The sequence below is a fragment of the Micromonospora sp. CB01531 genome (genome assembly GCF_001905095.1).
Classification (GTDB): domain Bacteria; phylum Actinomycetota; class Actinomycetes; order Mycobacteriales; family Micromonosporaceae; genus Micromonospora.
The window spans coordinates 1-108,328 of record NZ_LWLS01000127.1 but is presented as its reverse complement, the minus strand read 5'-3'; the positions used below and the strand labels follow the sequence as shown (position 1 = coordinate 108,328).

131 protein-coding genes and 1 pseudogene (1 of these 132 cut by a window edge) are annotated in these 108,328 nt (G+C 71.4%); 61 read left to right on the top strand and 71 right to left on the bottom strand.

The features are described from left to right. The 17 genes from nrdJ to A6A27_RS38370 all read right to left on the bottom strand — a co-directional run. A protein-coding gene (gene nrdJ, locus A6A27_RS38445; protein ID WP_143194405.1) for a ribonucleoside-triphosphate reductase, adenosylcobalamin-dependent crosses the window boundary here: on the bottom strand, nucleotides 1–1,124 show its 5' portion. The gene continues 991 nt to the left of window position 1, outside the view; 1,124 of the gene's 2,115 nt are visible here — the first part of the coding sequence; it begins with the start codon at nucleotides 1,122–1,124; the stop codon falls past the left edge of the window. Next, a complete protein-coding gene (locus A6A27_RS38440) occupies nucleotides 1,121–1,546 on the bottom strand; it encodes a sigma factor-like helix-turn-helix DNA-binding protein (RefSeq protein ID WP_241825654.1) in 426 nt (141 codons plus the stop codon). Before A6A27_RS38440 ends, nrdJ begins: the two co-directional genes overlap by 4 nt. A gap of 20 nt (nucleotides 1,547–1,566) precedes the next feature. Further along, nucleotides 1,567–1,872 carry a hypothetical protein gene (locus A6A27_RS38435; RefSeq protein WP_073839571.1) on the bottom strand — a complete coding sequence of 102 codons (306 nt, stop codon included), beginning with the start codon at nucleotides 1,870–1,872 and terminating at the stop codon, nucleotides 1,567–1,569. Next, the gene (locus A6A27_RS38430) at nucleotides 1,869–3,053 is read right to left on the bottom strand and encodes a hypothetical protein (protein ID WP_073839570.1); all 1,185 of its coding nucleotides are present in this window, start codon (nucleotides 3,051–3,053) and stop codon (nucleotides 1,869–1,871) included. Before A6A27_RS38430 ends, A6A27_RS38435 begins: the two co-directional genes overlap by 4 nt. Before the next feature lie 208 nt (nucleotides 3,054–3,261). Then, nucleotides 3,262–3,633: a hypothetical protein gene (locus A6A27_RS38420; protein WP_083673198.1), complete on the bottom strand. Its 372-nt coding sequence runs from the start codon at nucleotides 3,631–3,633 to the stop codon at nucleotides 3,262–3,264. Beyond that, nucleotides 3,630–4,250 (bottom strand): toprim domain-containing protein, encoded by a 621-nt coding sequence (locus A6A27_RS38415; RefSeq protein ID WP_443190037.1) that lies wholly within the window; start codon nucleotides 4,248–4,250, stop codon nucleotides 3,630–3,632. Before A6A27_RS38415 ends, A6A27_RS38420 begins: the two co-directional genes overlap by 4 nt. Continuing rightward, nucleotides 4,132–4,440, bottom strand: coding sequence for a CHC2 zinc finger domain-containing protein (locus A6A27_RS47870; protein ID WP_083673211.1), 309 nt, complete (start codon nucleotides 4,438–4,440; stop codon nucleotides 4,132–4,134). The genes A6A27_RS38415 and A6A27_RS47870 overlap by 119 nt, the downstream gene beginning before the upstream one ends. 74 nt (nucleotides 4,441–4,514) lie before the next feature. Then, a complete protein-coding gene (locus A6A27_RS44675) occupies nucleotides 4,515–4,661 on the bottom strand; it encodes a hypothetical protein (RefSeq protein WP_158074136.1) in 147 nt (48 codons plus the stop codon). Continuing rightward, nucleotides 4,658–5,047, bottom strand: a complete 390-nt coding sequence (locus tag A6A27_RS38405) for a hypothetical protein (protein ID WP_073839566.1) — start codon at nucleotides 5,045–5,047, stop codon at nucleotides 4,658–4,660. The genes A6A27_RS44675 and A6A27_RS38405 overlap by 4 nt, the downstream gene beginning before the upstream one ends. Further along, on the bottom strand, nucleotides 5,044–6,288 hold the full coding sequence (locus A6A27_RS38400; protein ID WP_073839565.1) for a DNA cytosine methyltransferase: 1,245 nt from the start codon (nucleotides 6,286–6,288) through the stop codon (nucleotides 5,044–5,046). Before A6A27_RS38400 ends, A6A27_RS38405 begins: the two co-directional genes overlap by 4 nt. A gap of 2 nt (nucleotides 6,289–6,290) precedes the next feature. After that, nucleotides 6,291–7,067 (bottom strand): AAA family ATPase, encoded by a 777-nt coding sequence (locus tag A6A27_RS38395; protein ID WP_274534627.1) that lies wholly within the window; start codon nucleotides 7,065–7,067, stop codon nucleotides 6,291–6,293. An 87-nt stretch (nucleotides 7,068–7,154) separates the two neighbouring features. Continuing rightward, nucleotides 7,155–7,592 carry a hypothetical protein gene (locus A6A27_RS38390; RefSeq protein WP_073839563.1) on the bottom strand — a complete coding sequence of 146 codons (438 nt, stop codon included), beginning with the start codon at nucleotides 7,590–7,592 and terminating at the stop codon, nucleotides 7,155–7,157. 64 nt (nucleotides 7,593–7,656) lie between these two features. Next, nucleotides 7,657–7,920: a hypothetical protein gene (locus tag A6A27_RS38385; RefSeq protein ID WP_073839562.1), complete on the bottom strand. Its 264-nt coding sequence runs from the start codon at nucleotides 7,918–7,920 to the stop codon at nucleotides 7,657–7,659. A 15-nt stretch (nucleotides 7,921–7,935) separates the two neighbouring features. Beyond that, entirely contained in the window at nucleotides 7,936–8,106 is a 171-nt protein-coding gene (locus A6A27_RS44670) for a hypothetical protein (RefSeq protein WP_158074135.1), read from the bottom strand. Then, the gene (locus A6A27_RS38380) at nucleotides 8,103–8,597 is read right to left on the bottom strand and encodes a hypothetical protein (protein ID WP_198940631.1); all 495 of its coding nucleotides are present in this window, start codon (nucleotides 8,595–8,597) and stop codon (nucleotides 8,103–8,105) included. The genes A6A27_RS44670 and A6A27_RS38380 overlap by 4 nt, the downstream gene beginning before the upstream one ends. A 60-nt stretch (nucleotides 8,598–8,657) precedes the next feature. Next, nucleotides 8,658–9,641: a hypothetical protein gene (locus tag A6A27_RS38375; RefSeq protein WP_241825652.1), complete on the bottom strand. Its 984-nt coding sequence runs from the start codon at nucleotides 9,639–9,641 to the stop codon at nucleotides 8,658–8,660. Continuing rightward, entirely contained in the window at nucleotides 9,638–9,868 is a 231-nt protein-coding gene (locus tag A6A27_RS38370) for a hypothetical protein (RefSeq protein WP_073839561.1), read from the bottom strand. Before A6A27_RS38370 ends, A6A27_RS38375 begins: the two co-directional genes overlap by 4 nt. Before the next feature lie 310 nt (nucleotides 9,869–10,178). Between A6A27_RS38370 and A6A27_RS38365 the strand changes: the two genes are divergently transcribed. Further along, the gene (locus A6A27_RS38365; protein WP_083673197.1) at nucleotides 10,179–10,538 is read left to right on the top strand and encodes a helix-turn-helix domain-containing protein; all 360 of its coding nucleotides are present in this window, start codon (nucleotides 10,179–10,181) and stop codon (nucleotides 10,536–10,538) included. A gap of 161 nt (nucleotides 10,539–10,699) precedes the next feature. Continuing rightward, nucleotides 10,700–12,052 carry a hypothetical protein gene (locus tag A6A27_RS45430; RefSeq protein WP_073839560.1) on the top strand — a complete coding sequence of 451 codons (1,353 nt, stop codon included), beginning with the start codon at nucleotides 10,700–10,702 and terminating at the stop codon, nucleotides 12,050–12,052. A gap of 42 nt (nucleotides 12,053–12,094) precedes the next feature. Here the strand turns inward: A6A27_RS45430 and A6A27_RS38355 are convergent, their stop codons facing one another. Continuing rightward, nucleotides 12,095–12,553 carry a hypothetical protein gene (locus A6A27_RS38355; protein ID WP_073839559.1) on the bottom strand — a complete coding sequence of 153 codons (459 nt, stop codon included), beginning with the start codon at nucleotides 12,551–12,553 and terminating at the stop codon, nucleotides 12,095–12,097. 132 nt (nucleotides 12,554–12,685) lie between these two features. On the opposite strand from A6A27_RS38355, the gene A6A27_RS38350 reads away from it, so the two are divergent. Then, complete coding sequence (locus tag A6A27_RS38350) at nucleotides 12,686–12,910, top strand: hypothetical protein (RefSeq protein ID WP_073839558.1); 225 nt, start codon at nucleotides 12,686–12,688, stop codon at nucleotides 12,908–12,910. Between the two features lie 57 nt (nucleotides 12,911–12,967). Here the strand turns inward: A6A27_RS38350 and A6A27_RS38345 are convergent, their stop codons facing one another. The 27 genes from A6A27_RS38345 to A6A27_RS38220 all read right to left on the bottom strand — a co-directional run bounded on the left by A6A27_RS38345 (nucleotide 12,968) and on the right by A6A27_RS38220 (nucleotide 36,108). Beyond that, the gene (locus A6A27_RS38345; protein ID WP_143194403.1) at nucleotides 12,968–13,390 is read right to left on the bottom strand and encodes a hypothetical protein; all 423 of its coding nucleotides are present in this window, start codon (nucleotides 13,388–13,390) and stop codon (nucleotides 12,968–12,970) included. Next, the gene (locus A6A27_RS38340; RefSeq protein ID WP_073839556.1) at nucleotides 13,387–13,659 is read right to left on the bottom strand and encodes a thioredoxin family protein; all 273 of its coding nucleotides are present in this window, start codon (nucleotides 13,657–13,659) and stop codon (nucleotides 13,387–13,389) included. The genes A6A27_RS38345 and A6A27_RS38340 overlap by 4 nt, the downstream gene beginning before the upstream one ends. Then, complete coding sequence (locus tag A6A27_RS38335; protein ID WP_143194402.1) at nucleotides 13,656–14,669, bottom strand: peptidoglycan-binding domain-containing protein; 1,014 nt, start codon at nucleotides 14,667–14,669, stop codon at nucleotides 13,656–13,658. The genes A6A27_RS38340 and A6A27_RS38335 overlap by 4 nt, the downstream gene beginning before the upstream one ends. Beyond that, on the bottom strand, nucleotides 14,666–15,088 hold the full coding sequence (locus A6A27_RS38330) for a deoxycytidylate deaminase (protein ID WP_073839554.1): 423 nt from the start codon (nucleotides 15,086–15,088) through the stop codon (nucleotides 14,666–14,668). The genes A6A27_RS38335 and A6A27_RS38330 overlap by 4 nt, the downstream gene beginning before the upstream one ends. Then, a complete protein-coding gene (locus tag A6A27_RS38325; RefSeq protein WP_241825651.1) occupies nucleotides 15,085–15,420 on the bottom strand; it encodes a DUF2746 domain-containing protein in 336 nt (111 codons plus the stop codon). Before A6A27_RS38325 ends, A6A27_RS38330 begins: the two co-directional genes overlap by 4 nt. Beyond that, complete coding sequence (locus A6A27_RS38320; RefSeq protein ID WP_073839553.1) at nucleotides 15,417–16,763, bottom strand: fibronectin type III domain-containing protein; 1,347 nt, start codon at nucleotides 16,761–16,763, stop codon at nucleotides 15,417–15,419. The genes A6A27_RS38325 and A6A27_RS38320 overlap by 4 nt, the downstream gene beginning before the upstream one ends. A gap of 10 nt (nucleotides 16,764–16,773) precedes the next feature. Continuing rightward, nucleotides 16,774–17,460, bottom strand: coding sequence for a hypothetical protein (locus A6A27_RS38315; protein ID WP_073839552.1), 687 nt, complete (start codon nucleotides 17,458–17,460; stop codon nucleotides 16,774–16,776). Nucleotides 17,461–17,530: 70 nt separating this feature from the next. Next, on the bottom strand, nucleotides 17,531–19,702 hold the full coding sequence (locus A6A27_RS38310; protein WP_073839551.1) for a siphovirus ReqiPepy6 Gp37-like family protein: 2,172 nt from the start codon (nucleotides 19,700–19,702) through the stop codon (nucleotides 17,531–17,533). An 18-nt stretch (nucleotides 19,703–19,720) separates the two neighbouring features. Beyond that, on the bottom strand, nucleotides 19,721–21,796 hold the full coding sequence (locus A6A27_RS45425) for a phage tail domain-containing protein (RefSeq protein WP_073839550.1): 2,076 nt from the start codon (nucleotides 21,794–21,796) through the stop codon (nucleotides 19,721–19,723). Next, nucleotides 21,796–25,251, bottom strand: coding sequence for a hypothetical protein (locus A6A27_RS38300; RefSeq protein ID WP_073839549.1), 3,456 nt, complete (start codon nucleotides 25,249–25,251; stop codon nucleotides 21,796–21,798). The genes A6A27_RS45425 and A6A27_RS38300 overlap by 1 nt, the downstream gene beginning before the upstream one ends. 2 nt (nucleotides 25,252–25,253) lie before the next feature. Continuing rightward, nucleotides 25,254–25,526: a hypothetical protein gene (locus A6A27_RS38295; RefSeq protein WP_073839548.1), complete on the bottom strand. Its 273-nt coding sequence runs from the start codon at nucleotides 25,524–25,526 to the stop codon at nucleotides 25,254–25,256. A gap of 98 nt (nucleotides 25,527–25,624) precedes the next feature. After that, a complete protein-coding gene (locus tag A6A27_RS38290) occupies nucleotides 25,625–25,969 on the bottom strand; it encodes a phage tail assembly protein (protein ID WP_073839547.1) in 345 nt (114 codons plus the stop codon). Between the two features lie 115 nt (nucleotides 25,970–26,084). Next, nucleotides 26,085–26,642 carry a phage tail tube protein gene (locus A6A27_RS38285; RefSeq protein WP_241825650.1) on the bottom strand — a complete coding sequence of 186 codons (558 nt, stop codon included), beginning with the start codon at nucleotides 26,640–26,642 and terminating at the stop codon, nucleotides 26,085–26,087. 73 nt (nucleotides 26,643–26,715) lie between these two features. Then, on the bottom strand, nucleotides 26,716–27,207 hold the full coding sequence (locus A6A27_RS38280) for a hypothetical protein (protein ID WP_073839546.1): 492 nt from the start codon (nucleotides 27,205–27,207) through the stop codon (nucleotides 26,716–26,718). Continuing rightward, nucleotides 27,207–27,671 carry a hypothetical protein gene (locus tag A6A27_RS38275; protein WP_073839545.1) on the bottom strand — a complete coding sequence of 155 codons (465 nt, stop codon included), beginning with the start codon at nucleotides 27,669–27,671 and terminating at the stop codon, nucleotides 27,207–27,209. The genes A6A27_RS38280 and A6A27_RS38275 overlap by 1 nt, the downstream gene beginning before the upstream one ends. Next, a complete protein-coding gene (locus tag A6A27_RS38270; protein WP_073839544.1) occupies nucleotides 27,671–28,000 on the bottom strand; it encodes a phage head-tail adapter protein in 330 nt (109 codons plus the stop codon). The genes A6A27_RS38275 and A6A27_RS38270 overlap by 1 nt, the downstream gene beginning before the upstream one ends. 2 nt (nucleotides 28,001–28,002) lie before the next feature. Next, nucleotides 28,003–28,461, bottom strand: coding sequence for a hypothetical protein (locus A6A27_RS38265; RefSeq protein WP_073839543.1), 459 nt, complete (start codon nucleotides 28,459–28,461; stop codon nucleotides 28,003–28,005). A 74-nt stretch (nucleotides 28,462–28,535) separates the two neighbouring features. Continuing rightward, nucleotides 28,536–29,570, bottom strand: coding sequence for a hypothetical protein (locus A6A27_RS38260; RefSeq protein WP_073839542.1), 1,035 nt, complete (start codon nucleotides 29,568–29,570; stop codon nucleotides 28,536–28,538). Between the two features lie 67 nt (nucleotides 29,571–29,637). Next, on the bottom strand, nucleotides 29,638–30,171 hold the full coding sequence (locus A6A27_RS43895) for a hypothetical protein (protein ID WP_073839541.1): 534 nt from the start codon (nucleotides 30,169–30,171) through the stop codon (nucleotides 29,638–29,640). After that, nucleotides 30,164–31,231 (bottom strand): VG15 protein, encoded by a 1,068-nt coding sequence (locus A6A27_RS38250; RefSeq protein WP_073839684.1) that lies wholly within the window; start codon nucleotides 31,229–31,231, stop codon nucleotides 30,164–30,166. Before A6A27_RS38250 ends, A6A27_RS43895 begins: the two co-directional genes overlap by 8 nt. Before the next feature lie 2 nt (nucleotides 31,232–31,233). Beyond that, on the bottom strand, nucleotides 31,234–32,721 hold the full coding sequence (locus A6A27_RS38245; RefSeq protein WP_073839540.1) for a phage portal protein: 1,488 nt from the start codon (nucleotides 32,719–32,721) through the stop codon (nucleotides 31,234–31,236). A gap of 12 nt (nucleotides 32,722–32,733) precedes the next feature. Further along, nucleotides 32,734–34,413 carry a terminase gene (locus A6A27_RS38240; RefSeq protein WP_073839539.1) on the bottom strand — a complete coding sequence of 560 codons (1,680 nt, stop codon included), beginning with the start codon at nucleotides 34,411–34,413 and terminating at the stop codon, nucleotides 32,734–32,736. A 47-nt stretch (nucleotides 34,414–34,460) separates the two neighbouring features. Continuing rightward, entirely contained in the window at nucleotides 34,461–34,889 is a 429-nt protein-coding gene (locus tag A6A27_RS38235; RefSeq protein WP_073839538.1) for a phage terminase small subunit, read from the bottom strand. A 12-nt stretch (nucleotides 34,890–34,901) separates the two neighbouring features. Beyond that, nucleotides 34,902–35,195, bottom strand: a complete 294-nt coding sequence (locus tag A6A27_RS38230) for a hypothetical protein (RefSeq protein WP_073839537.1) — start codon at nucleotides 35,193–35,195, stop codon at nucleotides 34,902–34,904. Next, nucleotides 35,186–35,359, bottom strand: coding sequence for a hypothetical protein (locus A6A27_RS44665; RefSeq protein WP_158074134.1), 174 nt, complete (start codon nucleotides 35,357–35,359; stop codon nucleotides 35,186–35,188). The genes A6A27_RS38230 and A6A27_RS44665 overlap by 10 nt, the downstream gene beginning before the upstream one ends. After that, nucleotides 35,356–35,613, bottom strand: a complete 258-nt coding sequence (locus tag A6A27_RS38225; RefSeq protein ID WP_198940630.1) for a hypothetical protein — start codon at nucleotides 35,611–35,613, stop codon at nucleotides 35,356–35,358. Before A6A27_RS38225 ends, A6A27_RS44665 begins: the two co-directional genes overlap by 4 nt. Before the next feature lie 180 nt (nucleotides 35,614–35,793). Then, complete coding sequence (locus A6A27_RS38220; protein ID WP_073839536.1) at nucleotides 35,794–36,108, bottom strand: HNH endonuclease; 315 nt, start codon at nucleotides 36,106–36,108, stop codon at nucleotides 35,794–35,796. A 1,233-nt stretch (nucleotides 36,109–37,341) separates the two neighbouring features. On the opposite strand from A6A27_RS38220, the gene A6A27_RS38215 reads away from it, so the two are divergent. The 17 genes from A6A27_RS38215 (at nucleotide 37,342) to A6A27_RS44660 (ending at nucleotide 44,269) form a co-directional block, all read left to right on the top strand. After that, nucleotides 37,342–37,953: a DUF7178 family protein gene (locus A6A27_RS38215; protein WP_143194400.1), complete on the top strand. Its 612-nt coding sequence runs from the start codon at nucleotides 37,342–37,344 to the stop codon at nucleotides 37,951–37,953. 114 nt (nucleotides 37,954–38,067) lie between these two features. Next, the gene (locus A6A27_RS38210; RefSeq protein ID WP_073839534.1) at nucleotides 38,068–38,277 is read left to right on the top strand and encodes a hypothetical protein; all 210 of its coding nucleotides are present in this window, start codon (nucleotides 38,068–38,070) and stop codon (nucleotides 38,275–38,277) included. 88 nt (nucleotides 38,278–38,365) lie between these two features. After that, nucleotides 38,366–38,554: a hypothetical protein gene (locus A6A27_RS38205; RefSeq protein ID WP_073839533.1), complete on the top strand. Its 189-nt coding sequence runs from the start codon at nucleotides 38,366–38,368 to the stop codon at nucleotides 38,552–38,554. Beyond that, nucleotides 38,551–38,760, top strand: a complete 210-nt coding sequence (locus A6A27_RS38200) for a hypothetical protein (protein ID WP_143194399.1) — start codon at nucleotides 38,551–38,553, stop codon at nucleotides 38,758–38,760. Before A6A27_RS38205 ends, A6A27_RS38200 begins: the two co-directional genes overlap by 4 nt. An 89-nt stretch (nucleotides 38,761–38,849) precedes the next feature. Next, nucleotides 38,850–39,137 (top strand): hypothetical protein, encoded by a 288-nt coding sequence (locus tag A6A27_RS38195; RefSeq protein WP_073839531.1) that lies wholly within the window; start codon nucleotides 38,850–38,852, stop codon nucleotides 39,135–39,137. Nucleotides 39,138–39,204: 67 nt separating this feature from the next. Then, nucleotides 39,205–39,594: a hypothetical protein gene (locus A6A27_RS38190; protein ID WP_143194398.1), complete on the top strand. Its 390-nt coding sequence runs from the start codon at nucleotides 39,205–39,207 to the stop codon at nucleotides 39,592–39,594. Nucleotides 39,595–39,692: 98 nt separating this feature from the next. Next, a complete protein-coding gene (locus A6A27_RS38185; protein WP_073839529.1) occupies nucleotides 39,693–40,094 on the top strand; it encodes a hypothetical protein in 402 nt (133 codons plus the stop codon). A 29-nt stretch (nucleotides 40,095–40,123) separates the two neighbouring features. Further along, on the top strand, nucleotides 40,124–40,387 hold the full coding sequence (locus tag A6A27_RS38180; RefSeq protein WP_073839528.1) for a hypothetical protein: 264 nt from the start codon (nucleotides 40,124–40,126) through the stop codon (nucleotides 40,385–40,387). A 183-nt stretch (nucleotides 40,388–40,570) separates the two neighbouring features. Beyond that, a complete protein-coding gene (locus tag A6A27_RS38175; protein ID WP_073839527.1) occupies nucleotides 40,571–40,921 on the top strand; it encodes a hypothetical protein in 351 nt (116 codons plus the stop codon). Nucleotides 40,922–40,926: 5 nt separating this feature from the next. Continuing rightward, a complete protein-coding gene (locus A6A27_RS38170) occupies nucleotides 40,927–41,496 on the top strand; it encodes a dATP/dGTP diphosphohydrolase domain-containing protein (protein ID WP_143194397.1) in 570 nt (189 codons plus the stop codon). 1 nt (nucleotide 41,497) lies between these two features. Continuing rightward, complete coding sequence (locus tag A6A27_RS38165) at nucleotides 41,498–41,761, top strand: hypothetical protein (protein ID WP_073839525.1); 264 nt, start codon at nucleotides 41,498–41,500, stop codon at nucleotides 41,759–41,761. A 32-nt stretch (nucleotides 41,762–41,793) separates the two neighbouring features. After that, the gene (locus tag A6A27_RS38160; protein WP_073839524.1) at nucleotides 41,794–42,228 is read left to right on the top strand and encodes a hypothetical protein; all 435 of its coding nucleotides are present in this window, start codon (nucleotides 41,794–41,796) and stop codon (nucleotides 42,226–42,228) included. 7 nt (nucleotides 42,229–42,235) lie between these two features. Then, nucleotides 42,236–42,463 (top strand): hypothetical protein, encoded by a 228-nt coding sequence (locus A6A27_RS38155; RefSeq protein ID WP_073839523.1) that lies wholly within the window; start codon nucleotides 42,236–42,238, stop codon nucleotides 42,461–42,463. Further along, nucleotides 42,460–43,164 carry an FAD-dependent thymidylate synthase gene (thyX, locus tag A6A27_RS38150; RefSeq protein WP_198940629.1) on the top strand — a complete coding sequence of 235 codons (705 nt, stop codon included), beginning with the start codon at nucleotides 42,460–42,462 and terminating at the stop codon, nucleotides 43,162–43,164. Before A6A27_RS38155 ends, thyX begins: the two co-directional genes overlap by 4 nt. Before the next feature lie 85 nt (nucleotides 43,165–43,249). Next, nucleotides 43,250–43,708, top strand: coding sequence for a WhiB family transcriptional regulator (locus A6A27_RS38145; protein ID WP_073839522.1), 459 nt, complete (start codon nucleotides 43,250–43,252; stop codon nucleotides 43,706–43,708). Beyond that, complete coding sequence (locus A6A27_RS38140; protein WP_073839521.1) at nucleotides 43,705–44,001, top strand: hypothetical protein; 297 nt, start codon at nucleotides 43,705–43,707, stop codon at nucleotides 43,999–44,001. Before A6A27_RS38145 ends, A6A27_RS38140 begins: the two co-directional genes overlap by 4 nt. A 109-nt stretch (nucleotides 44,002–44,110) precedes the next feature. Next, complete coding sequence (locus A6A27_RS44660) at nucleotides 44,111–44,269, top strand: hypothetical protein (RefSeq protein WP_158074133.1); 159 nt, start codon at nucleotides 44,111–44,113, stop codon at nucleotides 44,267–44,269. Nucleotides 44,270–44,318: 49 nt separating this feature from the next. Here the strand turns inward: A6A27_RS44660 and A6A27_RS38135 are convergent, their stop codons facing one another. After that, the gene (locus tag A6A27_RS38135; protein ID WP_073839520.1) at nucleotides 44,319–45,980 is read right to left on the bottom strand and encodes a recombinase family protein; all 1,662 of its coding nucleotides are present in this window, start codon (nucleotides 45,978–45,980) and stop codon (nucleotides 44,319–44,321) included. Between the two features lie 39 nt (nucleotides 45,981–46,019). Here A6A27_RS38135 and A6A27_RS43890 point away from each other — a divergent pair. Continuing rightward, a pseudogene (locus A6A27_RS43890) lies at nucleotides 46,020–46,184 on the top strand (YfcE family phosphodiesterase); the annotation flags it as partial. Nucleotides 46,185–46,319: 135 nt separating this feature from the next. Beyond that, nucleotides 46,320–47,267 (top strand): NAD(P)/FAD-dependent oxidoreductase, encoded by a 948-nt coding sequence (locus A6A27_RS38125; protein WP_073839681.1) that lies wholly within the window; start codon nucleotides 46,320–46,322, stop codon nucleotides 47,265–47,267. Nucleotides 47,268–47,289: 22 nt separating this feature from the next. Here A6A27_RS38125 and A6A27_RS38120 read toward each other — a convergent pair whose 3' ends face one another. The 3 genes from A6A27_RS38120 to A6A27_RS38110 form a co-directional block, all read right to left on the bottom strand. After that, a complete protein-coding gene (locus A6A27_RS38120; RefSeq protein WP_083673192.1) occupies nucleotides 47,290–48,648 on the bottom strand; it encodes a cation:proton antiporter in 1,359 nt (452 codons plus the stop codon). 126 nt (nucleotides 48,649–48,774) lie between these two features. After that, nucleotides 48,775–50,907, bottom strand: coding sequence for a SpoIIE family protein phosphatase (locus A6A27_RS38115; protein WP_073839519.1), 2,133 nt, complete (start codon nucleotides 50,905–50,907; stop codon nucleotides 48,775–48,777). A gap of 136 nt (nucleotides 50,908–51,043) precedes the next feature. After that, on the bottom strand, nucleotides 51,044–51,406 hold the full coding sequence (locus A6A27_RS38110) for a DUF6401 family natural product biosynthesis protein (RefSeq protein ID WP_073839680.1): 363 nt from the start codon (nucleotides 51,404–51,406) through the stop codon (nucleotides 51,044–51,046). Nucleotides 51,407–51,568: 162 nt separating this feature from the next. Here A6A27_RS38110 and A6A27_RS38105 point away from each other — a divergent pair, with 162 nt between their 5' ends. Beyond that, complete coding sequence (locus tag A6A27_RS38105) at nucleotides 51,569–52,018, top strand: hypothetical protein (protein WP_073839518.1); 450 nt, start codon at nucleotides 51,569–51,571, stop codon at nucleotides 52,016–52,018. Here A6A27_RS38105 and A6A27_RS38100 read toward each other — a convergent pair. The 5 genes from A6A27_RS38100 to A6A27_RS38080 form a co-directional block, all read right to left on the bottom strand. Beyond that, on the bottom strand, nucleotides 52,015–52,227 hold the full coding sequence (locus A6A27_RS38100) for a hypothetical protein (protein WP_073839517.1): 213 nt from the start codon (nucleotides 52,225–52,227) through the stop codon (nucleotides 52,015–52,017). The genes A6A27_RS38105 and A6A27_RS38100 overlap by 4 nt on opposite strands. Nucleotides 52,228–52,398: 171 nt before the next feature. Further along, the gene (locus A6A27_RS38095) at nucleotides 52,399–52,659 is read right to left on the bottom strand and encodes a hypothetical protein (protein WP_073839516.1); all 261 of its coding nucleotides are present in this window, start codon (nucleotides 52,657–52,659) and stop codon (nucleotides 52,399–52,401) included. Nucleotides 52,660–52,778: 119 nt separating this feature from the next. Beyond that, nucleotides 52,779–53,240 (bottom strand): SRPBCC family protein, encoded by a 462-nt coding sequence (locus A6A27_RS38090; protein ID WP_073839515.1) that lies wholly within the window; start codon nucleotides 53,238–53,240, stop codon nucleotides 52,779–52,781. A gap of 55 nt (nucleotides 53,241–53,295) precedes the next feature. Beyond that, complete coding sequence (locus A6A27_RS38085) at nucleotides 53,296–53,712, bottom strand: DUF2795 domain-containing protein (protein ID WP_073839514.1); 417 nt, start codon at nucleotides 53,710–53,712, stop codon at nucleotides 53,296–53,298. Between the two features lie 65 nt (nucleotides 53,713–53,777). Next, nucleotides 53,778–54,755: a YihY/virulence factor BrkB family protein gene (locus tag A6A27_RS38080; protein ID WP_073839513.1), complete on the bottom strand. Its 978-nt coding sequence runs from the start codon at nucleotides 54,753–54,755 to the stop codon at nucleotides 53,778–53,780. Between the two features lie 141 nt (nucleotides 54,756–54,896). Between A6A27_RS38080 and A6A27_RS38075 the strand changes: the two genes are divergently transcribed. Beyond that, complete coding sequence (locus A6A27_RS38075) at nucleotides 54,897–55,316, top strand: ChaB family protein (RefSeq protein WP_073839512.1); 420 nt, start codon at nucleotides 54,897–54,899, stop codon at nucleotides 55,314–55,316. Nucleotides 55,317–55,370: 54 nt separating this feature from the next. Here the strand turns inward: A6A27_RS38075 and A6A27_RS38070 are convergent, their stop codons facing one another. Then, the gene (locus tag A6A27_RS38070) at nucleotides 55,371–56,804 is read right to left on the bottom strand and encodes an aldehyde dehydrogenase family protein (protein ID WP_073839511.1); all 1,434 of its coding nucleotides are present in this window, start codon (nucleotides 56,802–56,804) and stop codon (nucleotides 55,371–55,373) included. A gap of 72 nt (nucleotides 56,805–56,876) precedes the next feature. Between A6A27_RS38070 and A6A27_RS38065 the strand changes: the two genes are divergently transcribed. Beyond that, the gene (locus A6A27_RS38065) at nucleotides 56,877–58,481 is read left to right on the top strand and encodes a phytoene desaturase family protein (protein ID WP_073839510.1); all 1,605 of its coding nucleotides are present in this window, start codon (nucleotides 56,877–56,879) and stop codon (nucleotides 58,479–58,481) included. Between the two features lie 370 nt (nucleotides 58,482–58,851). Here A6A27_RS38065 and A6A27_RS38060 read toward each other — a convergent pair whose 3' ends face one another. Together A6A27_RS38060 and A6A27_RS38055 are read right to left on the bottom strand one after the other, a co-directional pair. After that, nucleotides 58,852–59,619 carry a polyprenol monophosphomannose synthase gene (locus A6A27_RS38060; protein ID WP_073839509.1) on the bottom strand — a complete coding sequence of 256 codons (768 nt, stop codon included), beginning with the start codon at nucleotides 59,617–59,619 and terminating at the stop codon, nucleotides 58,852–58,854. 158 nt (nucleotides 59,620–59,777) lie between these two features. Beyond that, nucleotides 59,778–60,224: an SRPBCC family protein gene (locus tag A6A27_RS38055; protein WP_073839679.1), complete on the bottom strand. Its 447-nt coding sequence runs from the start codon at nucleotides 60,222–60,224 to the stop codon at nucleotides 59,778–59,780. A 181-nt stretch (nucleotides 60,225–60,405) separates the two neighbouring features. Between A6A27_RS38055 and A6A27_RS38050 the strand changes: the two genes are divergently transcribed. The 8 genes from A6A27_RS38050 to A6A27_RS38015 all read left to right on the top strand — a co-directional run bounded on the left by A6A27_RS38050 (nucleotide 60,406) and on the right by A6A27_RS38015 (nucleotide 69,192). Continuing rightward, nucleotides 60,406–62,100, top strand: coding sequence for an HAD-IIIA family hydrolase (locus A6A27_RS38050; RefSeq protein WP_083673191.1), 1,695 nt, complete (start codon nucleotides 60,406–60,408; stop codon nucleotides 62,098–62,100). Next, entirely contained in the window at nucleotides 62,097–63,071 is a 975-nt protein-coding gene (locus tag A6A27_RS38045) for a glycosyltransferase (RefSeq protein ID WP_073839507.1), read from the top strand. Before A6A27_RS38050 ends, A6A27_RS38045 begins: the two co-directional genes overlap by 4 nt. Beyond that, nucleotides 63,056–64,273 carry a glycosyltransferase gene (locus A6A27_RS38040; protein ID WP_073839506.1) on the top strand — a complete coding sequence of 406 codons (1,218 nt, stop codon included), beginning with the start codon at nucleotides 63,056–63,058 and terminating at the stop codon, nucleotides 64,271–64,273. The genes A6A27_RS38045 and A6A27_RS38040 overlap by 16 nt, the downstream gene beginning before the upstream one ends. Further along, nucleotides 64,273–64,959, top strand: a complete 687-nt coding sequence (locus A6A27_RS38035) for a D-sedoheptulose-7-phosphate isomerase (RefSeq protein WP_073839505.1) — start codon at nucleotides 64,273–64,275, stop codon at nucleotides 64,957–64,959. The genes A6A27_RS38040 and A6A27_RS38035 overlap by 1 nt, the downstream gene beginning before the upstream one ends. Before the next feature lie 11 nt (nucleotides 64,960–64,970). Further along, nucleotides 64,971–66,476, top strand: coding sequence for a PfkB family carbohydrate kinase (locus A6A27_RS38030; RefSeq protein WP_443190035.1), 1,506 nt, complete (start codon nucleotides 64,971–64,973; stop codon nucleotides 66,474–66,476). A 76-nt stretch (nucleotides 66,477–66,552) separates the two neighbouring features. Continuing rightward, nucleotides 66,553–67,254 (top strand): SDR family oxidoreductase, encoded by a 702-nt coding sequence (locus A6A27_RS38025; protein WP_073839503.1) that lies wholly within the window; start codon nucleotides 66,553–66,555, stop codon nucleotides 67,252–67,254. Then, nucleotides 67,251–68,222 carry a glycosyltransferase family 9 protein gene (locus A6A27_RS38020; protein ID WP_073839502.1) on the top strand — a complete coding sequence of 324 codons (972 nt, stop codon included), beginning with the start codon at nucleotides 67,251–67,253 and terminating at the stop codon, nucleotides 68,220–68,222. Before A6A27_RS38025 ends, A6A27_RS38020 begins: the two co-directional genes overlap by 4 nt. After that, nucleotides 68,206–69,192 (top strand): DNA topoisomerase IB, encoded by a 987-nt coding sequence (locus A6A27_RS38015; RefSeq protein ID WP_073839501.1) that lies wholly within the window; start codon nucleotides 68,206–68,208, stop codon nucleotides 69,190–69,192. The genes A6A27_RS38020 and A6A27_RS38015 overlap by 17 nt, the downstream gene beginning before the upstream one ends. A gap of 206 nt (nucleotides 69,193–69,398) precedes the next feature. On the opposite strand, the gene A6A27_RS38010 is transcribed toward A6A27_RS38015, so the two are convergent. Together A6A27_RS38010 and A6A27_RS38005 are read right to left on the bottom strand one after the other, a co-directional pair. Further along, nucleotides 69,399–70,442: a helix-turn-helix domain-containing protein gene (locus A6A27_RS38010; protein WP_073839500.1), complete on the bottom strand. Its 1,044-nt coding sequence runs from the start codon at nucleotides 70,440–70,442 to the stop codon at nucleotides 69,399–69,401. A gap of 170 nt (nucleotides 70,443–70,612) precedes the next feature. Continuing rightward, on the bottom strand, nucleotides 70,613–71,116 hold the full coding sequence (locus A6A27_RS38005; protein WP_073839678.1) for a hypothetical protein: 504 nt from the start codon (nucleotides 71,114–71,116) through the stop codon (nucleotides 70,613–70,615). 327 nt (nucleotides 71,117–71,443) lie between these two features. Between A6A27_RS38005 and A6A27_RS37995 the strand changes: the two genes are divergently transcribed. After that, nucleotides 71,444–72,280, top strand: coding sequence for a class I SAM-dependent methyltransferase (locus A6A27_RS37995; protein ID WP_073839499.1), 837 nt, complete (start codon nucleotides 71,444–71,446; stop codon nucleotides 72,278–72,280). A gap of 30 nt (nucleotides 72,281–72,310) precedes the next feature. Further along, entirely contained in the window at nucleotides 72,311–72,943 is a 633-nt protein-coding gene (locus A6A27_RS37990; RefSeq protein WP_073839498.1) for a TetR/AcrR family transcriptional regulator, read from the top strand. Nucleotides 72,944–72,967: 24 nt separating this feature from the next. On the opposite strand, the gene A6A27_RS37985 is transcribed toward A6A27_RS37990, so the two are convergent. Both A6A27_RS37985 and A6A27_RS47005 read right to left on the bottom strand, forming a co-directional pair. Next, the gene (locus tag A6A27_RS37985) at nucleotides 72,968–73,918 is read right to left on the bottom strand and encodes a TIGR03557 family F420-dependent LLM class oxidoreductase (protein ID WP_073839497.1); all 951 of its coding nucleotides are present in this window, start codon (nucleotides 73,916–73,918) and stop codon (nucleotides 72,968–72,970) included. Nucleotides 73,919–74,009: 91 nt separating this feature from the next. Next, nucleotides 74,010–74,132, bottom strand: a complete 123-nt coding sequence (locus A6A27_RS47005) for a hypothetical protein (RefSeq protein ID WP_274534626.1) — start codon at nucleotides 74,130–74,132, stop codon at nucleotides 74,010–74,012. 131 nt (nucleotides 74,133–74,263) lie between these two features. Between A6A27_RS47005 and A6A27_RS37980 the strand changes: the two genes are divergently transcribed. Continuing rightward, complete coding sequence (locus A6A27_RS37980) at nucleotides 74,264–75,772, top strand: glycoside hydrolase family 3 protein (protein WP_073839496.1); 1,509 nt, start codon at nucleotides 74,264–74,266, stop codon at nucleotides 75,770–75,772. 39 nt (nucleotides 75,773–75,811) lie between these two features. On the opposite strand, the gene A6A27_RS37975 is transcribed toward A6A27_RS37980, so the two are convergent. Both A6A27_RS37975 and A6A27_RS37970 read right to left on the bottom strand, forming a co-directional pair. Then, nucleotides 75,812–76,099: a GNAT family N-acetyltransferase gene (locus A6A27_RS37975; protein ID WP_073839495.1), complete on the bottom strand. Its 288-nt coding sequence runs from the start codon at nucleotides 76,097–76,099 to the stop codon at nucleotides 75,812–75,814. After that, the gene (locus A6A27_RS37970; RefSeq protein ID WP_073839494.1) at nucleotides 76,099–77,322 is read right to left on the bottom strand and encodes a cysteine desulfurase-like protein; all 1,224 of its coding nucleotides are present in this window, start codon (nucleotides 77,320–77,322) and stop codon (nucleotides 76,099–76,101) included. Before A6A27_RS37970 ends, A6A27_RS37975 begins: the two co-directional genes overlap by 1 nt. 75 nt (nucleotides 77,323–77,397) lie before the next feature. On the opposite strand from A6A27_RS37970, the gene A6A27_RS37965 reads away from it, so the two are divergent. The 7 genes from A6A27_RS37965 (at nucleotide 77,398) to A6A27_RS37935 (ending at nucleotide 81,775) form a co-directional block, all read left to right on the top strand. After that, nucleotides 77,398–77,763: a hypothetical protein gene (locus tag A6A27_RS37965; RefSeq protein WP_073839493.1), complete on the top strand. Its 366-nt coding sequence runs from the start codon at nucleotides 77,398–77,400 to the stop codon at nucleotides 77,761–77,763. 63 nt (nucleotides 77,764–77,826) lie between these two features. Next, nucleotides 77,827–78,648 carry a DUF1206 domain-containing protein gene (locus A6A27_RS37960; protein WP_073839492.1) on the top strand — a complete coding sequence of 274 codons (822 nt, stop codon included), beginning with the start codon at nucleotides 77,827–77,829 and terminating at the stop codon, nucleotides 78,646–78,648. 75 nt (nucleotides 78,649–78,723) lie between these two features. Then, nucleotides 78,724–79,920 (top strand): mechanosensitive ion channel family protein, encoded by a 1,197-nt coding sequence (locus A6A27_RS37955; protein ID WP_073839491.1) that lies wholly within the window; start codon nucleotides 78,724–78,726, stop codon nucleotides 79,918–79,920. 298 nt (nucleotides 79,921–80,218) lie between these two features. Next, nucleotides 80,219–80,653 (top strand): phage holin family protein, encoded by a 435-nt coding sequence (locus A6A27_RS37950; protein ID WP_073839490.1) that lies wholly within the window; start codon nucleotides 80,219–80,221, stop codon nucleotides 80,651–80,653. Then, nucleotides 80,650–81,012 carry a DUF3618 domain-containing protein gene (locus tag A6A27_RS37945; RefSeq protein WP_073839489.1) on the top strand — a complete coding sequence of 121 codons (363 nt, stop codon included), beginning with the start codon at nucleotides 80,650–80,652 and terminating at the stop codon, nucleotides 81,010–81,012. Before A6A27_RS37950 ends, A6A27_RS37945 begins: the two co-directional genes overlap by 4 nt. Then, the gene (locus tag A6A27_RS37940) at nucleotides 81,009–81,281 is read left to right on the top strand and encodes a DUF4235 domain-containing protein (RefSeq protein ID WP_073839488.1); all 273 of its coding nucleotides are present in this window, start codon (nucleotides 81,009–81,011) and stop codon (nucleotides 81,279–81,281) included. The genes A6A27_RS37945 and A6A27_RS37940 overlap by 4 nt, the downstream gene beginning before the upstream one ends. Before the next feature lie 290 nt (nucleotides 81,282–81,571). Further along, nucleotides 81,572–81,775 carry a cold-shock protein gene (locus tag A6A27_RS37935; protein ID WP_011905669.1) on the top strand — a complete coding sequence of 68 codons (204 nt, stop codon included), beginning with the start codon at nucleotides 81,572–81,574 and terminating at the stop codon, nucleotides 81,773–81,775. A 92-nt stretch (nucleotides 81,776–81,867) separates the two neighbouring features. Here A6A27_RS37935 and A6A27_RS37930 read toward each other — a convergent pair whose 3' ends face one another. Further along, nucleotides 81,868–82,065, bottom strand: coding sequence for a hypothetical protein (locus A6A27_RS37930; RefSeq protein ID WP_073839487.1), 198 nt, complete (start codon nucleotides 82,063–82,065; stop codon nucleotides 81,868–81,870). A 91-nt stretch (nucleotides 82,066–82,156) separates the two neighbouring features. Continuing rightward, complete coding sequence (locus A6A27_RS37925; protein WP_073839486.1) at nucleotides 82,157–83,140, bottom strand: aldo/keto reductase; 984 nt, start codon at nucleotides 83,138–83,140, stop codon at nucleotides 82,157–82,159. A gap of 84 nt (nucleotides 83,141–83,224) precedes the next feature. Here A6A27_RS37925 and A6A27_RS37920 point away from each other — a divergent pair, with 84 nt between their 5' ends. Further along, a complete protein-coding gene (locus tag A6A27_RS37920; protein ID WP_073839485.1) occupies nucleotides 83,225–84,055 on the top strand; it encodes a trans-aconitate 2-methyltransferase in 831 nt (276 codons plus the stop codon). Then, nucleotides 84,052–85,077, top strand: a complete 1,026-nt coding sequence (locus A6A27_RS37915; RefSeq protein ID WP_073839484.1) for an adenosine deaminase — start codon at nucleotides 84,052–84,054, stop codon at nucleotides 85,075–85,077. Before A6A27_RS37920 ends, A6A27_RS37915 begins: the two co-directional genes overlap by 4 nt. 249 nt (nucleotides 85,078–85,326) lie before the next feature. Here the strand turns inward: A6A27_RS37915 and A6A27_RS37910 are convergent, their stop codons facing one another. Together A6A27_RS37910 and A6A27_RS37905 are read right to left on the bottom strand one after the other, a co-directional pair. Beyond that, on the bottom strand, nucleotides 85,327–86,715 hold the full coding sequence (locus tag A6A27_RS37910; RefSeq protein WP_083673190.1) for a HAMP domain-containing sensor histidine kinase: 1,389 nt from the start codon (nucleotides 86,713–86,715) through the stop codon (nucleotides 85,327–85,329). Nucleotides 86,716–86,744: 29 nt separating this feature from the next. Beyond that, on the bottom strand, nucleotides 86,745–87,434 hold the full coding sequence (locus tag A6A27_RS37905) for a response regulator transcription factor (protein ID WP_073839483.1): 690 nt from the start codon (nucleotides 87,432–87,434) through the stop codon (nucleotides 86,745–86,747). A gap of 73 nt (nucleotides 87,435–87,507) precedes the next feature. Between A6A27_RS37905 and A6A27_RS37900 the strand changes: the two genes are divergently transcribed. The 3 genes from A6A27_RS37900 (at nucleotide 87,508) to A6A27_RS37890 (ending at nucleotide 91,377) form a co-directional block, all read left to right on the top strand. Continuing rightward, entirely contained in the window at nucleotides 87,508–88,437 is a 930-nt protein-coding gene (locus tag A6A27_RS37900; RefSeq protein ID WP_073839482.1) for an ADP-ribosylglycohydrolase family protein, read from the top strand. Between the two features lie 229 nt (nucleotides 88,438–88,666). Further along, the gene (gene thrS, locus A6A27_RS37895) at nucleotides 88,667–90,673 is read left to right on the top strand and encodes a threonine--tRNA ligase (protein ID WP_073839481.1); all 2,007 of its coding nucleotides are present in this window, start codon (nucleotides 88,667–88,669) and stop codon (nucleotides 90,671–90,673) included. A 146-nt stretch (nucleotides 90,674–90,819) separates the two neighbouring features. Continuing rightward, complete coding sequence (locus A6A27_RS37890; RefSeq protein ID WP_073839480.1) at nucleotides 90,820–91,377, top strand: HIT family protein; 558 nt, start codon at nucleotides 90,820–90,822, stop codon at nucleotides 91,375–91,377. Between the two features lie 72 nt (nucleotides 91,378–91,449). Here A6A27_RS37890 and A6A27_RS37885 read toward each other — a convergent pair whose 3' ends face one another. Continuing rightward, complete coding sequence (locus A6A27_RS37885; RefSeq protein ID WP_073839479.1) at nucleotides 91,450–91,986, bottom strand: hypothetical protein; 537 nt, start codon at nucleotides 91,984–91,986, stop codon at nucleotides 91,450–91,452. An 81-nt stretch (nucleotides 91,987–92,067) separates the two neighbouring features. Between A6A27_RS37885 and A6A27_RS37880 the strand changes: the two genes are divergently transcribed. Then, nucleotides 92,068–92,700, top strand: a complete 633-nt coding sequence (locus tag A6A27_RS37880; RefSeq protein WP_073839478.1) for a CG0192-related protein — start codon at nucleotides 92,068–92,070, stop codon at nucleotides 92,698–92,700. A 175-nt stretch (nucleotides 92,701–92,875) separates the two neighbouring features. On the opposite strand, the gene A6A27_RS37875 is transcribed toward A6A27_RS37880, so the two are convergent. Further along, entirely contained in the window at nucleotides 92,876–95,038 is a 2,163-nt protein-coding gene (locus A6A27_RS37875) for an elongation factor G-like protein EF-G2 (RefSeq protein ID WP_073839477.1), read from the bottom strand. A 252-nt stretch (nucleotides 95,039–95,290) separates the two neighbouring features. On the opposite strand from A6A27_RS37875, the gene pgsA reads away from it, so the two are divergent. The 10 genes from pgsA to A6A27_RS37825 all read left to right on the top strand — a co-directional run bounded on the left by pgsA (nucleotide 95,291) and on the right by A6A27_RS37825 (nucleotide 102,806). Further along, on the top strand, nucleotides 95,291–95,911 hold the full coding sequence (gene pgsA, locus A6A27_RS37870) for a phosphatidylinositol phosphate synthase (RefSeq protein ID WP_073839476.1): 621 nt from the start codon (nucleotides 95,291–95,293) through the stop codon (nucleotides 95,909–95,911). After that, the gene (locus tag A6A27_RS37865; RefSeq protein WP_073839475.1) at nucleotides 95,908–96,849 is read left to right on the top strand and encodes a phosphatidylinositol mannoside acyltransferase; all 942 of its coding nucleotides are present in this window, start codon (nucleotides 95,908–95,910) and stop codon (nucleotides 96,847–96,849) included. The genes pgsA and A6A27_RS37865 overlap by 4 nt, the downstream gene beginning before the upstream one ends. Nucleotides 96,850–96,863: 14 nt before the next feature. Next, nucleotides 96,864–98,024 (top strand): glycosyltransferase family 4 protein, encoded by a 1,161-nt coding sequence (locus A6A27_RS37860; RefSeq protein ID WP_073839676.1) that lies wholly within the window; start codon nucleotides 96,864–96,866, stop codon nucleotides 98,022–98,024. Between the two features lie 88 nt (nucleotides 98,025–98,112). After that, nucleotides 98,113–98,607, top strand: a complete 495-nt coding sequence (locus A6A27_RS37855; RefSeq protein ID WP_198940628.1) for a hypothetical protein — start codon at nucleotides 98,113–98,115, stop codon at nucleotides 98,605–98,607. Nucleotides 98,608–98,757: 150 nt separating this feature from the next. Next, entirely contained in the window at nucleotides 98,758–99,675 is a 918-nt protein-coding gene (pdxS, locus tag A6A27_RS37850; RefSeq protein WP_073839473.1) for a pyridoxal 5'-phosphate synthase lyase subunit PdxS, read from the top strand. An 86-nt stretch (nucleotides 99,676–99,761) separates the two neighbouring features. After that, a complete protein-coding gene (pdxT, locus tag A6A27_RS37845; protein ID WP_073839472.1) occupies nucleotides 99,762–100,370 on the top strand; it encodes a pyridoxal 5'-phosphate synthase glutaminase subunit PdxT in 609 nt (202 codons plus the stop codon). Between the two features lie 274 nt (nucleotides 100,371–100,644). After that, a complete protein-coding gene (locus A6A27_RS37840; protein ID WP_073839471.1) occupies nucleotides 100,645–101,394 on the top strand; it encodes a YebC/PmpR family DNA-binding transcriptional regulator in 750 nt (249 codons plus the stop codon). A gap of 123 nt (nucleotides 101,395–101,517) precedes the next feature. Next, a complete protein-coding gene (locus A6A27_RS37835; RefSeq protein WP_073839675.1) occupies nucleotides 101,518–101,730 on the top strand; it encodes a type II toxin-antitoxin system VapB family antitoxin in 213 nt (70 codons plus the stop codon). Further along, nucleotides 101,727–102,122 carry a PIN domain-containing protein gene (locus A6A27_RS37830; protein ID WP_073839470.1) on the top strand — a complete coding sequence of 132 codons (396 nt, stop codon included), beginning with the start codon at nucleotides 101,727–101,729 and terminating at the stop codon, nucleotides 102,120–102,122. Before A6A27_RS37835 ends, A6A27_RS37830 begins: the two co-directional genes overlap by 4 nt. A gap of 114 nt (nucleotides 102,123–102,236) precedes the next feature. After that, a complete protein-coding gene (locus tag A6A27_RS37825) occupies nucleotides 102,237–102,806 on the top strand; it encodes a GNAT family N-acetyltransferase (RefSeq protein ID WP_073839469.1) in 570 nt (189 codons plus the stop codon). A 52-nt stretch (nucleotides 102,807–102,858) separates the two neighbouring features. On the opposite strand, the gene A6A27_RS37820 is transcribed toward A6A27_RS37825, so the two are convergent. Continuing rightward, nucleotides 102,859–103,803: a permease prefix domain 1-containing protein gene (locus A6A27_RS37820; RefSeq protein WP_073839468.1), complete on the bottom strand. Its 945-nt coding sequence runs from the start codon at nucleotides 103,801–103,803 to the stop codon at nucleotides 102,859–102,861. Then, nucleotides 103,800–104,141, bottom strand: coding sequence for a PadR family transcriptional regulator (locus A6A27_RS37815; RefSeq protein ID WP_073839467.1), 342 nt, complete (start codon nucleotides 104,139–104,141; stop codon nucleotides 103,800–103,802). The genes A6A27_RS37820 and A6A27_RS37815 overlap by 4 nt, the downstream gene beginning before the upstream one ends. 184 nt (nucleotides 104,142–104,325) lie before the next feature. Here A6A27_RS37815 and dnaE point away from each other — a divergent pair, with 184 nt between their 5' ends. Next, the gene (dnaE, locus tag A6A27_RS37810; protein WP_073839466.1) at nucleotides 104,326–107,859 is read left to right on the top strand and encodes a DNA polymerase III subunit alpha; all 3,534 of its coding nucleotides are present in this window, start codon (nucleotides 104,326–104,328) and stop codon (nucleotides 107,857–107,859) included. Nucleotides 107,860–107,902: 43 nt separating this feature from the next. Continuing rightward, the coding region (locus tag A6A27_RS46595) for a YncE family protein (protein WP_443190034.1) at nucleotides 107,903–108,328 on the top strand (426 nt) is incomplete at its 3' end.

Genomic DNA, 108,328 nt, shown 5'->3' with positions numbered 1-108,328 from the left:
TCGTTGACCTCGCCCTCGTTGGACAGGCTGCTGTTCCAGTAGCCGGGCTCGCCGTTCTCCAGCATCCCCTGCACCACCTGCTGGTGGACGCGCTTCGCGTGGTCGGCCGAGGCACCGTCGCCCTTCTTGGCCAGCTCGTGGAAGAACGCGGTATCCACCTCGACGGAGCAGTTGGTCGTCCAGTGCTTGCCGGTGTCCTGCTTGCAGGCCAGGAACTCGAAGATGTACGGGTCGTCCCAGCGGACGATCGCCATGCGGGCGGACCGTCGGTTGCCGCCCGACACCACGCACTCGGCGATGGCGTGGTCGATCTCCATGGCCTGGAGCGGGGTGAGGTGCGGCTCCTGGGCGGCGTTGATGGTGCCGCACAGGTACGCCTCGTTCATCACCGAGGCGATCTCCTGCATCATGCGGGCGAACGGGGCCGGGCCCGAGGCGGTGCCGCCGAAGGTCTTGAGTCGGCTGCCCTTGGGCCGGACGCGGCTCACGTCGTAGACCCGGTTGGCGTGCAGCACCTCGTCGTCGGTCATGAAGGTGTCGAGCAGGTCGACCAGGGCGTCGGACCACCCCTCGCGGGAGTCCTCGACCTCGAAGCTGCCGTCCCAGTCGGAGTCGTACTGCTCGGAGAGCAGCCCGGCCTCGGTCATGTCCTCGTAGTCGGCGTGCGCCGGGTCGCACACGATGTGCACGTTGAGCTGCCGACGCGGCGTGCCGTACGGCTCCAGGAAGCGGGAGCTGTAGTTGGCGCCCACGCCGCCACCCTCCATCAGCCGGAGGAAGCTGAACTCGAAGTGGTCGCTCAGCTTCTCGCCCCAGCCGGAGACGTGGCAGTTGAACAGGTACTGGCGACCCTTCACGCCCGAGGCCCACAGGTGGCGGCCGGCGGGGATGATGGCGAACCGCAGCATGTAGCGGCGCAGCCGCTGGTACTCCTCGCGCACCTCCTCGGACCAGGTCTCCACCGGCCCGTAGGCCAGCGAGAGGTTGCCGACGCAGACCCGCTCGACCGTCTCCGGCCAGGTCTCCTTGCTGCCGTCCGGCTTGGTGCGGGAGTAGGTGCGGTTGTAGACGACCTCGCCGGTCGGGCCGAAGGTGTGCTCGGGGGTCAGGTTAAGCTTGATCACGGGGTGTTGCTCTCCTCGCTGTCACTTTCACATTCGTCACCGTTGAGGTGCGCCACCAGCCGCCCGACTCCACGGGAGATCCGCTCCTCGGCGGACTGCTTGGTGATGCCCTCGTGCAGCCCGATCTCGCGCTGCGTCAAGCCCAGGCCGTAGCGCATGAACACCGCCCGGCGCTCCTTCAACGTGAGCTGCCCGTGCCGCCAGGCGGCGTGGATGTCGGCCAGGTGGGCGTAGTGGGTGTTGCCCCTCTTCGGGTTGGTCGTCGCCTTGCGCCCCGAGGGGTCGCAGCAGGCACAGTCCTCGCGAGGCGAGCCGTCCCGGCGGGCGTGGACCGAGCAGCCGGTCACCGGTCGGGGAGCCTCGGGGTTCTCCATGCCGTAGGCGTAGTCGGAGTCCCAGACCCCTGGCAGAAGCTGCTCCACCAGGGGCCTGTCGTAGCGACTCACTCGCTGGCCTCGCGCACCGCCTCGTAGGAGTGGGTGCGGATGGCCCGCTTGGCGAGGGGGGTGACCTTGTTGATCAGGTCCATCAGCAGGTCGTGGTACAGCCCGCCCAGTCCGTCCGGCCCCTCCACGTACCGGCGAACCCGCTCCCCGTGGGTGGCCAGCAGGATCAGCGCCTCCTGGTGCAGGTCGTCCTTGTCGACGAGGCCGCTCACACTTTCATAATCGGATGCGACCTTGGCCGCCGCCTTGCGGGCGACTCCCTCGACGCCGGGGATCTCCAGCACAGTCCAGTCCGCGCTCACCGAACCACCTCCTTGATGTCCGTACGTCCGTCCTTGGTGACCGCCACGATCAGTCCCGGCGCACCCGTCGTGCCCTTCCTGTGCCGCCACCAGGTCGACTCGCTCTCCATCGCCGGCGGCTGGATGAAGGTGCGGGGCCCGTCGCTGTCGACGTGCTCGTGGTGCAGGTGGCCTGCCAGGAGCAGGTCCGCCTGGTGCATCGCGCTGGCCTTGTTGAACGCCTGCCCCTTCCACCAGTCGAAGTGCTTGCCTGGGCGCCACTGGTGGCCGTGGGCGTGGGCGACCACCGTCCCGGCTACGTCCAGCACCACGGTCAGCTCGTCCGTCTGCGGGACGAAGAACTCGACGTGGCGGAACGCCTCGGGGTTGAGGCTGGCCGCGTCGGCGACCGCGATCAGGGACTCGGTGTCGTGGCTGTCGTCGTACCGGGTGATCCCCTTGCCCGCGAACCGCACCGCCTCGCCGTGGTTGCCGGGCACCGCGGCCATCGTCAGCCGCTCGGCCAGCGGGGCGAAGGTGGTCAGCGCGTGGAGCATCACCCGCCGGGTCAGCCGGATCTGTTCGTTCAGGGTCAGCGGGGTGCGCCACACGTTGGCCCCGCCCTGCGACTGGAAGCCCTCGATGTGGTCACCCAGCCAGGCGATGTGCACGTGCCCGATGTCGAACCGCTCGCGGTAGGCGTACAGCAGGTCGGCCGCCTTGTTCAGGCAGTCGACCGTCCGGGCCAGCGTGCCCTCCACGCCGTCGCCGTCGATCTTCCCGAACTGCATGTCGCCGAGCGAGACGATGAAGCCGTGGTCACCCTGCGGCCGGACGTAGCTCGGCATGTAGGTCTTGATCTCGGCGACCAGCTCGTCGAGGTTCGGGCGCTCGGCTTCGGCCGAGCCCTGCCGGGCGAAGGTGAAGCGGGTGCTGGTCCCGACATCACCGTTGGCCATCGTCCACTCCGAGGAGCGGAAGCCGGTGGCGACCCAGGCCGCAGGGTCGAGGCCCTGGGCCCGCAGGTGGGCGACCGCAGCTTCCTCGGTCACCTCATCCTGCGGACCCCGCACCGTCACCGCAGCGACGTCGCCCGTGACCTCGACCTGCTTGGTGAAGTCGCGCTCAGGGTTGGTCTTCCTGGCCGGGATCTCGGGCCCGACCGGCTTGTCGAGCAGCTCCTTCAGCAGGTCATCGCTCAAAGTAACACGTCCTCGCGTCGTTGAAGGGATCGTCTGTACGTGCGGATGGTGCTCGCGGAGACCGGGGTACCAGCCCTGGTGAACCAGTCGGCCAGCCACTCCGCGCTCGTCTCGCCGAACAGGTGAGACCGGAGCACCGGTCGCCACGCCTCGGGCAGGGCATCCCATGCCGCCTTCAGCCTGGGCCCCGGCTTGCCGGGCAGCTCGCTCACGCCAGGCCCCGCGCCCGCCGGCTGGACTGCACGGCGGCCACCGCGACGGCGGCGACCTGGACCAGCTCGGCCTCACGCTTGGCCGGATCGGTCTCGGACAGCGCCTCGTAGACCTCCTCCAGCAGGATGCCGTCCCAGGCCAGCGCGCCGTTCTCGTTGCGGTAGCCGTTGGTGACCTTCCACTGCTCGGCGTCGTGCCGGTAGTTGTCCACGTAGATCCACTCCATGCCCTGCGCCGGGAGCATCGGGTGGTCCTGCGTGCCCCACTGGGCGTCCTGGGCGTACCGCTCGGAGCGGACCTCCCGCAGCACGTCGTTGATGTCGTTGAAGGTCTTGATCGCGGCGGCGTTGGTCTCGTCGATGATCACTGGTTGGGCTTCCCCTCTCGAAGGATGTCCAGCAGGGCCTGCTCCCCGCCTGCCATGTAGGTGTCGGTCACGTCTCCGTCGCGCAGCCGCAGACCCTTGGCCTGCCGCAGAGCGCGGCTGATCTTGTTGGTGAACTTGGCGCCCGCGTCGTCCGGGTCTCCCCAGACCCAGATCCGCGAGAAGCCGGCGAGCATCCGTCGGTGCCGGGACTTGAAGTTGTCCGACCCGGGGAAGGCCACCGCGGGCAGCCCGATCTTGTTGAGGATGACGGCGTCGAACTCGCCCTCCGTCACGTGCAGCTCGTCGCCAGCGCGGAAGATCGCGCCGATGTTGAAGCAGCGCGCCTGCTCGCCCTCGATGGTGTTGTACTTGCCGTGCCAGAAGTCCCGGCACTTGTGCTCCTCCAGGCAGCGGAACCGGATGCTCAGCGCCTGGCCGTGCTTGTCGAGGTAGGGGATGGCGAGCATCCCCCGGTACTTGGAGTGGCCCGGGTAGGGGTCACTTACGACGCCAAGCCGGTACGTATCCGCCTCCTGCTTTTCGATCCCCCGACCGAGCAGGTACCTTGCGACGTCCGCCGTAAGCTGACCCTGATACGCCGCTGTCGCTTCCTCCAGCGCCTCCCGCTGCGAGGTGGAGAGAGGCCGCAAGGGCTCGCGCTCCGACATAGTTGATCCCCTCCTTCTCCATGAGCAGTGCGTAGCTGTCCCCACCCTTGCCGCAGGAGTGGCAGTTCCACAGCTCGCGGTCCGTGTCGATCGACATCGACGGCGTCCTGTCCTCGTCCTGGAGCGGACAGCGCACCATCTGCCGCACCTTGTAAGGGTGGTACTGGACTCCATAGTGGTCGAGTACCGCCGTGAGGGCAGGCCGCTCCTCGGTCACTCCCGCTTCACCCCCAGCTCCACCTCGACGTCGCGGATCTTGTTCGAGCCCCAGTACTCCTCGCCCCGCGCCTCGGCTTCCCGCTCCGCGTCGGCGATGAAGTCGACCAGGGCCTTGCGCTCCTGGTTGGTCAGCCGCCTCACGGCTCCACCAGCCCGAAGATGTGCTCGACCGTGGTCAGCACGTACGCCTTGCGCCAGCCGTGACCGCGCCGCTTGACGACGGCGACGGGCAGGATGGTCGCGGGGTCCAGGCCCCGGTGCTTGGCGTAGTTCTTCCACTCGGCCTCGGCCTCCTTGACGAAGGTCGACGGCTCGAACTTGGCCGCGTTCTTCTGCTCGACGAGGATGATCGCCGGGTTGAAGAAGCCCTTCGGGTCCTTCACCACCGTGTCGCCCTCGTCTTCCTTGCCTGCCAGGGCCAGGGTCTCGACGTCGAAGCCCTCGCCCCGCATGCCCTCGCGGAAGTCGGTCTGCCACTGCGCGCCCTTGCGCCGGTTGGCCTTGTTGCGCTTCGCTACTTCGCTCACAGTAACACGTCCTCCGTTGCGGATCTCAATACAGCCAGCGCGAGCAGGGGAGGCACAGCGTTGCCGACCTGCAAGAACTGCTTCGACATGCACCCCTGAAAGGGGAAGTCAGCAGGGAAGGTCTGGAGGGCGGCGGCCTCACCGACCGTCATCTTGCGCACCTCCGCGCCCCGCTCCCACGTGACCGTGTTCGTGCGCTTGCCGAAGAACAGAGTCCCGGCAGGCTGGTTGGCGTCCCGCACGCACGCCTTCGCCTGGTTGCCGTTGCGCAGCGCCCACACGAAACCACCCGGCTCGTTGCGGCCGGCGGAAGCGCGGATCGTGAAGGAGGGGGCGTTGACCGAACGACCCGGCCGCTCGCCGTACCGCTCGACCATGCCCGCACCCATCCGCTTCACCGCACCCGCCGGGCTGAAGTGCGACCAGGACCGCGCCTTGCTGGTGATGACGGGCGCCGGGCGGTTGCCCGAGCGCAGGTCGCGCTGCCGGTAGGCCACGCCGTTGAGCACGACGGGGATGTCGTCCTTGCCTTCCTGGACCCGGCGGGGGAAGCCGACGTACGCCTCGTCGATCCAGTCCAGCGCCTCGGCCATGCTGACCCAGGGCTCGACGTCAGTGTCCAGCTTCTCCGGGGTGTGGCCGTAGTAGCGGGAGTGCGTGGCCTTCGGCAGGGCCGCCGGCTTTCCGTCGCGCCGGGCCACCAGGATCGCCCGCTTGCGGGTCTGCGGTACCCCGAACTGCTCGGCGTTCAGGTTGCCCGTCACCACCGAGTAGCCCGCGGTGCGCAGCACCTCAGCGCACGCCTCCCACACAGGCAGGACGGTGGGCACCTGCTCCCACGCCACGTAGGTGGGCATGGAAGACAGGACCACCCGCAACGGCTCCAGCACCAGGGCGGTGCGCTCGTCGCCGGTCGACGCGGTCAGCTCCTCGTAGGTGGGCCGGAGGCCGGCGGCGTACTGGGCGACGCCAGCCAGCACCGCGTCGAGCGCCTCCCGACCAGCTCCCCGGCCAGCCATGCTGAAGGTCTGGCACGGCGGGCTGGCGATCAGCACGTCGTACTCACCTGGTGCCGGGTCGACGTAGCGGACGTCGTCGGCGATCGTCCGCAGCCCGGCCGCAGCGCGGGTGGCCTTGGCCTCGGGCATGATCTCCACGCCGTCGACCTGCCAGCCCAACGCCTCGGCCGCCACGTCCCAGCCACCCGCACCCGCGAACAGGTCGAGCGCCTTCTTGCTCACAGTTACACGACCTCCAGAGAACGAGCACGGTGGGACGGGGGAGTGGAGTGGAAGCGGGTCAGCTCGGGCTCGCAGTACATGACCGCGTACTTTCGGGCCGTCGGATCGGATGGGCCCATGCGCTGCTTGATCGTGGCGACCCGGTACTCCATCGTGTTCGGGTCGAGCGCCACGGACAGCGACAGCTCAGGCTTCTCCGACAGGCCGCCCTTCACCTGGTCGCGAGACGGTGGCGCCCACGGGTCGCTCTTGGCTTCCCAGGACTTGTCGCTCGCGTGGTGAAGGATGATCGTCGTGGCCCCGGTGTTGCGGGCCAGCTCGGTGGACATCGACATCACCGACATCTGCTCGGTGTAGTCCGACTCGGCACCGTCGAAGTCCATGAGGTTGTCGAAGACAATGACCTCGGGGTACCGGTCGTGCAGCTCGATGTATGCCTCCAGCTCCTCGTCGACCGCCTGCCAGTTGATAGGCGAGCCGAAGCTGAAGGTGATGCGGTTGTCGGCCAGGGCGTCGAGGTACTTCTGCCGATACCTGCCGCCCATCGCCATGCCCTTCTCGACCACCTCGGTGGTGTCGCCGGTCGCCATGCTGGCGAGCCGGGAGCTGGCGGTGAACGCGCTCATGTCGGCGCTGAAGTACAGGGTGGGCAGGTTCATCTGCGCCACCCAGAACAGGGCGAAGCCCGACTTCTGCGTGCCGGAACGACCGGCCACCATGATGACCTCCCCGTGCCGGGGGCGGCATCCACGCGCATACAGCGCCTCGAATGCCGCCACCCGGGGAAGTTCACGACCGGACTCGGCGTGCAGTGCCAGGGACCTACCAGCGGTCAGCAACTGCTACAGCCTCCTCGGGTTGGTGGTTCAGTCGAACGACGGCGCGTCAGCGACGGCCGCGGTGATGGCCGCCTCGCGCTGCTGGTAGTAGCCCGCGACCTGGCCCTCGGTGGTCGGGTCGACCGGCCGGAACACGTAGCCCGAGCCGCCGGCGGTCGGGGTCTTGCGGACCACGCCGAGGAAGGGCTGGCCGATGCTGTCCTCCAGGTCGGAGCAGAGCATGGCGTGGGCGACCTTCACGTTCTTGAGGACGGCGGTCGGCTGCCCCTTCTCCAGGGACTCCAGCGTGCCGAAGACGGTGATGTCCGCCATCACCTCGTCACGGGTGGAGGTACGACCCTGGTAGGTGTGCGGCCGGTTCTTGGCGATCGACTTGGCCTCCACCAGGAGGGCGAGGTCGTTCATGTGGTCGCCCGGCTTGAAGAAGGACGAACCACCGGTCGGCTTGGCGAACTGGAAAGACACTGTTGACTGCTCCTCTGGTCTTGCTGTCACTTACACGTGCGGGAAGAAGGAAGGGCGGGCAGGGTCAGGCGACGAGAGCCCGGATCTTGCTGGCCGCCTCGGCGTTGCGGATGCACTCGTCGTCGGCGGCGAGGGCCAGGTCGTTGAGCCGCTCAGCCTCGGCGAGGGCGGCGTCGCGGATCTGGGCCTGCTCGTGGGCGGCGTTCTCCAGGTCGGAGGCGGCGGCCTCGAAGGCGTTACGGGCGAAGGCAGCGGTCGCGGCAGCCGCGTTGACGCGCTCCTCCAGGGAGGGCTGGGCGGGGGCGACGGTGTCCTTGAACAGGGCCACGGGTTGGTTCCTCTCTCAGTGCTTGTAGAACGTGACGCAGCGGGCAGGCAGCTCGCTGGCCTTCTGGTGTGCGAACACGAAGCTGTCGCACGGAGCGTTGTAGTGCGCCCAGATGCCGACACCCACGGCCATCAGGACCAGCAGGGCGACGACGATGGCGGCGGTGTCCTTGTGCCGCTGCCTCACCTGGCCGCGCCCTGGAGCTGCTTGCCCTTGGCCTTCCAGGCGTCCATGACCGCCTTGTCCTCGAAGGCGGACTGGTTCTCAGCCCACAGTCGCTGGAGATCGGCGACCGACGTGGTGCCCTCGATCAGGGCGAACAGCGGGTTGACCTCGGGCTCGGCAGGCTTGGCGCCCTGGACAGCCTGGGCCGCCCGGCCAGCCTCAGCCCACACGTCACCCGACGGGGCCTTCGCCTGCTGGGCCGGCCGGATGACCGTGGCCCCGAAGGTGGAGGCCAGGGTGCCCTTGGCCGTCGCCAGGTTGCGGGCCGTGGCAACCACCGCCGACAGGCTCACTCCCGCCACGCTGTCGCGGTCGATGTCGAAGTACTCGACGATGTCCTCGCGGATCTCGTGGGGCATTCCGGCGAAGGTGACCCAGGGGTCGTCGTAGTCCCGGCCGTACTTGATGGTGACCTGGACACCCCGCGCCTTGGGCTCGCTCGCGATGCTCACTGTTGGTGTCTCCCCTCTCGCTCTTGCTCAAACTTACAGGTGCTGGTCGAGCGGCTCTTACTACTGCGCCGTGTCTGCGCTCACACTTACACGAGGATCGAACGGGAACATGACCTTCTTCTTGCTGCGCAGCCCCCGGACAACCTTCGCCGCCTGCACGCCCTCCCAGCCAGCGCGCAGGTCGATCCAGTAGACGGTGCACACCCCGCTGCCCGCAGGCAGGTGGATGATCAGGCCCCAGTCCTGGTTCACGTCCGGCAGCTCGGTGTACGCCGCAGCCGCCTCCTCGGCGGTGAACTCAGTCTTGCGCCACGCCTGCCACGCCTTCTCCCCGTCGACCTCGCGGTCCGGCGCAGGGAACTTGGTGTGGTCGTAGAACTTGCCCCGGCTGTAGTCCGCGAGCTGCATGGCCATCTTGAGCGCGCCGTACTCCACCGACCCGGTCTTGAGGTCGGTGATGAGGTTGCCCTTGATGTGGATGCGCTCGCCGTCGACAACCGGGCCGGGCCCGTCGTAGAACGAGACGCGGTCCGGCGTACCGGCCGTGGACGTCTCGTCGACCACGACCAGGCGCTCGATGTGCACGACGTCCAGGTCCACGGTGGCCAGCTTGTAGGCCGCCATGTCGACGAGGTCCGCCTCGCTGCACAGGGGCAGGGGCTCGCCTCGGTCGACGTACTCGGACAGGTCGTGCAGGTGCGTACCCTTGTCGGCCTTGTCCTTGGACCCGGCCACGATCGACGCCTTCTCGGCGATGCCGTCCAGTTTCTTCTTGTCGGCCTTGTCGTTCGGGTCCAGGCCCTGCACCGCGTTGAGGATGGTCGGCTGCTTCGCGGCCCCGACCAGCACCATGCGCTTGCCGTACCGCTCCAGGTTGGACTTGTCCTCGATGCAGTCGATGAAGGTCGTGACCCGCGTGTACGGCTTGGGCTTGCCGCCCCCGTACGGGACGACCAGCGGAGAGCCATGGCCGTCACGCGGGACCTTGTCGCCCGCCTTCACCTTCGGGTCGACCGCCTTGGGTCGAGCGAACGTGACGGTCACACAGGCTCCTTCGGGCTCATCCAGATGCGAATCGTTCCGTCGTCCAAGATGCCTGCTTCACACTCCTCCGGGCTGTAGACGTCCATGCCCAGCTCGTGCGCCTGCTTCAGCGCACCCTTCAGCTCGCGGGACTTGTAGCCGGGGCGGGCGTCGATGTGCCAGTCGTGGTTCTCGGGGTCCAGGAAGATGTCGACCTGGCCGATGGTGATGGTGTTGCCGTGTTGCATGTTGCGGACATCCTCTTCCCCAGATCGCTCACCTGTAACTGTGAGCGGAGCCCACACTCTACGCCGAGGTGGGCCGTACCTATTAGTTGGAGCGCGGGCCGGGGTCGCACCCCCTGACCTGCGGCGATCACTGTACGGGGCCGGATGGCCCCCGTCCACATCCGTGGACGCCCCATCCCCAAGACTGGACGAACGGATGACGAAGCGTGATTCAGGTGTCCACGATCGTGGACTACCCGTCCGTCCGCTTGGACGAAAGGCCAGGTCAGCGGCTATGGTCAGGTCGCCCCCGAGCGAACCAGGAGGCGTCATGCCAGAGCACGAGCTGGCTCAGCTCATCGAGAAGAGAAGGAGAGACCACAAGGAGTCTTACGGCGACATCGCCGAGCGCGGCGGCGAGCACCTGTCGAAGTCATACGTGCACAAGCTGGCCACCACCGACCGCCCGCCCATGCCGAAGCCCGAGCAGATCACCGCCCTCGCAGCAGCCCTCGGGGTGCCCGAGGACGTGGTGCTCCGCGCCGCAGAGGCGTCCGCCGGCTACCACGTCTACGAGACCGAGACGCCGGACACAGGCACGCGGATTCTGATCAGCAACATCGAGAAGCTCACCCCCGAGCAGCAGGCTTCCGTCGCCGCGCTCGTCGAGTTCCACCTGCGCAACCTGTGACCGACCGTGATCAACAAGCTTAGTTAACGAAACTTGCGCGGCGACAACTGTTCCTCTTACGATCGCCCGGCAGCGCGCCTGATCAGGCATAACGGCAGCCCCGGTAGGGGAACGGCACCGTTGCCCTCTCCAACCAGCACCTCGCACCAAGGACACGCATAGTGAAGATCGTTCAGGCGCACACCGGGGCCGCAGCCGTGCCGGTTCCGGAGAAGGACGTCGTTCTCATCGACCCCGCGATCGGCCAGTACACCGCGATCGACGCCATCCAGGCGGTTCTCCCGACCCACCGAGAATTGGTGGAGCACTGGGTCGTCACCGCGGGCATCCCGATCCGGCGACCCGAGGCCGTCACCCAGATCATCCCGGCGGTGGCCCGCCAGTACCGCCCGGTGCGCCCGATCGACATCAAGCCAGGTCGGCACCGCGCCGCCAGGCCGCGTCGGCAGCCGGTCAACGTGGCCGCCCTGGGTAGGAGGGCTGGCTCCCTCACAGCCGCCGCCGTGCTTGGCGGCGTCCTGGTCCCGATGTTCGCGGGAGGCACCACCCCGGTGGCCGCCAACCAGGCATGGCACAACCAGGTCTTCAGCGCGATGCAGACCGGCTCGTCCTGGACCTGCGCTGGCCTGGAGGATGCCGACCTCAAGGCGACCTGCATCACCGAGGACGGCACCACGATGCAGGTCGAGGCGTACATGGGGCCGGACTCGGTCCACTTCGTCTTCAGCTACGGCGAGGAGCGCAACGAGGTGAAGGTCTTCGCCGACGCCGGTGCGCACGATCGGTGGGATGTGGGGAACCCCGCTCACCACACCCTCCCCAACTTGGTCGAGGGGGAACGCTGGGTGATCTACGGGACCGACGAGGCGCGCATCAGCCGGTGGGCTGCGCAGTTGGACGACCGGGTGGTCCTGCCGGACGATGTGACGGAGGCGGCCATCGCCCTTGCCCTGCTGCCCGAGCCAGGCACGGAGCCGGTCACCAAGCAGCCGAGGACGGTGAAGGAGCAGTTGCGGGTCAACGTCCAGCGGATCGTTGCTGGCGACCCCACCCTGCCTGCGGCTGTGACCCCACCGATCGGTCCGTCCTCCCCGGACATGCCGCTGCCCGCCCCGCCAGTCCTGTCCGACACCATGCCTGCCGAGCCAGCCCCGAACGCCGAGCCGGTCGAGTCCGCCCCCGTGGAGACCGCGCCCAGTGCGCCGGCCCCCGCGCCAGCCCCGGTTGTGACGGCGCCCGCACCCGCCCCGGTGGAGACCGCGCCTACCAGCAGCCCGGTGGTGACGGCACCGGTCGAGGCGACGGAGCCGACCGCCACGCCGGACCCGCTGACCGACCCGATCGTGGTGCCGCAGGACGAGGCCATCCCGATGGCCGAGGAGACTGCCCTGGCGATCGGCGAGCCGGAGCCGCCGATCTTCGGCCAGTTGATCGCCGAGCTGGCGCACCACAAGGACGTGGTGGTCGAGGGCAACTTCGGGCAGCTCGTCCAGGAGCTGCGGCACGCAGCCTGACCCCAGATACGAGAAGGGCCCCCGGTAATCCGGGGGCCCTTCTCAGTCTGCGCGGCGTCTCTTCGTGGTCTTGCGCTGCGGCACGCGCACCAGGTCGGTGTCTATGCCCTCTCGAGCTGGCACGTAGAAGAAGCCCTCGGGGGTGTCCGGGTCGTAGTGCACGACCAGGTTGTCGTCCTTCAGTCGCTTGAGGAAGTTCTCCAGGCGGACCTTGTCGTCCTCCGGGCCGATCGACTTGCCCGCACGCCGCCGAGCCTCAGCCCGCAGCATCTGGGGCGGGAACAGCCAGCGGTGCTCCTCCTTGATCTCCCAGGGGAGCAGGTCGTCGTTGCGCACGATGCGAGGGTCGATGCCGTGCTTGCGGCGCAGGTTGCCCCAGAGCGAAGGCGCGGTGTCGATGCCGTACTTGCGCTTGTACTCCTCGACGATCCACTTGTAGGTCTTGCCCTCTTCGATCCAGCGAACGGCTTCCTGCTCGTTCACGATCTTCGTGGCAACCATGCCAACCCCCAGGTGTAAGTGTGTCTCGCGATGACACGTGTAAGTATTAGCGACGCCCAGTCCTACTGTCAACTCGCATGATAGCTTTAACCGGACAGCAGGTCATTTCGGTGCGCCGGAGGAGACAACAGGATGGCGAAGGTCAGTGTGACCGTCTGCGACATCTGCGCCGATCGCAGCAAAGAGGCGCAGCGGTACACCATCAGGACCGAGGAGGGCACCGTCAACCTGGACCTCTGCGTCGATGACGCCGCGCCGATCCGGCAGCTCCTCACCAAGGCGAAGAAGGGCCCGCGCAGGCCGCACCGCACGCCGGTCACCACCGTCGAGGAGATCGAGGCCAAGAAGTCCAAGTGACACACCAGAGACAACGATAGGGCCCCACCCGCCATTCCGGCAGGTGGGGCCTCTTCGTTACTGGACGGCGGGGAAGGTCACGGTCTGGGCGTCTTCCGGGTCGACCGCGCCGATGTCCTCGACCGGCAGGCCCAGCTCCTCGTACATGGCGGGCGGCTCGGTCCAGTCCTCGCGGGGCTCAACGATCGCCATGTCGTCAGCGATCGTCTGCTCCTCGACCACGGCCGGGTCGGTCGCGGCCAGCCAGGGCAGGCGCTGCTCGATGACGGCGGCCACGGCCGGGTTGTTCATGACCTTGGTGATCCAGCTCGCGATGGCGACGATGGCCGCGCCAGCGCTGGCCAGGATGGTGTACGTCTCACCGGGCACGACGTCCTTGGCGTGCTCCAGCAGGAGCGGGACGGCGACCAGCATGACCGGGGCGGCGGCCACGACAGTCTGGAACGTGGTGCGGATGCGACGCCTCGTAGCGTCAGTCACTGGGCGATCCCTTCTTCGGCTGCATCCAGCCGGGCACGGAGGTACTGGGGGGAGAGCGGGCCGAACTTGTCGGCGACCTTGCCGGCCTTCAGCACCAGGACGGTCGGGACGGAGGACACCCCGAACTCGTCGACGAGGTGCTTGTTCGGTCCGTCGATGTCGACCTTCAGCAGCTCCAGCCCCCGGGCGTCAGCCTCAGCTGTGAGCCGGGGACCGAACGCCTTGCAGGGGCGGCACCACTGAGCGGAGAAGTAGAGGAGCTGGGTCACTTGCGCAGCGCCTCGACGGTCTTGGGTCCGGCGATCCCGTCCGCCTTGAGCCGGCGGGACTTCTGGAACGCCTTCACCGCGGCCACCGTCCGGCCGCCGAAGACGCCGTCGAGCACCAGCTTGTAGCCCATGCGGGTGAGCAGGCGCTGCAACTCCTTCACGTCGGAGCCGGTCATGCCCTCGCGCAGCACCCGCACGCCGAGGTTGGTCACCAGGGCGCTGAGGGTGTCCGGGCCGACGATGCCGTCGCCCTCCAGCCACCGGGCCTTCTGGAAGTCCTTGACCCCGGCCTCGGTGTGCGAGCCGAACACGCCGTCCTGGGCGACCTTGCGACCGCGCTTGACCAGCAGGGTCTGCATGTTCTTGACGTCGGTGCCCGTCATGCCCTTGCGCAGCACGCGGGAGCCGAGCTTGTAGGACGGCAGGGCCGCCGGCTTGGGAGCGGGCGCCGGGGCCGACTGGACCGGGACGGCCAGCTTGCCGCCGCGAGCCAGGTAGTCGGCCAGCGACTCGCCCTTCAGCACGGAGAGCAGGCACTCCTTGTTGGCCATCGACTCGACGTAGGCGCGCACCTCGGAGCAGTGGATGTGCCATAGGTGGGAGCTGTCGGACGTGGTGTCCTGGTCCTTGCGGAAGTCCCAGCCCTCGACGTGGGTGTCGTTGTCGCACTGGCCGAAGAACTCCCGCCAGCCGTCCAGCCGGGGGTCTTCCGCCTTGCCCGCCGCGTACAGCCGGTCGCTGTACTTCTCGATGGTGCGGTAGTCCCCGCCCTGCGCCGACCGGAAGGTCAGGTCGATGGCAGCCGCCTTGTCGGACGGGCCCTTGCGGTCGTCGGCGTGGATGACGGAGTAGTTGCCGGGCCAGTTCGCGTCGTTCGCGGCGCGGGTGTTGTGGTAGCCCTTCTTGTTGGCGTAGATCCCGCCGAGGGCGATGTCGGGGTCGAGCTGGTCGAGCTGCTCCCACAGCCACCACATCGAGTCATGGATGCGGGCAGGGTTCGGATTCGTCACGAGGGGGTGACCTCCAGGGTCTCGGGGGTGACCACCCGGGCGATCCCGGCGGCGCGGATGATCCGGGCGCAGCCGTCGCACGGCGGGTGGGTGATGTAGAGGACGGCTCCGAGGCAGGCGGCTCGGCCACCCGCGTCGAGGAGCGCGTTGACCTCGGCATGCACGGAGATGCAGGAGCCGGGGCCCGTGTCGTAGGAGGAACCCGGGGGGACGACGTCCGGGCCGAAGCGCCCACGCGGGCACGCGCCAGCGGTCAAGCAGCCAGGCTCGCCGGGCGGGGCACCGTTGTACCCCTGCCCGATCTGCCGGTGGTCTGCGTTGACGATGACCGCCCCGACCTGGCGTCGGGTGCAGTCCGCTCTGGCGGCGACCGCGTGAGCGATGTCGAGGTAGTACTCGTCCCAGTCCTTGCGGATCACCGAGCCATGTACTGGTCGAGGCGGCGCTCGACCTCCAGGCGCTCGGTCCGCTCGTGGCGGATCTCCTCACGCAGCCCGGCGATGTCCCGGCCCTGCCCGTGGATCAACGTCTTCACGTCGTTCAGGCCAGCGAGCACCCTGTCCACGTCGTCGCGCAGGTTGGTGGTGTGCGAGTTGGCGACGTGGTCCCGCACCTCACCGAGGCGCTTGTGCTGCCGACGCAGTATCTCGACGAGCACGCCGATGAGGGCGACGGCGACGCCACCGCCGGCGGTCACCATTGCGGCCTGGACCGGGGCTTCCAGGGCGAGCGTGGTCACAAGGTGTCTCACTTCCAGGTGGTCCCGTTGCCGGACTTGACCTGGGCAAGCACCCACTTGGAGCCGTCGCCGACCCACACGATGGCGTCGACCCATCGCGTGCCGTCGCCCACCTTGACCCCGGAGAGCGTGGTGAACGTGGTGGTCGCGGACCAGCCACCCGTGCCCGCAGAGGTGACTGCGCGGACCCGGAGGTAGTAGGTGGTGCCCGGCAGCAGGCCGGACAGGGAGGTAGACGGGTTGGTGGTGGTCGCCGTCACCGGGGCCGCGAAGGACGAGCTGGTGTCCCGCTGAAGCTCGTAGCCGGTGATGGATGCGCCGCCCGTGTCAGACGGGGCGGACCAGGAGACCGACGCCGAGGTGGCGAGGACGCTGGCGACGCTGGGCTTCGAGGTTGCGCCGGCTGCCGTGGTGTCGGTGGTGAAGGTGCGGGAGGGCGACCAGGCGCCCCAGCCGACCGCGTTGTGCGCCTGCGTGCGGACGTAGAGCACCGCGCCCTTGGGCAGGCCGGTCAGATCCTTGCGGATGTCGGTGCCCGCCGACTCCCAGCTCAGGATCACGTCGGTGAAGGTCGAGTTGCGCGACACCTGACCGGCGATGAGGTCCAGGTCCTTGCCGCCATCGTCAGAGGGGGCGGACCAGGTCACCGACGCCGTGGTGGCCCCGATGCTGCCGACAGTCGGCGCGGTCATCGAGCCGGGCGCCGTGGTGCCGGTCGTGAAGGTGCGGGTACCCGAGTAGGAGCCCCAGCCCGCCGCGTTGTGGGCGTTGACCCTGGCGTAGTACGTGGTGCCCTTCGCCAGGCCGGTCCACGTTCTGGACGTGCCGGTCTGGGTGACGTACGTGCTGCCGGGGAAGGTGGAGCTGGTGGACACCCACAGGCCGTACGAGTCGATGGCTGCGCCGTTGTTGGCTGGCACGGACCACGAGAGCGCGGCGCTGGTCGAGGTGATGCTTGCAGCGGTCGGGGTGGCCGGAGCGGATGGCGGGGAGGCTGGCCTCTTCGGCAGCGTGATCGACCGGGTGTGGCTCGGGGTGCCCCCGTTGTACATGTCCGAGATCGAGGCGGTCCACGTGTAGGTGGGCCCGCCGTCGTAGTCGATCGACGCGCTCATGTCGTGCGAGTAGATGAGCTTCGTCGAGCTGCCGCTCAGGCTGTTGTGGAACGTGCCCGTGCCGCCGCCCGTGCCGGTGACCTTGAAATCCTGGTCGTCGTCGAAGTCCCAGGAGTCCATGCACTGCACGTAGACGCGGAGGGAGACAGCGACCGCCGTGCTGCTCGCGGTCGGGGTAGTGGTCCAGCAGTCGATGCCGACCCGGAGGTGGCCCTCGGTAGAACCCCAGGTGGTAGCCATGTGACCTCCCTCAGCTCGTCGGCTGAATCCAGATGCGGTCGGTGGTCGGCGTGCCGGACGGCGTGGTGGTCGACACCGTCACCGTGTAGCCGTTCCACCGGGTCGAGTTGTCGACCGTGCTGGGGATCAGGTCCGCCCAACCCGTGCCGTTGTGGTACTCCCACTTGCCGGTCGTGGTGTTCAGGCCGAGCCGGGCCTTGCGCGGGGTCTTCGGGCGGGTGGCGGTCGACCAGCAGCCGACTCGCGAACCGAGGAAGGCGCGGTCGTCGGTCACCTTGGTCAGCGCGATGACGCCGACGTTGGGGTCGACCGCGACCAGGCCCAGGGACTCCTCGTAGACGCCGGTGTCGGTCTGGGTCAGCGCCGGGGCGGTGCTGTTCGGCACGCCCTGAAGCACGACCGGGACGATCGAGTTGGCCACCGGGTCGAGCCGGAGGACCACGCGGTCGATGCGCAGGGCAGGACTGGCGGGCTGGATGTCCAGCCGCTCGACGGCGGTGGACTGGCAGGCGTGCCCGCGGAGCAAGGCGAAGCCGGGCTGGAGGAAGACGCCCATGCCGGACGGATCGCCGGACACCTGGAAGCCGGTGCCGCCGTGGGTGTCGGCGATGCCGGAGTCCTGAAGCTCGCGGAACAGCGAGCTGTACTGGATCTCGCTCGTGTCCTGGTTGTCGAAGGGGTAAGACGTGATGGCCACTGGGCGGCTCCTTGAGGACATGCGAAGGACCCCCAGGCCCGAAGGCCCAGGGGTCCGAGGAGGGGGTGGGCTACTCAGCCCAGCGGATGGGGGTGACGCGCAGCATGGGGTAGTTGCATCCGCCCGTGCCGCCACTCATGTACGCCTTGGCCCGGAAGGTGTGCGTACCCACCGCGAGCCGCGCGGTCGCGGAGAAGAACCGCATCTCACCGCCGGCCTGCTCGGAGAGTTGCGCCGCGTAGAGGACGTTGCCCCACATGCCGCCGAACAGATCCTGCGGGTTGGCCCCGTTGTGCGAGATGCCCACACGGATGTTCTGGTTCGCGGGCACGCCCAGCCAGGCACCGAACTCGACCTGCACGATGGCGTCCGCCGGCAGGGTGAGCGTGGACACCAGGTCGTTCGGAAGGTTCGCCCAGGCCGTGGCGGTGATCGAGTTGGTGTTGTTGTACCTGGCGTTCACGGGATCGGGCAGTGCCCACGGACGGACGACCGGGTACCAGGCGCTCCACCCGCCACCGGGGTTGTTCGCGTGGTAGCTGCGCTTCCACATGGCGACGCCCTCGTTGCCGTGGAGAACCTGGGCGACCCGCGAGTTGCCGTCGTGGTTGAACGTGACGACCGTGCCGTAGGCACCGGGGGCCCAGGCCGGGCTGGCGTTCGCAAGCGAGTACAGCGACGTGCCAAGGGGGTACTTGCTCGGCGGGTCGGTCTCGCTGATCGAGTTGGGCGCCACGTTGCGAGCGCCCTCCAGGGTCTTGACCCGGTTGTCGACCAGGGTGAGGTCGTCGGCGACGGCGAGCTTCTTCCACGCCGACCAGCCGTTGACTCTGTTCCCCGACCGAATCCACTGCTCGGGAGTGACCGTGGTTCCCCGCCGGGTCCAGACCTGCGAGGCGTCGTCGCCCGTCCACTTGAGGGTGAGGACCGAGCCCCCCTTGCCAGCGAACGTCGGCCAGCCGGACGTAGCTTCCGCGCTGACCATGTGCAGCAACGACTCGCCGAGCGGGTAACCCTCGGGCGGGGTGCTCTCGGCGAAGAAGGCGATGTCGAGCGGCGTCGCGCCGGGTGCGTTGTTCTCGGCGTTGCGTTCGAGCTGCGCCACCCGGTTCTCGGTGTTGGCCACCCGCTTGCTCATGGCTGCGTCCTGGTCGAAGCCGGCGGGGTCACCGATCAGCGCGCCGGAGCGGAAGCCCTCGCGGTTGACCTTCATCACGTAGCCGGTCACGGTGGAGGCCAGCTCCTGGCCCTCGACCACGACGGTCACGCGGTCGCCCACGTTCCAGTCCCGGCCGAAGTTCATCGGGCTGTCTTCCATCGGGACCGCCTGCACGGCCAGCGTGGAGAAGCCCTCCTCGGACAGCACCTCCATGCCCGCCTGGTCCAGCTCCTCGACCTTGTCGGTCTGGCGCTGGTCGACGAACCGCTCGATCCGTCGACCCCAGTCCTGCTCGGCGGCGAGGGACTCGGGGGTGGTGAGGTGGCGGAACTGCCGGTCGACGCCTTCGTTCTGTCCGGCGACGATGACCTGCGTCGCGCCAGGCGGGGACCAGGCGACCTTGTGGCCGGCGAGCGTGTTGTTGTAGACGTCGAGCCGGATCTCCCGGCTACGGTCGTAGACCTGGTAGGTCTCGAAGGCCAGCTTGTTGCCGCGCTGGATCACTCGGAAGCCGAGGTTGTCGACGGTGGCCAGCTCGTTGAGCAGGTTGCCGAGCACCTTGAACCGGGCGGACTTGGTGACCGACCGGCCGCGACCGAGGTTGGCGCCCATCACGAGGTTCGCCTTGCGGCGTGCGGCCGGTGCGTCCGGGCCGATGTTCGCCTTGACGTAGGCGTGCATCAGCGTCTCGGTCGTGCCGGTCCGCACGTCGTGGGCGAGCTTCTGCTTGGTCGGGTCCAGGTTGCCCGGCTCGGGGAAGGCGAGGTAGTCGCCCAGGATGACAGTGTCATCCACGCCCTCGAAGATGATCGTGCCCGCCGGGTCGGTGGCGGTCGCCTGGTTCTCGTTCTTGACGGTGGGGCCGGAGAACATCTCCTTGCCGTCCGGCCCCACGATCACGATGCCGGAGCCGGGCTGGCGCAGAGCCCCCGCGAGGGGGTGCTCCACGGCCAGGCTCAGCTTCCACGATCCGACGTTGTTGTGGAGGTCGGACAGCTCCAGGTCGAGATCCTCGTGGCGGATCATGCCGAGGCGGGTGAGGTTCTTGTCCCGCACCTCGACGGTGATGTCAGTCAGCTTCACCTTGCTCCAACTTTCACGTCAGACCACCATCCACTTCCGAGGTCGCCATGAGCAGGTGATCGAGGAACGGCCGACGATCTTCGGCACAGAGACCGTCGAGACCGAGGCGTGCGGAGTGCCGGACCAGTCGTAGACGCCGACCGTCTGCGAGTCCGGGGTGTCGCCGTCGAAGTACTCACCCGTGTAGTCGCCCGTGACGACCGCCCAGTAGGCCACGTCGAAGTACCCGTCCACGGTGGCCGGCGCGTCGGGCGGCAGGCTCACGTAGAGGCCGATGCCCGCGTCGAGCGAGCCGTCGTTCAGTGCGGTGAAGGTGACCCGCACGTCCTTCCAGTCGGACCCGATGCTCGGCACAAGGACCGGGTTCATGATCGCCTTGGTCGCCGTGCCGTCCGCGAGCCGGAAGTCCATCGTCCTGGCCGTCCAGCCCGAGAGGCGCACGCGGGCGATGAACGTGTACTTCTGCCCGGCCACCACGTCTGCCCGCGACAGGGCGACGGATCGGGCGACCCGCCAGCCCGGCTTCGGGGTGCCGGGGAGCGTCCGCCAGCGGCCGTACCGGGAACCGGCCGAGCCCTCGGCGTAGCAGTGGGTGTAGGGCTTGTCGGTCGAGGTGGACTGACCGACGGCCAGTGGTGCCAGCCGCTCCGAGCTGGAGGCGTTCGCCGTCCCGGTGAAGCGGTAGGTGTAGATAGTCGAGGGCGAGAAGTTGCCGTCGAAGTAGGTCTCCATCGACGCGGCCTTCTCGATCAGCATCGCGTCCAGGTACATCACATCACCGGAGACGGCGGCACCGTTCGAGGCGGTGGTGTAGCAGGTCACCGTCACGTGGCTGGTGTTCGCCGGGGCGATGCCGCCGTAAGTGCCGATCCGCGTCCAGGTGTTCGCCTTGACCGAGGTCGCCGTACCGAGGACGACGTTCAGCTTGACGTTCGCCGCGTCCTTGAACTCGACGCCGGCCTGCACCGTCATGTCCTTCGACGGGTAGACGTACACCGATCCGTAGATCGGGTCGCCAGCCGCGACGGACCCGGGGAGGGTCGAGCCGTTGCCGCCCCAGCCCTGGAGGTTCGCGTTGCAGGTGACCTTGAGCGAGGAGCTGCCGGACTGCGACTGCTCCGTCGACCGAGCGTTCGAGCCACCGAGAGAGGTCCAGTTCGAGTTGTCGCTGGAGACGCTCGGGTTGGGGTGCAGGTTGGTGCGGGTGACCGTCGTGCCGGACAGGCTCTCGAACCGGGGGTTGGTGACCAGGTTCCTCGTGACCACCGTGCCGCCCTGCACCGTGCCCGCCGAGGTGTTCTCCAGCGAGGCGGTCGCCGTGGTGGTGCCCGGCGGGACGCTCCACAGCCTGGGCGCGGCAGCCATCGCCGAGTAGCGGTTGGCGCCCGTCCCGTCGACCACACTGCCCGTCCGGGTGTCGATCGTCAGGGTCTCGTCGGCCGCCAGCGTGCCGGTCCAGTGGAAGCCCAGGCCGTTGCCCAGGTACGCCTTGAAGTCCTTGCCGGGCCCGTTCACCGTCCACACCGGGTAGGCCGGCGCATCGCCGGGGTTCTCCAGGGTGATCGTGCCGATCGCCTGACTGGCCGAGACCTTCATGCTGGCCAGGCCCTTGAGCAAGCCGCGGCCAGCGCCGGAGTTTTCGATGACCTTCCGGCTGGCCCGCGAGTAGGTCCAGAACGGGTCACCCGCTCGCAGCGTGATGACCGTCTGGAAGTCTCGCTCGCCGATGGTGTCGACGCCGTAGATGTAGTCGCCGCCGCCTACGCGGTAGACCTTGGTCGACCAGTCCGAGCCGTCGGCCTCGACCAGGCGCAGCGTCATCTCGCCGGCCAGCATGACGGCCAGCCGGGACAGCAGCCCCTGAAGGCCGAGCCGGTCCTTGGCGGCGACGTAGATGGGGATGTCAATGTCGCGGGGCAGGACGCGCCGACCTCGGTACGTCGCCCCGTCACCAGCTCCTTCGAGCCACTGGGTGGAGACCTGGGGCAGGCCCAGCCCGGCAACGCCAGACAGGGCCTGCACACCTACGTCCTTGTTCAGGACGTCGTCCAGATTCAGTACATCAGTGGCCGACTCCAGTTGGAGTCTCGGCATTACCACACCATCCTTGCCCGCCCGGCGGCAGCGAACAGGTCTTCCTCGCCGTCGAGCGAGGAGCCAGCCGCGGCGTAGTAGTTGAGTACCTTCACGACAGGCCCCTCAGTGCCGGTCGCCGAGAGGGCGCCGGCGATCTGGTTGGCCATGTTCGGGGTGTTCACCCCGCCGATCTGCGGGCCGTCGACCGTCATCCCGGCGACGTCGCTCGTCAGCCCCCGGAGGGACCGGCGCACGGCGTCGTACTGGGACTCCATCCCTCGGATGAAGCCACCGATGACAAGCTCGCCAGCGCGGACGAGCAGCACCTTGTCCAGCGACTCCGGGCCCTTCCAGTCCGGCAGCATGCTGGTCAGGTTGCCGAGGACGTTCTCGACGTCGCCGAACATGTTGCGGATGCCTCGGATCAGGCCGTTGATGATGTCCTCACCGACGCCGAGGAGCAGGTTGCCCAGGTTGCCCAGGGCGGACAAGATCCGGTTCGGCATGTCTCGGAAGAACTGGATCGCGTTGGTGATCCCGGTGCCGATCGCGGTCTGGATGGCCTGCCACGCGCTGCTCAGGAAGTTCCGCACCGCGTTCCAGCAGGTCGACCAGAGGGTCTGGATCGTGTTCAGGTTGCTGTCCCAGAGGGACCGGACCGCACCCAGCGCGGCGCTGAACGCCGACGAGATGGCCTTCCAGATCCCGCTGAAGAACGACTTGATCCCGTTCCAGACCGACTCCCAGCGGTCGGTGAACATGCTCGACGCCTGGCCCCAGAAGCGCTGGATCTGGTCCCAGATCGTCTTGAAGATGCTGACGATGCCGTCCCAGACGGAGCCCCAGATTTGCTTGATGCCGTTCCAGACGCCTTCCCAGTCGCCCCGGAACAGGGCGGACCAGGTGTTCCAGATCCCCATCACCACGCCGACGACGACCTCGAACACCGTGGCGATCAGCTCGAAGGCGACGATCAGGGTGTTCATCAGCATCTCGGCCACGAACTTGATGGCCGGGCCGAGCATGTCCATGAGGAAGCCGACGACGACCGTCAGGATCTCGATGACCGGCTGAAGCGACTCGGACAGCCGAGTGAACGCGGCGGTCAGCGGAGGCATGGCCGCCGTGACGACCTCGGTGATGATGTCCAGCAGGGGCTGGAGGATCGCCATGACGAGGTTGAACAGCGGCTCGATCAGCGCGGCGATCGGCGGGAGCAGCGCAGCGATCAGCGTGACCAGCGTCGTGAACAGCGGAGTCAGCGCGGTGAGCGCCTGCGTGAGGATGCCGCCCAGCATCTCGATGATCGGCTGGAGTACCGGCAGGAGCGTCTCCAGCGCCGGGATCAGGGCGGACAGGACCGCCGCGATGACCGGCCCCAGGGCCGACAGCACCGCGCCGATGGTCTGCGCCAGCATGCCCAGGACCGGGCCCAGGGTGGAGAAGACCGGCGCGATTGCAGCCACGCCCTCCTTCAGTCCCTGGAACATCGACGACAGGCCGGCGGACAGAGCCGGGTCGGCCAGCGCGGTGGCGACCGCGTCGAGCGCGATGCCCAGCGTTGCGCCGATCGTCGGCAGGACGTTGGAGAAGGTCGTCAGCAGGTTGCTGAGGAATGCCTGCAACGCCGGTCCGGCCCGCTCCCCAATGAGGCTCATCGCCTCACTGGTCGAGCGGAAGAACTCCGCGAGCTGCCCCTGGAAGACCGGGTCCTTCGCCACCTCCGCGACACCGGCGAGGGTCGTGGACAGGCCAGCGAGCGTGCCGCCACCGCCGAGGGTCGCCGCCTCAGTGAGGCTGAGGAAGATCGAGCCGATCGACTTCAGGACGGAGCCGAGCTGCCCGAGGGCAGTGATGCCGTTGTCGACCCACTCCTTCAGCGCCCCGGTCTTCTCCGACTTGGTGAGGAAGTCCGAGAACTGCTTCGTGATGTCGACGAACCACTGCGCCAGCCGGGGAAGGTACTGCGACCCGAGGTCGCCCAGGATGGCGATGATGTTGGCCAGGGAGCCGGTGGAGTTACCGGCGATGTCGATCGACTTGCCGAGGTTGGCGAACATCCCGTCGAGGCGGCCATCAAGCGCGCCCGTCAGGGAGTTGGCGAACTTGCCGAAGAACTCGCCGGTCTTGGTGCCGATCATCGACATGCCAGCGGAGAACTGCGGGAACAGGGTGCGGACCATGTCCCGCATCGGCGTGGCGGCCTTGTCCCAGAAGTTGTCTGAGATGGTCGACTTCAGGTTGTTCCAGTCGGTCTTCAGCTCGGGCACGTACTTGCCGAAGTCCTTGAAGGCGATGCCCGCGGCGAGCGCGCCGAGAGCCATGCCGCCGAGCAGGCCGGGCAGCGCGAGGGCGGCCGGGGCCATGCTGATCAGCGAGCCAGCCAGCGAGAGCACGGAGCCGACCGCGTTGGTCGCAGCCCCGCCCAGGGCGAAGATGCCTGCGGCGATGCCGGCGATCTTCGGGGCAGAGCGGTCCAGGTTGCCCAGGGACTCGCCCAGCTCCTTGACCATGTTGGTCACCACTCGGGCGCCGGACAGCCGGTTGATGGCCGCCGTCGCCGCAGCGAGGGACGCCTCGTTGACCTTGGTGTAGAGGTGAACGAAGCGGTCCCGCGTCAGCAGGGCGAGGGTCTTCCAGGCGTTGGCCCAGAAGGGCATCGAGACATCCGGCTTGATCTGGGCCTTGAGGTCGTCGATCTTGTCCTTGATGTCGTCGATCTGCCGGTTGACCTGCGCCTTGGCGCGCTCGTCCATCTCCGGCGTGATGACGGCCCGCAGGTCTTCGATCTGGTCGAGGTAGCCCTCGATCTCACGCATGACCTTGGTGACCGACGCCTGGTCCAGCTTGGTGTTGATCGGGATCGCCTTGAGCTGGTCGACGATCCGCTGGCGGATGGCGTTGGCCGCCTGGCGGTCGACCTCCACCTGGAGCTGGATCTTCTGGTCCAGCTCGGCCAGCATCTCGTCACGCGCCTTGATCAGCGACGCTCGATCGAGCTTGACGGAGAAGTCGATCTTCTCCATCTCCACGAGCTGCTGGTTGATCTTCGAGATCGCCGACTCAAGCCCGGCCTGCGACTTCTTGTCGATCTTCAGGTCGAGCGTGGCGACCTCGTCCAGGCGCTCCTTGAGCAGGTCAGCCGCAGCGTTCAGGTCGTCGCGGTTGAGGCCCACCTTCAGCTCGGTTGCGTCGAGCTTGTCCAGCTCGGCCTGCACCTGGCGGATGGACCGCATCAGGGACTGCTGGTTGTCCAGGTTGATCTGGAGGGTCAGTTCCTTGAGCTGCTTCTGCGCCTTCTCGCGCGCCGCCTTGACCTGGGTGCCCAGGCCCTTGTCGTCCAGCTCAATCTCGGCCTTGGCGGTAAGGCCCTTCTCGGCCTTCCCCAGTTCTGTCTCAGCCTTCTGGCGGAATCCCGAGGTGTCGGGAAGCACCTTGACCGAGACGCGGCCGATGATCGTGCCTGCTGCCATGCCTACCTCCGTGTGAGCCGGTGGAACAGATCGGCGACGGAGACCGGCTTCTTCTGCTCGGACTCGGCCGCCTTGCGCTTCGGCCGAGGCCAGGCCGGGAGGTCAGGGGCCTTGCCCTTCTTCCAGTTGCCGGTGGCTCGGGTGTTCGCGTTGAGCGCGTCGAAGAGGTCGGCCTGGAGGTGGCGGTCCACGCCCCAGCCGAAGAACTGCCTGCCGCCCGACGCGAGGGCGGAGGTCAGGGAGGTGTCGGGTAGGCCCAGCGCAAGCGCGAGCACAAGCGAAGGGGCCGGACCGCGACCCTCGATCACGTCGACCAGGTCAACCCGGTAGTGGTGAAGGAGGTCGGGGTACAGCCCCTCGCCGTACTCGTCGATCAGGCGTCCGAGCCCGAGGCTTCCCCCGCCTGCGTCCCCTTGACGTAGGACTCGAAGACCTCGGCCAGCAGGGCCAGGTCGCCGTCCAGCGCCTTGATCAGCTTGTCGCCCTTGACCTTGCTCTCGGCGACCAGGCGCAGCGCCTCGGTCAGCATCTCGGCCTGGTCGGCGTCGTCGTCCTTGTCGTTCAGGCGGTCCTGCACCGCCATCAGCGCGTCCCGGTTGGCCTTGGCCAGACGCAGCGGGTTGAGCAGCCGGACGGTCTCGGTGCCAAGCTCGATGTCGAGCGAGCCGTACTTCGCCTCGGCGGCGGCGCGGATGGAGTCAAGGGTGATCGTGGACATGGGGTTGCGGACCTCCAGGTAGGGCGGAAGAAAAGGGGGAGCGGACCAGGGGAGGGGAGGACCCCGCCCGCGATGGGTCCGCTGTCATCGCGGGCGGGGTGGTTCAGCGGGTGCGTCAGCCGGCGGCGGGCGCGTCACCCAGCGGGGTCACCGCGTAGGAGTAGTCGTTGGTGCCGAGCACCATCGGCTTGACGCCGAGGGGCAGACCGGCCAGCGACTCGGTGTCGGACAGCGACATGTCGTCGGCCCGGTACACCTCGGCCTTGGGGGCGTAGAAGGCGAACAGGTTGTCGCCGTCGATGAACACGACCAGGAAGGCGCAGACGGTGGGCACCGGGTCCTGCGGGACGCCGAGCATGCCGTTGGCCAGGGTCGGCGCGTTCGAGCCGTAGAACAGCTTCAGGCCCGGGGTGTCGAACTGCTGGAGAGTGAAGGTCATCGTCTCCTGGCGCGGGCTGTACTTCGTCCGCAGCGACTTGTTCTGGAGCGAGCCCAGGGTCGTCGCCTCACCACCCTCGGAGGTGATGCCGAAGATGTCCTCCAGCGAGGTGTGGCCAACCTTGTCCCACGGGGTGGAGACGGCAGCCAGGTCGGCCGGCAGGTCGGTGCCGACCGGCGCGGTGAAGAAGTTGCCGGACCCAATGACAAGGGTCGCGGCGTCGTTGAGTGCCACGGGGGCGGCTCCTTACGAGGGCATGCCGAAGACCCCACCCACGAGCCGCGGGCAGGGTCAGGGGCGGGGCGGGTTACTGGTAGGGCCGCTGGCGCGGCTTGCGGATGTCGATGCGGTACGCGGTCTCGTACCGCCAGACACCCGTGGGCAGGTCGGCGTACTGGACGGGGCCGGTAGCCGTGGCCCAGTCGGTGGCCCGCCGAGGGGCCGACGTCATGTCGACGCGGATCAGGTGGCCCCGACCGGGCACACTCTTCTGGTTCAGCCAGGCGTCACGCAGGACAACCCGCACCGCCTCGGACAGGATCGCCGCGTCTTCGTCGCCGTTCGGGTCCTGCGCGAAGCAGTGGATGATGACGTCGGCCTGGTCGGTGAATCGCTGGTCGGCCGCCCACTCTCCGAAGTGCGGGACGCGGCGAGGCAGGACCAGGGGGAAGGTCTGGTCGTCGGCGATCAGGCTCTGCACCGGGACGCCGGGCAGGCCCTCGCGCAGGATGGGCAGGAGGAGGTCTTCCACCGGACTCAGCTCGGCGCGCGCCCGGACACTCTGGGGGATACCAGCCACTACGCCTCCTCGTCCTTGCGCCGGCGGAAGCGTTGGACCTGCTCCCAGCGGGTGTAGTTGACCTTGACCCGCCTGCCCTTGACCTTGACCGGCTTGCGGCGCCCCTCCTTGCGGGGGACGTTCAGAGCCCGGTGCAGGATGTAGAGGCCCTCGCTCGCGCCGTACTCGATCTCTCGGACCTCGCCGTCGCTGTACTGCATCTCGTAGGACCCGGCCTGTCGGCCGTACTCGATGGACATGGCGGCCCCCTGGCCGCGCTCGTCGGACAGGGTCAGGTACCAGTCGATGTCGCCGTGGTCGATCTCGATCGCGGCGTCGCCTTCCTGCCTGTTCTCGATCAGGTAGACGTCGGCCTTGGCCTTGGCCGCGAACAGCAGGTCCATCAGGTGGAGCTGCACCGGCTCGAAGTCAGCCATGAACCGCTCGAACTTCTGGCCCTCGACGTAGCGGTAGACCTGCGCCATCAGGGCCGCTCCCGCAGGTCGATCGACCAGTGCCGGGTGTGGCGGCTGCCGTGGTGGTGAGCCGGGGGCGTCACGACGTCCCAGAGCTTGCCGTTCCACTCGACGCGGGACCACAGGTCGACGTCGTCCAGGTCGGCGCTGACCAGCATGCGGACCACGTTGATCTGCTGCTGGCCGGGCACCTCGGCCCGAGCCGACCGCTGAGGGATGAAGACGGCGCGCACCTCGAAGACGGAGTCGGGGTCCGCAGCCTTGATCTTGTTGCCCCGGTTGTCGGTGACCACCTTGGTACGCCAGACCCGGGCCGCCTGGCCGCGCCGTCGCTGCATGCTCACCAGGGGTCCTCGTCATTGGCGAAGTACTGGATCGGCTCGTTGCTCCCCGCGTCGGGGACCAGGCCGGGGGTGTGCTTGCGCTGCGGGCCCCACGCCGAGATGGCCGCGGAGTAGATGCCCGGCCGCTTCCCGGCCAGGGTCTTGAGCAGCGCCTGCTCGTCCTTGGTGAAGTGCACCGTTCCGGCGTTCTCGCCTGCGGCGTCGTTCCAGCCAAGGGTCTCGTCGCCGGCACGCGACTGCGTGTATCCGGCGGGGTTGTCCATGTACCGCTTGCAGGCCCGCAGCACCAGGGTCCGCACCATGCGGGGCGCGGCCCCGGCAGCCCATTCCTTGCCGTAGAAGCAGGCCAGGTCCGAGGCATCCTCCAGGGCGGCCTGCGCGATCCGTTCCTCGTCAGCGTCGAGGGTCCAGTCGAGGCGGTCCTTCAGCTCGTCCAGCGTGGCGAACTCAGCCATGCCGTCCTCCTCACTCACGAGGGAGCGAGCGGGCCACCTCCGAAGAGGCAGCCCGCTCACATTTACACGTCAGGTCAGACGGTCGGGCCGTCAGCGGTGCCACCGATGCCGGTGATCTGGAACAGCTCCTTCTGCTTGGCGTCCGGGCCGTCCGGGTCCGGCAGAACGTCCGCACCGTCGAGCACGAGCTTGATCGCCCGGACGAAGTGGGTGTTCTGCGAGACGAACGCCTGGCCGGCCGCGTCGCGACCCACCAGGACGTCCTCCACGTGGCGGAAGCCCTTGTAGGTGTTGAAGATCGAGCGGTCCTGGAACCGGGTGGAGTCGTAGTCCCGAATCCACCGGATCGCCACGCCGTTGTGCGAGGCGGTCGCGCCGAACGGAACCGACTGCGGAACCGACGGGGCGCCGGTCGCGAAGATGAACGCGGAGTCGACCATGCCGACCGCCATGTCCGGGTCCAGCTCGGCGGCCACGACGAAGTTGAAGCCGTAGCGCCGACCCAGGGTCGCCTCGCGCAGAGCGGAGACGGCCTCGGCCTCACCCACGTTGGAGGCGAGGTTCAGCTTCTCGTCCTCCAGCAGGGCGGCCTCGACGTCGGTGCCGACGAGGATGGTCCGCTGGCCGGCGGGAACGCGCAGGGCGTTCATGACCTTGCGGGCCCGGATCAGGCTGGACTTCAGGTTGGCCGAGTCGAGCTTCAGGGTGATCTCGTACGGGGCGTCGATGAGCGCCTTGGTGGCGCCCCACTCCAGACCCCGACCGATCGCCTCGGTCTGCTTGGTGGCGAGCTTGGCCCAGCCACCCAGGTCCATGTCGTTCTGCTCGTCGGTCAGCTTGACGGCCGAGTAGATGTCGCCACCGAACTGAACGGCAACCGTCCGCTCGGTGTACTCGTCGAACTGGACTTCCTGGGCGCGGTCCGCACGCCAGCCGTAGCTCCGGTACGGCAGCACGCCCTCGACCTTGACGTTGATGGTGTCGTTCTCGGCACCCTTGTACTGGTCGATGCCCTCGCGCCGGAACACGGCCGGAACGATGAGCTGCTCCTCCAGAGCGACCGCCGCGGTGGCGGCGATCTTCTCTGCCTTGACTACCTGGTGCACCACTGTGTCTGCCCTCCAGGGCTACGAAGAAGCCCCGAGCTGGTGAGACTCGGGGCTTGCGGGTTGGGGATCAGTAGCGGGATCGCCGCGCCTGGCGGGCCGCCTTCACGGGGTCGAACGCCTCGCTGTCGTCGGACGGGTCGAGGCCACCCCGCAGGTCACTCGGCGGAGGAGTGACGGCGAACTTCTTGAGCTGCTTGGCGTCAGCCTCCAGCTCCTCCTTGGTGTTGCCCATGAGTCGGGCGGCCAGCTCCTTCGGCAGGCCGTGCGTCTCGGCAACGTCGCGCACGAGGAGCTGGTGCTCCAGTGCAGCGTTGGCTTCCCGCAGCTCCTTGGTCGCGACCTCGAACTCCTCAACCGTCTTCGCGGCGCTGAGCTTGGTCTCGGCCTCGCGGAGGCGAGTGCGGTAGTTGGCCGCCTCGGCGTTCGCCTTGGTCAGCTTCTTCCGAGCCCACTCGGGCAGCTCGTCCGTGCCGTCACTCTCGCCCTCCGGGGTCTCCGGGGTCTCCGGGGTCTCGGTCTCCGGGGTCTCCGGCGTCTCAGCCGGCGGCGTCTCCGGGGTCTCGGTCACCGGGGTCTCGGGGGTCTCGGGGGTCTCAGGCACGGTCAGCCTCCAGGGCTCGGGATCGGCTCGCCTCCTGGGCGAGTTGCTGTTCTTGGCGGATGAAGCGCCGCCACGCTGATACGGCTGCCTTGCCGGACAGGCCCTTGGTCACCTGCGGCCACAGCTCGTGGTACTTGCGGTTCACGTCGAACAGCGCGGAGGCGTACTGCTCCCTGCTGAAGACGGGCTCTGCCACGCAGTGGCAGTTGTCGTGGTACTTGTCGCCGTCCGCGTACTCAGCCGCAGACTCCGATCGGTAGACCGGGCCCCGGCTGATCAACATCGCGCACCACCCGCAGGGGGTTCCGGTGCGCGACATGCGGACGTAACCGATCACACGCTTGTCGCGCTCGGCGTTGTTCCAGACCGTCCCTCTCGCGCCGTCCAGGACCACGCGCTCAGCGGCTGCCGCCTGCCGAGTACCGGCCTGGAAGTGCGCCTCCTCGCGGGCGGCGTCGACCTCTACAGCTGGCCTCTCGGGATTGATGGCCGTCAGCTTTTCCTCGAGATTCGCAGGACCCAGGGCATCAAGGACGGTGACGGCTTCCTCTTCGGCCAGGCGCTCCAGGCGCTCTGCCTCCGCAGCGGAATCTCCGTCCAGGTCCTCGACCGGGATGTGCTCCTCGTCGAGTGCGTTGTCGTCGTCGGCCAGCTCCCAGCCGTCGCCCGCCGCGGGCACGTCCTTGGAGGCAGGCTTGGCGTCAGCGCCCTCCGGGGGCGTCTGCTTGCCTGCCAGCTCCTTGAACTCCTGCCGCAGCATGGCGAGGGTGACGTACTCAGGCTCGGGCTTGTCGGGGTCCGCGACGGTCCTGCCGGTCAGCAGCGCCCGGATGAGCCGGTAGTACGCCATCGCCAGGGCGCGAGCCATGGTCCGCCGCGTCATCACCAGGTGGATGGCTTGGGCCAGCCAGGCATCGCTTGTGGCGACTGCCCGTGTGGCTGGAACGGCGGACCACAGCTCCAGTGCTTCCTCGACGGTCTTCACGCCGAGCTGGGTCAGTGCGATCTGGTAGGCGACCGAGACCTTCTCAGCCTCGGCCGCCCTCTGTCGGTTCGTCATGGTCACGCAGCGGCTACCTCCGTACCAGCGGTGGAGGCAGCGAAGGTGCTGCTCACGTCGGTGGTCGACCCGGCGCTGCGGGGCGCCGCCCTACGCAGGGCCTGGGCGAGCTGGCGTGCGCCGTCCTGCTCCTCGGCGAGGCGGTCCCACTCGTCCAGCTCGGCCTTCGTGACACCCGGCACCCGACCCCACAGACCCTTGACCGGGATCTGGAGCTGGTCGGCCAGCTTGCCGAGGCCGTCAGCGGACTGAGCCAGGGACTTCAGCTCCATGTCGCGCCAGATGACCTCGATCTCGTAGTCGTCCAGGTCGACGTCGGCGGCGTCCATCTCCGCAGCCAGGCGGGCCACCCGCTCCCAGCTCTCACCGAAGCTGGTGCGGAACTCCTCGACCATGCGCGACAGCGCGGTCTCGGCGGCCAGCAGCGCCTCAGCGGAGAGGTTGGCGATCTGCCCGAGCAAGTGATGCGGCGGCGTCTGCGAGATCGCCGACAGGTGCCGGATCGACATGTCGATGGACTCGATGAAGCCGCCCAGCGGGGTCTCGTCCAGGCTGCCGAACTTGACCGTGTCGTCCTCGGCGAACAGGAACCGCTTGGCGTTGTGGTTGATCGGCAGCGGGATCGGGTTGCCGTTGGCGTCCAGCACCGGCTCGCCGGCCTGCGGGTGCGGCTGCCCGCTCTCGTCCAGCTCGGGGTACCGCTTGAGCGGCGGGGCCATGCCGGTGACCCAGCGCACCTTGGTGGAGGCGTAGGTCTGGGCGACCAGCAGGTCGAACACCGTCTGGTTGATGCGGTTCTGCACCGGGATCATCGGCTCGACCACGCCGTAGGTCCGGCCGTCCAGGTCGATGTACGCGGAGAACCGGGTGATCGGGCACTCGGTCGCGCCGTGCTTGACCCCAGCCCCGACCGTGACGCCGTCCTCGTCGGTGAACGACTTGAACGTCACCTCGTAGACGTTGGTCGCGTCCCACATCTTCGCCTTGCCGGGCGTCTCGTCCGTGGGCTTGCGCAGCACGGTGAGCGCGGCGTACGGGGTGTGGTCGTTCGCCGGGTCCTCGAACAGGGCCGCCGTCCGCAACGGGCTCAGGCCCCGCGTCCGCGATCCCTTCGGGGTCTGCTCGGTGACGGTGAAGGAGTGGCCGTAGGTGACCGCACCCCGGTGCACGGCGATCTGCCGGGCATCCATGCGCGAACGCTGCCAGTGGTCCCACTCGGGCAGGTCCCGCAGCCGGACGGCGTCCGCGCCGCCGCGCCGGAACTGGTCGACGTAGAGCGCCTGCGTGGGCGTCTTCACCAGCAGGGGCATCCAGTTGGACACCGCCCGCTTGGCCAGCATTCGGTACTCGTCGTCCGCGCCCTCGGGCATGTACGGGTCGTCGTGCTTGCCCTGGACGTAGTCGTCGACCCGCTGGAGGCGCTGCGAGTCCTTGTCCAGGATGGCGAGGAGCTGCTTGGCCAGGGCCTTCGAGGTAGGCGTCTCGCTCAAAGTATCACGTCCCTACAGGAAGTAGCCCCGCTTGGTCTTGGGCTTGACCTTGCGACCACGGGTGCGGAGGTCATGCAGCGCCTCGTGCGCCAACATCAGGGCGGCGTAGGCGTCGATCTTTCGTTCCTCGGACGCCTTGCCGAAGGACACGCCGTAGTTGTTCACGCGACGGTGTGCGTTGAGCACGTGGCGGCGCAGCGTTATGTCGCCGTCGTGGTGCAGCTTGCCGTCGAAGATCGAGGCCATCAGCCGCTCGTGGGCTCGGGTGCTGCGCTGCTGCGAGCCGCGCATGTCCCAGGCGATGACCGACTTCTCGCCGGCCTTCACGCCCAGGCCCTCGCCGTAGGCTTCCTCCCACTCGGTGATGTAGGACTCCCACAGCGCCACGTCGGCGTAGAAGCCGCGCACGTTGAACACCCGGAAGGTGTCGTGCACGGCCGAGTCGACCGCGTGTCGGGGGACCTGCCAGTCGTCGCCTTGTGGGCCGTCCGGCTTTTCCCAGACACCGAGGTTGAAGGCCACCATGTCGGTGACCCGGATGGCGACCAGGGCGGTCGCGTCGTCGGTCTTGCCGCCGTCGAAGCCAATGGCGATCTCGTCGCCCGGCTTCAGCAGGGCACCCTCGACTTCGAGGGGCTTCCACTGCTCGGGGCCGTACAGCGCGTCCTCGTCGGCGACCACCTGGTTGAGCCACATCCGGCGGGACCGGGCCACCGAGAGGGTGGTGTTGTGGATCGACTTGATGATGGTCTCGACGTTGAGCCACACCGCGTCGCCCCGGATCAGGGGCAGGACGATGCGCAGCGCCTCGGCGGTGAGCGGGGTCTTCGGGTGCGCCTCAAGCGAGTCGTACATGAAGCCAACGTCCGCGGCCTTGCCCTCGACGATCTTCTCGTAGGCCAGGCGCATCCGCTCGGCCACGCTGTCCTCGCCGGGCAGGTAGGCGTTGGTGATCGCCAGGTACCGCGAGTCCTTCTTCGTCGCGTTACCGTCGATCGTCTCGTACATCTTGTGGCCGTTGTTGCCACTGACCCAGTGGTGCGTCTCATTCAGCAGGGTGAATGTCGTGCGCTTACCTTCGAGGGCCCGGTACGAGCTGGTAACCGCCTCAAGTCGCTGGCGCCCACCGTTGGCGCGAATGAGGATCGCGCCTTCCTTGATCTTGTACGTGTGCTTGAAGTGGTCGCTCATCAACGACGGGATCAGCGCCATCGTGTTGGTCGTCTGCGACTGGTTGACGGCGGTGACCTGGACCCACGCCTGCGGGTGGGCCTTGCCAACCGGGTCGCCGGCCTTCGCGGCGCGACCCTTCTTCACGTCGTCTGCGGTCGCCCACCGGTCGAACCGGGAGGGGCCGACCAGCTCGACCAGGCACATCACGGCCAGGAGCGGGTCCTTGCCCCAGCCCTTCATGCGCTGGAGGACGCCAGTGCGGTGGATGAACCGGCCGTCCTCGTCGACGGCGTACCACCACAGGATGAAGCGGAGCTGCTCCGGCGTGAACCGCCAGGGTCCGCCGTCCTCGGCCAGGAGGTACTCGGCGCACCAGCCTGCGATCTGCCAGCCGATGGTCCGCTCCGGCAGATGCCAGGAGCCGTCCTCACGGGTCATCCAGGTCGGGCCGAGGTAGGTCGGGTGGAGGAGTCGGATCTCCTCTTCCGTCATCGGCGGCGGCGCTACGGCCACTGACATCGCTCACCTCCCCTCGGAGGGCATCCCTCCGTTCCGGGGAGGCCGGACTACTGGGCTACGCCGAGCTGGCGCTGGTAGTCCTGGATCGCGTGCACGGAGGCCAGCTCGACTTCCTGCTCGGGTTCGTGCAGCTCGATCCGGACGCGGCGACGATCGCCCTCGGCGACGAGCAGCCGCTCGAACGCGGAGTAGATCGTCTGGAGCATCTGGCCGCTGCGCTTGCCCGACTGCTTGTAGACCGACAGGTCTTCGCACAGCGAGTAGGCGAAGGCCCAGTCGGAGTTCTGGTAGAAGTCCGCTTGGCCGGACGACTTCAGGCCGTCCCACAGCTTGCGGGCGATGGGGTGCCACTCGGGGTCCGCGTTGGGAACCCTGACCGGGCGAGCCTCGCCCTTGGTGACCGCCACCTGGTCCTTGCCCTTGCGGCTGCGCGGGCGGGCGAGGTCGTCCTCGCGGTTCGGTACGGGGCCAGGCATGCGGTCACCTCCTTACTCAGGTGCGGGCTCAGCCGGCGGCTCGTCGGGCGCCGGAGGGGCGACAGCGTCGGCGAAGATCGTGTGCGACGAGGAGTAGTTCTTGGTGACCGAGCCCGACCAGCCGACAGCGCCTACCGCCGCGAACAGTTCGAGGAGGATCGCGGTCAGCTCGTCGTCCGGGGGGAAGCCCATCGCCGGGTCGCCGTCGATCCGAATGGTGGCCTGAAGCACGCCGTTCGAGACGGCCTTCATGGCGAAGCCGCCGGCGCTGACGAGCGTCGGGTCCGTCCTCTGCTCTACGGGCACTCCTCGTCCTCCTCGTCGTACTCCTCGATCTCCGGCTCAGGCAGAGCGAAGCCGATGGGACCACCGGAGAGCACGACGTGCTCCTGGGGCTCCTCTTCCTCGGTGCGGCCGAAGTCAACCTCCAGGCCCCAGCCCGCGGCGCTCAGCCGCAGCGCGAGTCTCACCAGACCTGCCAGGCGATGTGCGGAACGAACCAGGCCACGAAGCCGACCAGGGCGACGATGAAGGCGAACACGCCAGGCGTGCGCCACTTGCCGTCGCGGATGCCCAGCCACTTGCGGGTGTTCTCGCTGAGCGTGTCGCCCTCGGGCTTCTTCGCCAGGGCGATGCCCTCCAGCAGAGCGAAGGAGACAGCGAACAGGACCACCCACCAGCCCCAGATCCGGGCCCAGGTGCCCTTGTACTGCTCGTCGGTCACGCGGGCCTCCTCGGTCTGGGGCGGAAGTCGTGCGGCCCCTGCCCGGGAGAGGGGGACCAGGCAGGGGCCAGCAGGGGAGGGGACAGAGCCCGCACCTCCCCGCGCTCCACGGGGTACCCGGAGCGCGCAGTGCTGGGCCGCCGGGTCGCATGTCATGGCGCGCACCCGTAGACGGCCCGTCTACAGCAGGCCGGGGTGACCCTCGGTCCTGCGGAACTTCTGAGCGTGCCGCCGTCGAATCGCGGCCCGCGCCCGAGCGCCCTCAGCGCCGGACTTCTTGTCGTGGTGCCACTCGCACAGCGACTGCAAGGCGTCTTCCGAGTGGTCGTCGTCCCGCTTGATGTGGTCGACGTCGACCGCCCGCTCGTCGCACCGCTCGCCGTAGACGTTCGTCGCCCGGCACCGGTACCCGTCGCGCTTCAGCACCCGCTTGCGGATCGCATCCCAGTTCGGGGGGAGCCGGTCTCGCCGGTCGCTGTTCTGCCAGTTCGGCATCCCGGCTCCCCCCTCCATTACGAGGAAGGTCCCGACCGCGTTTGCCCGAAGACTGCGGACCCGGGACCAGATCACGGGGAAGCTGGTTGACCGGTGGTCGCCCCTACCGGGGCGCAACCAGTAGACAGGTCAACTGTGTGTGGCCCCTTCGGGGCCCAACCTGCTGGCAGCTCATCGGCTGACCGGTCAACTTGCTTACAGTATTAATTCCGTCGCAGACCGCTGATTGTCAGGATGACTGTGGCCGGGCTCACACTTACAGATAGCCAGGCAGCGGCAGAGGGGATGCACCGGCAAGGAGGATGTGCCCCGAAGGGGCCATCACCAGGATGAGCCGGTTAACCAGCATGGGCCCCGAAGGGGCCATGACCAGGCATGACGCCTACCCGGCGATGCAGTATCCTGGCGCTGTGGCGACGGCAGATGGCCCGGATGGGGCGGCGATGGGGGACAGGATGACCTGGCCCACCCCTGCCCTGACCTGCGGCGATGCGGTCGGCCGGCCCTGGCGCTCCCGCCCTGATCGACCCTGGAACCGTGGCGCAATCTTGCCCGCTAAGACACGGCGGTGCCGCGCCGGTGTCCAAAGGGGACATATCCCCACTCCCCACAGTGGACACGCGGGACCGTCCACAAGCGACGCCGTCGCGCCCGTCCACAGTCGACCGTCGGCTCGTCCACTCGCGACAGTCCACACGGGACCGTCGGCCGTCCACCCTGGACTGTCCACGCCGGCCAGTCACCGTCGGCCACACGCCGACCACTCTGCGCAACGATCACCTGCGGCGCCCCGTCCGTCACGCCACGTAGCGACAGGCTGACCGCCGGCGCACTTGTCACTGCGCGTAACCGGACCGTCATGCTGCCCGACCGCCGGCGCACTGGGCGCCCAGCGTCACGGCGTGACAGCGGAGAGTGACCCTATCGCGTATAGGAAAGCAGTACCCCCGATCCCTCGAGTCTGTGACCCGGCTCGCAGCCTGCTGATTTGACACTTGGAGCGGCGACAGGCAAGATTGGTCCCAACGCCGCACCGGGCAGCCGGAGCGGCGGGAATGGCTCCAACTTGCAGGACCGGGCGCCGCCCGGTAGAGTGAGGGCCAGGCGAGGTTAGAACGGCGGTCACGGCGACCGGCCGCAGCCAAAGTCGCCGAGTTGCTCCAAGCAACAGGAGCTGGTAAGGTTGACCGCAGCGCCGCCCAATCGGGTGGCCCGGACGTGAAAGTAGGAGCGATGGGACGCAGGGCACTCACGGGCAACGCTCGCCTGGTGCAGATCGGCACCAACACTCGGGCGTGCACCGACCGCATCGTGCGGGTCTGGGACATGGCCACTCCGGTGGACGTGGCCCGGGGTGCGGAGTGGTACGCCGATGCCGGGCGTATCTGCACCGAGCAGGCGGAGGCCACCGGCTACAGCCGGGAGACCGTCGCGGCCGTCATCTCCCACCTGTCCCCGCGTACCTCCTGGTCGCGGAACGTGGCCGGGGCGATCTCTCTCCTGCACGGGGGAGACGCGGCGGGGTGCATCGGGGACAACATCAAGCGGGCGCGGCGTGCGCTGGTGTCGCCGACCCCTCTCGAGACTTTCGGGCCTGACGCTCCGAAGACTCGCCGGTTCGCCCGCAACATCCTCGGCGACCGTGACCAGGTGACGGTTGACGTGTGGGCGGCACGGGTCGCGTTCGGTGACCGGTTCGATGATCCCGAGACTGTGCTGGGGTGGGTGAACGTCTATGACGCGGTGGAGCACGCCTACCGCCTGGCCGCGCAGCGTGCCGGCGTAGACCCCACCACCATGCAGGCCACCACGTGGATCGTGGCCCGCAACGGTCGCGCTGACTGACCACACGTGACACTTGGAGCCTGCCCCCTGGCGGGGTGGCGCGGGGGTTCGATTCTCCCGGCAGGCACTCACGGGGCGTCGCCAGACGCTCCAAGGCACACGAGAGGCACTGACATGGACGTGTACGACATCCGCGACCGGTTCGACTCCGAGTACCTGGAGGGGCGCCGTCAGGCGCGCATCGCTCGCCGCCGCGAGATCCAGCAGGCGACGGCCGACCTGTCCGATGACGAGATCCGGCAGGCCATGGCGTGGCTGGCCAGCATCCCCGGGTCGCACCGCACGGCCATGGACGCGCTCACCGCTGAACTCGCCACCCGCTGACTGATCGCCTGCCCGCTGGTGCGGCACGCGGGGGTCCGATTCCCCCGGCAGGCACTCCGCAAGATCCCCCCGACGCGAGAGGCACGACATGCTCACCTGGACCGCCGACGAGGCCATGGACGCGCTGGTGAACGCCGCCGACGCGACCGTCGCCGAGGACATCTGCGGGAAGCTGCCGCCGCGCACCCTGCGCGAGCTGTGCGATCTGATGTACCTGCCCACGACGGGCAACCGGGTGACCCTGACCCGGCGCGTGATGGGGGAGGTACGGGCGTGAGGGCGCTGTGCACGTACGGGCAGATGACCCGGGCTGAGTACCGGGCGGGAGCACCGAAGCGACCGATCTGCACGCGGGAGGCGACGCGGTACACCACCCGGCCCGGCACTGACTACGAGGGCCAGTACTGCGATGAGCACGCGGTGACGGGCGACGGTGACCCGATGGGCGTGGTGATCGACCTGCGGGACCGACTCCGCCCCTGATCCACCAGCCTGCACGCCGGAGAGCCGGCGGGGGTTCGCGACCCGGTGCAGGCACGCAAGAGACCACCCACCCTGACGGGAGACCAGCCATGCTGCACAACACCCTCGCCGCCATGCTCGCCGAGACTGACGCCGAGCGGGACGCCGCCCTGAACCGTGAGTACCTGCGGCACGCCGTGAGCCGGGAGATGTTCTGCCAGCGGACCGGCCGGGTCCTGGACGTGAGCACCGCTGTGCTGGTCACCGTGGTGCACGGGCAGAGCCGGCGGGCCGTGATCCTGGACGGTGCCGCGTTCGACGAGGTGGCCGAGGGCCTGCGCAGCCGGGCCGCCACCCTGGGCGCCAGCCTGGAGATCCTGGACGGTCGCACCCTGTGACCCACGCCACCCACACCTGATGGTGTGAGCGGTGGACGGAGCCAAGTAACACGTGTAACGTTGAGCCATGCCACGAGAGAGAGGCACCACCATGCGAGTCAAGATCGCCGACGCCGCCCGCTTCATCGCCAACCTGTGCCCGTTCACCGCGGGCAGCCTGCGGGGGGACTGCCTCCAGGTGCTGTCGGGTGTGGCGGCGACCGGTGAGCTGCCCGCCGAGTACGCCGAGACCCTGCGCGAGGCGCAGCGGGAGCGCACGGCGCGCTACCTGGCGGGCGAGGGTCGCGAGGCTGTCCCGCACGCCCCGGCCTACGTGGTGACCAGCTACGGCACCCCGATCGCCTGGGTGACGCTGGCCGGTGAGGTGGTGATCCCGCCGATGACCTACTCGGCGACGACCACCCGGCACCAGGCGCTGGTGCGTGCCGCGCTCGGCGCGGAGCTGGTCGCGGCCTGACCTGATCGCCTGCGGCCCGACAGGGGCGGCGAGGGTTCACGACCCACCGCAGGCACCACCACCCACCCATCCCAGCATCACCCACCCGAGGAGTCACCATGCGCAAGATCCTGCCCACCCTCGCCGTCCTGCTCGCCGTCGCCACGCTCGGCGCTGTCGAGGGTCGCCTGGCCGACCGGCCCGAGCCCACCACCCAGCCCGCCGCCGTGGTGCAGGTGGAGACCGAGCCTGCGGTGCCTGCCCTGCCCGCCCCGATTGAGGGCCTGCCCGAGTGCCCCACTGAGGACAGCGAGGGCCCATGCAACTGGTACGGGGGGAGCAATGGCCTGGGCGCCAAGTTCGCGGCGCTGCCCGAGACGGGGCAGCCGGTGCCCGCCGACATGGCCGAGGCGCTGGCCGAGGAGCCGGGCCAGGCCGACCGGGACTGGTCGGTGTGCACCTGGTACGTGGGCGACACCTCTTGGGTGGTCTGCCCCGACGGGTACGCGCTCGGGTCCTGACCCCACCACCACCGAAACAAGGAGAGACCGTGCAGAAGATCAACGGGTACCAGGTGTTCGCCGTCATCCCCCGCCTGTACGCGGGCGGCCTGGTCGACGGGTACGTGATCGCCGCCGACGACCACCGGGGGGAGTGCGTGACCGGGTGGGTCCGCTCGGCGAGCGACACGAGCTGGAGCAACGGCCACTACTTCTACGGGCCCGACGCCAAGGCCAACCGGCAGGCCGCCCTGCTCGACGCCATCAAGCGAGCCGGCGTTCCGGTGGAGGTGAGCCAGCTCACCCTCACCTGACGGTGTGAGCTGTGGACGGGAACAAGTAACACGACGACGACGAGGGGAGCACGACATGGGCTACTGCCAGGAGGACTGACGTAGGAATGGGGGAGGGCCTGCGCGGCTCTCCCCCATCCATGCCGGGCACGTGATACTGTGAGCAAGAGCGAGACCAAGCGACACGTGAGGAGAGTGGTGCGAGTGGGCGCGACGTGTGAGAGCTGCGGGCAGACCGCGACCGTGCGGCGGTACACGCTGAGCCGGTCGATGGTGTCCGGCCTGATCAAGCTGCGGCGGTGGGGCTCCGGCTCCCGGCAGGAGCTGGGCCTGACCGGGGTGGAGTACAGCGTGTTCCAGAAGCTGACCTACTGGGGCCTGATCGAGAAGCGGGAGGCCGGGCACTGGCGGATCACCGGCCGGGGCGAGGACTTCCTGGACGGTGACGTGCTCGTGCCGCGTGCGGTCTACGCCGCCGCCGGCCAGGTGGTCGCGGTCGACGAGGACGAGATGGTGAGCCCGCGGGACGTGCTCCGCTACGAGCTGGCCGCGTAGTGGCGGTGCGAGTCCGCAGCGGGGAGCGGGTGGTGGTGACCGGGGACGAGGCGTGCCTGGACCACGGCATCCAGCCCGGCACCGAGGCGTCGATCCAGTGCCAGGGCTACCGTCCCGACGTGTGGATGGTGACGGTGGACGGCAAGCCTCCGCTGCGCCAGGTGCACGAGGACGACATGACCGAGCCGAGCTTCGAGGTGGTGCGCAAGACCAGCGCCACGGGTGGGCAGAAGGACGCGAAGCCTGCGAGGTTCGACCAGATCCCGACGCTGTCCCTGCGCCAGCTCGCCGAGCGGTACGGGTTCGGCAACTCGAAGTACCCGGTGCAGCCGGGGGAGCTGGACAACTGGCGCAAGGGCTACGCCTGGTCGCTGTCGTACGCGGCGCTGCAACGGCACGTCAACGCCTTCTGGTCGGGCGAGGATCTCGACCCGGAGACGGGGCAGCCGCACCTGATCGCCGCTGCCTGGCACTGCTTCACCCTGAACGAGTGGGCCCACCGCCCGGCGCTGCGCGAGCAGTTCGATGACCGTCAGGACCGGCTCCAAGTTGCACGAGACGGCGAGGACGTGTAACGTGGAGCAAGACAAGGAGGGGATGCCAGTGAGCGTCTACGGGGAAGTCCTCGACCGCGACATCGAGTCGCTCGGGGAGCTGCGCCGCCTGCCCGAGGGCAGCGTGGTCAAGGTGGCCACCGAGGGGTCGGAGTGGCCCATCCGGTACAAGGATGGCGGCGTGTGGCGCATCGCCGGCCGGGACGGCACGTTCAACTTCACCACCCACTACGCCGCCATGACGGGGGAGCTGAAGCTGATCTACCTCCCCCCTGCCAGCGCCTGACGTGTAACTGAGAGCCAGAGAGGAGGGTCACAGTGAGGATCACCCCGCGCAAGGAGGAAGTCGCGGCAGTCGTCGCGGTCCTGGAGAGCGACCAGTACGACAGCGCCCAGGCCATGGCGAAGGCCGTGATCAAGGAAGTCGCCGAGCTGCTCGACATGCGCGACTGGGTGGCCCTGACCCACCGCTTCGGCGACAACGGTCAGCTCGGGCTCAACTGGGGCCCGTTCGGATCGGCGATCGAGGCCCAGCGCCTGGCCGACAAGCTGGCGCTCGGCGGGAGGTTCAGCGTGGTCAGGCTGGGCAGCCCCGGCCTGCTCGTGGCCAACCTCCTGGGCGCCAAGCGCCCGACCAAGGACTTCTGCGCCAACCCGGCCTGTCTGCACGCCGCCTGGACCCACAGCGCGCTCGGCAACAGCCGAGGCAAGTGCGTCCTGGAGTCCTGCCCCTGCGACGAGATGAAGAAGTGAGGCAGCCATGAAGAACAAGTCCGTCGACCACATCCACTGCACCGCCTGCCACCTGCGCGGGTTCCTCGACAAGCACGACGCCGACAAGGCCCTCGGCCGAGCGCAGGCCAAGCGTGACCGCCTCGCCGCCAAGCGGGGCACCGGGCGAGGCATCCGCCGGGAGAGCCGCTACTTCCGCTGCTCGCAGGGCCTGTTCCACCTGACCGCCACCCCCCGCAAGGACGTGAGCCAGTGACCATCACCTACCGCACCGACCTGACCGTCTCCCTCGACGACAGCATGGGCAGCGACGCCAAGGTCATCCGCATGGCCAAGGCCAGCATCAAGAAGACCGGCGCGGCCATGGACCAGGCCGCCCGCGAGGGGTTCATCAACTTTTTGGTCAGGGAGCGGCACGGCGTGCCCTTCGAGCACATCGCCATGACCTTCTACATCGAGGCCCCGATCATGGTGTGGCGGCAGCTCGTCAAGCACCGGCACAGCTCGATCAGCGAGGCGTCCGGCCGGTACGTGGAGCTGGAGCCGGTGTTCTACAGCCCCAGCCCCGCCCGCAAGCTGGTGCAGGTCGGCAAGCCCGGCGCGTACGTGTTCGAGTACGGCACGGTCGACCAGCTCGCCGACGTCGAGGAGAGCGTGCGCTCCACCGCCGAGCACGCCTGGACCGAGTACCAGCACCTGCTCAAGCAGGGCGTCGCTCGAGAGATCGCCCGCTCCGTCCTGCCGGTGAACATCTACACCTCGGGCTACGTCACCATCAACGCCCGCTCGCTGATGAACCTGCTCAGCCTGCGCACCGCGGGCAGGGAGAACGCCACCATCGTCAGCCACCCGCAGCACGAGGTCGAGCTGCTCGCCGAGGGGATGGAGCGGCACTTCGCCAACCTCTTCCCGGCCACCTACGCCGCCTTCGAGAAGCACGGGCGGGTCGCCCCGTGACCTACCTCCGACGCAAGGCCCTGGTCGCCGTGCTCGTCCTCCTGTCCTACGTCCTGTCCCTGCTCCTCGCCTTGGAGGCCCGCCGATGAAGTGCAAGTACGACCCCGACCTGTTCTTCGACGTCACGCAGGAGGAGGCGGCCAAGGCCATCTGCGGCGGCTGCCCCATGCGCAAGGCGTGCGCCGAGCTGGGCGCCACCGAGGAGCACGGCATCTGGGGTGGCACCGACCCGATCGAGCGGGCGATGGCCCGGTTCCGCGCCGCCACCCCGCAGACCCAGGCCAGAGACCACGAGTGGGACCTGGTGGTGGAGCTGTGCGCCGAGCGTGGCTACACCGACGTGCTCGCCATCTCCAAGGTCACGGGCGTGCGGGCCGACGCCGTCGCCACCCGGCTGGGTGTCGAGTGGGTCGACAACCGTGCGGCGCTCGTCGCCGAGCTGAGCGCCAAGGGCTACGGCCCGAAGGAGATCCGCGAGAAGGTGGGGCTGAGCCAGCGCCGCATCCAGGAGCTGATCAAGCAGAGCCAGGCGGTGGCCGCGTGACCGAGCAGGCCCATGAGATGGACATGCTGGTGGTCGGCTGGCTCAACGAGGCCAGCCAGTACCCGCAGTTCCACCGACGGCAGGTGTTCAGCGCCGCCGCTCCTGAGCGGCTGTATGGCCGGCGGTTCCGCCGCGCCTACTACACGCCGAACGCCCCGAGCGTGCGCTACTCGTTCCGCTTCTTCGACCTGCTGCACCGCTACGCCAGCATGTACGGCGGCGAGGTGCTGCGCATCAACCAGTACGAGCTGTTCGAGATCCTCGACCAGGCCAACGCCCGGGAGAACGTGTAACTGTGAGCACCCTCCGCACCGCCCTCACCTGGCTGGCCGCCGCCCTCGGGCTGCTCGCGGCTGGCATGCTCGGCCTGCTGGCCTCCCTCTACCTGGTGCTGGTCGCGGCATGAGCCAGGCAACGACGCAGGCCAAGCGCACACGGGAGGAGTGGCTGGCGTACCACATCAGCCGGGCCCCGATGCCCACCTGGGAACGCTGGGAGCGGGCCAACGCCGCGCTGGGCGTCAAGGTCTGGCGCAGGCCGCAAGCCACGCCGTCCCCGTGAACAAGAAGGCCCCCTCAGCATTTCGCTGGGGGGCTTCTTGCTATCCGGGTCAGTCGATCCAGACCGGCTCGATCAGGCCCTCGTTGAAGGTCTTGCGCTTCACCATCTTGCCGCGCTTCTCGTCCCACTCCGGCTCGATCGGCATGATGATCACGGCCTGGAGATACGAGGCCAGGAACGCCTGGCGCTCGCCCATCGTGGTCTCGGGGGCGTCCCACCTGTCCCGCACGCTGGCCGAGGCGTTCGCGCTGACCTCGCGCTGCTCGGCCGCAGCCTTGGCGGCCACCAGCTTGTCGCGCTCCTCGGACAGATCCTTCCGCATCGCGAAGTACTCCTGGGTGGGCAGCGCCTTGGCCTTCCACTGCCCGTACAGGTCGGAGAGCAGCTCCTGGATGTCCGCCAGCCTCTGCTCTACCTCGGGTGACGGGCCGACCGGCACGGACTGGGCCTCGGTGGCCCGCTTGTCGTGCACCCCGAAGACCATGTCCCTGATGAAGTCATCGACCCGGCCCATGTGTCGGGTGTTCGAGCACGCGCCCTCCTCCGTGCCCTCGCAGCCGTACCGCCAGAAGTCCTTGCCCTTCTGAAGGGTGTGAGTGCCCGCCATCCGTGGATGAGAGGGGCACCGGCCGCACCGGACGAGCCCGGAGAGCAGGTACTTGCCGTGTCGACCACGCTCGGAGCTTCCGGGGGTCTGGGCATGCCTCCCGATCTTGTCGACCAGGGACTCCCAGACGGCCCGGTCAACGAGGGGCGTCCACTGCCCCTTGACCTCGGTGCCGTCGGCCTTGGTGACGATCTGGTACCGGACGGCAACCTCGCCGTCCTCCCTGCTGCCGTGCACCATGGTGCTCCGGTACCCGGCGATCCTGGGGTTGCGCAACATACCTATGAAGACGGACCGTCGCCAGGGGTTGCCGCGCGTCGTCCGCAGCCCCCGCTTGTTCCAGTCCGCCACGATCGCCATCGGGTTGACGCCGGCCAGAACCTTGTCGATGGCCTCGCGGATCTCCTCGGACTCGGCCGGGTCCAGCGTGCGCTTGTCGGCCTTCCAGCCGAACGGGCGGTTCGACCCGACCGGCCTACCCTCCTCGGCCAGCTCACGGTGCATGCGCTTGACCCGGCGCGCTGTGTCGGCCGACGACTTGTTGGCCATCGCCACCATGACCCGCGCCATCGTCCGGCCGTTGTCCGTGTTCAGGTCCAGGCTGCCCGTCGTGCCCTCGAAGCGCCGGCGGTAGAACTCGGCGACCTCGATGGCGTCCTCCAGGTCCCGGGGGTCGCGGGCCAGCCGGTCGATGTCGTAGACGGTCGCGGCCTTCTGGGCGCCAGCCCGCAGGTCGGAGAGCATGGCCTGCCACCGCGGGCGGATCACTCGGTAGGCGACGTACGAGTTGCCCGTGGTGTCCGTGACCGTGACCCGCTTCTTCTTGAACGCGGAGGTGTCGTTCTCCTCGTAGATCGTGACCGAGGCAGCACCACGGGCCAGCGCATGGGCGATGGTGTCCAGCGCCTGGCGGCGCACCCCTCGGTACTCTTCCTGTCGGTCGTCGGAGATCCGCAGGTAGATGGCCACATGCAGGCCCTCCAGGGTGCGGACACCCGGCGGGTACAACTGGACGTTCAGTTGGGCGCGGGCCTCGTCGCCCGACACTGTGACCCCGTCGAGGGAACGGCCGGGGGTGGCGAGGAGTGCGGCGAGATCGGTCACCGGGGTATCGTACACGTTGTAGGTAGTGATACCTTGTGCCACTCCCACATCCCGTGGGACAGCGTCGCCCCGAACGGACTGCGCCTGCTCAACCCCGGCTCGCCCACCGACCGTCGGGCCCAGCCGTACGCGACGTACCTGACCGCGCAAGTGGCGGCGGGGCGGCTCGACCGGGTGGAGCTGCACCGCCTGCCCTCGCGCTGACTCGCACCGGCCGCGACCGGCCTCCGCCGGGAGCTCGTCGATCCGGCGAGATGCCGCCTCGGTCAGCCCTTCGGTCCGGAGGTCGGCACGCCCCCTGCCGCTTACGATCATGGAGTGGCGGCGGACCGGGCGGGTGTGGTGGTGGTCGGCGCGGGCATCGCCGGGGTGGCCTGCGCGAACGAGCTGACTCGGGCCGGCGTTCCGGTGGAGGTCCGCGAGCGGGCCCGGCTCACCGGCGGGCGGATGGCCAGCGAAAGCTTCGACGGCCGCCCCGCCGACCTGGGGGCCGCGTACCTCACCGTCGACGACCCGGACTTCGCCGAGGTCGTCGACGGCTGGCGGGCCGCCGGCCTGATCCGGCCGTGGACCGACACCCTGATCGCGTACGGCCCGGAGGGGCAGCGCGAGGTCGCCGGGCCGATGCGCTGGGCGGCCCCGCGCGGGCTGCGGTCGCTGGTCGAGCACCTGGCCCGGGACCTCACCGTGGTGCACGACCGGGTGGTGATGACCGTGGAACCGGGGCCGCGGGTGGACGGCCGGGCGTGCGAGGCGGCGGTGCTGGCCATGCCAGGCCCACAGGCGGCCCTGTTGCTCGACCCCGCACTTGCGGCGGCCACCCGGGCGGTGGCCGCGCAGCGCTGGTCGTCGGCGCTGGCTGCGGTGCTGCGCTTCCCGGCCCGCCGCTGGACCGACTTCCGGGGTGCCTTCGTCAACGACCACCCGCTGCTGCGTCTGGTCTGCGACGACGGCGACCGGCGGGGCGACGTCGCGCCGGTGCTGGTCGCGCACACCACCCCCGAGTTCGCCGCGGCGCACCTGTTGCAGCCCACCACCGCAGGCCCGGCGATCGAGGAGGCGGTCCGCGACCTGCTCGGCCTGCCTGAGCCGGCCGAGCTGGTGCACGTGCACCGCTGGACGTACGCCACCCCCACCGACGGCGGTGACGGCACCTACCACCTGGACGACGACGGGATCGGCGTTGCCGGGGACGCGTTCGGGCGGCCTCGGGTGCAGAGCGCCTGGCGCTCCGGCCGCGACCTCGGCCGGGCGCTCGCGGCCCGGTTGCTCGCCGATCGCGGCTGACCGGGCCCCGTTCAAGATCCGCCTACCTTCGGGGAGATTGTCGCGTCCCGGCGCGCTGATGCGGCAACCCCCCTGGCAGCCCCCGGTCAGCGGGGACGCTGTCCAATGTGGGTTCGTCCGTCCGGTCCCGCGCCGAGGCGTCGCGGCTCCGCTCGCCCGCCCGGTCGAGCAGCTGCATGACCGGGGTAGCCGCGATGCCGTGCCCCACCACCGAGACGATCACCACCAGGCCGACCGTCGCCCAGAGCAGCTCGGCCTGCGGGAAGTCGGTCCTGCTGGTCGCGTAGGCCAGGTAGTAGAACGAGCCGACGCCGCGGATGCCGAACAGGGCGATCACCCAGTGCTCGGCCGGTCGGCCGGGGGCGCCGCGCAGCGACAGCCACCCGGACAGCGGCCGGATCACGAGGAGCAGGGCCAGCCCGACCATGGCCGCCGGCCAGGTCAGCGGGGCGAGCAGGCCGCCGACCACCGCACCGCCGAAGAGCAGCAGCAACAGCACGGTCAGCAGGCGCTCGACCTGCTCGGCGAAGTCGTGCAGCACGGCGTGGAACTCGTGGGTCCGCTCGGCGGCCCGGATCGCCCGGGCGGCCACGAACACGGCCAGGAAGCCGTATCCGCCGGCCACCTCCACCAGCCCGTACGCCAGGAAGGTGGCGGCCAGCACGAGGAAGCCCTCGGCGTGCCGGGCGAGCCGCAGCTGGCTCGGCGCCCGGAAGAAGAGCTTGCCGAGCAGCCAGCCGATCAGCAGCCCGCCGGCGCATCCGACGGCGATCTGATACAGCACGTGCACGGTGAACCAGCGAGCCAGCCACTCCGCCGGGGCGAGGCTGGTGGTGGCGATGGCGATGGCCGCGTACACGAAGGGAAAGGCCAGGCCGTCATTCAGCCCGGCCTCGGAGGTGAGGGCGAAGCGGACCTCGTCCTCGGAATCCTCCACGTCGGTCGGCTCGCCCACCTGTACGTCGGCGGCGAGCACCGGGTCGGTCGGGGCGAGCACGGCGCCCAGCAGCAGCGCCGCCGCCGGCACCAGGCCCGCCCACCACCAGCCGAGCAGCGCCACCGCCGCGATGCACAGCGGCATGGCGATCGCCAGCAGTCGCCAGGTCGACGCCCAGCGGACCGGGCTCAGCGGCCGGTCGATCTTCAGTCCGGCGCCCATCAGCGCCACGATCACGCCGATCTCGGTGAGGTGGGTGGTGACCTCCGGCCAGCGCAGCGGGTCCGGCGTCGGCAGCCCCGTGGGCAGCAGGAACACCAGCATGCCGAGCCCGAGGAAGGCGATCGGCATGGACAGCGGCCGGCGTTCAAGGACCCGCGGCAGCACCCCCGCGAGCAGCGCACCGGCGCCCAGCAGCGCGATCGCGACATCCACCGGTTCCACGGCACCACCCTCCCGCCGCCCGCGGCGGCCAGGTGGTCACCAGTGCCCCGTAATCCGGCCCGCCATGCCTCCGGGTCCGGCTTGTCCCGACCCTCCTACCCGCCCGCGCCGTCGCCGACGCGCGACTCAGGTCGCGGGAATAAGGATCTCGAACCAGACGGTCGACCCGCGCACCGTCGGGTCGGTGCCCCAGGCGTCGCTCAGCTCCTCGATCAGCCCCAGCCCGCGCCCCCGGCTGCTCAGGGTGTCGGTCTGGGCCCGCGTCACCTGACCCCGGGTGCCCGAGTCGGCCACCGAGACCAGCAGCCGTTCCGCGGTCAGGTCGATCTCCACCCGGGCGGCGGTCCCGGCGTGCAGCAGGGCGTTCGTGGTCAGCTCGCTCGTGCACAGCACGGCGGCGCCGACCACCGACTCGGGCACCTGCCACTCGACGAGCTGGGCGGTCAACCAGTGCCGGACCCGGCCCGGCGCGGTCGGCTCCGCCGGCACCGCCATGCTGGCCGAGCGGCTCGGCTTGACCGCGTGCTCCACGGCGAGCACCGCCACGTCGTCCTCCGTCGTGCCGGGCACGGCGGCGGTGGCCACCGCGCAGAGCGACCGGGGGTCACCGCTGGTCGCCGCCGTCACCGCCGCGGCCAGCCCGGCCAGCCCGGTGCCGAGGTCCTGGCCGCGCCGCTCCACCACCCCGTCGCTGTACAGCAGCAGGGTGTCGCCGGGGCGGAACGCCACGGTAGCCGTCCCCGACTGGTGGCCCAGCCCCAGCGGCGGACTGGGGGGTACCTCGACGTACTCGGCCGCCGGACCGCCCACCGGCGGGCAGCGCCGGATCAACGGGGCGGGATGGCCGGCGCTGGCCAGGGTGATCCGCTCCCGGTCGATGTCGATGACCCCGAACACCACGGTGACGAACAGCTCCTGCGTCCCGCGTTCGGCGCCCAGGCTGGCAACGAGCCGGTCCAGGCCGGCGAGCACGGCGTCCGGGCGCGGGTCGGTGAGCGCCAGCGCGCGCAGCGCGGCGCGGACCTGCCCCATCCGGGCGGCGGCCTGCACGTCGTGTCCGGCCACGTCGCCGAGGACCACCCCGAGCGCGCCGCTGGGCAGCAGGAACGCGTCGTAGAAGTCACCCCCGGCGGCATTACCGTCCACGCCGGGGTCGTACCGCGCGGCGATCCGCAGCCGGGGCAGGTCCGGTAACTGCTCGGGGAGCATGCTGCGTTGGAGCAGCTGGGCCGTGCCGTGCTGGGTCTCGAAGCGGCGGGCCCGCTCGGCGGCCTGGCCGACCAGCTCCGCGGACGCGGCCAGCAGCGCGCGCTCCGCCGGCGACCAGGGGTGCGGGGACTGGTAGCCCACGGTGACCGCGCCGCGGATCACCGCCGAGCGCAGCGGCAGGGAAGCGAGCGACCGGATCTTCTGGTCGTGCCGGTCCGCCGCGGTGTTCCGCAGCGGCTGCCCGTCGGTGGTGAACACGGGCACGCCACTGCGGGACGTCACCACGATCGGGACGGGCGACTCGGCCGGTATCCGGCGCCACAGCGGCGGCAGCCGCTCGTCGGCCTCGTCCAGCAACTCGCCGCGGACCCGGCGGACCATTCGCCAGGCCGGCCCGTCGTCGACCATGAAGGAGACCCGGTCGGCGTCGAACGAGTCGAGGCAGTAGCGGAGGGTGACCCGGGCGACGTCGTCCAGGGTGAGGGTGCCGGAGAGCGCGGCGGCGAAGTCGCTGAGGCTCTGCAACTGTTGGGTGACGTGGGTGGTCTGCGCGGCCACGCTGAGCACGCCGATGATCTGGCCGGCGCTGTCCCGGACGGGCGAATAGCCGCGGGTGAACACCGGTGGCTCGGCGGCCCCGGCCCGGTGCCGGTCGACCGGCAGCACGGCCTCCCGTTCCAGGAACGGCTCGCCCTGCCGGTATGCCCGCCCGATCACCTCCCCGGCATCCGGTTCGTGCCAGATGTCGGCGAACACCTCCGCCGCCGGCCGCCCGAGCGCCGCTGGATGCCGCGCGCCGATCAGTTCGGCGTACCCCTCGTTGTAGAGCAGGACCAGGTCCTCGCCGTAGAGCAGGGCCATCGGCACGGGCGAGGCGAGCACGAGGTCGACCACCGCACGGACGGCCGGGTCCCACTGCTCAGGTGCGCCGAGCGGCGTGCCGGCCCACGAGTGCGCTGCCCCGGCGGGGGACGCGGCGGCGCCCGAGCCCATGGGTGCCCCCGAGGTGGGGGCTGATGGCGTGGGAACCCGCCCGACCGTGCCTGGCATGACCGCAGCCTATCCGGAGAGTGCCGTACTGGTTTCGATCACGCGCGGTGGGCCGGGTCGCCGAATCGCCCGGTGCAGCGGCTCACGCAGGTCAGAGCCGCACGCCGATACGGGGGGAGGGCGGCTCCGCCGTGTCTCAGGCCAGGTGCCGGGGGTCCAGCGAGCGGGCCAGGGCACAGACAGCGAGCAGGCGGGTGAGCAGCCAGTCCGGCTGCGCCCAGTCGATCGGCTTGACCGGTGGCCGCCAGCCGTGCTCCAGCGCCGCGGCGAGGACCCCTTCGGCGTACCCGGCCAGCGCGGCCACGGTCAGCACCCGGCGGTCGCCCTGCAGACTGTCGCGTACGCCAGCGGCGTGCTGGTCGACCGCGGCGAGCAGGCCGGGGTCGGCGGCGGCCGCGATGAGCCCCGCGGTGCCGACGGAGGCGGTGAGCCTGACGAGGGTGGACCGCGCGGATTCCGCCGCGGAGCGGGACACCACCCGGTTGTTCGGCACGCGCATGGTGACCGAGGCTAACCGCGCGGCGAGCGCGGCGGCCTCGGCCGACCGGCCGATGCCGGGGTCCACCGGGCGCGGTCCGGTCCCGCCCGCCGGGATTGAGCCGGCCGCCAGGGGGCAGATGGAAACCGGCGAACCGTGCGGCGGACCCGTGGAGGAGCGGAATTGGCACAGCAGGCGGACGGACCGGACGAGGCGCACCGGCGGCCGGCGGGCGTGAGTGACACCACGGTCGAGGCGCTCGGCAAGCTCAGCGAGGCCCTGGAGTGCGTGGAGCGGGCCCGGGGGCACTTCTACTCGGTGCACCAGCTGATCGGCCACGCCGACCTGATGCTGGACGACGCGGTGGCGCTGTTCCGGTCCGCCGGCCACGACGGGATCGCCGACCGGATCGAGCAGGACCTGCTCGGCCGCAACGTGATCGCCGGGCGCTGGACCTTCCAGCTCATCGAGGACTTCGACGACGGGTACTACGCGCTGTTCCGGGAGCTGGACCGCCGGGCCCGCGACGAGCTGGTCGGCGGCCGGCGGCACCTCTACGAGGCGGAGATGAAGGAACGCCGACGTACCCGGGGGAGGCCGGGACATGAGGCGCGGCCCGGCGCGGACGGCTAGTCGGACGAGCGGGCGTCCGCCGGCCGGCGCCGCATGGCGTCGTCGGCGATGATCACGGTCGCCACCATGAGCGCCACCACGAGGCTGAACAGCCAGGAGCTGTCGGCCACCAGTTTGGCGGCGACGGGCGCCTGGGCGGCGACGAGCAGGAAGCCCAGCCAGGCCAGGCGACGCTGACGGGTGGTGAGGAAGCCGGTGCCCTGTTGCATCCGAAAAGTCTTACGTGGGACGGGAACATCGCCGTCCCCCGTTCGGCCGATTCTGGATGGGCTGTCCGTTTTTCCGACCGTCCGTACCTCACTTCTTGTCGTTTCGGGCGAACCGCGCGTCACCGTCGCACGGGTCGGCCTCCGGGCGCCTCGCGACGCCCGGAGGCGGGATCACGCGTCGGGGCCGGTCCGGCCGGTGGTCGACGGCCGGTACGCCCGGTCCGCGTCGGTCATCTCCCGGCGCTCGGCCTCCGGGCCGGCGCCCCGGTCCACCGCCTCGGGCCCGTGGCCGAACGCGGACTCCTCGCCGGCGTCGTTGCCGGTGACGTCGTCGCCCTGCCCGTCGACGGTCGACCGGGCGATCGCCCGGTCCAGTTCGTGCAGGGAGGTGCGATCCTCGTCGCGCCACACGTGCCTGTCTTTGTCGGTCATTCCCCAGCGGTACCCGGACCTGGTGATCGCAAACGGCCCGGCCGGCTGGCGGCGGGCACGGCGATGGCCGCCGGAACGTACCGGCGGCCATCGGATTTGTCGTGTCCGGGAGCGCGATGTCAGGGGGTGGGTCGCTCGACCGTGCCGCGCCAGGCCCCGGTCTCCTGGCCGCGCCGCTCGATGAACTGCTTGAACCGCTCCAGGTCGCCCCTGGCCCGGCGGTCCACCGCGCCGAGCTTGGCGCCGGCCTGTTCGACCACGCCGTGCGGCTCGAACTCCATCTGCAAGGTGACCCGCGTGTTCCGCTCGTCGAGGCGGTGGAAGGTCACCACGCCGGCCTGCTGGGTGCCCTCGGTGGACCGCCAGGCCACCCGCTCGTCCGGCAACTGCTCGGTGATCTCGGCGTCGAACTCGCGCTTCACGCCGCCGATCTCGACCGTCCAGTGCGTCAGCGTGTCGGAGAGCTGCCGGACCTCCTGGACGCCCTCCATGAAGTGCGGAAACTCCTCGAACTGCGTCCACTGGTCGTAGGCGGTGCGGATCGGAACGGAAACGTCCACGTGTTCCATCACGCCGCTCATCGTCGAATCCTCCTGTTCCCGCCGGTGTCGTCGTACGGAACGTGGGCCGATTCGCTCACCAGCGCGTCGTCTCGTTCTTGTGCCCGAGTGCGGCCCACACCTCGGAAATCGTCTGGTAACGGGTGCCGTCGGGCAGGCGTTCCAGGGCGGCCACGATGTCCGCCGGCGCCTGGTTCTCCCGCGCGTTGGCCACCAGCGCGTCGCGGTCCCCAGGCAGCGCGGTCATGGTGATGAACCGGCCGAGTCGGCTGCGCGCCTCGACGTCGTCCATGCTCATCCCCTGCGGGTTGCCGCCGCGGCTGGCGCCGGCCGTGAGCGTCTTCGGCTCCGGCTGGTCCTCACCCGCCGGTTCCGGCTGGCGGGACTCCTCGACGCGCGAGCCGCCGGCCCCCGGACCCTGGATGAGGCCGCTGACGTCCTGGCTCATGTTGTCGTCGACCCTGGGTGAGTGCTTGCTGTTGCCACGTTCCATGCCGACAGACATGCCCGAGGGGGCCGCCGGTAAACCGGGGGTGGCCGGCAGAGCCGGTCATCCGGTCACGAATCGGCCGGCGCGCGGGGCGGCAGCACCGGCTCGCCCGGGTCAGTGGCGCCGGTCTGCAGCACCCGGCCGCGCTGCAGCTCCGCGTTGACCTGCACGCCCAGCAGCAGGGCGCAGTTGGACAGGTAGAACCAGACCAGGAAGGCGATGACCGCGCCGAGGCTGCCGTACGTGACGTCGTACGAGCCGAAGTTGGCGACGTAGAGGCCGAAGCCGGCGGAGGCGAGCACCCAGGCCAGCAGGGCGAGGGCGCCGCCCGGGGTGAGCCAGCGGAACCGGGGCTGCCGGACGTTCGGGGCGATCCAGAACAGCAGCGACAGCAGGGTCATCGCCACCAGGGCGAGCATCGGCCACTTGGCCACCGTCCACACCGTGCGGGTCAGGCCGCCGACGTGCAGCCGGTCGCCGACCGCGTCGGTGACCGGGCCGCTGACGATCAGCCCGGTGGCGACCACCGCGAGCAGCACCAGCGACAACCCGGCCAGACCGATCTGCAGCGGGCGCAGCCGGTAGAACGGCCGCCCCTCCGCGACGCCGTAGACGGCGTTGGACGCCCGGGTGAACGCGCCGATGAACCCGGACGCCGACCAGAGTGCGCCGAGCAGACCGAAGCTGAGCAGCACCTTCGCCGAGCCCTGCTGCGCCACCACGCCGCGGACCACGCTGACGAAGCCGTCGTTGCCGACCACCGACCCGGCGCCGATCTCCCGCGCCAGGCCGATCACCGTGTCGACGGTCCGCTCGCCGTCGGAAACCAGCCCGACCAGGGCGACCACCACGACGGTCGCGGGGAAGAGCGCCAGCACTCCGTAGTACGTCAACGCCGCGGCCCAGTCGGCGCAGTTGTCCTTCACGAAGTTCCGCCCGCTGCGGACCAGCACCCCGCGCCAGGTCGCCCAGCTCAGCTGGCGTACCCGGCGCGGCATCCGAGCCTGCTTCCGGGCCGGAACCGCCGGCTCCGTCGTCGCCGCCATGACCGCCTCCTCCGCCCCGGGCGCGCCCGTCGCGCGTGGCCCGGCGGTACCCCGGCGCCGAAATCGACAAACCGGGTGGCGGTTTGCGGCCGGAACGCGGGGGAACGGTCATAGGAACCCATCGAGACGGAGGAGGACGAGATGCCCGGGCGCGAGGTACTGCCCAGCACGCTGCGGCGCTCCCCGGCGAAGGCGCAGCGGACCTGGGAGAAGACGCACGACTCGGCCGTGGAGACGTACGGCGAGGGACAGCGGGCGCACCGCACCGCGTTCGCCGCGGTGAAGCACGAGTTCGAGAAGGTCGGCGACCACTGGGAGCCCAAGGGACGCAAGGGCCCGAGCGACCGGCAGGCCGCCGGAGGTGGCCCGGCGCGGCGGGCACCCACCGCCGCCGGGGTGGACGCCAACGCGCCCAAGGAGCACCTCATGGAGGTCGCCAAGAAGCTGGACGTGCCCGGCCGGTCCCGGATGACCAAGCCGGAACTGGTCAAGGCGATCCAGAAGGCGAACGCCCGCCAGACCACCCAGGCCCGGGAGACCGCCAAGTCCCGCGGCCGCTGACCGCACCACCGAAAAGGGTGGCTGTCCCTCGGACAGCCACCCTTTCCAGGTCGGTCACCAGTGACCGCCGCCCGGCGCCTCGATGTGCACCGTCTTCACCGTGCTGAACTCGTCCAACAGTTCCGGGCCGTACCCGAAGCCCTGGCCGCTGCCGCGGCGCGGCTGCGCGGCGCCGCCCGGCGCACCCCCGAAGACCGCGTTCACCTTGACGGTGCCCACCGGCAGCTCCCGCCAGGCCCGGTGGGCGTGGCTCATCGAGCCGGTCAGCACCGTTGCGGCCAGCCCGTACGGCGAGTCGGCGGCGCAGCGCAGCCCCTCGCTGAACGAGTCGACCACGACCACCGGGGCGACCGGGCCGAACGTCTCCTCCCGCACCAGAACCATCTCGTGTCGGCAGTCCGACACCACCGTGGCCGGGTAGAACGCCCCCGGGCCGTCCGGGAGCTCTCCGCCGGTGCGGAGCCGCGCCCCCTCGGCCACCGCCGCGGTGACCTGCCCGTGCACGTGGTCCCGGTGCCGCCGGTCCACCAGCGGTCCGAGCTGCGTACCAGGTTCCCGGCCGGGGCCCACGGTCAGCGCCTCCGCGCGCTGGATCAGCGCGTCGACGAAGTCCTCGGCCACGTCCCGGTGCACGTAGATGCGTTCCACGGCGACGCAGATCTGCCCGGCGTTCGCGAAGCAGCCCAGCGCGGCCTGATCGGCCGCCCAGACCGGATCCACCCCGTTGTCGATCACCAGCGGGTCGCTGCCGCCGTTCTCCAGCAGCACCTTGGCGCCGGTGCGCGCGCCGGCGGCGGCGATCGCCCGGCCGGTTTCGGTGGACCCGACGTGGGCCACCACGTCCACGTCCTGGCCGGCCAGCGCCGCGCCCACCTCGGCCCCGCCGGTGAGCAGGGACAGCACCCCGGCCGGCAGCGCGGTGTCGAGGGCGCGCGCCAGCAGCCAGCCGGTGGTCGGGGTGCGCTCGCTGGGCTTGTAGAGCACGACGTTCCCGGTCACCAGGGCCGCGCCGAGCAGGCCGCAGGAGACCGCGACCGGATCGTTCCAGGGGGTGATCGCGGCGACCACGCCGCGCGGTTCGGGGGTCATGAAGTCGAGGGCGCCGTGCCCGCCGTGCAGCGTCCGCCCGCCGCGCAGCGGGCCGAGCTCCGCGTACTGGCGAAGGGTGCCGATGCCGGCGGCCACGCCGCCGCGGGCGTCGTCCAGCGGCTTGCCCATCTCGGCCGTGGTGGCCTGGGCCAGCTCCTCCGCGGCGGTCTCGACCGCGTCCGCCGCCCGGTGCAGCGCCGCCGCCCGATTCGCCGGGTCGGTCACCGCCCAGTCCGCCGCCACGCCCCGGGCGGCCTCGACCGCCTTCGCCACCTCGTCCGCCGTCGCCACCGGCACGGTGGCCACCGGGGAGTCGTCGGCCGGATCACGTACGACCAGTTCGCCCCCCTCACCACCCGCGCCCCACACTCCACCTATGAGTTGCGCAACCGTGTACATGCGGCGGTGGATGCCCCGACCCGGCCGAGGCAAACGCGTTTTGCCCGGTAACCGGCCGGGTAGGCGGATCGGATGAACCCGCCCGGCGCGCAGAGCGCGGACGCTGTCGTCATCGGCGCCGGCCACAACGGTCTGGTGGCCGCCAACCTGCTCGCCGACGCGGGCTGGGACGTCCTGGTGCTGGAGGCCACCCAGGCGCCGGGCGGGGCGGTCCGCTCGGCCCAGGTCACCGCCCCCGGCTACCTCAGTGACCTCTACAGCTCGTTCTATCCGCTCGGCTACGCCTCCCCGGTGCTGCGCAGGCTCGGACTCGACCGGTACGGGCTGGCCTGGACGCACGCCCCGGACGTGCTGGCCCATCTGCTACCGGACGGCCGGGCGGCGGTGGTCAACCGGGACCTGGAGGTGACCGCGGCCTCGCTGGCGGCGTTCGCCCCCGGCGACGGGGACCGCTGGCGGCAGGCGTACGCGGCCTGGTGCGAGGTGGCCGAGCCGATGCTCGGCGTCATCACCAGTCCCTTCCCGCCGGTCCGTGGCGGGCTGACCCTGCTGCGCCGGCTTCACCTGTCGGGCGCGTTGCGGCTGGCCCGGCGGCTCGTCGTACCGGTCCGCAGGCTCGGCGACGAGCTCTTCGCCGGCGAGGGCGGGCCGGCACTGCTCGCCGGCTGCGCGCTGCACACCGACCTGTCGCCGGACGAGGCGGGCTCCGGGGTGTACGGGTGGCTGCTCGCCATGCTCGGCCAGCAGGTCGGCTGGCCGGTGCCGGTCGGCGGCGCCCAGAAGATCACCGACGCGCTGGTGGCCCGGCTGGTCGAACGGGGCGGCCGGATCGACTACGGTGCCCGGGTCGACCGGGTGCTCACCGCCCGGGGGCGGGCCATGGGGGTCCGCACGGTCGGCGGCGCCAGCTGGCGGGCCCGGCGAGCGGTGCTCGCGGACGTGCCCGCCCCGGCGCTCTACCTGGACCTGGTGGGCCCGGCCGCGCTGCCGCCCCGCCTCGTCGAGGACCTGGCCCACTTCCGGTGGGACGGCTCCACGCTCAAGGTCGACTGGGCGCTGTCCGCGCCGGTGCCCTGGCGCAACCGGGCGGTGGCCGGCGCCGGCACGGTGCACCTCGGCGCCGACCTGAACGGGCTCACCACGTACTCGGCGGCGCTGGCCCGCGGCGAGGTGCCCCGGGACCCGTTCCTGCTGGTCGGGCAGATGTCGGTGGCCGACCCGAGCCACTCCCCGCCGGGTACCGAGTCGCTGTGGTCCTACACCCACCTTCCGTTCCGGCGCGACTGGCGGGGCGAGGAACTCGCCGGACAGGTGGCGCGGATGGAGGAGGTGCTGGAGGACGCCGCTCCCGGGTTCCGCTCACTGATCGTCGGGCGGCACGTGGCCGGCCCGGCCGAGCTGGAGGCGGGCGATCCCAGCCTGGTCGGCGGCGCGCTCGCCGGCGGCACCGCGGCCGCGTACCAGCAGATGTTCCTGCGGCCGATCCCCGGCCTGGGGCGCGCGGACACCCCGGTGGACCGGCTCTTCCTGGCCAGTGCCTCGGCACATCCGGGCGGCGGCGTGCACGGCGCGCCCGGCGCGAACGCCGCGCGGGCCGCCCTGGCGCGCGACCGGGCGTTCGCCGGCGGCCTGTACGCGGGCGCGATCGGCGCGGCGCAGCGGGCGGTCTACCGCTGACGCCCGCCGTGCTCGGCGTGCTCGGGGCTGGGAACGCTCGGCGCACACCCATGCGTGCTCACCGCTTCGGTGGCGGTTCGTCGGCGCGGCGGTGTGCGGGCAGTGGCGCGGTCGCGGTGCGTGATATATGTGGACCGCCGGCATCATGCCGCGCGTTGCCTTTGCTCTGCAGCCAGATACGCAGCGGTCACGGTCGGTACATGACGCGAAGTCGGGCGACGGCGGCCGCTGATCCAACGTCTCAGGTCATCGCGGTGTTGCGCGGATGGCTGCAGAGCAAAGGCGGCGACAGGCATCATAGGCAGAGGGAGAGGTCTCACGCTGCGTCACGATGACGCAGCGTGAGGCTGGAGATGGTGAATCGCTGCCGTCAGTCCGGCAGGTTGCGGTGCCGGGCCCGCAGCATGAACGGCATCAGCGCGCTCTCGATCTTGGTGGCGGTGGTCATCTTCGAGGCGCCCTCGCGGCGCTCCTCGAAGCGGATCGGCACCTCCAGGATGGTGTGCCCCAGCTTGGTGGCCAGGTAGTGCATCTCCACCTGGAAGCTGTAGCCGTTGGACTGCACCCGCTCCAGGCCGATGTCGCGCAGCGCGTCGGCCCGCCAGATCTTGAAGCCGGCGGTCAGGTCGCGGATCCGCACCCGCAGCAGGGTGTGCACGTAGAGGTTGGCCCAGCCGCTGAGCGCACGCCGGTAGAGCGGCCAGTTCTCGTCCAACTCGCCGCCGGGCACGTACCGGGAGCCGATGACCACGCCGGCCTGGGTGGAGAGCAGCGCGCCGAGCATGCCGGGCAGGGCCTCCGGCGGGTGCGACAGGTCCGCGTCCATCTGCGCGACGAACTCGGCGTCGCCGGCGAGCGCCCGCCCGATCCCGTCCACGTACGCCCGGCCGAGTCCCTCCTTGCCCGGGCGGTGCACCACGAGCACCCGGTCCGGGTGCTCGATGGCCAGTTTGTCGGCCACCTCGCCGGTCCCGTCCGGTGAGTTGTCGTCCGCGACGAGCACCTTCAATCCGGGCAGCGGCAGGGCGAGGAGCCGCTCGACCAGCACCGGGAGATTGCCCGCCTCGTTGTAGGTGGGAACGACGACGGTCAGGCGTGCGTCGCGCCACGGGGCGGGCAACTGCACGGGTTCGATCATCACGGACATCCTCGGTCGGCCGACATGGTTCACCTGAGAGGGTAGCCAGTCGCCCGCGCCAGGTCCGCACAGACGCCCGCTCGGCGGGCCGGAAGCGCCGTTTCGGGGTTGCGGGCCGGCGGAACCGACGGTGCGACCGGCGGTCACCGCGAGTGGCGTCAGCGCATCATCTTCTGCCTGGTGGCGATGTCGGAGAGCCGGTTCAACATCTCCTTATTGCGCTGACGCAGGACCAGGCCGTCGAGCCCGGTCCAGACCCAGCGCAACGGTCCGGCAGCGAAATCCTCGCGGAAGCGGACCTGGGTCCGGCCGCCGTCGAGCGGCTCCAGGGTGAAGTCGACGATCGCCTCGCCCGCCGGCCACAGCCTCGCTCGGAGCACGAGCCGGCGCGCCGGTTCGCAGGCCAGCACGTGGGAGCAGTCCTGCAGCGAGAAGGGCCACGGTCCGACCCGGTGGTGCAGCCGGCTGCCGACCTGCGGCCAGCTGTCGTCCACCCCCCGCACGTGCGCCGTGCCGACCACCCAGTCGCTGTACGTCCACCCGTCGGCGAGCACGGCGAAGACCTGCTGCGGGGGTGCGTCGATCACTTTCTCCACAATCGCCACGCCAACCCCGTACCCCGCCTCCGCCACGGCTAACGACGACTCCGGGTTAGCTTCTCGGGGGCGGCGGGTATCGCCGGACCGGGCCGGCGGAGCGCGGGACGCACCGGCCGTGGCAGCACCGGCGGAGGCGGCTCCGCCGAAGTTGATGTTTACTCCTCGGGGGGTCGGGAACCCGCCGCCCGTGCGACGGGACCACGAGCGGGATCAGTGCAGGTCAGCCCGGGTTGACCCGGGTGCTGACCGGTTCCCGTCCGGCCTGTACGACGCGGTGCTGCTGGATCGGGACGGCACGCTCGTCGAGGATGTGCCCTACAACGGCGACCCGGAGAAGGTCCGTCCGGTGCCCGGCGCGCGGGAGGCGCTGGACCGGTTGCGCGCGGCCGGGCTGCGCCTGGCCGTGGTCAGCAACCAGTCCGGCCTGGCCCGGGGCTACTTCACGGAGCGGCAGATGCACGCCGTCCACGCCCGGGTGGAGGAGCTGCTCGGACCCTTCGACAGTTGGCAGATCTGCCCGCACGGCGAGCCGGACGGCTGTGCCTGCCGCAAGCCGGCGCCGGGTCTGGTGCACGCCGCCGCCCGGGCGCTCGGCACCACGCCGGCCCGGTGCGTGCTGGTCGGCGACATCGGCGCCGACATGACCGCCGCCGCGGCGGCCGGCGCGGCCGGCATCCTGGTCCCCACCCCGGCCACCCGGGCGGCTGAGGTGGCTGCCGCGCCCACGGTCGCCCGCGACCTGCCGGAGGCGGCGACCGAGATCCTGCGCCGGGTGCGGCTGGTGGCCGCCCCCGGGTCCCCGCCCCAGCGGGGCACCGTCCTGGTGGTGCGCAGCGACGCGGCCGGGGACGTGCTGGTCACCGGCCCGGGCATCCGCGCGGTCGCGGCCGGCGCCGACCGGGTCGTACTCCTCTGCGGGCCACAAGGCCGCGCAGCCGCCGACCTGCTACCCGGCATCGACGAAATCATCGAATGGCCACTGCCCTGGATCGACGGCAACCCCCAACCCGTCGACCCACACGACATACACCACCTCACCACCCGCCTCACCACCACCCATGCCGACGAAGCAATCATTTTCACCTCCTTCCACCAGTCCCCCCTACCCCTCGCCCTGCTCCTCCGCCTCGCCGGCGTACCCCGCATCAGCGCCATCAGCGACGACTACCCCGGCACCCTGCTCGACATCCGCCACCACGTCCCCACCGGCATACCCGAACCCGAACGAGCCCTCTCCCTCGCCGCCGCCGCCGGATACACCCTCCCCCCCGACGACGAACCAGGACTACGACTGCGTACCGACCGGCTGCCGCCCGTTCCGGCCGGGGCCGGCGAACCGGGCTATGTCGTGCTGCACCCGGGCTCCTCCGTGGAGACCCGGGCCTGCCCGCCCGAGCTGGCCACCCGGATCGTCCGGGTGCTCAGCGCCGCCGGGTACCGGGTGGTGGTGACCGGTGGCCCGGACGAGCGGGACCTGACCGCGCGGGTCGCCGCCGCCGGCGGCGTGGACCTAGGCGGGCGTACCGGACTCGGCGAACTGGCCGCCGTCATCGCCCGGGCCGGCGCCCTGGTGGTCGGCAACACCGGGCCGGCGCACCTGGCCGCCGCGCTCGGCGTGCCCGTGGTCAGCCTCTTCGCCCCCACCGTCCCGTTCGGTCAGTGGGGACCGTACCGGGTGCCGACCGTCCGGCTCGGCGACGCCGGAGCGCCGTGTCGGGACACCCGGGCCACCCGCTGCCCGGTCCCCGGGCACCCGTGCCTGTCCGCCGTGGAGCCGGGGCGCGTGCTGGAGGCGCTGCGGCTGCTCGGCGTACCCGCCGACGCGCCGGAGTCCGTCCTCGCCGGCCCGGTGGCCAGCCGAACCGGCGGGGTGGTCGGATGAACATCCTGGTGTGGCACGTGCACGGGTCGTGGACCACGTCGTTCGTCCACGGCAAGCACCGTTATCTGGTGCCGGTCACCCCGGACCGGGGTCCGTACGGCCTCGGGCGGGCGCGGACCTACCGGTGGCCGGACAACGCCGTCGAGGTGACTCCCCAGCAGCTGCGCCGGTCCGAGGTGGACCTGGTGCTGCTCCAGCGCCCCGAGGAATTCGACCTGGCCTGCGAGTGGCTGGGCCGCCGGGTGGGCCGCGACGTGCCGGCGATCTACGTCGAGCACAACACCCCCAAGGGCGACGTGCCGAACACCCGCCACCCGATGGCCGACCGGAACGACCTGATCATCGCCCACGTCACCCACTTCAACGAGCTGTTCTGGAACAACGGCAACACCCGCACCACCGTCATCGAACACGGAGTCCTCCCACCGGCCGCCGAATGGACCGGCGAGCTGAACCGCCTCGCCGTCGTCATCAACGAACCCGTACGCCGCTGGCGCATCACCGGCACCGACCTGCTCCCCCGCTTCGCCGAGATCGCCCCACTGGACGTCTACGGCATGAGCGTCACCGGCCTGGCCGACCACCTCGAACTCCCACCCGACCGACTCACCAGCCACGACGACCTCCCACAACACGCCATGCACACCGAACTCGCCCAACGACGGGCGTACCTGCACCTGTGCCGCTGGACATCCCTCGGACTAAGCCTCATCGAGGCAATGACCATGGGCATGCCCGTGGTGGCGCTGGCCACCACCGAAGCCGTGGAGGCGGTGCCACCGTCCGCCGGCGCCCTCTCCACCCGGGTCGACGTGCTGCTGGAGGCGGCCCGGGGCCTCGTGGACGACCCGGCGGCAGCCCGCCGGGCCGGCACCGAGGCCCGTAGCGCCGCACGGCAGCGCTATGGCCTGGAGCGTTTCCTCGCCGACTGGGACCGGCTGCTGGAGGAGGAAGTATGCGCATCGCGATGATCTCGGAGCACGCCAGCCCGCTCGCCGTCCTCGGCGGGGAGGACGCCGGTGGCCAGAACACGCATGTCGCGGAGCTCTCCGCCGCGCTCGCGGCCGCCGGCCACGACGTCCGGGTCTACACCCGGCGAGACGCCGTCGACCTGCCCGTGACGGTCCGCACCGCGGACGGCTACGAGGTGGTGCACGTGCCCGCCGGCCCGGCCGAGCCGGTCGCCAAGGACGACCTGCTGCCGTACATGCCCGCGTTCGGGGAGTGGTTGGCCGAGCGGTGGCGGGCCGGCGACTGGCAGCCCGAGGTGGTCCACGGGCACTTCTGGATGAGCGGTCTCGCCGCACTCGCCGCCGGCCGGCGGACCGGGGTGCCGGTGGTGCAGACGTACCACGCGCTCGGCACCGTGAAGCGGCGCCACCAGGGCGCGCAGGACACCAGCCCGCCCGGCCGGATCGAGCACGAGCGCAAGCTGGGCCGCTCGGTCGACCGGGTGGTGGCCCAGTGCCAGGACGAGGTCGCCGAGCTGGTCCGGCTGGGAGTGCCCCGGTCGCGGATGACCGTCGTCCCGTCCGGGGTGAACCTGAGCACCTTCGCCCCGCTCGGCCCGGTCGCCGAACGGGACGGCGTCCGGCCGCGCATCCTCACCGTGGGGCGACTGGTGGAACGCAAGGGCTTCCAGGACGTCATCCGGGCCACCGCGCTGGTCCCCGACGCCGAGTGCGTGGTGGTGGGCGGACCGCCGGCCGGGCTGCTGGAGACCGACCCGTACGCCCGGCGGCTGCGGGCGCTCGCCGAGTCCTGCGGGGTCGCCGACCGGGTCAAGCTGATCGGCGCGGTGCCCCGGGAGGAGATGGGCCGCTGGTACCGGTCGGCGGACGTGCTGGTGGCCGCCCCCTGGTACGAGCCGTTCGGACTCACCCCGCTGGAAGCGATGGCCTGCGGCGTACCGGTGATCGGCACCGCGGTCGGCGGGCTGACCGACACGGTGGTGCCCGGACGGACCGGCGACCTCGTGCCCGCCCGGGACCCGGCGGCTCTCGGTGCGGCGATCCGCCGGCTCTTCAGTGACCGGATCCGCCGGTTCGCGTACGCCACGGCGGCCCTGGACCGGGCCCGCACCCGCTACTCCTGGTCGAGCACCGCCGAGCGGCTGGCGGAGGTGTACGGCCAGGTGGCCACCGTGCGTCGACCCACCCGGGTGGTCGCCTGATGACGGCGCCCGGACCCGTGGTCGGCGGAACGGTCCTGGAGGACCACCTGACGCACCTGGCCGCCGCGTTGCTGCCGTTCCGGCAGTCGGAGGATCTGCTGGCCCGCTGGGGCGGGGAGTTGGCGCACCGGCTGGCCGGCGGTGGGCGGCTGCTGGTGGCGGGCAACGGGGGCAGCGCCGCGGAGGCCCAGCACCTCACCGCCGAACTCGTCGGCAAACTCCGCGACGACCGCGAACCCCTGTCCGCCATCGCCCTGCACGCCGAAACCTCCGCACTCACCGCCATCGGCAACGACTACGGCTACCACGAGGTCTTCGCCCGCCAGGTCCGCGCCCACGGCCGAACCGACGACATCCTCCTACTCCTGTCCACCAGCGGCACCAGCACCAACCTGCTCACCGCCGCCCACACCGCACACGAAACCGGACTGCGCTGCTGGGCCTTCACCGGCCCGACACCCAACCCACTCGCCGACGCCTGCCACGAAGTCCTCGCCATCGACTCGCCGGAGAGCCAGGTGGTGCAGGAGCTACACCTGGTCGCCACCCACGTGCTCTGCGAGTACGTCGACCGGGCTCTGCCGGCGGCGCTGGCCGCGCGGACGGCGGCCGGGTCGGGCCCGGTGCGTACCGGCGTCGAGGTGGTGCTCGGTGACGACACCGGCCGGGAGGTGCAGGCCCGATGAGGAGGTCGAACGTGACGGGACCCGTGGTGGTGCTCGGCGACACCCTGTTGGACCGGGACGTCGAGGGCACGGTGAACCGGCTCTGCCCGGACTCCCCGGTGCCGGTGCTCGACGAAAGCACGTACGTCGACCGCCCCGGCGGCGCCGGCCTGGCCGCGGTCTTCGCCGCCGCCGAGGGCGCCGAGGTCGCGCTGGTCACCGCGGTCGCCGACGACGCCGGCGGGGCCCGGCTCGGCACGCTGCTCGCCGCCGCCGGCGTGCAGCTGTACGCGCTGCCGCTGGCCGGGTCCACCCCGGAGAAGATCCGGCTGCGGGCCCGCGGCCGGGTGCTGCTGCGGCACGACCGCGGCGGGCCGGCCGGCGAGCCCGGTGAGCCGAGCGAGGTGGTGCTGCGGCTGCTCGCCGACGCCGCCGTGGTGCTGGTCAGCGACTACGGCCGGGGCGTCGCCCGGGATCCGGCGCTGCGGGCGGCGCTCGCCGCCACCCGCGCGCCCGTGGTGTGGGACCCGCACCCGCGCGGGCCGGAGGCGGTGCCCGGGGTGCACCTGGCCACCCCGAACGAGGCGGAGGCACGCGAGCTGGCGAAGGTGCGGCCGGGCGCGTCCCGGCTGGTCACCGCGTCCCGGAGCGCCCAGGCCCTGCGCCAGCGCTGGCAGGCCGGCGCGGTCGCGGTGACCATGGGCGGGGAGGGCGCGCTGCTCTGCCACGCCGGCTCGACCCCGCTGGTGGTCCCCGCGCCCGCCAGCGCGGAGGGGGACACCTGCGGGGCGGGGGACCGGTTCGCGGCCGCGGCCGCCCTCGCCCTGGCCGGGGGCGCGCTCGTCTCCGAGGCGGTGCAGGCGGCGGTCGCCGAGGCGTCCGCGTACGTGGCCGGCGGGGGAGTGGGCAATGCGCTGCCCGCCCCGGTCCGGGACGCCTCACCGGTGGTGGTCTCCGGCGGCGGGGACCGGATCGGCGCCGACGCCGCCGGTGCGGTGGTCGCCGAGGTGCGGGCCGCCGGCGGCACGGTGGTCGCCACCGGCGGTTGCTTCGACCTGCTGCACGCCGGGCACGTGGCGACCCTCCAGGCGGCCCGGCAGCTCGGCGACTGCCTCGTCGTGTGCCTCAACTCCGACGCCAGCGTGGCCGGCCTGAAGGGCCCCGAGCGCCCGGTCGTGCCGCAGGGCGACCGCAGCCGACTGCTCGCCGCGCTGGGCTGCGTCGACGCGGTGATGATCTTCGACGAGCCGACGCCGCACGCGGCGCTCTCCTGGCTGCGGCCGGACATCTGGGTCAAGGGCGGCGACTACGCCAGCGGTGGCGGCCCGGAGACCCTGCCCGAGGCGGAGATCCTGGCCCGCTGGGGCGGGCACACCGTCGTCGTGCCCTATCTGGACGGGCGGTCCACCAGCGACATGATCGCGGCGGCCCGCGCCGGTCGAGGCTCCGCCGTCCCGCCGGGCGGCGGCGTCCCGCCCGGCACCGGCGGCCCGGCCCGGGCGGCGGTCATCCGGCCGACGACGGAGGGGGCACGATGAGCGAGCGTCAGCGAGCGAATCATCAACGCAGTGCGGTGGTGCCTCATGCCGGCGTCGAGCGGAGCGAGGAGGCGGCATGAGCAGCAGTCCACCCGGGGCGGGCCCCACCGTCCTGGTCACCGGCGGCGCGAGCGGACTGGGCGCCGCGGTGGTCACCGCGGTGGCCCGCGCCGGCGGCCGTCCCCTCGTGCTGGACCGGCAGCGTCCCGCGGACGGGGTTCCGTGGATCGAGTGCGACCTGGCCGACACCCGGGCCGCCGAGGCCGCAACCCGGGAGCTGGCCGAACGTTCCGGCGGGCTGGACGCCGTGGTCACCGCCGCCGGCATGGACATGCCGGGCCGGCTGGCCGACATCCCGGGGGAGACCTGGGAACGGATCGTCACGGTCGACCTGCTCGCCACGGCCGCGGTGATCCGGGCCGCGCTGCCGTACCTGGAAGCCGCCCGGGGGAACATCGTCACGGTCGCCTCCACCCTCGGCGTGAAGGCGGTCAGCGACGCCACCGCGTACTGCGCGGCGAAGTTCGGCGTGGTCGGCTTCACCCGGGCGCTCGCCGCCGAACTGGCCGGCGCGGTCGGCGTCACCCTGCTCATCCCCGGCGGCATGCGCACCGCGTTCTTCGACGAGCGGGACGCGCAGTACCGGCCCGGCCCCGACGCGGCGCTCAACGAACCCGCCGACACCGCCGCCGCGATCATGTTCGCCCTCTCCCAGCCGGCCGGCTGCGCCGTACGGGAGATGGTGGTCTGCGCCGAGCAGGAATCCTCGTACCCGTGATCCTCGTGCTCCGGGCGCTCGGCGTCGGCGACCTGGCCACCGCCGTCCCGGCGCTGCGCGGCCTGCGGGCCGGCTTCCCGGACCGCGAGCTGGTGCTGGCCGCGCCGGCCTGGCTGGCGCCGCTGGCCGACCTGGTCGGCGGGATTGACCGGGTGCTGCCCACCGACGGGCTGGCGGATCACCCGGCCTGGTCCGGCGCGCCGCCGGAGGTGGCGGTCAACCTGCACGGCCGGGGCCCGCGGTCGCACCGGATGCTCGCCGCCGCCCGGCCCGGCCGGCTGCTCGCCTTCGCGAACGCCGAGGCGGGGCACGGTGACGGCCCGCCGTGGGACGACGACGAGCACGAGGTCCGCCGCTGGTGCCGGCTGCTGGACTGGTACGGCCTGCCGGCCGCCCCGGGCGACCTGGCGCTGCGCCGCCCGCCCGCCGCCGGGATGCCGGCCGGCGTCACCGTGCTGCACCCGGGGAGCAAGATCCCGGCGAAGCGCTGGCCGGCGGGGCGGTTCGCGGCGCTCGCCCGGGCCCTCGCCGACCGGGGGCACCGGGTGGTGCTCACCGGTTTGACCGGCGAGCGGGACCTGTCCGCCCGGATCGCCCGGGACGCCGGGCTGCCGCCGGACGCGGTGCTCGCCGGCCGGACCGACCTGGCCGAACTGGCCGCCCTGGTTGCCGACGCCCGGCTGGTGATCAGCGGGGACACCGGGGTGGCCCACCTGGCCACCGGGTACGGCACCGCGTCGGTGGTGCTCTTCGGGCCGGTGCCGTCGGCGCACTGGGGGCCGCCGCCGGACCGGCCCCGGCACCGGGTGCTCGACGTCACGCGCCGCCCCGGGCGCGATCCGGGTTGGCGGGCCGGCGTCGGGGTAGGAAGCCACCCGACTCTTGCGGCCATTCAGGTGGACGAGGTGCTGGCCGCCGTGGACGAGGCGGAACGGGCGATGCGAGTCTCCGGTGCGATTACGGCGTAGCGATCCGGGCCGCCCGGGGTACGGACGCCGGCGGCGCGGCAAGGGCTGGCTCTTCGTCGACCCGGAGGGCGCGCCGGTCCGCGACCCCGACGAGCTGGCCCGGCTGCGCGATCTCGTCATCCCGCCGGCCTGGCGGGACGTGTGGATCTCGCCGTACCCCAACGGGCACATCCAGGCCACCGGCATCGACGCGGCCGGGCGCAAGCAGTACCTCTACCACCCGCAGTGGCGGCAGAAGCGGGACGAAGCCAAGTTCGACCACGTGCTGGAGGTGGCGCACCGGCTACCGGTGCTGCGCGACCAGGTGGACCACGACCTGGCGCTGCGCGGGCTGCGCCGGGAACGCGTCCTCGCCACCGTCGCCCGGCTGCTGGACATGGGCACCTTTCGGGTCGGCAGCGACCAGTACGCCACCGGCGACGACCCCACCTTCGGCGTCGCCACCCTGCGCCCCGAGCACGCCCGGTCCCGGGGCGGCTGCGTGGTCTTCGAGTTCCCGGCGAAGGGCGGCGTCGAGCAGGTACGCCGGATCGAGGACGCCGAGCTGTGCCAGGTGCTGACCAGCCTGCGGCGCCGGCGGCGGACCGAGGAGCGGCTGTTCGGCTACTGGGACGGCCGGCTCTGGAAGGACGTACGCAGCGACGAGGTCAACGACTACCTGCGGGACGCCAGCGGCGGGGAGATGACCGCCAAGGACTTCCGCACCTGGCACGCCACCGTGCTGGCCGCCACCGAGCTGGCGACGGCCGGCGCCCAGCGCTCCGCGACGGCCCGGAAGCGGGCGGTCGCCGCGGTGATGCGCTCGGTCGCCGACCTGCTCGGCAACACGCCCACCGTGGCCCGCACGTCCTACGTGGACCCGCGGGTGGTGGACCTCTACCACGACGGGGTGGTGGTCCCGGTGGAGCCGGCGACGCCGCGGGAGACGGTGGAGAAGGCCGTGCTGGCGCTGCTGGAGGAGGCGGCCTGACCGGCCCCGTCGTGAGGTCCTGGGGGGAGATGGACGGGGCCGGAATCCGGCGTGGCCGTCGACGGCCGGCGGGGGAACTGGCCGGTCCGCGAGGGTCGCGGAGGCGCCGGCACCGGGCGGCCGCCCGCGACGACCTGTCGCGGGCGCCTCGCCGCGGCCCCCCGTTACCAGTGGGCCGCGCCGGTCTCCCGGCTGTCGGCCCGGGATCAGTATGTCCGCTGCGAGTTGATTACGGACGCCGGAGTGTTGACGATGCGTGCCTGTTCGAGGTGCCGCACCCGGTACGCCTGAGGAGTCTCCTCGTGCGCGGCCCGGAAGGCGCGGCTGAAGTGGGCCTTGTCCCGGAAGCCCCAGCGGCCCGCGATCAGCTGGATCGGCCGGTCGCGCAGGGCCGGGTCGGCGAGGTCGCGCCGGCACCGCTCCAGCCGCTGGTCCCGGATGCACGCCGCCACCGTGGTCTCCTCGGCCTCGAAGAGCCGGTGCAGCGACCGCACTGAGATGTGGTGCGCGTCCGCGATCGACTGCGGGCTCAGCGTGGTGTCCCCCAGGTGCTGGCGGATGTGGGAGCGCACCTGGGCCAGCAGCGCCTGGCGGCGGACCTCGGTGGGTACCACGTCCTCGGACACTAGATGCCGGCCGAGCATCATGGACACCAGGTCGAGCCCGATGCCGGCCAACCGTTCGGCGTCCGCCGCGTGGTACTGCTCGGGGTGACCGGTGATCCGGATGAGGTAGTCGGCGAGCAGCGCCCCGATCCCCTCGTTCCCGGGCATCCGGCCCGCGAACAGCGCGGCGAGCCGGCGGTGGGGCAGCGGCAGCGCGTCGTACGGGATGAAGGCCACGATCGAGCTGGGGTGCGCGGGCCCGTGGTGCTCGCCGTGGTGGCTGACCTCGTGCGGCCGGGAGCAGTCGTAGAAAGTGAAGTCGCCGGGGCGGCATTCGCTCCGTTGGCCGGCCTGGTCCGCCGTGCCGGTGCCGGCGAGGGTCAGCGCGAGCACGTAGTAGTCCGGGTCGGAGCGCTGGATCAGCTTCCGGCTCCGGACGCAGTCCAGCGACGGGTAGCGGTAGCGGACCAGCCGCATCCGGCCCAGGTCGATGGTGTCCGCCCGCGCCACGAAGTCGTCGGCGTGCTCGGTGCGTACCCGCAGGGGCGCGGGCGAGTCGGCGAGCATGTCCAGCCACAGCCCGAAGCGATCGGCTGCGGGCACCCGCTCGGTGTCGAGAATTATCCGGTTGAGCATCATTTCCATGGCACGACCCCCGTGTTTCGGTCACCCTCCATCCATGACGACGTCCCACGGAGGCCGCAGTCTGCGGTCGTGGGGCGTCTGATATCCGTCATTGACGAGGATAACTTCATCTGTTAGATCCGTCGGCCTCGGCCGGTGTCCCGGGCCGGGCGCGGGGTCGCGCCCCCGGATCAGTCGTTCAGGACCTGCGCCAGCCGGTCCCGGAAGTGGCGCTCCGAGTCGCTGACCACGTCGCCGCCGAGGCCCAGCAGGCCGCCGCTGGCGGCGGCACCCACCACCTGCTCGGCGATCTCCACCAGCCAGTGCCGGTAGGCCCCGGCCTGCCCCTCGTCCACCTTGGTGGCCAGCAGGGTCGACGCCTGCGCGGCCCGGGCGAGCACGTCGTCGGTCATCGCCTGCGGGTCGGCGGGCTCGATGACCGGCAGCTCCGCGCCGATCTCCGGGTCACCCACTCGGGCGACGACCTCGCCGGCGACGGCGGCCACCAGCGGGCTGGCCGATTCGCGTCCGGCCGCGATGGTCTCCAGCCCGGCGGCGTTCTCGGCCATGGTGCGTCGGGCGCCGTCGGACTCCGCCGCGCTCGCCGCGGTGAGGACGGACTGCGGCAGCCCGACCAGCAGCCCCCACTCCTCGTCGGAGAAACCGAACCCGGTGTACGCCGGCTGCTCGATCACGATCAAGCCCCTTTCGCCGTGGTGGTCGTGTGTGGACGGGCACGCCTGGTGTGCCCGGGTCAGGCTAGTCCAGCGTCAGCAGGCCCTGTTCGGACACCACGCGCACGGACAACGTCTGGTAGCCCACCTCGTCGAAGAGCACCGTCATCCGGTCCTCCTCGTAGCTCAGCACCAGGCCGGGACCTCATTCCGGATGCCGTATGTGGCTGTGCACCACGCGGTACCCCCGTCGATCACGGCCGAAACCGGACCAGGTGTTGACGGGCCTGCTCGTCGAGTCCATTCTGAATACGCGTTCATGAACAGTCGTTCATTAAGGAGGCCGGGGTGGGGACGATCGTGAACGGGCATCAGGAGCAGGCCTGGAACGGTTACGAGGGGCGACACTGGGCCGCGCACCAGGCCCGCTACGACGCCGTCAACAGCGGCTTCAACGAGCTGCTGCTCGCCGCCGTCCGGCCCGGTGACCGGGTGCTCGACATCGGCTGCGGCAACGGGCAGCTCACCCGGCTCGCCGCCCGGCGCTCCGGCACCGGCCACGCGGTCGGCGTCGACTTCTCCACGCCGATGCTCGACCGGGCCCGGGCGTCGGCGGCCGACGAGGGCGTGGACAACGTGGACTTCGTCCGCGGCGACGCCCAGGTGCACCCGTTCCCGGCCGCAGGGTTCGACGTCGCGCTGAGCCGGTTCGGGGTGATGTTCTTCGCCGACCCGGTCGCCGCGTTCGCCAACGTACGCCGGGCGCTGCGCCCGGGCGGCCGGCTCACCTTCGTCTGCCTCGACGACGTCCGGCGGGGCGACCTCGGCGGAGTGCTCGCATCCCTCGCCGCGCACCTGCCGCCGGGCACCGACGGCACGGCCGCCGGCGAACCGCTCTCCTTCGCCGACCCCGACGTCGTCCGCGGGGTGCTCGCCGACGCCGGGTTCGTCGAGGTGGCCTGCGCCCCGCGGCCGGCGCTGGGACGGTGGGGGCGGGACGCGGCGGACGCGGCTGCCTTCCTCGCCGGCTGGGGGCCGGTCCAGCACCAGCTCGCCCCGCTCGACGCGGCGGTCGGCGAGCGGGTCCAGGCCGCGCTGGTCGAGGCCATGCGCCCGTACGAGGGCTCGGACGGGGTGCACCTGCAGGGCGCGGCCTGGCTGGTCACCGCCCGGTGCCCCGACTGACCGCCAAGCGCCTCCTTAGGATGCCCCCTCATGGCACCGAGACGAGCGGCGGCGCTGCGCGGCGGCGAGCAGAGCCTACGGGAGCACCTGATCGCCGCCGCCCGGGCGCTGGTCGCCCGGCGCGGCACCGCCGGGCTGACCGTCCGGGACATCGCCGGGGAGGCCGGGGTCGCCGACGGGGTGCTCTACAACCACTTCGCCGACAAGGAGGAACTGCTCGCGTACGCGCTGCACGCGCACGTGCGGGCGGTCGAGGCGGAGCTGGACGGCGCGGCTCCCCGCCCGGGAGAGGGGACCGTCGCGGCGAACCTGCGCGCGTACCTGGCGCGGGCGCTGGCGCTGCACGCGGCGATCCTGCCGGCCTTCGCCGGGCTGACCGCCCAGCCGAAACTGCTGGCCCGCCTGGGTGACCTGGCCACCCCGCTGGCCGGCGGCCAGGACCTGCGGACGGAACTCGCCGGTTACGTCCACGCCGAGCGGCGGCTCGGCCGGGTGGCCGCCTCGGCCAGCCCGGAGGCGGTCGCCACGCTGGTCGTCGGCGTCTGCCACGACCTGGTCCTCGGCCGGCTGCTCGACCCGTCCGGACCGCCACCCGAGCCCCCGGCCGAGCTGGTGGACGCGCTGGTCGCCACCCTGCTGCACGGCGTCCTGCCCGGCGACTAGCGGCGGCCCGGCACGGCCGGACGGTCAACGCAGCCGGGGCAGCACCTCGCGCTGATAGAGGTCGAGCAGGCCCTGCCAGTGCGGGCCGGTGTTGGTCACGTAGAGCTCGTCGTAGCCGGCCTTGGCGAACTTGTCGATCATCTCCAGGTGGGCGTCCGGATTCTTGCCGCAGACGAACGACTGCTTCATCATCTCCGGCTTGACCAGCTGCGCGGCCTGCTCGAAGTGCCGCGGCGAGGGGAGCACCTGGGACAGCTCGCCGGGCATTGCCTCGTTCGGCCACTTCTCGTACGCGAGCCGAGCGCCCTCGTCCTCGCTCTCGGCGTACGCCGCCTTGAAGCCGGCCTGGCACGGCTTGTCGCCGCCGCCGCCGTCCCGGAACCGGCGGACCAGGTCGGCGTCGGGTTTGGTGCTGATGTAGCCGTCGCCGATCCGGGCGGCCAGGGCGATCGACTTCGGACCGAAGCCGGACAGGTAGACCGGCGGGGGAGTGTCCGGCAACGTGTAGATCCGCGCGTGCTGCACCGTGTAGTGCTGGCCGTAGTGGTTGACGAACCGGCCGCGCCACAGCTTGCGCATCACCTCGACCGCCTCCTCCAGCATCGCCAACCGCAGGTCGAGCTGCGGCCAGTGGTCGCCGAGGATGTGCTCGTTGAGCGCCTCGCCGGTGCCGACACCGAGCACGAACCGGCCTGAGTGCAGCACCGCGCTGGTGGCCGCGGCCTGGGCGATCAGCGCCGGATGGATTCGCATGATCGGGCAGGTCACCGCGGTGGTCACCGGTAGCGAGCAGACCTGGCTGAGCGCGCCGATCGTGGACCAGACGAAGGAGCTCTGGCCCTGCACGTCGAGCCAGGGGTGATAGTGGTCGGAGATCCACAGCGCCGCGAAGCCGGCCTGCTCGGCGGCGCGTGCCTGCGCGAGCAGTTCCGCCGGGCCGTACTCCTCGCTGGACAGGAAGTAACCGATCTTCATCACATCCCCCTCGCCGGGTGCCGGGCGCACCGTACGGACGACGAGAGCCGTACCCGGGAAGCTGGCGCGCGAACGCCGCCGGCTCCGGCGATCAGCGGCGGAACATCGCGCGGATGGCGAGCAGCAGGAGCAGGCCGCCCACCACCAGGCCGAGCAGGCGTACGCCGGGGATCTCCGCGGCGGTGGTGGCGTCGGCGAGCAGCGCGGGGTGCATGGTCGCACTCTCCCACGGCATGCCGGGGTGCGCCAGGCGCTAACAGTAAGGATTGTTGACTATTTCGGGAGGCGATGTGACCATGACACCACCGCCGGAGGCGGCGGGCCGTGGGGGAGACGGGGGTACGTGTGAGCGCGCGGATCGAGGGAGCGACCGGAGACCTGGCGGGTCTCGCCGCGGCCGTCCTGCAACCCGGATTCGTCGGCACCACCCCGCCGGCCTGGATCCGCCGGTGGCTCGGCTCGGGGCTCGGCTCGGTGGTCCTCTTCGCCCGCAACGTCGTCGACCACGACCAGCTCGCCCGCCTGACCGCGGCGCTGCGTGCCGAGCGGCCCGACGTGATCGTCGCGATCGACGAGGAGGCGGGGGACGTCACCCGGATCGAGTCCGCCCGGGGCAGCTCGCGACCCGGCAACTTCGCCCTCGGCGCGGTCGACGACCCGAAGCTGACCGAGGAGGTCGCCCGCGATCTGGGCGCCGAGCTGGCCGCCCTGGGAGTCAGCCTCAACTACGCCCCGGACGCCGACGTCAACTCCAACCCGGCCAACCCGGTCATCGGGGTCCGCTCGTTCGGCGCCCAGCCGGCCCTGGTGGCCCGGCACACCGCCGCCTGGGTACGCGGACTCCAGGCCGGCGGGGTGGCCGCCTGCGCCAAGCACTTCCCCGGTCACGGCGACACCCACGTCGACTCGCACCACGACCTGCCCCGCATCGACGGCGACCGGGCCCGGCTGGACGCGGTCGAGCTGGCCCCGTTCCGGGCGGCGGTGGCCGCCGGGGCGCAGGCGGTGATGACCGGGCACCTGCTGGTGCCGGCGCTGGACCCGGAGCTGCCGGCCACGCTGAGCCCCCGGATCCTCGGCGGGCTGCTCCGCGATGAGCTGGGCTTCCAGGGGGTGGTGGTGACCGACGCGGTGGAGATGCGGGCGGTCGCCGACCGCTACGGCTTCGCCGGGGCGGCCGTGCGCGCCCTCGCCGCCGGGGCGGACGCCATCTGCGTGGGTGGGGAGCGGGCCGCCGAGGCGGACGCGGCGGAGCTGCGCGACGCCATCGTCGCCGCGGTGGTGGCCGGCCAGTTGCCCGAGGAACGCCTGGCCGAGGCGGCGAAGCGGGTCGGCCAGCTCGCCGCCTGGACGGTCGCCGCCCGCGCCGACCGGCCGCCGGTGCTCCACGCCGGCAGCGCCTCGGCGATCGGGCTGGCCGCCGCGCGCCGGGCGGTGCGCGTGGTCACCGGGGCGGCCGGGGCCGGGGTGCTACCGCTGGCCGGACCGGCGCACGTGGTGGAGTTCGCCCCGCCCCGCAACATCGCCATCGGCGCGGAGACCCCGTGGGGGATCGCCGCACCGCTGACCGCGCTCGTCGCCGGCACCACCACCGTCCGGTACGCCGAGGACGACACCCCGGCCGATCCGACCGGCGCGGCGGTCGGCCGCCCCCTGGTGCTGGTGGTGCGGGACCTGCACCGGCACGACTGGATGCGGGCGGCGGTGGACCTCGCGCTGGCGGCCCGCCCCGACGCGGTGGTGGTCGAGCTGGGCGTCCCCGAGCTGGTCACCGGCGCGGTGCACGTGGCCACCCACGGCGCCACCCGGGCGGCCGGGTACGCCGCCGCCGAACTCCTCGCCGGCGCCCGCTGACCTGGGCGCGGCCGGGCCGGCCATCCCCCCGGTCGGGGCCTACGGCGCGGCGACCACCAGATCGGCGTACTCGGTATGGCGCTCGATGAACCTGGCGACGAAGGCGCACTGCGGCACGATGCGGTCACCGCGCTCGCGGAGCTGGTCCAGGGTGCCCCGGACCAGCGCCTCGCCCACGCCCATGCCCCGGTAGCGCTCGTCCACCTCGGTGTACGTCAGGACCAGCACGCCGTTGCGCGGCAGGTACGCGGTGAACCCGGCCAGCGCGTCGTCGACCAGGATCTCGAACCGACGCTTGGCGGGGTCGTCCTCGACCAGGTAGCTCACTAGCCCATTGTCTCCCCGGCGTCGGCCATCCGGTCCAGTTCGGCCAGCAACCGGTCCACCTCCTCGGCCGTGTTGTAGTGGTAGACGCTGGCCCGGACCGCGCCACCGCTGTCCCGCAGCCCCATCGTTTCGAAGTACTCGTACGCGTAGTAGTCACCGGAGGAGAGGCAGACGCCGGCCGCGCCCAGCGCCGCCGCCGTCTCCGCCGGGCCCAGCCCGGCCAGCCGGAACGACACGGTGGGGCAGCGCCGGGCCGGGGAGCCGTACACGGTGACCGCCGGCCGCTCGGCCAGCCCGGCGAGCAGCCGCTCGAAGACCGCCTCCTCATGGGCCTGGGCGGCGGCCAGCCCGGCCCGGACCCGGTCCCGGCGGCTGCCGGTCGCCGTGGGGTCCAGAGTGGCCAGGTGGTCCACGGCGGCGGCCACCCCGGCCAGCAGCGGGAAGCTCGGCGTGCCGTACTCGAACCGCTCCGGAACAGCGTCGGAGGAGGGCAGCAGCTTCGCCGGCCGCAGCGCCGCCCAGCGGTCCGGGTCGGCGACCATCGCCGCGATGTGCGGCCCCGACCACTTGTAGGCGCTGGTGACCAGGAAGTCCGCGCCGAGCGAGGTCAGGTCGGTGGGGCCGTGCGGCACCGCGTGGACTCCGTCCACGCAGACCAGCGCGCCGGCCGCGTGCGCGGTCTTGGCGATCGCCGCGACGTCGGGCACCGTGCCGATGGCGTTGCTGCCGGCGGTCACCGCGACCAGCCGGGTGCGCTCGCCGACCAGGTCGGCGTACTGGCCCGCGGGCAGCTCGCCGGTCGCCGGGTCGAACTCGGCCCAGCGCACGGTTGCCCCGGCGGCCTCGGCCGCCTGCACCCACGGCCGGACGTTGGCGTCGTGGTCCAGCCGGGAGACGACCACCTCGTCGCCCGGCCGCCAGCCCGCGCCGAGGGTCCGGGCCAGGGTGTACGTCAGCGCCGTGGCGCTCGGCCCGAGCACCACCCCGTCGGGCTGGGCGCCGAGCAGGTCCGCCACCGCCGAGCGGGCGGCGGCGACCAGCTCCAGCGACCGCCGGCCGGGCTCGAAGGCGCTGCTCCGGTTGCCCGTCGCGGCCCGCATCGCGGCGGTGACCGCGTCGATCACGGGCTGGGCGGTCTGGGTGCCGCCGGCACCGTCGAAGTGGGCGAAGCCCTCGGTCAGCGCGGGGTAGGCGGCCCGGGTGCGGGCGATGTCGAACGGCATGGCGGGACCCTAACGCCCGCCGGAAACGATCACACGCCGGTGGCGGCGTGGCGATCGTCTCGTACCCTTGGCCCGGTGACGAACCGACACGTTTCCCCCGCACTGACCCCCGTCCGCCGCGCCGGCGGCCTGCTGGCCGGCCTCGCGCTCGGCGTCGCGCTGCTGGCCGGCTGCAGCTCCGAGGGCGCCTCCACCGACTGTGGGCTGGACGCCTGCACGGTCACCTTCGACCGGGGTGTCGAGGCCAGCGCCAGCATCCTCGGCGTCGAGGCCAAGCTGGTCGGCGTCCAGGGTGACCAGGTGACCGTGGAGGTGGCCGGGGAGCAGCTCTCGCTCACCACCGGCCAGCAGACCACCGAGGCCGGCGGCTTCCAGGTGAGCCTGGACAGCGTCACCGCCGACCAGGTCGCCATCCGGGTGGCCCGTAACCCCAACGGCTGACCGTCGGCCACCGACGGTGGTGGCCGACGTTTGGAGATCATGGCGGCGGGAGATTGTGCCGCCATGTCACTCACCCGGAACGCCGGCGCCACCGCCGCCCGGGCCGCCAACAGCCGGTGGCTCGAACTGTTGACCCGGGCCGGCTTCGTCGGCTACGGGATCCTGCACCTCCTCTTCGCCTGGCTCGCGCTCCAGATCGCCTTCGGTCACTCCGGTGAGGAGGGCAACCAGAACGGCGCCCTGCGCACCCTGGGTGCCCAGCCGCTCGGCAAGTTCCTGCTGGTGGCGATCGCGATCGGCCTGTTCGCCATGGCCATCTGGCAGGCGTTCGAGGCGGCCATCGGCCACCGGGGCCTGCGCGGCCGGGACCGCCTCTTCGAGCGGATCGCGTCCGTGCTGCGTACCGTCGTCTTCGGCTGGCTGGCCTGGACCGCCGTCAAGGTCTTCCAGGACGCCAGCGCCAACGCCGCCGACCAGCAGCAGGCGCTCACCGCGAAGCTGATGGCCGGCACCGGCGGCCGCTGGGTGGTCGGCCTGGCCGGCCTGGTGCTCGCCGCCGTCGGCGTCGGCATGATCGGGTACGGGCTGAAGAAGAAGTTCGAGCGCAATCTCAAAATCGGGCAGCTGACCCCGAGGGCGCACACTCTGGCCCGCCGCCTCGGCATGGCCGGGTACGCCGCCCGGGGCGCGGTCTTCGCCATCGCCGGCCTGCTGATCGTGGTGGCCGCGGTGAAGTACGACCCGGCGAAGGCCCGCGGCCTCGACGCCGCCCTGCGTACCCTGCGGGACCAGTCGTACGGGCCGGTGCTGCTCACCCTCGCGGCGCTCGGCATCGCCGCCTTCGGCATCTACTGCTTCCTCCAGTCCCGGTACCGGCGGGTCTGATCCTGGTCGATACGGGGGCCGTCGGGCATTATGGGCCCTTTGCCCGAGCATGCCCGGCTGGAGGGAGAGAGATCCGTGCAGAGTTACGTCGGAACGGCCGTTGCCGCGATCGCCGCGGCGGCGGCCGCTCTGCTGCTGGTCGAGGTGGTGCACCGGGTGGCCCGCCGGCTGGGCCGGCGCTCGGTGCTGATAACCGAGCTCACCGAGCACTCGCACCGCCCGTTCCAGGTGGCCGCGACCGTGTTCGCCGGGCAGCTCGCCGTCCGCTTCGGCACCCTGTACGCGGTCGGCAGCCCGTGGCGTCAGGTCGTCCTGCACGTCCTGGTGCTGGCCCTGATCGTCGCCGCGGCCTGGCTGGTCGCCTCGCTGCTGGTGGTGATCGAGGACACCGCGCTGGCCCGGTTCCGGGTGGACGTGCCGAACAACCGGCACGCCCGCCGGGTGCGGACCCAGGTGGTGATGCTCCGCCGGCTCACCATCGCGGTGATCGTCATCCTGACCGTGGGCGTCATGCTGATGACGTTCCCCGCGGTCCGGGGCATCGGCGCCGGCGTGCTGACCTCCGCCGGTGTGGCGGCCGCGGTCGCCGCGCTGGCCGCCCAGAGCCTGCTGGGCAACGTCTTCGCCGGCCTCCAGCTCGCCTTCAGCGACGCGGTACGCCTCGACGACGTGGTGGTGGTCGAGGGGGAGTGGGGCCGGATCGAGGAGCTGACCCTCAGCTACGTGGTGGTGCAGATCTGGGACGACCGGCGGTTGATCCTGCCCACCTCGTACTTCACCCGCACCCCGTTCCAGAACTGGACCCGTACCGAGGCGGCCGTGCTCGGCACCGCCGAGTTCGACGTGGACTGGGCGATCCCGGTCCAGGCGATGCGGGAGGAGCTACGCCGGCTCTGCGAGAGCACCGAGCTGTGGGACGGCCGGGTCTGCGTACTCCAGGTGACCGATGCCACCGGCGGCATGGTCAAGGTGCGGGCCCTGGTCAGCGCCGCCGACGCCGGCAGCCTGTGGGACCTGCGCTGCATGGTCCGCGAGCACCTGGCGGCCTGGGTACGCGACCAGCGCCCGGCCGCGCTGCCCCGGCTGCGTACCGAGGTGGGCGACGCCTCCGGCGCGCTGCCGTGGCAGGCGGTGCGGTCCCGGCGACCGGCCCCCCGGCTGCCCGACACCGACGTGCCCGACGACGCCCGGGTCTTCGGCGGCAGCGACGACGGCGAGGCCCGCAGCGAGGTCTTCGTCGGCCCCGAGGAGCCCGTCGACGCCCACCGCTGACCGGACCGCTCCCGGAGCGCCCGGTCGCCCCCGGCACCGGGGGCTCCCGCGCGTCCGCGGGCGGCGACCCCGGTGCCAGGGGCAGCCACCGGGGCGTCGCCTCCGCGCAACACATTCCGCCCGCCGCGTTTGTCCGGCGCGTTTCGGGGGACCCGCGGCGCACGCCCCGGCTCGGGCTCGCCATCCCGGCGGCCCGACGTCCGATGGTGCACGGCCGGGCCGACCGGCCGTTCTCCGCGCAGGATTGACGGGCGGCGACTCCGGGCATACAGCGCGGGGATGATGAAAGGAGGACAGCATGGCTGACGTCGCGAGTCGCAGCACGTCCCGGAACGGGAGCGAGCCGTCCACCGCGGAGCTCATCCAGCGAGCCACCGAGCAGGTCTCCCGCCTGGTCCGGGACGAACTGGCGCTGGCCCGGGTGGAACTCACCCGCAAGGGCAAGCACGCCGGCATCGGGATCGGCCTGTTCGGCGGCGGCGGGGTGATGGCCCTCTACGGCGCGGGGGCGCTGGTCGCCACGGTGATCCTGGCGCTGGCGCTGGTCCTGCCCGCGTGGCTGGCCGCCCTGATCGTGGCGGTGGCGCTCTTCCTGCTCGCCGGGATTCTCGCCCTGGTCGGCAAGACGCAGGTCAGCCGTGCCGTCCCACCGGTGCCGGAGGCGACGGTCCGCAGTGTCCGGGCGGACGTCGACACCGTCGCCGCCGCGGTGAAGGACGGGAGACGGGGATGACCGGCAACGGACGCGGCGATGTGGAGGCGCTCCGTGAGGAGATCCGCCGCACGCGGGTGGAACTCGGTGAGACGATGGAGCTGCTGGCCGCCCGGGCCGACGTGAAGGCCCGGCTGCGGGAGTCTGCCGAGCAGGCGAAGGGGCGCGTGCGCGAGCAGGCCGCCCAGGCCGTGGCCCGGGTGCGCGGACAGGCGACGGCGAAGTCCCGGTTCGCCCGGGAGCAGGCGGCCGGAAAGGCCCGGATCGCCCGGGCCCGGGCGTCCGGGAAGGGCAGGGCGGTCGCGCCCTGGGCGGCCGTCGCGGCCGGCGCGGTGGCGACCGTGGTGGTGCTGCTGATCGTGCGCGGGAGGCGTAGGTGAGCAACAGGATCGGCAAGGTGGCGTACAAGCCCGTCGGGGTGCTGCTCGGGGTGGCCGCCGGTACGGTCGCCGGGGCCATCTTCCGGCAGGTCTGGCGGATCACGGCGGGCGAGGGCGACGCGCCGAGCGCCACCGACGAGGAGCGGGGCTGGGGCGAGATCCTGGCCGCCGCGGCGTTGCAGGGGGCCATCTTCGCGGTCGTCCACTCGGCGGTGGCCCGGGGCGGGGCGGTCGGCGTACGCCGGCTCACCGGCCACTGGCCCGACTGATCAGTTACGCACGGCAGGCCCTCTTTTCGCCAGCGCGGGAAGGGGGCCTTTCGCACGGCTCGCACCGCCCGGCCAGTGGACCTTTCACAACCGTCAGGTCACATGTCGGAGAATTTCGTCGGGTAGGCTGTGCAGAGTTTTTGCGTACGTGGTTTGCTGTCTCACGCTGTTGAGAGACGCGTGGGTTGAGAGAAGTCTCCTTCACCGGGGGCCGCCTCAGGCGCCGCTGCTCGAAAACGGCCAACCGGCCGCACGGCGTGCTCGGCCGCCAGTTTTAGAAGGAGATACACATGGCGCAGGGAACCGTGAAGTGGTTCAACGCTGACAAGGGCTTCGGCTTCATCACCGTCGACGGCGGGGGTGCTGACGTGTTCGTCCACTTCTCGGCCATCCAGACCAGCGGCTACCGCACGCTGGAGGAGAACCAGCGGGTGGAGTTCGAGATCGCCCAGGGTCAGAAGGGTCCGCAGGCCGAGCAGGTCCGCCCCCTCTGAGCGACCAGTTGCCGGCCGCGCCGGCCGGCACGAAGCCCCGCTTCCCGCTTCCGGGATGCGGGGCTTTCCGCATCTGGACGCGTTCCTCGGATTCAGGTACGCCGGCGCCGGGCCCGCAACCCGTACCAGAGCACGACGAGTCCGATCAGGACGACGATCGGGCCGATGACCACCCAGATCCGTTCGCCGGTCATCATGCTGCCGTCCACGTAGCCCAGTCCCTGCAGCGTCCAGACCGCACCCAGCACGACGGCCAGCAGCCCCACGGTGAGCCGGAACCAGCCCTTCATCGTTCCCCCTCCGACGACGCCCGCCCGACTCCAGGATGCCCGCCGGCGGCGGTCCGCGGCGACGCCGCGCCGACGCCGCCCACGGGCCGGGTCACCACCGCCCGTGCACCTGCGGCCGGATCAGCTCGTCGTAGGTCTCGCGGACGGCGGCCAGCTCCCCCTCGGCCAGCGGCGGCAGGTCGGCCGCGGCGGCGTTGCGCCGGGCCTGCTCGGCGTTGCGCGCGCCGGGGATGACCACGGTGACGCCGGGCTGGTCGAGGATCCAGCGGAGCGCGAACTGGGCCATCGTCCGGTCGGCGCCGACCAGCGGCGCGAGCCGGCGTACGGCGGCCAGGCCGAGGTCGTAGTCCACCCCGGAGAAGGTCTCGCCGACGTCGAACGACTCGCCGTGCCGGTTGAAGGTGCGGTGGTCGTTCGCGGGGAAGGTGGTGTGCTCGTCGTACCGCCCGGAGAGCAGGCCGCTGGCCAGCGGCACCCGGGCGATGATGCCGACCCCGGCCGCCGCGGCGGCGGGCAGCACCCGGTCCAGGGGCTTGTGCCGGACCGCGTTGAGGATGATCTGCACGCTGGCCACCCCGGGGCGGGCGATGGCGGTGAGCGCCTGGTCGCAGGTCTCGACGCTGACCCCGTACCCGGCGACGCGCTGCTCGGCGACCAGGGTGTCCAGCGCGTCGAAGACCCGGTCGTCGGCGAAGACCGCGGTGGGCGGGCAGTGCAGCTGCACCAGGTCGAGGGTGTCCACCCCGAGGTTGGCGCGGGACCGGTCGGTCCAGGTCCGGAAGTTGTCCAGGGTGTACGCCTCCGGCGTCTGCGGCACCCGCCGGCCCATCTTGGTGGCCACGGTCAGCCCGTGCCCGGGGCGCTCGCGCAGGAACCGGCCGATCAGCTGCTCGCTGCGGCCGTCGCCGTACACGTCGGCGGTGTCCAGGAAGGTGACCCCGGCGTCCACGGCGGCGGCGAGGACGGCCATCGCCGCGCTCTCGCTGACCTCACCCCAGTCGGCGCCGAGCTGCCAGGCGCCGAGTCCGACGATGCCCACCTGCCGGCCGAGCCGGTCGAAGCTGCGCTGTTCCACGCCGGAGAGCCTAGTGAGCGGCTTGCCGGTTCTCGCGGCGGGCCATAGGGTCTAACAAGACGTACGTACGGTTTGGAGGCCGTCATGTGGGATCCCAGCACCTACCTGCGCTATGGCGACGAGCGGTCCCGGCCGTTCCACGACCTGCTGGCCCGGGTCCCGGCGGAGCGGCCCCGCGCGGTCGTCGACCTCGGCTGCGGTCCGGGCACCTTGACCGCGACCCTCGCCGGCCGCTGGCCGGACAGCCGGATCTCCGGCCTGGACTCCTCCGCCGAGATGATCGCGCGGGCCCGCGCCCTGACCCGGGTCCGTAGCCTGGCTGCGGCCGGCACCCTGGCCGAACCGCTCACCTTCTCGGTCGGGGACGTGCGCTCCTGGCGGCCAGAGCCGGACGTCGACGTGGTCGTCTGCAACGCGGTGCTCCAGTGGGTGCCCGGCCACCAGGAACTGCTCGCCCGATGGGCCGCCGAGCTGCCGTCCGGCGCGTGGCTCGCGGCCCAGGTGCCCGGCAACTTCGCCGCCCCGTCGCACCGGTGGCTGCGCGAGGTGGCCGGGCACGACCGGTGGCGGGACACGCTCGCCCCGCTGCTACGCGAGGCGCCCGTCGACGACCCGGTCGACTACGCCGCGCTGCTGGCCGGTGCGGGCTGCGCGGTCGACGCCTGGGAAACTACCTACGTGCACCTGCTTCCCGCCGCCGCGGGCGCGGACCACCCGGTGCTGAGCTGGATGGAGGGGACGGCGCTGCGCCCGGTCCGGGCCGCGCTCGACGCCGCCGGCTGGGCCGACTTCCGTGCCGAGCTCGGGGTGCGGCTCGCGCAGGCGTACCCGGTGCGGCAGGGTCAGGTGTACTTCCCGTTCCGCCGGATCTTCGTGGTCGCCCGTACCGGCGCCCGCGGCGAGGAGAATCTGTGACCGACCTGCCCACGTTCATCGCCGGACTGCCCAAGGTGGAGCTGCACGTGCACCACGTCGGCTCCGCCTCCCCCCGGATCGTCGCCGAGCTGGCTGCCCGGCACGAGGGACGCAGCCCGGTCCCGGCCGACCCGGATCGGCTCGCCGACTACTTCGCCTTCCGCGACTTCGCTCACTTCGTCGAGGTCTACCTCAGCGTCGTGGACCTGATCCGCGATCCCGAGGACGTCTGGATCCTGACCCATGAGGTGGCCCGCGAACTGGCCCGGCAGCAGGTTCGGTACGCCGAGCTGACCGTCACGCCGTACTCGCACGTGCGGCGGGGGATTCCGGCACCGGCGTTCTGCGAGGCGATCGAGGACGCCCGCAAGCGGGCCGAGGCGGACTTCGGCATCGCGCTGCGTTGGTGCTTCGACATCCCGGGGGAGGCGGGGCTGCCGGCCGCCGAGGAGACCCTGCGGATCGCGCTGGAGCAGCGGCCGGACGGGTTGATCAGCTTCGGCCTGGGCGGGCCGGAGATCGGGGTGCCGCGGCCGCAGTTCAAGCCGTACTTCGACCAGGCGCGGGCGGCCGGGCTGCGCTCGGTGCCGCACGCCGGCGAGACCACCGGCCCGGAGACCGTCTGGGACGCGCTGCGGGAGCTGGGCGCGGAGCGGATCGGCCACGGCGTCTCCGCCGCGCTCGACCCGGAGCTGCTCACCTACCTGGCCGAGCGGCAGATCCCGTTGGAGGTGTGCCCCACCTCCAACGTCCGCACCCGGGCGGTGGCGAGCATCGAGGAGCACCCGCTGCCGCAGTTCGTCGAGGCCGGGGTGCTGGTCACCGTCAACTCCGACGACCCGCCGATGTTCGGCACCACCCTCAACGACGAGTACGCGGTCGCCGCCCGGCTGCTGCACCTCGGCCCGGACGGGCTCGCCGCGCTGGCCCGTAACGCGGTCACCGCCGCGTTCCTGGAGCCCACCGAGCAGGCCCGGATCGGCGGCGAGATCGACGCGTACCTGGCGACCACGGTGCGCTGAGCGCACCGGCCGCGGTCAGGCCAGGCCGGGATGCGGTGCGAGGCGACGGGGGGGTGGCGCGCGACGGGAGCGGATGTGGGGGGACCGACTCCCGCCGCGCGCACGGCCCCACCGGCCGGATGGTGTGACGGGGCGTCCCGGCCGACGGAACTGATGGGTTCGGCTTCTGATCCTGGCAGCTCACGAGGGCAAGTCGACCGCCGTTAATCCAGTCCTAAGGAAGACTTGCGCCGGCGCACAACCAGCGCCTCAGCGCGGGCGCCGCCAGCGGCGGCCGGTCTTCTGCTCCCGGGCGTCCCGCGCCATCCGCCCCACCAGGCCGAACCGGTTGACCGGCCGGGGCGTCGCCTCCGGGTCGGCGAGCAGCATCACCACGCTGGCCCCGCCGAGCCGGGCCCGGTCGATGCTGACCGACCCGTTGGCCTGCAGCGCCACCCGCTTGGCGATGTCCAGCCCCAGGCCGGTGGAGCCCTGGTCGCTGGCGCCCCGGCGCAGCGCCCGGTCGGGGTTGGCGATGCCCGGGCCGGCGTCGTCGATGCGGAGCGCCACCCACCCGTCCCGCCGGCTGACCGCCACCTCGAAGGCGGTGCCCTGTGGGGTGTAGCGGAAGACGTTGCCGATCACCGCGTCGAGCGCGGCGGCCAGCTCGGCCCGGGGCACCGGGACCGGGATGCGCAGCTGCGCCCCGACCACCCGGTGCGGGCGGTTCTGGTCGCCGGCCAGCGCCGCCCAGAAGACCATCCGGTCCCGGACCACCTCGCTGGCGTCGCAGGTGGCCGGGCCGGTCTCCTGGCTGACCGCCTTGCGGGTCGTCTTGATCAGCTGGTCGACCTCGCCCTCCAGCGTGGCGATCGCCTGGCGGATCCGCCGGATGCCCCGGCGGCGGTCCAGCTCCGCCGCGCTGAACGTGCCGATGCTGGTGTCGTCGGACTCCAGCGCCTCGGCGTCCAGTCGCAGCGCGGTCAGCGGGGTACGCAGCCGGTGGGACAGGTCGGCGACGAGTTCGCGCTCGTCGGCGCGGAGCGCGACCAGGCGCTCCGCCATCCGGTTGAACGCGTGCCCGGCCTCGGCCAGCTCCCGCGGGCCGGTCGGGTCGATCCGTGCCCCGAGGTCACCGTCGCCGACCGCGAGCGCCGCCTTGACCAGTTCGCCGGTGGCATCCACCGCGCGGGCGGCCACCCGGTCGACCACGATCACCGCGGCCCCGACCAGCGCCACGGCCACCGCGAACAGCAGCAGCCACCGCTCGACGGAGCCCTCGTCGAGCACCGTCTCGGGGACGAAGACCTCCACCACGGCGATCTTGTCGCCGAGCACCACCGGGTCCAGCCGCAGCACGCCGCCGGGCACGTCGATGACCACCGAGCGGCGTCCGGTGCCGGCCCGGTCCAGCGCCGTGGCGTCGGCCCGGCCGCCGGACTCGTCCACGCCGATCCCGTGTACGACCGGCCGTGGCGTGCGCTCGTCGCCGGCCGCGGCCACCGCCCGCCGGACCACCTCCGGGTCGGTGCTGGCCGCGAGCGCGCCGGTGACCAGGGCGCTGCGCCGGGCCGCGTCGGCCAGCTTGTCGTCGCGCGCCTGGTCGCCGAGGGTGATCCCGAGCGGAATGAGGAAGGCGAGCGCGACGAGGCAGCACATGCCGGCCGTGAGCCAGGCCAGCGCCGGCCTCAGTCCGGCGCCACCAGCCGGAAGCCGACCCCCCGCACGGTGCGCAGGTAGCGCGGCTTCGCTGCGGATTCGCCCATTTTGCGGCGCAGCCAGTATAGATGAACGTCGATGGTCTGGTCCTCGCCGACCGAGGGCTGCCGCCATACCTCCTCCAAGAGTTCGCGCCGGGACACTACCCGGCCGGGACGCGCGGCGAGATACGCCAGCAGGTCGAACTCCTTACGGGTCAGGGCCAGCGGCTCCCCGTCCAGCACCGCACTGCGCTCGCCGACGTCCACCCGCAGGCCACCCACCGTGTGCACGGCCGGCTGGACGGTACGGCTGGCCCGGCCCGCCCGGCGGAGCACCGTGGTGATTCGGGCGTCCAGATGGGCGCCGGTGAACGGCTTGACCATGTAGTCGTCGGCGCCCGCCCGCAGCAGGCGTACCACGGACTGCTCGTCGTCCCGCGCGGTGGCGATGATGATCGGCACGTCGGTGATCCCGCGCAGCATCCGCAGCGCGTCCGAGCCGTCCAGATCGGGCAGGCCGAGATCGAGCACGACCAGGTCGGGTGTCTCGGCGGCGACCCGGCGCAGTGCGTCCAGCGCCGTGCCGACGGCGTGCACGGCGTGCCCCCGATCGGCGAGGGAACGCAGCATGGCGCCGCGTACGACGTGATCGTCTTCGACCAGGAGGACGGTTGCCACGTCAGCACCGTACTCGGCGTGGCAAGTTGATCGCGTTGCGGCGCATCTGGGAACCGGGCAAGCTGGGACGACGATGACGTTCACCCTCTTCCCCGACACCCGCCTGGCGCTCGCCCGCGACGCCCTCGCCGGCCTGTCGGTCGGTGACGCCCTCGGCTCCCAGTTCTTCGTCCCCGGCCGGCACCCCGCGGACCTCGCCGCCGGCCGGCTGCCCGCGCCGCCGTGGTCCTGGACCGACGACACTGAGATGGCCTGTTCCGTGGTGGCCGCGCTGGGCGGTACCGGGCGGATCGACCCGGACGCGCTGGCGCTCGCCTTCGCCGAGCACTGCGAGCCGTACCGCGGTTACGGTCCGGGCGCGGTGACCATCCTGCGGCTGATCCGCACCGGTACGCCCTGGCCGGTGGCCGCCGCGTCCGCGTTCGACGGGCAGGGCTCCTGCGGCAACGGCGCCGCCATGCGGGTCGCCCCGCTCGGCGCCTGGTACGCCGACTCGATCCGCCGCGCCGCCGACCAGGCCCGCGCCTCCGCCGAGGTGACGCACGCCCACCCGGAGGGGATCGCCGGGGCGGTCGCGGTGGCGGTGGCCGCCTCGCTGGCCGCCCGGGCCCGGCTCGACGGGGACCGCCCCGAACCGGCCCGGCTGCTCAATGCGGTGGCCGGCGCCCTCGATCCGGCCGGCGAGGTGCACCGGGGCGTACGCCGGGCCGCCAAGCTGCTCGGCCAGTCGGCCGCCGCGGTGGTCGACGCGCTCGGCAACGGCTCCCGGGTCACCGCGCAGGACACCGTCCCGTTCACCCTCTGGGTCGCCGCCACCCACCTCGGCGACTACCCGACCGCGATCCGGGTCTGCGTCGAGGCGGGCGGGGACGTGGACACCACGGCGGCGATCGTCGGCGGGGTGGTCGCCGCGTACACCGGGATCGGCACGCCGGGCGGGGTACCGGACGGCTGGCTCGCCGCCCGCGAACCCCTGCCCGACTGGCTCCCCGCCCACACCTGACCTCACCCGCACCCACCACCGCCACAAGATCCGCGCCTGGCGCCCATCCGGCCCGCGCAAGGTTCGCCCACTTTCGCGCCCGGCGGCGGAAAGGTTCAACGCGGAGGCCGAACTCGTCCGGTCACGGATCGGGACAGCGCGGCGTCGCCGACGGTGCGGAAAGGGCGACCGATAGCATCGCAGGGGCCGGTACCCGGCACATTCGAACCCATCGACGACAGGAGTCACCGTGTCCGCACCCCGTACCCCCGTCGTGGCCGACCCCGTCGTCGTCGCCGCCGGGACGACGGCGGCCGACGCGGTGGCGGCGGCCGGGCTGCCCACCACGGGCCCGAAGGCGATCGTGGTGGTCCGCGACCCCCAGGGCGTGCTGCGTGACCTGGACTGGAAGCCGGCGGAGGAGACCGCCGTCGAGCCGGTGAGCCTCGACTCGCCGGACGGGCTGAACGTGCTGCGCCACTCGACCGCGCACGTGCTCGCCCAGGCGGTGCAGGACGTCTTCCCGGAGGCCAAGCTCGGCATCGGGCCGCCGATCGAGAACGGCTTCTACTACGACTTCCAGGTCGACAAGCCGTTCCAGCCGGACGACCTGGCCAAGCTCGAGAAGCGGATGCAGGAGATCGTCAAGTCCGGGCAGCGGTTCCGTCGGCGCCGCTTCAACAGTCTCGACGAGGCCCGGGCCGAGCTGGCCAACGAGCCGTTCAAGCTGGAGCTGATCGACGTCAAGGGGGAGGGGCTCGACTCCTCGCAGGTGATGGAGGTGGGCGGCGGCGAGCTGACCATCTACGACAACCTCGCCGCCGCCGAGGACAAGGTCTGCTGGTCGGACCTGTGCCGCGGCCCGCACCTGCCGAACACCCGACTGATCGGCGCGTTCAAGCTGATGCGCTCGGCCGCCGCGTACTGGCGCGGCTCGGAGCAGAACCCGCAGCTGCAGCGGGTGTACGGCACCGCGTGGCCGACCCGGGACGAGCTCAAGGCGTATCTGAAGCTGCTGGAGGAGGCCGCCCGGCGCGACCACCGCAAGCTCGGCGCGGACCTGGACCTGTTCAGCTTCCCCGACGAGATCGGCTCGGGCCTGGCGGTCTTCCACCCGAAGGGCGGCATCATCCGGCGGGAGCTGGAGAACTACTCGCGTCGCCGGCACGAGGCGGCCGGGTACGAGTTCGTCAACAGCCCGCACATCACCAAGGCGCAGCTCTTCGAGACCTCCGGTCACCTGCCCTACTACGCCGACACGATGTTCCCGCCCATGCAGCTGGAGGGCGCGGACTACTACCTCAAGGCCATGAACTGCCCGATGCACAACCTGATCTTCAGGGCGCGCGGGCGGTCGTACCGGGAGCTGCCGCTGCGGCTCTTCGAGTTCGGCACGGTCTACCGGTACGAGAAGTCCGGCGTGGTGCACGGCCTGACCCGGGTCCGCGGCCTGACCCAGGACGACTCGCACATCTACTGCACCCGCGAGCAGATGCCGGGCGAGCTGACCACCCTGCTCACCTTCGTGCTCGACCTGCTGCGCGACTACGGCCTGGACGACTTCTACCTGGAGCTGTCCACCCGGGACGACTCGCCGAAGTTCATCGGCTCGGACGAGGACTGGGCGGAGGCCACGGAGGCCCTGCGCAGCGCTGCCGAGGCCTCCGGGCTGGACCTGGTGCCGGATCCGGGCGGCGCGGCCTTCTACGGCCCGAAGATCTCGGTGCAGGCCAAGGACGCGATCGGCCGCACCTGGCAGATGTCCACCATCCAGGTCGACTTCAACCAGCCGGAGCGGTTCGGGCTGGAGTACCAGGCGGCGGACGGCAGCCGGCAGCGGCCGGTGATGATCCACCGGGCCCTCTTCGGCTCGATCGAGCGCTTCTTCGGCGTGCTCACCGAGCACTACGCGGGCGCCTTCCCGGCCTGGCTGGCCCCGGTGCAGGTGATCGGCATCCCGATCCGCGAGGAGCACACCGACTACCTGCACGGCTTCGTGGCCGCGCTGCGCGCCGAGGGGATCCGCGCCCAGGTGGACACCGGCACCGACCGGATGCAGAAGAAGATCCGCAACGCGCAGCAGCAGAAGATTCCGTTCATGGTGATCGCCGGTGACGACGACGTGGCCGCCGGCACGGTCTCGTTCCGCTACCGGGACGGCTCGCAGCGTAACGGTGTGCCGATGGTCGAGGCGGTGACCCACGTGCTCGACGTGGTCAACTCCCGCACCAACTCCGGCCCGTCGGCGGAGAGCTGATCACCGGCCCGGCGGCGGCTGGGCGTGACGTGCCGCGAATGGCGGAGTCCCGATGCCGGGGCACCGCCATTCGCCGCGTCTGGTGCTCGGCACCGGCGACCAGGCACCCGGGCTGATCGGGGTGCGGTGACCGTAGGATCGGCGCTGTGACTGGGGCGGATCGGCACTTCGAGAACGGCACCGACAATGGTCTGGCGGACGGGCTGGAACGGCTCTGGACGCCGCACCGGATGACCTACATCTCGGGCGAGGACCGGCCCGAGGGCGGCTACGAGAAGCCCGCCGGCTGCCCGTTCTGCCTGGCCCCCGGCCTGCCGCCGGACGAGAGCCTGGTGGTCGCCCGGGGCGAGCACGTCTTCGTGGTGCTCAATCTCTACCCGTACAACCCGGGGCACCTGCTGGTCTGCCCCTACCGGCACGTGGCCGACTACACCGAGCTGGACGCGCCGGAGACCGCCGAGCTGGCGGCGTTCACCAAGGACGCCATGCGGGTGGTCCGCCACGTCTCCAACGCGCACGGCTTCAACCTGGGCCTGAACCAGGGCGGGGTGGCCGGCGCCGGTATCGCCGCCCACCTGCACCAGCACGTGGTGCCGCGGTGGGGCGGGGACGCGAACTTCATGCCGGTCATCGGCCGGACGAAGGTGCTGCCCCAGCTGCTCGCCGACACCCGCGACCTGCTCGCCAAGGCCTGGCCCGCCTGATCCGGAGCGCGGCCGGCCGACGGGTGTGGCGGCCCGCGCGCCGGTGCGGCTGGGGCCGGTCGGTAACGGCCGTCAGCGTGTCCGGCCGCGGGCGCGGCGCGGCCGGCGACGCGTACTGGTGGCCGTCCGCTCGGCCGCCTCGGCCCGGTCGGTGGCGACCGCGGCGCGGACGGTGAGCTGGCGCAGCCGCCGCTCCACCATCCGGTCGCCGTGCCGGGCGATCCAGACGCAGACCGCGGCCAGCGGCAGCTCGACCAGTGCGGCCAGCAGCACCGACAGCGCCAGGTCCGGCCCGGCGGGGGTGGTGATGACGTCGAACCAGGCGTCCACCACCAGCATGGTCGCGGTGGCGCTGACCGCCAGGCCGACCTGCCGGTGCCCCCGGTACGCCTGTACCGCCGTCAACGCCAGCATCACCATCAGCCCCAGGTCGAAGCCCACCCAGGCGGCCCGGTAGTGCACGATGACGGCGTGCCGGGGCAGCGTCAGGGCCAGGTAGCCGATCCAGGGCAGGGTGAGCAGCGCCAGCACCGCGAAGGTGGGTGCCACCCAGCGGGGCGCCGGTGGTACGTCTGTCGCCCGATGGACCTGTTCCGCCGCCGTGCCCATGGTTCCTCCAGGCCGCGGTAGTGCCTCGACGCCAAGATCGGCAAACGCCGGGCGCCTCCCTTCGACAGTACGATCTCCCGCATGGCATTGCTGCACCGCGCGGAACTGCGCCCGTCGAAGCTCGACCTGCTCGCCGCCTGGCTGCCCGGCCGCCCGTGGTTCGCGGGCACGGCGGGCGCCGACGTCACCCGGGTGGCGACCTACCGCTTCGACGACCCGGCCGGCGAGGTCGGGATCGAGACCCTGCTCGTCCGGGCCGGGGACGGGCCCGTCCTGCAGGTGCCGCTCACCTACCGGGGTGCGCCGCTGGCCGGTGCCGACGGCTGGCTGGTCGGCACCACCGAGCACTCCGTGCTGGGCCCCCGCTGGGTGTACGACGCCTGCGCCGACCCGGTCTACCCGCCGGCCCTGGCCGCCGCCGTCCTGACCGGCGCCGGGCCGGCGGAGGAGTACTTCGAGGTGGACGGGCGCCGGGAGGTCCGCCCGCCGAGCATGACCGTCACCGGCGGCCGGGCCGGCGCGGGCGCACCGCCGGTGGTCGGCGCGCCCCGGGAGGTGGTCGACGGCGACCTCACGCTGATCCGGGCCGACCCGGTCGAGCTGGCCGTCATCCGGCGGCCGGTACCCGGCGAGGCCCCCGCCGACGCCTGCCTGACCGGTGCCTGGCCGGGGCAGGCCACCCCGCTCGTGCTGGCCTACGCCGTGCCCCGCTGACCGTCCGCCGTGCCCGGGCACCCTCGGTGACGTTCCCGCCGCCGCCCTGACGGACCCCGCGCACCTCGCCGCGCCGCCGGGATGGCCGCCGATTGCCGGGAAGTGTGGCTCTACAGCCCGGGAGGCCACACTTCCCGCGAAAGTGCGCGCACGGCGCGCCGGTGACCCCGGGGGATCAGGAGCGGGCGGTGTGCTCCTTGCGGACCTGCTCGGCGAGGTGCGCGGGCATCGGCTCGTACCGGGCGAACTCCCGCCGGAAGGTGCCGGTGCCGGCGGTCATCGAGCGCAGCTCGACCGCGTACCGGAGCAGCTCGGTGGCGGGCACCTCGGCACGGACCAGCGTCCGCCCCTCGGCGTCCGGGTCCGGTTCGGTGCCCAGCACCCGGCCGCGCCGGCCGGAGAGGTCGCCCATCACCGCGCCCACCGACGAGTCGGGTACCCGGATGGTCACCTCGTCGACCGGCTCCAGCAGCGTCGGCTGCCCCTTCTCGGCGGCGTCGCGCAGGGCCAGGCCGCCGGCGGTCTGGAACGCGGCGTCGGAGGAGTCGACGCTGTGCGCCTTGCCGTCGAAGAGGGTCACCCGCAGGTCCACCACCGGGCAGCCGGCGACCAGGCCGCGCTCCATCTGCGCCCGGACGCCCTTCTCCACCGACGGGATGTAGTTGTGCGGGACCGCGCCGCCGACCACCTTGTCCACGAACTCGAAGCCGCCGCCGCGGGGCAGCGGCTCCACCTCGATGTCGCAGACGGCGTACTGGCCGTGGCCGCCGGACTGCTTGACGTGCCGCCCGTGCCCACGAGCGGCGCTGGTGAACGTCTCGCGCAGTGCCACCCGGACCGGTTCGGTCTCCAGCTCCACCCCGCCGGCGCGCAGCCGGTCGAGCACCACGTCGGCGTGCGCCTCGCCCATGCACCAGAGCACCAGCTGGTGGGTCTCCGGATTGCGCTCCAGCCGCAGCGTCGGGTCGCCGGCCACCAGCCGGGCCAGGTTGCGGGCCAGGGCGTCCTCGTCGGCCCGGCTCTTCGCCACGATCGCCACCGGCAGCAGCGGCTCGGGCATCTCCCACGGGGCGATGAGCAGCGGCTCCTCCTTGGCGGAGATGGTGTCGCCGGTCTCCGCGCTGCCCGACTTGGTGATCGCGCAGAGGTCCCCGGCGACCGCGGCGGGCACCTCGCGCAGCGTCGCGCCGAGCGGGCTGTAGAGGTGGCCGACCCGCTCGTCGGCGTCGTGGTCGGCGTGGCCCCGCTCGGCCATGCCGTGCCCCGACACGTGGATCACCTGGTCGGGGCGGAGGGTGCCGGAGAAGACCCGGACCAGGGAGACCCGCCCGACGTGCCGGTCGACGGTGGTCTTGACCACCTCGGCGACCAGCGGGCCGTCCGGGTCGCAGGCCAGTGGCGGCCGCGGCGAGCCATCCACCCCGGTGACCGCCGGCAGCTCGTGCTCCAGCGGCGACGGGAACGCCGCCACAAGGCCGTCGAGCAGCACGTCCAGGCCGACGCCGGTCTCCGCGCAGACCGGCACCACCGGGTAGAAGTGGCCCCGGGCCACCGCCGTCTCCAGGTCGGTGATGAGCACCTCGGTGTCGATCTCCTCGCCACCGAGGTAGCGGTCCATCAGGGTCTCGTCCTCGCTCTCCGCGATGATCCCCTCGATCAGCTCGTTGCGGGCCTCCTGGATGGCCGGCAGGTGCTCCGGATCCGGCTCCCGCACGGTGGCCGGCGACCCGTTCGAATAGTCGAAGACCCGTCGGGTGATTAGCCCCATCAGGCCGACGACCGACACGCCGTCGTCGCCGAGCATCGGCAGGTAGAGCGGGAGCACGTTGTCGCCGAAGACGCGCTGGCAGAGCGCCACCGCCTCGTCGAAGTCGGCGCGCGGGTGGTCCAGCCGGCTGACCGCCACGGCGCGGGGCATGTCCACCGCGGCGCACTCCTCCCAGAGCGCGGCGGTGGCGGCGTCCATCCCGTCGACGGCGGAGACCACGAAGAGCGCGGCGTCGGCGGCCCGCAGCCCCGCGCGCAGCTCGCCGACGAAGTCGGCGTACCCGGGGGTGTCCAGGAGGTTGACCTTGACGTCGCGGTGGAGCAGCGGGGCGCAGCACAGGCTCACCGAGCGCTGCTGGCGGACGGCGGCGGGATCGTGGTCGCAGACCGTGGTGCCGTCGGTGACGGTGCCGGCCCGGCCGATCGTGCCGCTGGCCGCGAGCAGGGCCTCGACCAGTGTGGTCTTGCCCGTTCCCGAGTGCCCGACCAGCACCACGTTGCGAACCCTGCCGGGCTCGGTCACCACCGGCGCGCCGCCGGTGACACCCTTCTCCTGATTTTTCTGCGCCATCGCGGCGCACCTCCCTCAGCCGGTGGTGGGTGGCGACCGCCGCGCGCGACGGGGAAGCGGGCCCGAGCGGGTACCGCGGCGATATCCTCCGGTGGTCTCCTGGACGACGGGTTCTCGGACGGAGGGACGGTGAGCTGGCTCACCTCCCTCGCTCGATCTCACACCCGATGCCGACCCGGCACAAGCCTGCCTGGCGGGTCGGGACGACCAGCCGTGTCGTGCGCGGCCGCCGGCCGTTATCGTGGGACCGCCATGGCGAAGATCTTCCAAGTGACGGCCCGGGCGGGCATGACCCGCGTCGTGGAGCCGGTCGCGCGCGGGTTGCTCCGCGCGGGCGTGTCCCCCAACGCGGTCACCGTGACCGGCACCCTCGGCGTGCTCGTCGGCGCGCTCGGCTTCGGCGCCCGCGGCCAGCTGGTCGCCGGTGCGCTGATCGTCACGGTCTTCGCGCTCACCGACCTGCTCGACGGCACGATGGCCCGGATGAGCGGTGGCTCCACCCGGTTCGGGGCCTTCCTCGACTCGAGCATGGACCGGATCGCCGACAGCGCGGTCTTCGGCGCGGTCGCGTACTGGCTGGCCACCCAGCACCACTACTCGGGGGTGGCGGCGGCGCTGCTCTGCCTGGCCGCCGGGGGGCTGGTGTCGTACGTCAAGGCCCGCGCCGAGGGCCTGGGCATGACCGCCAACGTGGGCATCGCCGAGCGCACCGAGCGGCTGCTGATCGTCGGGGTGGGCGGCCTGCTCACCGGCCTCGGCGTCACACCGGCGCTGCCGATCGCGCTCTGGCTGCTCGCCGCGGTCTCGATCTTCACGGTCGGGCAGCGCATGGTCCACGTGTACCGGCAGGCGCAGCAGGTCGGCCACGAGTGAACCTCACCGAGCTGGGCCTCGTCGCCGGCTGGCGGGTGGCCCGGGCGCTGCCCCGGCCGGTGGTCGCCGCCGCCTTCCGGGCGGGCGCCGATCGCGCGCACCGCAGGGGCGGCGGGAGTACGGCCCGACTCCGCGCCAACCTGCGCCGGGTGGTCGGCCCGGAGGTGAGCGAGGCAGAGCTGGACGAGCTGGTCCGGGCCGGCCTGCGGTCGTACGCCCGGTACTGGATGGAGGCGTTCCGGCTGCCCGCCCTGAGCCGTCGGGAGATCCTCGCCGGGTTCCGCCTCGAGGGCGCGGACATGCTCGGCGCCGACGTGGCGTCCGGCCGGGGCGCGGTGATCGCGCTGCCGCACGCCGGCAACTGGGACGCCGCGGGCGCCTGGGTGGCCGCCACCGGCTGGCCGATCACCACGGTGGCCGAGCGGCTCAAGCCGGAGGCCGTCTACGAGCGGTTCCTGGCCTTCCGGCAGGGCCTCGGCATGGAGATCCTGCCCACCCGGGGCGGCGACCGGCCGGCGTTCGACGTGCTGCTGGACCGGGTGCGGGCGGGCGCGGTGGTGCCGCTGCTGGCCGACCGGGACCTCTCCGCCCGCGGGGTGGAGGTGGACTTCTTCGGCGCCCGGACCCGCATGCCGGCCGGCCCGGCCCTGTTGGCGATCCGGACCGGGGCGCCGCTGTACGTGACGTCGATGTGGTACGAGCCGGAGATCGCCTGCGGAGCCCTGGCCCGGTTGGAGCTGCCCGATCCGGACAGCGGCCCGCTGGACGAGCGGGTCCGCCTGCTGACCCAACGGATTGCCGACGGTCTGGCGGCGGGCATCGCCCGGCATCCGGAAGACTGGCACATGTTGCAGCGGATGTGGCTGGACCAGCGCGCGACGGCCGACGGCGGCACGGGCGCCCCGGCAACGCCGCCGGCCAGCGCCGGGACCATCTGAGGGAGCGGGCGCAAATGCGGATCGGCATCGTGTGCCCCTACTCCTTCGACGTCCCGGGCGGAGTGCAGAACCACGTCATGGACCTGGCCGAGGCGCTGATCGGGCTGGGGCACGAGGTGAGCGTCCTGGCCCCGGCCGACGAGGACTCGCCGCTGCCGCCGTACGTGGTGCCGGCCGGCCGGGCGGTGCCGCTGCCGTACAACGGCTCGGTCGCCCGGATCGCGTTCGGCCCGGTCTCCACCGCGCGGGTGCGGCGCTGGATCACCCGGGGCGACTTCGACGTGCTGCACGTGCACGAGCCGCTGACCCCCAGCCTGTCGATGCTGGCCGTGCTCTGCGCGCGCGGCCCGGTGGTGGCCACCTTCCACACCGCGATGACCCGCTCCCGGGTGCTCTCGGCGGCCCAGGGGGTGCTGCAGATCCTGCTGGAGCGGATCACCGCCCGGATCGCGGTCAGCGCCCTGGCCCGCAAGGTGCAGGTCGAGCACATGGACGGCGGCGCGGTGGAGATCCCCAACGGGGTGGCGGTGGCGAAGTTCGCCGGCGTCGAGCCGCTGCCCGGCTGGCCGGGGGAGTGCGGGCCGGGCACCGGCGGGACGCTCGGTTTCCTGGGCCGGTTCACCGAGCCCCGCAAGGGCTTCCCGATCCTGCGGGACGCCTTCGTCGCGCTCGCCCCGCACCGGCCCGGGCTGCGTCTGCTGGTGGCCGGGCCGGGCGACCCGGACGACCTCTACGGGCAGTTCCCGGCCGAACTGCGGGACCGGGTGAGCTTCCTCGGCCGGGTCTCGGAGGCGGACAAACCTCGCATGCTGCGCAGCCTCCACCTCTACGTGGCGCCGAACACCGGCGGGGAGTCGTTCGGGATGATCCTCACCGAGGCGCTCGCCGCCGGCACCACCGTGGTGGCCAGCGACCTCGACGCCTTCCGTCGGGTGCTGGACGGCGGGCGGGCCGGGCAGCTGTTCCCGACCGGCGACGCGGCGGCGCTGCGCACCGCCCTGGCCGAGCTGCTCGACGACGCGGACCGGCGGGCGGCGCTGACCGCCTGCGGCGAGCAGGTCGTGGCGAGCTTCGACTGGCCCGTGGTTGCCCGCCGGGTTGTGGAGGTATACGCAGCGGCGATCGAGGCCACCGACGGCCGGGTGATGGACCAGGAGTGGGTGGGGCTGGGCTGAGCCCGGTGGCCGGTGAGGTCGATGTGACGAGCGCGCCCGTTGGCCGCGCCGGTTCGGACGGGAACGGAGCAGCACTACGATGCCGGGCATGTGGTGGGTGGTGGGCACGGTCCTGGCCGTCGGGCTCGTCGCGGCGTACCTGATCTGGACGGCCGGCCGGGTCGAGCGGCTGCAGGCCCGCGCGGAGTCCGCGACCCGGGCGCTCGACGCCCACCTGCTGCGCCGCGCGGCCGCCGCTGCCGTGCTGGCCGAGCGGCGCTACGGCGTGGAGCTGTACGCGGCCGCCCGGATCGCCCTGGACGCCGTGCCCGAGGAGCGGGAGGCCGCCGAGAACGACCTCACCCGGCAGCTGCGCGCGGTCGAGCTGGACCCGGACGACCCGGCCGGCGAGGCGGTGATCGCGGCCAGCCGGCGGTTGGCCCTGGCCCGGCAGGTGCACACCGACCTAGTCCGGGACGCCCGGGCGGCCCGCGGCCGCCCCCTGGTACGCCTGTTCCGGATGGGGCGCCGGCACGACTGGCCGCAGTACTTCGACATCGACGACCCCACCGTCACCACCCGGGCCGACGTCACCACGGGCTGACCGTCCCGGTCCCCGCACCCTGCGCCCACCAGGCGTGACGGCGACCACAGAGCAGGCCACCATGGGTCTGATTGGCTGTCGGATCGGCGTTGACCCCGTCGTAGCATTTTTTCGCAGCCACCCCCGAGCACGCCCAAGGAGCGATGACCCGTGCCCGAATCCACCTCCCCGAACACCAACGCCACCCCCGTCGTCGGCACCGCCCGCGTCAAGCGGGGCATGGCCGAGATGCTCAAGGGCGGCGTGATCATGGACGTGGTCACCCCCGAGCAGGCCAAGATCGCCGAGGACGCCGGCGCGGTCGCCGTCATGGCGCTGGAGCGGGTGCCCGCCGACATCCGCGCGCAGGGCGGCGTGTCCCGGATGAGCGACCCGGACATGATCGACGGCATCATCAACGCCGTCTCGATCCCGGTCATGGCCAAGGCCCGGATCGGCCACTTCGTCGAGGCGCAGGTCCTGCAGTCCCTCGGCGTGGACTACATCGACGAGTCCGAGGTGCTGACCCCGGCCGACTACGAGAACCACATCGACAAGTGGGCCTTCACCGTCCCCTTCGTCTGCGGCGCGACCAACCTGGGCGAGGCGCTGCGCCGGATCACCGAGGGCGCGGCCATGATCCGCTCGAAGGGCGAGGCCGGCACCGGTGACGTCTCGAACGCCACCACCCACATGCGCAAGATCCGCAAGGAGATCCGCCGCCTCCAGTCGCTGCCGGCCGACGAACTGTTCGTCGCCGCCAAGGAACTCCAGGCGCCGTACGAGCTGGTCAAGGAGGTCGCCGAGACCGGCAAGCTGCCAGTGGTGCTGTTCACCGCGGGTGGCATCGCCACCCCGGCCGACGCGGCCATGATGATGCAGCTCGGCGCCGAGGGCGTCTTCGTCGGCTCGGGCATCTTCAAGTCGGGCAACCCGGCCCAGCGTGCCGCCGCGATCGTGAAGGCCACCACCTTCCACGACGACCCGGACGTGCTGGCCAAGGTCTCCCGCGGCCTGGGCGAGGCGATGGTGGGCATCAACGTCGACGAGATCCCGCAGCCGCACCGGCTGGCCGAGCGCGGCTGGTGATCCCGGCGGGGCGGGCCAGCCGGCCCGCCCCGCACCCGCGGGCCCGGCGGTCCGCGACGACGCGACGACGAAGGAGCGACGACGCGATGAGCGACACACCCGTGATCGGGGTGCTCGCCCTGCAGGGCGACGTGCGGGAGCACCTCGCCGCGCTGGCCGGGGCCGGCGCGCACGCCCGCCCGGTGCGCCGTCCGGCCGAGCTGGACGCCGTCGACGGGCTGGTCATCCCAGGCGGCGAGTCCACCACCATCAGCAAGCTCGCCGACATCTTCGAGCTGCGCGAGCCGATCGACAAGCGGATCGCCGCCGGCATGCCGGTGTACGGGTCCTGCGCCGGCATGATCATGCTGGCTGCCGAGGTGCTGGACGGCCGCCCCGACCAGCGGGGCTTCCAGGGCATCGGGATGACCGTCCGGCGTAACGCGTTCGGCCGGCAGGTCGACTCGTTCGAGGCGCCGGTGGAGATTGACGGGGTCGACGGCGAACCGTTCCACGCCGTCTTCATCCGGGCCCCGTGGGTCGAGCGGGTCGGCGCGGGCGTCGAGGTGCTCGGCCGGGTCACCGAGGGCCCGGCGGCCGACCGGATCGTCGCGGTCCGGCAGGGCAATCTGCTGGCCACCTCGTTCCACCCGGAACTCACCGGCGACCTGCGGGTGCACCGCTACTTCGTGGACCTGGTCCGGGCCGCGGCCTGAGCCTGGGAGCAGCCCTTCCCTGCCCTCGCCGGCAGGTTCACCGGCCCGCGGTTGCTGTCCTCCGGCAACGGCCGGCCGGCCCGCCGCCCCCGGCACGGGTGCCGGGTGTGACATGCGGGGACGCCGTCTCGGTAGGATTGCCGCGGTTCGGCAGGGCCATCGCTCGCCGCAGCCGTCCACGCGGAGCCGCCCGGCCAGCACCATCCGATCCGGTTGACCGTGGATTCGGCGCGGGAAGTCGACGCAGGCGTGGATCATCAAACGGAGGTATGAGATGTCTGGCCACTCAAAGTGGGCGACCACCAAGCACAAGAAGGCCGTCATCGACGCCAAGCGCGGCAAGATGTTCGCCAAGCTGATCAAGAACGTCGAGGTGGCGGCCCGGACCGGCGGCGGCGACCCGGCCGGCAACCCGACCCTCTACGACGCCATCCAGAAGGCGAAGAAGAACTCGGTCCCGAACGACAACATCGACCGTGCGGTCAAGCGCGGCTCCGGCCTGGAGGCCGGTGGCGCCGACTACCAGACGATCATGTACGAGGGCTACGGCCCGAACGGCGTCGCGCTGCTCATCGAGTGCCTCACCGACAACCGCAACCGCGCCGCCACCGAGGTGCGCACCGCACTGACCCGCAACGGCGGCTCGTTCGCCGACGCCGGCTCGGTGTCGTACCTGTTCTCCCGCAAGGGCGTGGTGATCGTCCCCAAGGCGGGCACCACCGAGGACGACGTGATGATGGCGGTCCTGGACGCCGGCGCCGAGGAGGTCAACGACCTCGGTGAGGCGTACGAGGTGGTCTCCGAGCCGGGCGACCTGATCGCGGTGCGCTCCGCCCTGCAGGACGCCGGCATCGAGTACGAGTCCGCCGAGTCCTCCCTCGTGCCCAGCGTCAGCGTGCCGCTGGACGAGGAGGGCGCGCGCAAGATCTTCAAGTTGATCGACGTCCTCGAGGACTGCGACGACGTGCAGAACGTGTACGCGAACTTCGACGTCTCCGACGAGGTCATGGCGGCGGTCGGCTGAGCCGGCCGTGACCCGTGTGCGGTTTGCGCCGGGCGACGTCGTCGTCCGGCGCGAGATCATGCCACCCGTCGGGTCTGGATATACGCGCCTCCCGGATATATCATCGTTCGGGAGGTGTATTTCATGGCCAAGACTCTGTTGGATCTCGATGAGGATCTTCTGGCGGAAGCGACCGCCGCGCTCGGCACCGCCACCAAGAAGGAGACGGTGACGGAGGCCCTCCGACAGGCTGTGGAGTCCAGCCGCGAGCGCCGGCAGCGGGCCTTGGCCGACCTTCAGGAGGTCGCCGACGAGGGGGGCTTCCACTTCGAGCGGCTCAACGAGCTCGACCAGTGAAGTATCTGGTCGACACGAGCGCGCTGGTCCGCATGGTCCGTCGTCAGGTCGATTCGAGCTGGTCCGACCTCGCCGCCCGTGGCCTGATCGCCATCTGTGACCCGGTGGTCGTGGAAACCCTGACTATCGCTGACGCCAAGGCCTACGACCGGGTTGAGCGGGGGCTGCGAGACCTGTACCCATGGGTTCCGGTTCCCGACGATGCCTGGCAGGTCGTGCGGGCGGTGCGGCAGGAACTCGCCAGCCAGAGCGCGCACCAGGGCCTGTCCGTCGCGGATCACCTGGTGATCGCCACCGCCATCCGCCTGAAGTTGGTCGTGCTTCATCAGGACGCCGACTTCGAGACCGCGGCCAGGCTCGTGCCGCAACTGAGCCAGGAGCGGATCAGCTGACGTTCGCCGCTGGTGGCCATCAGCACCACCTCGAGGCCCCGGATCCGCCTGGCCACTCCCTATCGATACGAAACTCGGCTGACCGGTCGCCGGTCGTGCCCGTACCCTTCCCGGATGCTCGTCCCCGACCTGCCGCTGCGCACCGACCGGCTCGTGCTGCGCGCGTTCACCGCCGACGACCTCGCCGCCCTGACCGCCTACCGCTCCCGGCCGGAGGTCACCCGCTACCTCTACCACGAGCCGTACGACGACGCCGCCGCAGCAGCGGCGATCGAGCGCCTGCGGGGGCGCACCGAGGTGCGCGCACCGGGCGACGTGTTGAACCTGGCGATGGTGCTGCCGGCGACCGGCGAGCTGGTCGGCGACGTGCTGCTGACCTGGGCCAGCGGCGAGCACCAGCAGGGCGAGATCGGGTACGTGCTGCACCCGGACCACACCGGCCGGGGGTACGTCACCGAGGCGGCCCGGGAGATGCTGCGGCTCGGCTTCGAGGGCCTCGGCCTGCACCGGATCGTCGGCCGCCTCGACGCCCGGAACAGCGCCTCGGCGCGGGTGCTGGAACGGCTCGGCATGCGCCGCGAGGCGCACCTGCGGGAGAACGAGTTCGTCAAGGGCGAGTGGACCGACGAGGTGGTCTACGCCATGCTGGGTCGGGAGTGGCGGGCCCGCCTGACCGCCGACTGACCGGGAACAAGGCTCGGCCCGGCGCCCCCGTGCGCGCCGGGCCGAGACCGCTTCAGGCGGCGTGCCGCCGCGCCTTGACGGCGCTGTCGATGAAGCTCAGGACGACGATGACGGCGGTGAGCAGGACGGTGGCCCGCGCCAGGTCCTGCGTGCCGCCCTCGCGCAGCCACTCGAACCGCTGGACCAGCTCCGGGTTGAGCAGCCGGTCGGTGAGCAGCAGCCAGGTGAGCGGCACGGCGAACGCGAGATCGAGCACCGTCCTGACCGCGACCAGCGGCCAGGTCCACCGCCCCGACCGGTACTTCGCGACCTCCAGGCAGATGTCGGCGACCAGGACCGCCAGCAGCACGGGCAGCCAGAAGCTCCACAGCGCCGGGTCGATCATCGGCAGTCGGGAGCCGTCACCCGAGATCCAGGGCTGGAAGTGCTGCCAGGGGAAGAACGCGATGGCGAACAGCAGGAACACGATCGAGGCGCAGGTGTCGCCGAGCGGCACCTGCCGCTCGTTCGGCGCCTCGGGCAGCTGGTCGACGCTCCACTCGGGCAGGTTCAGCGGCGTGTTGGTGCGCTCGAGCACGGCGAAGACGAGGGTGAGCCAGAACGCGATCTGCACCGCCGTCTGCATCGCGCCGACCACCCCGGCGCCGATCGCCGCGCCGGGCTCGCCGTCGACCGTCGCCTTCACCACGCCGGTCGCGACGCCCACGATGGCGGGAATGAAGGTGAGCAGCGTCCGCAGCAGCCGCCACCAGACCAGGTAGTAGCGCGGGCCGATGAGCTGCAGCCGGCGGTCGGCGTAGCGGGCCGCGAGCTGGTCGGGGTTGCCCAGCTCGGTGAGCACCTCCCGCTCGGCGGTGTCGGCGTCCTGCCCGGCGCCGGTCCGGCCGTCGATCATGTCCGCGATGGACGCCCGCAACTCGGAGGCGATCTCCGCGCGACGGGGTGCCGGCACCGTACGCAGGGTGGCGGTGACGTACCGGTCGGTCAGGGAACTCATCGGTCCACTCCTTCGATCAGGCCGGCGACGGAGGTCTGCACGGCGGTCAGGTCGTCCAGCAGGCGGTCCAGCACGACCTCGCCGTCGGCACTGGTGCGGTAGAACTTGCGCGGCCGGCTCTCCTCGGTGTTCCACTCGCTGGTCAGCAGCCCCTGCTCCTCCAGCCGCCGGAGCAGGGGATAGAGCGTGTTGGCGTCGACCGGGAAGCCGTGCTCGCCCAGCCGTTGCAGCAGCGCGTAGCCGTAGTCGGGCCGGCGCAGGGCGACCAGGCTCGCCACCACGACCGTGCCGCGCCGCAGCTCCTGAAGATGGGTCCGGAGGACCTCGTCGCTCACCATGCGACACACAATACTGTGTGGCACACACTATTCCAACCCCGTACAGCATCGTGCGGCACGCAACCATCGGAAGAGAGACCCGGAACACCCTCGGCGCGGACGGTGGAGCCGGTCAGGCGACCTAGGTAGGGTGAGTCGGTCGACTCCGACGCAGCCTTGATCCACACCCCGGGGGGCGCCACGCATGGGCGATTCGTTCGCGCATCTGCACGTGCACACTGAGTACTCGATGCTCGACGGGGCGGCCCGGCTCAAGGACCTCTTCGCCGAGGCGGCCCGGCTCGGCATGCCGGCGGTGGCGATCACCGACCACGGCAACATGCACGGCGCGAACGACTTCTACAAGCAGGCGACGGCGGCCGGCGTCAAGCCCATCCTCGGCGTCGAGGCGTACGTGGCGCCGGAGTCGCGCTTCCACAAGCAGCGGGTCAAGTGGGGCCGGCCGGAACAGAAGAGTGACGACGTCTCGGGTAACGGCGCGATCACCCACATGACCATGTGGGCGGCGAACAAGAACGGGCTGCACAATCTCTTCACGCTCAACTCCCGCGCCTCGATGGAGGGCCACTACGTCAAGTGGCCCCGGATGGACATGGAGCTGATCGCCGAGCACGCCGAGGGCATCATGGCGACCACCGGCTGCCCGTCCGGCGCGGTGCAGACCCGGCTGCGGCTCGGTCAGTTCGACGAGGCGCTCAAGGTCGCCGCCGCATACCAGGACATCTTCGGCAAGGACAACTACTTCCTGGAGATCATGGACCACGGCCTCGAGATCGAGCGCCGGGTCCGCGACGGCCTCGTCGAGATCGCCCACAAGCTCGACATCCCGCCCGTGGTCACCAACGACTCGCACTACACCCACGAGGCGCAGGCCGAGGCGCACGACGTGCTGCTCTGCGTACAGACCGGCAGCAACATCGCCGACCCCAACCGGTTCCGGTTCGAGGGCGGCGGCTACTTCGTCAAGTCCGCCGACCAGATGCGCGCGGTCGACTCGTCCGAGCTGTGGCAGCAGGGCTGCCGCAATACCCTGCTGGTCGCCGAGAAGGTCGACCCGGCCGGGATGTTCGAGTTCCACAACCTGATGCCGCGGTTCCCGATCCCCGCGGGGGAGACCGAGGAGTCCTGGTTCCGCAAGGAGACGTACAGGGGGCTGGAGCGCCGCTTCCCGAACGGCATCCCGGAGGGGCACGTCACCCAGGCCGAGTACGAACTGGGCGTCATCGTGCAGATGGGCTTCCCGTCGTACTTCCTCGTGGTCGCCGACTTCATCCAGTGGGCCAAGAGCCAGGGCATCGCTGTCGGCCCGGGCCGTGGCTCGGCCGCCGGCTCGCTGGTCGCGTACGCCCTGGGCATCACCGACCTGGATCCGATCCCGCACGGCCTGATCTTCGAGCGGTTCCTCAACCCCGAGCGCGTCTCGATGCCCGATGTCGACATCGACTTCGACGAGCGCCGGCGCGGTGAGGTGATCCGGTACGTCACCGACAAGTGGGGCGAGGACAAGGTCGCGCAGATCGCCACCTTCGGCACGATCAAGGCGAAGGCCGCGATCAAGGACTCGGCCCGGGTGCTCGGCTACCCGTACGCGGTGGGCGACCGGATCACCAAGGCGATGCCCCCGGCGGTGATGGGCAAGGACATCCCGCTGTCGGGCATCTTCGACCCGAAGCACCCGCGCTACGCCGAGGCGGGCGAGATCCGCGGCCTCTACGAGTCCGACCCGGACGTCAAGAAGGTCATCGAGACCGCGAAGGGCATCGAGGGGCTGATCCGGCAGACCGGCGTGCATGCCGCCGGCGTCATCATGTCCGCCGAGCCGATCATCGAGCACATCCCGCTGATGCGGCGGGACGCCGACGGGGCCATCATCACCCAGTTCGACTACCCGACGTGCGAGTCGCTCGGGCTGTTGAAGATGGACTTCCTCGGCCTGCGCAACCTCACGATCATCGACGACGCGGTCAAGAACATCCAGCTCAACCACGGCAAGGAGCTGGACCTGCTGGACCTGCCGCTGGACGACAAGGCCGCCTACGAGCTGCTCGCCCGCGGTGACACCCTGGGCGTGTTCCAGCTCGACGGCGGGCCGATGCGCTCACTGCTGCGCCTGATGAAGCCGGACAACTTCGAGGACATCTCCGCCGTGCTGGCGCTCTACCGGCCCGGCCCGATGGGCGTGGACTCGCACACCAACTATGCGCTGCGCAAGAACAACCTCCAGGAGATCACGCCGATCCACCCGGAGCTGGCGGAGCCGCTGCGGGAGATCCTCGCCCCCACCTACGGCCTGATCGTCTATCAGGAGCAGGTGCAGCGCGCCGCGCAGATCCTCGCCGGCTACACCCTCGGCCAGGCCGACCTGCTGCGCCGGGCGATGGGTAAGAAGAAGAAGGAGATCCTCGACAAGGAGTTCATCCCGTTCCGGGACGGTTGCCGCGAGCGCGGCTACTCCGACGAGGCGATCCAGGCGGTGTGGGACGTGCTCGTCCCGTTCGCCGGCTACGCCTTCAACAAGGCCCACTCGGCCGCGTACGGCCTGGTGTCGTACTGGACGGCGTACCTCAAGGCGCACTACCCGGCCGAGTACATGGCGGCGCTGCTCACCTCCGTCGGCGACGACAAGGACAAGATGGCGCTCTACCTGTCCGAGTGCCGGCGGATGGGCATCCAGGTGCTGCCGCCCGACGTGAACACCTCGGCCGGGCCGTTCACCCCGGTCGGCCGGGACATCCGCTTCGGCCTGGCCGCCATCCGCAACGTCGGCGCGAACGTGGTCACCTCGATCATGCGGTGCCGCGAGGAGAAGGACGCCTACGCCGACTTCTACGACTTCCTGTCGAAGGTGGACGCGGTGGTCTGTAACAAGAAGACCATCGAATCGCTGATCAAGGCCGGGGCGTTCGACTCGCTCGGCCACCCCCGCAAGGGCCTGCTCGCCGTGCACGCCGACGCCATCGACGCGTACGCCGACGTCAAGCGCAAGGAGGCGGTCGGCCAGTACGACCTCTTCGGCGCCGGCTTCGGCGACGCGGACGCCGGCAGCAGCACCACGGTGATGCCGACCATCGGCGAGGGGGAGTGGGACAAACGGGACAAGCTCGCCTTCGAACGCGAGATGCTCGGCCTGTACGTCTCCGACCACCCGCTGTTCGGCCTGGAGCACGTGCTCGGCGCGGCGGCCGACTGCACCATCGCCGCGCTCTCCGAGGAGGGGACCGTGCCCGACGGGGCGGTGGTGACCCTGGCGGGGATTCTCTCCGGCGTGCAGCGCCGGGTTACCAAGCAGGGCCGGGCCTGGGCCTCCGCCACGCTGGAGGACCTGGCCGGTGGCGTCGAGACGCTGTTCTTCCCCAACACCTACGAGGTGATCGGCCAGTACATCGCCGAGGACGCGATCGTGGTGGTCAAGGGGCGGGTGGACCGCCGGGACGACACTCCGCGAATCATGGCGATGGACATGTCCATGCCAGACATCAGCAGCAACCCGGCGAACAAGCCGGTCACGCTGACCATCCCGGTGCACCGCTGCACGCCGCCGCTGGTGGAGAAGCTCAAGGAGACCCTGGTGCTGCACCCCGGCGACACCGAGGTGCACGTCAAGCTGCTCAACGGCGGCAAGATCACCACGCTGCGCCTCGGGCCGTTCCGGGTGGCGGCCACCACCGCCCTGATGGGCGACCTGAAGAGCGTCCTCGGCCCGGCCAACGTCAGCTGAGGTTCTGCCCGCCGGGTCGCTGTTTGTCCCTTATTGTGGCGATGTGTCCCGCCGACAGCTGCTGGCTGCCGTCCCGGTCCTGATCCTGTCGGCCGGGCTGCTGGCCTGCACCGACCGGGCCCCCAGGGAGACGCTGACCAGCCCGTCCGCCGGCACCTCGGCGGGCGGGTCGTTCGGGCCGCTGGTGCCGGGCATGCCGACCTACCCGACGGCCGGCAACGTCTACGCCGCGGCCGGTCCCGACCAGCTCACCGCGCCGGTGCGCGGGGACCGGCCGCTGGTCTACGTGCCGAACACGAAGAGCAACGACGTGTGGGTGATCGACCCGGCGACCTTCAAGGTGGTGGAGAAGTTCCCCGGCGGGCCGGAGCCGCAGCACGTGGTGCCCTCCTACGACCTGCGCACGCTCTACGTCGCGTCCAGCCAGATCCCCAACGGTGGCCTGGTCCCGATCGACGCGCGCACCGGC

Bases quoted from the DNA above. Each gene is read 5' to 3' on its own strand.
- A6A27_RS47870 (WP_083673211.1), bottom strand. From the start codon at position 4,440: ATGGTGCGCTGTCCGCTCCAGGACGAGGACAGGACGCCGTCGATGTCG.
- A6A27_RS38370 (WP_073839561.1), bottom strand. From the start codon at position 9,868: ATGCAACACGGCAACACCATCACCATCGGCCAGGTCGACATCTTCCTG.
- A6A27_RS38365 (WP_083673197.1), top strand. From the start codon at position 10,179: ATGCCAGAGCACGAGCTGGCTCAGCTCATCGAGAAGAGAAGGAGAGAC.
- A6A27_RS38355 (WP_073839559.1), bottom strand. From the start codon at position 12,553: ATGGTTGCCACGAAGATCGTGAACGAGCAGGAAGCCGTTCGCTGGATC.
- A6A27_RS38350 (WP_073839558.1), top strand. From the start codon at position 12,686: ATGGCGAAGGTCAGTGTGACCGTCTGCGACATCTGCGCCGATCGCAGC.
- A6A27_RS38320 (WP_073839553.1), bottom strand. From the start codon at position 16,763: ATGGCTACCACCTGGGGTTCTACCGAGGGCCACCTCCGGGTCGGCATC.
- A6A27_RS45425 (WP_073839550.1), bottom strand. From the start codon at position 21,796: ATGCCGAGACTCCAACTGGAGTCGGCCACTGATGTACTGAATCTGGAC.
- A6A27_RS38300 (WP_073839549.1), bottom strand. From the start codon at position 25,251: ATGGCAGCAGGCACGATCATCGGCCGCGTCTCGGTCAAGGTGCTTCCC.
- A6A27_RS38290 (WP_073839547.1), bottom strand. From the start codon at position 25,969: ATGTCCACGATCACCCTTGACTCCATCCGCGCCGCCGCCGAGGCGAAG.
- A6A27_RS38275 (WP_073839545.1), bottom strand. From the start codon at position 27,671: ATGGCGCAGGTCTACCGCTACGTCGAGGGCCAGAAGTTCGAGCGGTTC.
- A6A27_RS38270 (WP_073839544.1), bottom strand. From the start codon at position 28,000: ATGCAGCGACGGCGCGGCCAGGCGGCCCGGGTCTGGCGTACCAAGGTG.
- A6A27_RS38265 (WP_073839543.1), bottom strand. From the start codon at position 28,461: ATGGCTGAGTTCGCCACGCTGGACGAGCTGAAGGACCGCCTCGACTGG.
- A6A27_RS38250 (WP_073839684.1), bottom strand. From the start codon at position 31,231: ATGACGAACCGACAGAGGGCGGCCGAGGCTGAGAAGGTCTCGGTCGCC.
- A6A27_RS38240 (WP_073839539.1), bottom strand. From the start codon at position 34,413: ATGTCAGTGGCCGTAGCGCCGCCGCCGATGACGGAAGAGGAGATCCGA.
- A6A27_RS38235 (WP_073839538.1), bottom strand. From the start codon at position 34,889: ATGCCTGGCCCCGTACCGAACCGCGAGGACGACCTCGCCCGCCCGCGC.
- A6A27_RS38220 (WP_073839536.1), bottom strand. From the start codon at position 36,108: ATGCCGAACTGGCAGAACAGCGACCGGCGAGACCGGCTCCCCCCGAAC.
- A6A27_RS38215 (WP_143194400.1), top strand. From the start codon at position 37,342: ATGGGACGCAGGGCACTCACGGGCAACGCTCGCCTGGTGCAGATCGGC.
- A6A27_RS38210 (WP_073839534.1), top strand. From the start codon at position 38,068: ATGGACGTGTACGACATCCGCGACCGGTTCGACTCCGAGTACCTGGAG.
- A6A27_RS38205 (WP_073839533.1), top strand. From the start codon at position 38,366: ATGCTCACCTGGACCGCCGACGAGGCCATGGACGCGCTGGTGAACGCC.
- A6A27_RS38195 (WP_073839531.1), top strand. From the start codon at position 38,850: ATGCTGCACAACACCCTCGCCGCCATGCTCGCCGAGACTGACGCCGAG.
- A6A27_RS38190 (WP_143194398.1), top strand. From the start codon at position 39,205: ATGCCACGAGAGAGAGGCACCACCATGCGAGTCAAGATCGCCGACGCC.
- A6A27_RS38185 (WP_073839529.1), top strand. From the start codon at position 39,693: ATGCGCAAGATCCTGCCCACCCTCGCCGTCCTGCTCGCCGTCGCCACG.
- A6A27_RS38155 (WP_073839523.1), top strand. From the start codon at position 42,236: ATGAAGAACAAGTCCGTCGACCACATCCACTGCACCGCCTGCCACCTG.
- A6A27_RS38145 (WP_073839522.1), top strand. From the start codon at position 43,250: ATGAAGTGCAAGTACGACCCCGACCTGTTCTTCGACGTCACGCAGGAG.
- A6A27_RS44660 (WP_158074133.1), top strand. From the start codon at position 44,111: ATGAGCCAGGCAACGACGCAGGCCAAGCGCACACGGGAGGAGTGGCTG.
- A6A27_RS38115 (WP_073839519.1), bottom strand. From the start codon at position 50,907: ATGCCAGGCACGGTCGGGCGGGTTCCCACGCCATCAGCCCCCACCTCG.
- A6A27_RS38110 (WP_073839680.1), bottom strand. From the start codon at position 51,406: ATGCGCGTGCCGAACAACCGGGTGGTGTCCCGCTCCGCGGCGGAATCC.
- A6A27_RS38100 (WP_073839517.1), bottom strand. From the start codon at position 52,227: ATGCAACAGGGCACCGGCTTCCTCACCACCCGTCAGCGTCGCCTGGCC.
- A6A27_RS38095 (WP_073839516.1), bottom strand. From the start codon at position 52,659: ATGACCGACAAAGACAGGCACGTGTGGCGCGACGAGGATCGCACCTCC.
- A6A27_RS38090 (WP_073839515.1), bottom strand. From the start codon at position 53,240: ATGAGCGGCGTGATGGAACACGTGGACGTTTCCGTTCCGATCCGCACC.
- A6A27_RS38085 (WP_073839514.1), bottom strand. From the start codon at position 53,712: ATGGAACGTGGCAACAGCAAGCACTCACCCAGGGTCGACGACAACATG.
- A6A27_RS38080 (WP_073839513.1), bottom strand. From the start codon at position 54,755: ATGGCGGCGACGACGGAGCCGGCGGTTCCGGCCCGGAAGCAGGCTCGG.
- A6A27_RS38075 (WP_073839512.1), top strand. From the start codon at position 54,897: ATGCCCGGGCGCGAGGTACTGCCCAGCACGCTGCGGCGCTCCCCGGCG.
- A6A27_RS38070 (WP_073839511.1), bottom strand. From the start codon at position 56,804: ATGTACACGGTTGCGCAACTCATAGGTGGAGTGTGGGGCGCGGGTGGT.
- A6A27_RS38065 (WP_073839510.1), top strand. From the start codon at position 56,877: ATGAACCCGCCCGGCGCGCAGAGCGCGGACGCTGTCGTCATCGGCGCC.
- A6A27_RS38060 (WP_073839509.1), bottom strand. From the start codon at position 59,619: ATGATCGAACCCGTGCAGTTGCCCGCCCCGTGGCGCGACGCACGCCTG.
- A6A27_RS38045 (WP_073839507.1), top strand. From the start codon at position 62,097: ATGAACATCCTGGTGTGGCACGTGCACGGGTCGTGGACCACGTCGTTC.
- A6A27_RS38040 (WP_073839506.1), top strand. From the start codon at position 63,056: ATGCGCATCGCGATGATCTCGGAGCACGCCAGCCCGCTCGCCGTCCTC.
- A6A27_RS38035 (WP_073839505.1), top strand. From the start codon at position 64,273: ATGACGGCGCCCGGACCCGTGGTCGGCGGAACGGTCCTGGAGGACCAC.
- A6A27_RS38025 (WP_073839503.1), top strand. From the start codon at position 66,553: ATGAGCAGCAGTCCACCCGGGGCGGGCCCCACCGTCCTGGTCACCGGC.
- A6A27_RS38010 (WP_073839500.1), bottom strand. From the start codon at position 70,442: ATGGAAATGATGCTCAACCGGATAATTCTCGACACCGAGCGGGTGCCC.
- A6A27_RS37990 (WP_073839498.1), top strand. From the start codon at position 72,311: ATGGCACCGAGACGAGCGGCGGCGCTGCGCGGCGGCGAGCAGAGCCTA.
- A6A27_RS37985 (WP_073839497.1), bottom strand. From the start codon at position 73,918: ATGAAGATCGGTTACTTCCTGTCCAGCGAGGAGTACGGCCCGGCGGAA.
- A6A27_RS47005 (WP_274534626.1), bottom strand. From the start codon at position 74,132: ATGCACCCCGCGCTGCTCGCCGACGCCACCACCGCCGCGGAGATCCCC.
- A6A27_RS37970 (WP_073839494.1), bottom strand. From the start codon at position 77,322: ATGCCGTTCGACATCGCCCGCACCCGGGCCGCCTACCCCGCGCTGACC.
- A6A27_RS37960 (WP_073839492.1), top strand. From the start codon at position 77,827: ATGTCACTCACCCGGAACGCCGGCGCCACCGCCGCCCGGGCCGCCAAC.
- A6A27_RS37950 (WP_073839490.1), top strand. From the start codon at position 80,219: ATGGCTGACGTCGCGAGTCGCAGCACGTCCCGGAACGGGAGCGAGCCG.
- A6A27_RS37945 (WP_073839489.1), top strand. From the start codon at position 80,650: ATGACCGGCAACGGACGCGGCGATGTGGAGGCGCTCCGTGAGGAGATC.
- A6A27_RS37935 (WP_011905669.1), top strand. From the start codon at position 81,572: ATGGCGCAGGGAACCGTGAAGTGGTTCAACGCTGACAAGGGCTTCGGC.
- A6A27_RS37930 (WP_073839487.1), bottom strand. From the start codon at position 82,065: ATGAAGGGCTGGTTCCGGCTCACCGTGGGGCTGCTGGCCGTCGTGCTG.
- A6A27_RS37920 (WP_073839485.1), top strand. From the start codon at position 83,225: ATGTGGGATCCCAGCACCTACCTGCGCTATGGCGACGAGCGGTCCCGG.
- A6A27_RS37910 (WP_083673190.1), bottom strand. From the start codon at position 86,715: ATGTGCTGCCTCGTCGCGCTCGCCTTCCTCATTCCGCTCGGGATCACC.
- A6A27_RS37900 (WP_073839482.1), top strand. From the start codon at position 87,508: ATGACGTTCACCCTCTTCCCCGACACCCGCCTGGCGCTCGCCCGCGAC.
- A6A27_RS37885 (WP_073839479.1), bottom strand. From the start codon at position 91,986: ATGGGCACGGCGGCGGAACAGGTCCATCGGGCGACAGACGTACCACCG.
- A6A27_RS37880 (WP_073839478.1), top strand. From the start codon at position 92,068: ATGGCATTGCTGCACCGCGCGGAACTGCGCCCGTCGAAGCTCGACCTG.
- A6A27_RS37875 (WP_073839477.1), bottom strand. From the start codon at position 95,038: ATGGCGCAGAAAAATCAGGAGAAGGGTGTCACCGGCGGCGCGCCGGTG.
- pgsA (WP_073839476.1), top strand. From the start codon at position 95,291: ATGGCGAAGATCTTCCAAGTGACGGCCCGGGCGGGCATGACCCGCGTC.
- A6A27_RS37860 (WP_073839676.1), top strand. From the start codon at position 96,864: ATGCGGATCGGCATCGTGTGCCCCTACTCCTTCGACGTCCCGGGCGGA.
- A6A27_RS37855 (WP_198940628.1), top strand. From the start codon at position 98,113: ATGTGGTGGGTGGTGGGCACGGTCCTGGCCGTCGGGCTCGTCGCGGCG.
- pdxT (WP_073839472.1), top strand. From the start codon at position 99,762: ATGAGCGACACACCCGTGATCGGGGTGCTCGCCCTGCAGGGCGACGTG.
- A6A27_RS37840 (WP_073839471.1), top strand. From the start codon at position 100,645: ATGTCTGGCCACTCAAAGTGGGCGACCACCAAGCACAAGAAGGCCGTC.
- A6A27_RS37835 (WP_073839675.1), top strand. From the start codon at position 101,518: ATGGCCAAGACTCTGTTGGATCTCGATGAGGATCTTCTGGCGGAAGCG.
- A6A27_RS37825 (WP_073839469.1), top strand. From the start codon at position 102,237: ATGCTCGTCCCCGACCTGCCGCTGCGCACCGACCGGCTCGTGCTGCGC.
- A6A27_RS37820 (WP_073839468.1), bottom strand. From the start codon at position 103,803: ATGAGTTCCCTGACCGACCGGTACGTCACCGCCACCCTGCGTACGGTG.
- A6A27_RS37815 (WP_073839467.1), bottom strand. From the start codon at position 104,141: ATGGTGAGCGACGAGGTCCTCCGGACCCATCTTCAGGAGCTGCGGCGC.
- dnaE (WP_073839466.1), top strand. From the start codon at position 104,326: ATGGGCGATTCGTTCGCGCATCTGCACGTGCACACTGAGTACTCGATG.